General features: G+C 70.0%; 85 protein-coding genes and 1 pseudogene (2 of these 86 only partly in view). 37 read left to right on the top strand and 49 right to left on the bottom strand.

Annotation, left to right across the window (positions count from 1 at the left end):
* Nucleotides 1–1,753: the beginning of a protein kinase domain-containing protein gene (locus WME90_RS46950; protein ID WP_437278633.1), read on the bottom strand. The gene continues 2,189 nt to the left of window position 1, outside the view; the window shows 1,753 of its 3,942 coding nt (coding positions 1–1,753); its start codon is at nucleotides 1,751–1,753; its stop codon lies beyond the left edge, outside the window.
* 120 nt (nucleotides 1,754–1,873) lie between these two features.
* On the opposite strand from WME90_RS46950, the gene hisC (WME90_RS46945) reads away from it, so the two are divergent.
* Nucleotides 1,874–2,956, top strand: a complete 1,083-nt coding sequence (gene hisC, locus WME90_RS46945) for a histidinol-phosphate transaminase (RefSeq protein WP_437278632.1) — start codon at nucleotides 1,874–1,876, stop codon at nucleotides 2,954–2,956.
* Between the two features lie 16 nt (nucleotides 2,957–2,972).
* Here the strand turns inward: hisC (WME90_RS46945) and WME90_RS46940 are convergent, their stop codons facing one another.
* Both WME90_RS46940 and WME90_RS46935 read right to left on the bottom strand, forming a co-directional pair.
* Entirely contained in the window at nucleotides 2,973–3,692 is a 720-nt protein-coding gene (locus WME90_RS46940; protein ID WP_437278631.1) for a hypothetical protein, read from the bottom strand.
* A 316-nt stretch (nucleotides 3,693–4,008) separates the two neighbouring features.
* A complete protein-coding gene (locus tag WME90_RS46935; RefSeq protein WP_437278630.1) occupies nucleotides 4,009–5,202 on the bottom strand; it encodes a cytochrome P450 in 1,194 nt (397 codons plus the stop codon).
* A gap of 42 nt (nucleotides 5,203–5,244) precedes the next feature.
* Here WME90_RS46935 and WME90_RS46930 point away from each other — a divergent pair, with 42 nt between their 5' ends.
* Nucleotides 5,245–5,991 carry a helix-turn-helix domain-containing protein gene (locus WME90_RS46930; protein ID WP_437278629.1) on the top strand — a complete coding sequence of 249 codons (747 nt, stop codon included), beginning with the start codon at nucleotides 5,245–5,247 and terminating at the stop codon, nucleotides 5,989–5,991.
* A 97-nt stretch (nucleotides 5,992–6,088) separates the two neighbouring features.
* Entirely contained in the window at nucleotides 6,089–7,252 is a 1,164-nt protein-coding gene (locus tag WME90_RS46925; protein ID WP_437278628.1) for an aminotransferase class V-fold PLP-dependent enzyme, read from the top strand.
* A 17-nt stretch (nucleotides 7,253–7,269) separates the two neighbouring features.
* Here the strand turns inward: WME90_RS46925 and WME90_RS46920 are convergent, their stop codons facing one another.
* Complete coding sequence (locus WME90_RS46920) at nucleotides 7,270–9,819, bottom strand: glycoside hydrolase family 31 protein (RefSeq protein WP_437278627.1); 2,550 nt, start codon at nucleotides 9,817–9,819, stop codon at nucleotides 7,270–7,272.
* Between WME90_RS46920 and WME90_RS46915 the strand changes: the two genes are divergently transcribed.
* Nucleotides 9,818–10,018, top strand: coding sequence for a hypothetical protein (locus WME90_RS46915; protein ID WP_437278626.1), 201 nt, complete (start codon nucleotides 9,818–9,820; stop codon nucleotides 10,016–10,018). The genes WME90_RS46920 and WME90_RS46915 overlap by 2 nt on opposite strands.
* Before the next feature lie 313 nt (nucleotides 10,019–10,331).
* On the opposite strand, the gene WME90_RS46910 is transcribed toward WME90_RS46915, so the two are convergent.
* The 3 genes from WME90_RS46910 to WME90_RS46900 are packed head-to-tail and all read right to left on the bottom strand — an operon-like array spanning nucleotide 10,332 to nucleotide 15,874.
* Nucleotides 10,332–11,741: a c-type cytochrome gene (locus WME90_RS46910; protein ID WP_437278625.1), complete on the bottom strand. Its 1,410-nt coding sequence runs from the start codon at nucleotides 11,739–11,741 to the stop codon at nucleotides 10,332–10,334.
* Entirely contained in the window at nucleotides 11,738–14,092 is a 2,355-nt protein-coding gene (locus WME90_RS46905) for a PKD domain-containing protein (RefSeq protein WP_437278624.1), read from the bottom strand. The genes WME90_RS46910 and WME90_RS46905 overlap by 4 nt, the downstream gene beginning before the upstream one ends.
* A 3-nt stretch (nucleotides 14,093–14,095) precedes the next feature.
* Nucleotides 14,096–15,874, bottom strand: coding sequence for an Ig-like domain-containing protein (locus tag WME90_RS46900; protein ID WP_437278623.1), 1,779 nt, complete (start codon nucleotides 15,872–15,874; stop codon nucleotides 14,096–14,098).
* 402 nt (nucleotides 15,875–16,276) lie between these two features.
* Here WME90_RS46900 and WME90_RS46895 point away from each other — a divergent pair, with 402 nt between their 5' ends.
* Complete coding sequence (locus WME90_RS46895) at nucleotides 16,277–17,581, top strand: glycoside hydrolase family 43 protein (protein ID WP_437278622.1); 1,305 nt, start codon at nucleotides 16,277–16,279, stop codon at nucleotides 17,579–17,581.
* Between the two features lie 46 nt (nucleotides 17,582–17,627).
* On the opposite strand, the gene WME90_RS46890 is transcribed toward WME90_RS46895, so the two are convergent.
* Nucleotides 17,628–18,875: a phosphatase domain-containing protein gene (locus WME90_RS46890; protein WP_437278621.1), complete on the bottom strand. Its 1,248-nt coding sequence runs from the start codon at nucleotides 18,873–18,875 to the stop codon at nucleotides 17,628–17,630.
* 216 nt (nucleotides 18,876–19,091) lie between these two features.
* On the opposite strand from WME90_RS46890, the gene WME90_RS46885 reads away from it, so the two are divergent.
* Nucleotides 19,092–20,036 (top strand): SCE4755 family polysaccharide monooxygenase-like protein, encoded by a 945-nt coding sequence (locus WME90_RS46885; RefSeq protein WP_437278620.1) that lies wholly within the window; start codon nucleotides 19,092–19,094, stop codon nucleotides 20,034–20,036.
* 1,046 nt (nucleotides 20,037–21,082) lie between these two features.
* On the opposite strand, the gene WME90_RS46880 is transcribed toward WME90_RS46885, so the two are convergent.
* Both WME90_RS46880 and WME90_RS46875 read right to left on the bottom strand, forming a co-directional pair.
* The gene (locus WME90_RS46880) at nucleotides 21,083–21,736 is read right to left on the bottom strand and encodes an RNA polymerase sigma factor (protein ID WP_437278619.1); all 654 of its coding nucleotides are present in this window, start codon (nucleotides 21,734–21,736) and stop codon (nucleotides 21,083–21,085) included.
* A gap of 330 nt (nucleotides 21,737–22,066) precedes the next feature.
* Entirely contained in the window at nucleotides 22,067–22,306 is a 240-nt protein-coding gene (locus WME90_RS46875; protein ID WP_437278618.1) for a helix-turn-helix transcriptional regulator, read from the bottom strand.
* Between the two features lie 267 nt (nucleotides 22,307–22,573).
* Here WME90_RS46875 and WME90_RS46870 point away from each other — a divergent pair, with 267 nt between their 5' ends.
* Nucleotides 22,574–23,269, top strand: a complete 696-nt coding sequence (locus tag WME90_RS46870) for an HAD family hydrolase (RefSeq protein WP_437278617.1) — start codon at nucleotides 22,574–22,576, stop codon at nucleotides 23,267–23,269.
* 115 nt (nucleotides 23,270–23,384) lie between these two features.
* Here WME90_RS46870 and WME90_RS46865 read toward each other — a convergent pair whose 3' ends face one another.
* Nucleotides 23,385–24,104, bottom strand: coding sequence for an RNA polymerase sigma factor (locus WME90_RS46865; protein WP_437278616.1), 720 nt, complete (start codon nucleotides 24,102–24,104; stop codon nucleotides 23,385–23,387).
* A gap of 150 nt (nucleotides 24,105–24,254) precedes the next feature.
* Here WME90_RS46865 and hisZ point away from each other — a divergent pair, with 150 nt between their 5' ends.
* Together hisZ and WME90_RS46855 are read left to right on the top strand one after the other, a co-directional pair.
* Nucleotides 24,255–25,682, top strand: coding sequence for an ATP phosphoribosyltransferase regulatory subunit (hisZ, locus tag WME90_RS46860; protein WP_437278615.1), 1,428 nt, complete (start codon nucleotides 24,255–24,257; stop codon nucleotides 25,680–25,682).
* 112 nt (nucleotides 25,683–25,794) lie between these two features.
* Nucleotides 25,795–27,078 carry an adenylosuccinate synthase gene (locus WME90_RS46855; protein ID WP_437278614.1) on the top strand — a complete coding sequence of 428 codons (1,284 nt, stop codon included), beginning with the start codon at nucleotides 25,795–25,797 and terminating at the stop codon, nucleotides 27,076–27,078.
* A gap of 148 nt (nucleotides 27,079–27,226) precedes the next feature.
* On the opposite strand, the gene WME90_RS46850 is transcribed toward WME90_RS46855, so the two are convergent.
* Nucleotides 27,227–27,748: a hypothetical protein gene (locus WME90_RS46850; protein WP_437278613.1), complete on the bottom strand. Its 522-nt coding sequence runs from the start codon at nucleotides 27,746–27,748 to the stop codon at nucleotides 27,227–27,229.
* Nucleotides 27,749–28,552: 804 nt separating this feature from the next.
* On the opposite strand from WME90_RS46850, the gene WME90_RS46845 reads away from it, so the two are divergent.
* Nucleotides 28,553–29,338: a methyltransferase domain-containing protein gene (locus WME90_RS46845; RefSeq protein WP_437278612.1), complete on the top strand. Its 786-nt coding sequence runs from the start codon at nucleotides 28,553–28,555 to the stop codon at nucleotides 29,336–29,338.
* 449 nt (nucleotides 29,339–29,787) lie between these two features.
* Nucleotides 29,788–30,615 carry a DUF4142 domain-containing protein gene (locus WME90_RS46840; RefSeq protein ID WP_437278611.1) on the top strand — a complete coding sequence of 276 codons (828 nt, stop codon included), beginning with the start codon at nucleotides 29,788–29,790 and terminating at the stop codon, nucleotides 30,613–30,615.
* A 219-nt stretch (nucleotides 30,616–30,834) separates the two neighbouring features.
* Here the strand turns inward: WME90_RS46840 and WME90_RS46835 are convergent, their stop codons facing one another.
* Complete coding sequence (locus WME90_RS46835) at nucleotides 30,835–31,503, bottom strand: hypothetical protein (protein ID WP_437278610.1); 669 nt, start codon at nucleotides 31,501–31,503, stop codon at nucleotides 30,835–30,837.
* Nucleotides 31,504–31,699: 196 nt separating this feature from the next.
* On the opposite strand from WME90_RS46835, the gene WME90_RS46830 reads away from it, so the two are divergent.
* The 3 genes from WME90_RS46830 (at nucleotide 31,700) to WME90_RS46820 (ending at nucleotide 35,227) form a co-directional block, all read left to right on the top strand.
* A complete protein-coding gene (locus WME90_RS46830; RefSeq protein ID WP_437278609.1) occupies nucleotides 31,700–32,920 on the top strand; it encodes a tetratricopeptide repeat protein in 1,221 nt (406 codons plus the stop codon).
* Nucleotides 32,917–33,942, top strand: a complete 1,026-nt coding sequence (locus tag WME90_RS46825; protein WP_437278608.1) for a tetratricopeptide repeat protein — start codon at nucleotides 32,917–32,919, stop codon at nucleotides 33,940–33,942. Before WME90_RS46830 ends, WME90_RS46825 begins: the two co-directional genes overlap by 4 nt.
* 190 nt (nucleotides 33,943–34,132) lie before the next feature.
* Entirely contained in the window at nucleotides 34,133–35,227 is a 1,095-nt protein-coding gene (locus WME90_RS46820) for a hypothetical protein (RefSeq protein WP_437278607.1), read from the top strand.
* Between the two features lie 22 nt (nucleotides 35,228–35,249).
* Here the strand turns inward: WME90_RS46820 and WME90_RS46815 are convergent, their stop codons facing one another.
* Together WME90_RS46815 and WME90_RS46810 are read right to left on the bottom strand one after the other, a co-directional pair.
* Nucleotides 35,250–37,202 (bottom strand): protein kinase domain-containing protein, encoded by a 1,953-nt coding sequence (locus WME90_RS46815; protein ID WP_437278606.1) that lies wholly within the window; start codon nucleotides 37,200–37,202, stop codon nucleotides 35,250–35,252.
* 79 nt (nucleotides 37,203–37,281) lie between these two features.
* Nucleotides 37,282–39,153: a sigma 54-interacting transcriptional regulator gene (locus WME90_RS46810; protein ID WP_437278605.1), complete on the bottom strand. Its 1,872-nt coding sequence runs from the start codon at nucleotides 39,151–39,153 to the stop codon at nucleotides 37,282–37,284.
* A 520-nt stretch (nucleotides 39,154–39,673) separates the two neighbouring features.
* On the opposite strand from WME90_RS46810, the gene WME90_RS46805 reads away from it, so the two are divergent.
* Nucleotides 39,674–40,315: a mannan-binding protein gene (locus tag WME90_RS46805; protein ID WP_437278604.1), complete on the top strand. Its 642-nt coding sequence runs from the start codon at nucleotides 39,674–39,676 to the stop codon at nucleotides 40,313–40,315.
* A 60-nt stretch (nucleotides 40,316–40,375) separates the two neighbouring features.
* Here the strand turns inward: WME90_RS46805 and WME90_RS46800 are convergent, their stop codons facing one another.
* A complete protein-coding gene (locus WME90_RS46800) occupies nucleotides 40,376–41,758 on the bottom strand; it encodes an extracellular catalytic domain type 1 short-chain-length polyhydroxyalkanoate depolymerase (protein WP_437278603.1) in 1,383 nt (460 codons plus the stop codon).
* A 392-nt stretch (nucleotides 41,759–42,150) separates the two neighbouring features.
* The gene (locus tag WME90_RS46795; protein WP_437278602.1) at nucleotides 42,151–42,993 is read right to left on the bottom strand and encodes a DUF6597 domain-containing transcriptional factor; all 843 of its coding nucleotides are present in this window, start codon (nucleotides 42,991–42,993) and stop codon (nucleotides 42,151–42,153) included.
* 71 nt (nucleotides 42,994–43,064) lie between these two features.
* On the opposite strand from WME90_RS46795, the gene WME90_RS46790 reads away from it, so the two are divergent.
* Nucleotides 43,065–43,739 carry a glutathione S-transferase family protein gene (locus WME90_RS46790; RefSeq protein WP_437278601.1) on the top strand — a complete coding sequence of 225 codons (675 nt, stop codon included), beginning with the start codon at nucleotides 43,065–43,067 and terminating at the stop codon, nucleotides 43,737–43,739.
* 89 nt (nucleotides 43,740–43,828) lie between these two features.
* Here WME90_RS46790 and WME90_RS46785 read toward each other — a convergent pair whose 3' ends face one another.
* Nucleotides 43,829–44,671, bottom strand: a complete 843-nt coding sequence (locus WME90_RS46785; protein ID WP_437278600.1) for a Uma2 family endonuclease — start codon at nucleotides 44,669–44,671, stop codon at nucleotides 43,829–43,831.
* Between the two features lie 447 nt (nucleotides 44,672–45,118).
* Between WME90_RS46785 and WME90_RS46780 the strand changes: the two genes are divergently transcribed.
* Complete coding sequence (locus WME90_RS46780) at nucleotides 45,119–46,927, top strand: TolB family protein (protein WP_437278599.1); 1,809 nt, start codon at nucleotides 45,119–45,121, stop codon at nucleotides 46,925–46,927.
* Nucleotides 46,928–47,157: 230 nt separating this feature from the next.
* Nucleotides 47,158–49,629, top strand: a complete 2,472-nt coding sequence (locus WME90_RS46775; protein WP_437278598.1) for a beta-propeller domain-containing protein — start codon at nucleotides 47,158–47,160, stop codon at nucleotides 49,627–49,629.
* A 71-nt stretch (nucleotides 49,630–49,700) separates the two neighbouring features.
* On the opposite strand, the gene WME90_RS46770 is transcribed toward WME90_RS46775, so the two are convergent.
* Complete coding sequence (locus WME90_RS46770) at nucleotides 49,701–50,438, bottom strand: glutathione S-transferase family protein (protein WP_437278597.1); 738 nt, start codon at nucleotides 50,436–50,438, stop codon at nucleotides 49,701–49,703.
* An 85-nt stretch (nucleotides 50,439–50,523) separates the two neighbouring features.
* On the opposite strand from WME90_RS46770, the gene WME90_RS46765 reads away from it, so the two are divergent.
* The gene (locus WME90_RS46765) at nucleotides 50,524–51,252 is read left to right on the top strand and encodes a helix-turn-helix transcriptional regulator (RefSeq protein WP_437278596.1); all 729 of its coding nucleotides are present in this window, start codon (nucleotides 50,524–50,526) and stop codon (nucleotides 51,250–51,252) included.
* A 79-nt stretch (nucleotides 51,253–51,331) separates the two neighbouring features.
* Here WME90_RS46765 and WME90_RS46760 read toward each other — a convergent pair whose 3' ends face one another.
* Nucleotides 51,332–52,120 (bottom strand): Uma2 family endonuclease, encoded by a 789-nt coding sequence (locus WME90_RS46760; protein WP_437278595.1) that lies wholly within the window; start codon nucleotides 52,118–52,120, stop codon nucleotides 51,332–51,334.
* A 219-nt stretch (nucleotides 52,121–52,339) separates the two neighbouring features.
* Here WME90_RS46760 and WME90_RS46755 point away from each other — a divergent pair, with 219 nt between their 5' ends.
* The gene (locus tag WME90_RS46755; RefSeq protein WP_437278594.1) at nucleotides 52,340–53,125 is read left to right on the top strand and encodes an HAD family hydrolase; all 786 of its coding nucleotides are present in this window, start codon (nucleotides 52,340–52,342) and stop codon (nucleotides 53,123–53,125) included.
* 142 nt (nucleotides 53,126–53,267) lie between these two features.
* On the top strand, nucleotides 53,268–53,516 hold the full coding sequence (locus tag WME90_RS46750; protein WP_437278593.1) for a type II toxin-antitoxin system Phd/YefM family antitoxin: 249 nt from the start codon (nucleotides 53,268–53,270) through the stop codon (nucleotides 53,514–53,516).
* A 115-nt stretch (nucleotides 53,517–53,631) separates the two neighbouring features.
* Here the strand turns inward: WME90_RS46750 and WME90_RS46745 are convergent, their stop codons facing one another.
* From WME90_RS46745 to WME90_RS46730, 4 genes are read right to left on the bottom strand one after another with little or no spacing between them, the layout of a single operon-like run.
* Nucleotides 53,632–53,937 carry a type II toxin-antitoxin system RelE/ParE family toxin gene (locus WME90_RS46745; RefSeq protein ID WP_437278592.1) on the bottom strand — a complete coding sequence of 102 codons (306 nt, stop codon included), beginning with the start codon at nucleotides 53,935–53,937 and terminating at the stop codon, nucleotides 53,632–53,634.
* Nucleotides 53,934–54,173: a hypothetical protein gene (locus WME90_RS46740; RefSeq protein WP_437278591.1), complete on the bottom strand. Its 240-nt coding sequence runs from the start codon at nucleotides 54,171–54,173 to the stop codon at nucleotides 53,934–53,936. The genes WME90_RS46745 and WME90_RS46740 overlap by 4 nt, the downstream gene beginning before the upstream one ends.
* Before the next feature lie 32 nt (nucleotides 54,174–54,205).
* The gene (locus tag WME90_RS46735) at nucleotides 54,206–55,144 is read right to left on the bottom strand and encodes a hypothetical protein (RefSeq protein WP_437278590.1); all 939 of its coding nucleotides are present in this window, start codon (nucleotides 55,142–55,144) and stop codon (nucleotides 54,206–54,208) included.
* Nucleotides 55,145–55,178: 34 nt separating this feature from the next.
* Nucleotides 55,179–55,736 (bottom strand): glycine cleavage system protein R, encoded by a 558-nt coding sequence (locus tag WME90_RS46730; protein WP_437278589.1) that lies wholly within the window; start codon nucleotides 55,734–55,736, stop codon nucleotides 55,179–55,181.
* A 201-nt stretch (nucleotides 55,737–55,937) separates the two neighbouring features.
* On the opposite strand from WME90_RS46730, the gene hisC (WME90_RS46725) reads away from it, so the two are divergent.
* From hisC (WME90_RS46725) to WME90_RS46715, 3 genes are all read left to right on the top strand, one after another.
* Nucleotides 55,938–57,029 (top strand): histidinol-phosphate transaminase, encoded by a 1,092-nt coding sequence (hisC, locus tag WME90_RS46725; RefSeq protein ID WP_437278588.1) that lies wholly within the window; start codon nucleotides 55,938–55,940, stop codon nucleotides 57,027–57,029.
* A gap of 241 nt (nucleotides 57,030–57,270) precedes the next feature.
* Nucleotides 57,271–58,083 carry an alpha/beta hydrolase gene (locus WME90_RS46720; protein WP_437278587.1) on the top strand — a complete coding sequence of 271 codons (813 nt, stop codon included), beginning with the start codon at nucleotides 57,271–57,273 and terminating at the stop codon, nucleotides 58,081–58,083.
* A 278-nt stretch (nucleotides 58,084–58,361) separates the two neighbouring features.
* On the top strand, nucleotides 58,362–58,799 hold the full coding sequence (locus tag WME90_RS46715; protein WP_437278586.1) for a cupin domain-containing protein: 438 nt from the start codon (nucleotides 58,362–58,364) through the stop codon (nucleotides 58,797–58,799).
* A gap of 117 nt (nucleotides 58,800–58,916) precedes the next feature.
* On the opposite strand, the gene WME90_RS46710 is transcribed toward WME90_RS46715, so the two are convergent.
* Complete coding sequence (locus tag WME90_RS46710; protein WP_437278585.1) at nucleotides 58,917–59,993, bottom strand: MBL fold metallo-hydrolase; 1,077 nt, start codon at nucleotides 59,991–59,993, stop codon at nucleotides 58,917–58,919.
* A gap of 220 nt (nucleotides 59,994–60,213) precedes the next feature.
* Between WME90_RS46710 and WME90_RS46705 the strand changes: the two genes are divergently transcribed.
* Nucleotides 60,214–61,176 (top strand): AraC family transcriptional regulator, encoded by a 963-nt coding sequence (locus WME90_RS46705; protein WP_437278584.1) that lies wholly within the window; start codon nucleotides 60,214–60,216, stop codon nucleotides 61,174–61,176.
* 59 nt (nucleotides 61,177–61,235) lie between these two features.
* Here WME90_RS46705 and WME90_RS46700 read toward each other — a convergent pair whose 3' ends face one another.
* The 4 genes from WME90_RS46700 to WME90_RS46685 all read right to left on the bottom strand — a co-directional run bounded on the left by WME90_RS46700 (nucleotide 61,236) and on the right by WME90_RS46685 (nucleotide 67,471).
* Nucleotides 61,236–64,007, bottom strand: coding sequence for a M23 family metallopeptidase (locus WME90_RS46700; protein WP_437278583.1), 2,772 nt, complete (start codon nucleotides 64,005–64,007; stop codon nucleotides 61,236–61,238).
* Nucleotides 64,004–66,175: a hypothetical protein gene (locus tag WME90_RS46695; protein WP_437278582.1), complete on the bottom strand. Its 2,172-nt coding sequence runs from the start codon at nucleotides 66,173–66,175 to the stop codon at nucleotides 64,004–64,006. Before WME90_RS46695 ends, WME90_RS46700 begins: the two co-directional genes overlap by 4 nt.
* Nucleotides 66,176–66,461: 286 nt before the next feature.
* Nucleotides 66,462–67,052, bottom strand: coding sequence for a hypothetical protein (locus WME90_RS46690; RefSeq protein WP_437278581.1), 591 nt, complete (start codon nucleotides 67,050–67,052; stop codon nucleotides 66,462–66,464).
* Between the two features lie 236 nt (nucleotides 67,053–67,288).
* The gene (locus WME90_RS46685; protein ID WP_437278580.1) at nucleotides 67,289–67,471 is read right to left on the bottom strand and encodes a hypothetical protein; all 183 of its coding nucleotides are present in this window, start codon (nucleotides 67,469–67,471) and stop codon (nucleotides 67,289–67,291) included.
* A gap of 1,240 nt (nucleotides 67,472–68,711) precedes the next feature.
* On the opposite strand from WME90_RS46685, the gene WME90_RS46680 reads away from it, so the two are divergent.
* Nucleotides 68,712–69,917, top strand: coding sequence for a flavin-dependent oxidoreductase (locus tag WME90_RS46680; RefSeq protein ID WP_437278579.1), 1,206 nt, complete (start codon nucleotides 68,712–68,714; stop codon nucleotides 69,915–69,917).
* Nucleotides 69,918–70,029: 112 nt separating this feature from the next.
* On the opposite strand, the gene WME90_RS46675 is transcribed toward WME90_RS46680, so the two are convergent.
* Nucleotides 70,030–71,631 (bottom strand): PAS domain-containing protein, encoded by a 1,602-nt coding sequence (locus WME90_RS46675; protein ID WP_437278578.1) that lies wholly within the window; start codon nucleotides 71,629–71,631, stop codon nucleotides 70,030–70,032.
* Between the two features lie 421 nt (nucleotides 71,632–72,052).
* Nucleotides 72,053–74,818 carry a kelch repeat-containing protein gene (locus tag WME90_RS46670; RefSeq protein WP_437278577.1) on the bottom strand — a complete coding sequence of 922 codons (2,766 nt, stop codon included), beginning with the start codon at nucleotides 74,816–74,818 and terminating at the stop codon, nucleotides 72,053–72,055.
* A gap of 793 nt (nucleotides 74,819–75,611) precedes the next feature.
* On the opposite strand from WME90_RS46670, the gene WME90_RS46665 reads away from it, so the two are divergent.
* Nucleotides 75,612–76,793: a methyltransferase gene (locus WME90_RS46665; protein WP_437283753.1), complete on the top strand. Its 1,182-nt coding sequence runs from the start codon at nucleotides 75,612–75,614 to the stop codon at nucleotides 76,791–76,793.
* A 148-nt stretch (nucleotides 76,794–76,941) separates the two neighbouring features.
* Here WME90_RS46665 and WME90_RS46660 read toward each other — a convergent pair whose 3' ends face one another.
* Entirely contained in the window at nucleotides 76,942–77,718 is a 777-nt protein-coding gene (locus tag WME90_RS46660; protein ID WP_437278576.1) for a helix-turn-helix domain-containing protein, read from the bottom strand.
* A gap of 106 nt (nucleotides 77,719–77,824) precedes the next feature.
* Between WME90_RS46660 and WME90_RS46655 the strand changes: the two genes are divergently transcribed.
* Together WME90_RS46655 and WME90_RS46650 are read left to right on the top strand one after the other, a co-directional pair.
* The gene (locus tag WME90_RS46655) at nucleotides 77,825–78,574 is read left to right on the top strand and encodes an SDR family oxidoreductase (protein WP_437278575.1); all 750 of its coding nucleotides are present in this window, start codon (nucleotides 77,825–77,827) and stop codon (nucleotides 78,572–78,574) included.
* Nucleotides 78,575–79,204: 630 nt separating this feature from the next.
* On the top strand, nucleotides 79,205–80,221 hold the full coding sequence (locus WME90_RS46650) for a sugar-binding protein (protein ID WP_437278574.1): 1,017 nt from the start codon (nucleotides 79,205–79,207) through the stop codon (nucleotides 80,219–80,221).
* A 90-nt stretch (nucleotides 80,222–80,311) separates the two neighbouring features.
* Here the strand turns inward: WME90_RS46650 and WME90_RS46645 are convergent, their stop codons facing one another.
* Together WME90_RS46645 and WME90_RS46640 are read right to left on the bottom strand one after the other, a co-directional pair.
* Nucleotides 80,312–82,798: a substrate-binding domain-containing protein gene (locus WME90_RS46645; RefSeq protein WP_437278573.1), complete on the bottom strand. Its 2,487-nt coding sequence runs from the start codon at nucleotides 82,796–82,798 to the stop codon at nucleotides 80,312–80,314.
* Between the two features lie 5 nt (nucleotides 82,799–82,803).
* On the bottom strand, nucleotides 82,804–83,817 hold the full coding sequence (locus tag WME90_RS46640) for a hypothetical protein (protein WP_437278572.1): 1,014 nt from the start codon (nucleotides 83,815–83,817) through the stop codon (nucleotides 82,804–82,806).
* Nucleotides 83,818–83,944: 127 nt separating this feature from the next.
* Between WME90_RS46640 and WME90_RS46635 the strand changes: the two genes are divergently transcribed.
* On the top strand, nucleotides 83,945–85,351 hold the full coding sequence (locus WME90_RS46635; RefSeq protein WP_437278571.1) for an MBL fold metallo-hydrolase: 1,407 nt from the start codon (nucleotides 83,945–83,947) through the stop codon (nucleotides 85,349–85,351).
* Between the two features lie 62 nt (nucleotides 85,352–85,413).
* Here the strand turns inward: WME90_RS46635 and WME90_RS46630 are convergent, their stop codons facing one another.
* Together WME90_RS46630 and WME90_RS46625 are read right to left on the bottom strand one after the other, a co-directional pair.
* Nucleotides 85,414–86,955, bottom strand: coding sequence for a spermidine synthase (locus WME90_RS46630; RefSeq protein WP_437278570.1), 1,542 nt, complete (start codon nucleotides 86,953–86,955; stop codon nucleotides 85,414–85,416).
* Nucleotides 86,952–87,548 carry a fused MFS/spermidine synthase gene (locus WME90_RS46625; RefSeq protein ID WP_437278569.1) on the bottom strand — a complete coding sequence of 199 codons (597 nt, stop codon included), beginning with the start codon at nucleotides 87,546–87,548 and terminating at the stop codon, nucleotides 86,952–86,954. Before WME90_RS46625 ends, WME90_RS46630 begins: the two co-directional genes overlap by 4 nt.
* A gap of 486 nt (nucleotides 87,549–88,034) precedes the next feature.
* Here WME90_RS46625 and WME90_RS46620 point away from each other — a divergent pair, with 486 nt between their 5' ends.
* The gene (locus tag WME90_RS46620) at nucleotides 88,035–89,780 is read left to right on the top strand and encodes a GAF domain-containing protein (RefSeq protein WP_437278568.1); all 1,746 of its coding nucleotides are present in this window, start codon (nucleotides 88,035–88,037) and stop codon (nucleotides 89,778–89,780) included.
* 144 nt (nucleotides 89,781–89,924) lie between these two features.
* On the opposite strand, the gene WME90_RS46615 is transcribed toward WME90_RS46620, so the two are convergent.
* Nucleotides 89,925–95,531 carry an AAA family ATPase gene (locus WME90_RS46615; protein ID WP_437278567.1) on the bottom strand — a complete coding sequence of 1,869 codons (5,607 nt, stop codon included), beginning with the start codon at nucleotides 95,529–95,531 and terminating at the stop codon, nucleotides 89,925–89,927.
* Between the two features lie 354 nt (nucleotides 95,532–95,885).
* On the opposite strand from WME90_RS46615, the gene WME90_RS46610 reads away from it, so the two are divergent.
* Nucleotides 95,886–96,302 carry a hypothetical protein gene (locus WME90_RS46610; RefSeq protein ID WP_437278566.1) on the top strand — a complete coding sequence of 139 codons (417 nt, stop codon included), beginning with the start codon at nucleotides 95,886–95,888 and terminating at the stop codon, nucleotides 96,300–96,302.
* A 431-nt stretch (nucleotides 96,303–96,733) separates the two neighbouring features.
* On the opposite strand, the gene WME90_RS46605 is transcribed toward WME90_RS46610, so the two are convergent.
* The 4 genes and pseudogenes from WME90_RS46605 to WME90_RS46590 form a co-directional block, all read right to left on the bottom strand.
* On the bottom strand, nucleotides 96,734–97,945 hold the full coding sequence (locus WME90_RS46605; RefSeq protein ID WP_437278565.1) for a hypothetical protein: 1,212 nt from the start codon (nucleotides 97,943–97,945) through the stop codon (nucleotides 96,734–96,736).
* A 171-nt stretch (nucleotides 97,946–98,116) separates the two neighbouring features.
* Nucleotides 98,117–99,217 carry an alpha/beta hydrolase family esterase gene (locus tag WME90_RS46600; RefSeq protein ID WP_437278564.1) on the bottom strand — a complete coding sequence of 367 codons (1,101 nt, stop codon included), beginning with the start codon at nucleotides 99,215–99,217 and terminating at the stop codon, nucleotides 98,117–98,119.
* Between the two features lie 672 nt (nucleotides 99,218–99,889).
* A pseudogene (locus WME90_RS46595) lies at nucleotides 99,890–100,159 on the bottom strand (LLM class flavin-dependent oxidoreductase); the annotation flags it as partial.
* A 105-nt stretch (nucleotides 100,160–100,264) separates the two neighbouring features.
* Nucleotides 100,265–100,897: a glutathione S-transferase family protein gene (locus tag WME90_RS46590; RefSeq protein WP_437278563.1), complete on the bottom strand. Its 633-nt coding sequence runs from the start codon at nucleotides 100,895–100,897 to the stop codon at nucleotides 100,265–100,267.
* 412 nt (nucleotides 100,898–101,309) lie between these two features.
* Here WME90_RS46590 and WME90_RS46585 point away from each other — a divergent pair, with 412 nt between their 5' ends.
* Both WME90_RS46585 and WME90_RS46580 read left to right on the top strand, forming a co-directional pair.
* Nucleotides 101,310–101,675, top strand: a complete 366-nt coding sequence (locus WME90_RS46585; protein ID WP_437283752.1) for an ArsR/SmtB family transcription factor — start codon at nucleotides 101,310–101,312, stop codon at nucleotides 101,673–101,675.
* Nucleotides 101,653–102,168, top strand: coding sequence for an SRPBCC family protein (locus tag WME90_RS46580; protein WP_437278562.1), 516 nt, complete (start codon nucleotides 101,653–101,655; stop codon nucleotides 102,166–102,168). Before WME90_RS46585 ends, WME90_RS46580 begins: the two co-directional genes overlap by 23 nt.
* A 191-nt stretch (nucleotides 102,169–102,359) precedes the next feature.
* Here the strand turns inward: WME90_RS46580 and WME90_RS46575 are convergent, their stop codons facing one another.
* The 6 genes from WME90_RS46575 to WME90_RS46550 all read right to left on the bottom strand — a co-directional run bounded on the left by WME90_RS46575 (nucleotide 102,360) and on the right by WME90_RS46550 (nucleotide 110,221).
* Nucleotides 102,360–103,244 carry a hypothetical protein gene (locus WME90_RS46575; RefSeq protein ID WP_437278561.1) on the bottom strand — a complete coding sequence of 295 codons (885 nt, stop codon included), beginning with the start codon at nucleotides 103,242–103,244 and terminating at the stop codon, nucleotides 102,360–102,362.
* Nucleotides 103,245–104,924: 1,680 nt separating this feature from the next.
* Nucleotides 104,925–105,182 carry a hypothetical protein gene (locus WME90_RS46570; protein WP_437277927.1) on the bottom strand — a complete coding sequence of 86 codons (258 nt, stop codon included), beginning with the start codon at nucleotides 105,180–105,182 and terminating at the stop codon, nucleotides 104,925–104,927.
* Nucleotides 105,179–105,994, bottom strand: coding sequence for an ExeA family protein (locus WME90_RS46565; protein ID WP_437277926.1), 816 nt, complete (start codon nucleotides 105,992–105,994; stop codon nucleotides 105,179–105,181). Before WME90_RS46565 ends, WME90_RS46570 begins: the two co-directional genes overlap by 4 nt.
* Nucleotides 105,991–107,340 (bottom strand): helix-turn-helix domain-containing protein, encoded by a 1,350-nt coding sequence (locus WME90_RS46560; RefSeq protein WP_437277925.1) that lies wholly within the window; start codon nucleotides 107,338–107,340, stop codon nucleotides 105,991–105,993. Before WME90_RS46560 ends, WME90_RS46565 begins: the two co-directional genes overlap by 4 nt.
* Nucleotides 107,341–107,466: 126 nt before the next feature.
* Nucleotides 107,467–107,898: a hypothetical protein gene (locus tag WME90_RS46555; RefSeq protein ID WP_437277924.1), complete on the bottom strand. Its 432-nt coding sequence runs from the start codon at nucleotides 107,896–107,898 to the stop codon at nucleotides 107,467–107,469.
* 733 nt (nucleotides 107,899–108,631) lie between these two features.
* Entirely contained in the window at nucleotides 108,632–110,221 is a 1,590-nt protein-coding gene (locus WME90_RS46550; protein WP_437278560.1) for an IS1182 family transposase, read from the bottom strand.
* Between the two features lie 184 nt (nucleotides 110,222–110,405).
* Between WME90_RS46550 and WME90_RS46545 the strand changes: the two genes are divergently transcribed.
* The 3 genes from WME90_RS46545 to WME90_RS46535 all read left to right on the top strand — a co-directional run bounded on the left by WME90_RS46545 (nucleotide 110,406) and on the right by WME90_RS46535 (nucleotide 112,595).
* Nucleotides 110,406–111,041, top strand: a complete 636-nt coding sequence (locus tag WME90_RS46545; RefSeq protein ID WP_437278559.1) for a hypothetical protein — start codon at nucleotides 110,406–110,408, stop codon at nucleotides 111,039–111,041.
* 112 nt (nucleotides 111,042–111,153) lie between these two features.
* Complete coding sequence (locus tag WME90_RS46540) at nucleotides 111,154–111,795, top strand: hypothetical protein (RefSeq protein ID WP_437278558.1); 642 nt, start codon at nucleotides 111,154–111,156, stop codon at nucleotides 111,793–111,795.
* Nucleotides 111,796–112,064: 269 nt separating this feature from the next.
* On the top strand, nucleotides 112,065–112,595 hold the full coding sequence (locus WME90_RS46535) for a hypothetical protein (protein WP_437278557.1): 531 nt from the start codon (nucleotides 112,065–112,067) through the stop codon (nucleotides 112,593–112,595).
* 155 nt (nucleotides 112,596–112,750) lie between these two features.
* Here the strand turns inward: WME90_RS46535 and eutB are convergent, their stop codons facing one another.
* Both eutB and WME90_RS46525 read right to left on the bottom strand, forming a co-directional pair.
* Complete coding sequence (gene eutB, locus WME90_RS46530) at nucleotides 112,751–114,955, bottom strand: ethanolamine ammonia-lyase subunit EutB (RefSeq protein WP_437278556.1); 2,205 nt, start codon at nucleotides 114,953–114,955, stop codon at nucleotides 112,751–112,753.
* Nucleotides 114,956–114,994: 39 nt separating this feature from the next.
* Nucleotides 114,995–115,343 carry the final stretch of an ethanolamine ammonia-lyase reactivating factor EutA gene (locus WME90_RS46525; protein ID WP_437278555.1) on the bottom strand. It continues 1,064 nt past the right edge of the window, so the window shows 349 of its 1,413 coding nt (coding positions 1,065–1,413); its start codon lies beyond the right edge, outside the window; it ends in the stop codon at nucleotides 114,995–114,997.

Below are 115,343 nucleotides of genomic sequence, written 5' to 3'. Positions count from 1 at the left end.
CCTCGCCGAGGAACTCCGTCACGCGGTCGAGATCGGCGCCGCTCAGGTACCGGCCCACGCGGGCGCGGAGGCGCTGCTCGCGGACCTCCTGCGGCTCGCCGCCCGAGAGCCCGGCCTCGCGGCGGAGCATCTGGCGCAGCATCCCGAACGGCGAGCCGGCGCTCATCGGGTCGGCGTGGCCGAGCCAGACCTGCACCCGCTCCTTGCGCTCCTCGACGCGGCGCAGAAACTCGTAGCGCAGCCGGCTCTTGCCGAGCCCGGCCGGCGCCGTGATGAGCACCGCGCGCGCGGTCGGCTCGCTCAGGCACTCGTCGAGCACGGCGTCGAGGATCGCGAGCTCGTGGTCGCGCCCCACGAACGGCGTCGTGCGCCCGAGCAGCGTCCGCGCGGCCTCGACGAGGTCGCGCTCGGCGCGGAGCACGAGGCCGGTCGCGTCGCCGCCGACCTCGAAGCGCGCGTCGAGCAGGCCGGCCATCACCTCGTCGAGGCGGATGGATCCGCCGTCGGCGCGGTCGAGCAGCCGCACGGCGCGATCGATGGTCGGCCCCATCGGGAGCTGGTCGTCGGCGGAGCCGCGGCCGGCGACGAGGGCCATCTGCACGCCGGGCAGCAGGTCGCGCACCTCGAGCGCGCACCGCGCCGCGCGCGCGGCCTGGTCGGTGATGAGGCCGCGCCCCTCGAGCGTGATGAGCAGCAGCCCGTCCGCGAGGGTCTGCAGGGCCCCGCCGAAGCGCGACGCCACGCGCTTCACCTCGTCCTCCGGGACGGTGCGCGCGAGGGGCATGGTCATCGGGAGCGTCATCGGCATGGTGGGCCCCTGCCACCCGTGGGCCTCCTGCGCCCCCATGCGCGCGAGCATCAGGCAGAGCGTGCGCCGCTCGCCGGTCGTGAGCGCGCTCGCGCGCCGGCTCATGGGCATCGGGGGGGTGCTCTTGATCTCGCCGACGCGGAGCAGCTCGAGGGCCACGGCGGCGCCGTTCGCGGGCCGGTCCGCCGGGGCCTTGGCGAGCATGCGCGCCACGGCGATGTCGACGTTCTCGGGGATGTCGGCGCGCACGTCGCGGAGGCGCGGCGCCTCGTCGAGCACGACGCGGAGGAGGGCGGTGTGGATGTCGTCGCCGACGAACGGGGGGCGCCCTGTGAGGCAGTGGAACAGGACGCAGCCGAGCGCGAACACGTCGGCCTGGGTCCCGACGTCGCGCTCGCCGCGCGCCTGCTCGGGCGCCATGTAGAACGGCGTGCCCATGACGACGCCGGTCATGGTGAGGGGGGCGAGCGACGTGAGGCGCGCGATGCCGAAGTCGAGGAGCTTGACCTGCTCGGCCGATTTATCGACGAGGTACAGGTTGCTCGGCTTGAGGTCGCGGTGGACGACGTTGTGGCGGTGCGCCTCGGCGAGCGCCTCGGCGACCCGGAGGCCGAGCGTGACGCTCTCGGCGATGGTGAGCCCGCGCCGGCGCAGCCGGTCGCCGAGGCTCTCGCCCTCGAGCCACTCGAGCGCGAGCCAGGGCTCTCCGCTCTCGGTGGCGCCCTGCGCGATGTACCGGACGATGCCGGGGTGCCGCAGCTCGGCGAGCACCTGCGCCTCGCGCGCGAAGCGCTCGCCGTGCTCGAGGCCGCGGCCCGACATGACCTTGAGCGCCGCCGTCTCGCCCGTGTGCCGGTCGAGGGCGCGGTAGACGGAGCCCATCCCGCCCGACCCGGCGAGGCGCTCGATCAAGAAGCGGTCGGCGACGATGTCCCCGGGTTTCATCGGGACGGCGAGTATCACACGGAGCCCCGTGGGAGAGGCCAGATCCCGGCGACGGGCGCGCGGCAGGGCGCCGGCGCGCCCGCCCACTCCCTGCGGCGGAGGTGTGATAGGGTACGCGCCATGTCCGCGCTCGTTCTGCCCTCCGTCGAGCTGCTCGCGCCTTACGAAACGGGAAAACCTCTCGATGAGCTCGCGCGCGAGCTCGGCGTGACGGACGCCGTGAAGCTCGCCTCGAACGAGAACCCGCACGGCCCGAGCCCGCGCGCCCTCGAGGCGGCGCGCCAGGCGCTCGCGAACGTGCACCTCTACCCGGACGGGGCGGCCTACCGGCTGCGCGAGCGGCTCGCGGCGGTCCACGGCGTCACGATGGACGAGATCGTCCAGGGAAACGGCTCGAACGAGCTGCTCGACCTGATCGTGCACACCTTCGCGACGCCCGGGTCGCACATCGTGTTCGGCGACCCGGCCTTCGTCGTCTACCGGCTCGCCGCGCTCGCCTACGGCGTCCCGTTCACGGCCGTGCCGCTGCGCGACCTGCGGCACGACCTCGAGGCCATGGCCGCGGCCGTCACGCCGAAGACGCGGCTCCTGTTCATCGCGAACCCGAACAACCCGACGGGCACGCACGTGAGCCGCGCCGCTGTCGAGCGCTTGCTCAGGGAGCTCCCGCCCGAGGTCATCGTGGTCATGGACGAGGCGTACATCGAGTACACGGACGCGCCGGACTTCCCGGACTCCATGCGCCTCCGCGGGCTCCGCGAGCGGCTGCTCGTGCTGCGCACCTTCTCGAAGATCTACGGCCTGGCGGGCTTCCGCGTCGGCTACGCCGTGGGCCCGGCCCAGCTCATCGACTACATCAACCGGGTGCGCGCGCCGTTCAACGTGAGCGCGCTGGCGCAGGTGGCCGCCCTCGCGGCGCTCGACGACGCCGAGCACATCGAGAAGAGCCGCGCGCTGAACCTCCGCGAGCGCGAGAGGCTCACGCGCGAGCTCACGCGGCGCGGGCTGTCGGTGGCGCCGAGCCAGGCGAACTTCGTGCTCGTGGACGTCGGGCGGCCGGCGCGCCCGGTGTACGACGCCCTGCTCCGGAAGGGCGTCATCGTGCGGCCCTTCGGCAACCTGCCGACCAGCCTGCGGGTCACCATCGGCACCGAGCGCGAGAACCAGCGATTCCTCGACAGCCTGTCCGACGTGCTGGCCTGATCCGGCGAGCTGCGCGCTACCAGCGCCTCGCCTCCGGCGGCGCGCAGCTCACTGCAGCGCGCAGCATGCCGCCGAGGCGCAGCGGCACGAGCGTGATGAGCTCGCGCTCCTCCGCAGCGCCGGGGCGCGCCGATGGGCTCTCGTGGACGTGCAGGAAGTCGCAGCCGCCCGCCGGCTCGGCCGCCGTCTGCCCGACCTCGAAGACGAACGGGCTACCTCTATCGCTCGCCTCCGGGCCGAACGAGGAGGCGAGCCTGGACATGAGCTCGTCCGCGCCCTCCGGCGGGCTCGTGCGCGCGATGTCGACGAAGCGCGAGAACAGCGCATAGCTCGACGGGTGAGCCACCGAGCACAGGCAAAACACGGGGCGACCCGGGTGGGCGAGCATGTACCGGATCAGGCGCAACAGGACCTGGCGGAGGACGTCATCATCGCCGACGTTCTCGCCGAGCGCCCCGGACTCGCCGCGGAAGATCGCGATCTGCGCGCCGGAGGGCTCTGGATCCATGATCTGAACCGCGAAATAGCCGGTGATCTGGCCGCGGGCGCCCCTCTGAACCACGAGGGCGCCGTGCTCCGCGCCAGCGTCGATGACGTGGGTGGCGAAGCTCTTCTCCCGCTGCGCGCCCTCGAAGATCACGCGGCGTAAGCCATAGAGCTCGTCGATGAGACGCTGTCTCTGATCCGGCGACATCTCACGTGGAACAAGAACCTCGACGGAGGTCTGGTCTTTCATCGAATCCTCCATGCCTGCCCATCCCGATCGTCCACCTCGGCCGCGGGACGGCGGTCCGCTGGGCGCCGCCAGCGCCGTTCATGCGGCCGGCGCCGGCGCCATCAGCGCCATCCCATTCAGCAACGATGGTGCCACCGGTGCGAGGAGCGGCGATGACGCCACAGCTGTCCCGCATCGCCTGCGTCCGAGCCGCGCGCCGCGCGCCCGCCGGAGCTCGGCGGCGCGGCGGATTCAAGCTCTATCGCTGTACTGCGGCTGCGTTCGCCGCGACGCGCGGCGGAGCGGGTGAGGCCGGCGGGCATCAGGCCGGCGGGCATCAGCACGGGGCGCCGCCGAGGCGCGGCCCCGGCGTGAAGCGGATCGGCAGGCGCGTCGGGCCGTGCACGTGGATCGCCCGGCGCGGCTCCCATGGAGCGTCGCTCGCGAGCTCGAGGCCGCCGAGCCGCGCGACGAGATCCGACAGCGCGACCCTGGCCTCGAGGCGCGAGAGCGGCGCCCCGATACAGAAGTGGATGCCGTGCCCGAACGCGATGTGCGGGTTGGGATCACGCGCGATGTCGAAGCGATCTGCACCGAGAAACTGCCGTGGATCTCTGTTGGCGGAGCCGATCATCGCCAGCACGGCCTTGCCGGCCGGGATCACCTGGCCGTGCATCGGGACGTCGCGCCTCGTCACGCGGAACATCGCCTGGACCGGCGAGCGGTAGCGCAGGACCTCCTCGATCGCGGAGGGCAGCAGATCGGGCGCGGCCCGGAGGCGGGCGAGCTCGCCCGGGTTCTCGAGGAAGCACAACATGGCATTGCCGATCAGGTTCGTTGTCGTCTCGTGGCCGGCGACGAGGAGGAGCTGGAAGAAGCCCAGGATCTCGTCCTCGTTCAACCGCTCTCCGTCCACCTCGGCCTCGACGAGCCTGGTCAGGAGATCGTCCTCCGGCGCCGCCCGCCGCTGCTCGATGAGGCCGCTCAGGTAGGCCTGCATCTCGGCCGTCACCGCGGTGAACTCGACGAGCGCCCGGGCCGCCTCCTCGCTGCCGGAGACCGTATGGCTGAGGTCGAGGATCGCGTCGCTCCAGCGCTTGAACCGCGGCTGGTCCGCCAGCGGGGCGCCGAGCATCTCGGCGATCACCAGGAGGGGGAGCGGGACTGTGTACTCCTCGGCGAGGTCCATCTCGCCGCCCTCGATCGTCCGGTCGAGGAGCTCGCGCGACAGCCGGCGGATGCGCGGCTCGAGCCCCGCGACGGCGCGCGGGGTGAAGGCCCGCACGATGATGGCGCGCAGCTTTGTGTGGCGCGGAGGGTCCGCGAAGATGAGCCACTCGGCGGTCCTGGTGCCCGGCGGCGACACGACCGAGCTGAACGCCTCGTGATCGTGGAGCGCCCGCTTCACGCCGTCGTAATCGAAGATCATCCACGAGTCCGACGGTGGATAGTGGAGCACGGGAGAGCGGCTCCGGAGCTGGTCGTAGACGGGGAAAGGGTTGCGGCGCATCTCTTCCGAGAACAGGGTCATCGCTCACGACCTCCAGCGGAGGCCAAGGTAGGATCAGGGGGCGTGGGCCGCTTGAACGAATCCCGGATCGGCGCCGTAATCGCGGACGCGTTCGCGGTGCGCGCCTCGACCGCGACAAGGTCGAGCCTCCACGCCGAGCACGGCGCGGCGATCCTTGTCGGGCTCGAGGGCGAGGTGACCGTGACCGAGCCCGGCGGCGGGGTCGTGCGCGGGCGCGCGGTCGTGGTGCCCCCCGACGTATGGCACGCCGCCGTGAGCCCCGGACCGACGCTCGGGTTCCTGTACGACCCCGAGGAGATGCCGCACGTGGCTGGCCACGCGCGCGTGCTCGGCGGTCCCTCTCCGCTCGAAGGCCGGCTCCTCTCGCGCCTCGACGCGGCCGTGGCAGCGCACCGCGCGTCCCTGTCGCGCCCTGATGTCCTCGACGGCCTCGCGCGCGAGCTCGCGGCCTGGCTCGCGGAGGCGTCGCCGCGCCGCGCCCCGGACGGGCGGGTGGCCCGCGTCCTCGAGGCGCTGCGCGATCCGGCCGGGGACCGGCGCCTCGCGCTGTCGCGCGCCGGGATCTCCGAGGCGCACCTGCAGGCGCTGTTCGTGCGCGACGTGGGGCTGCCTATCCGCACCTTTCAGCTGTGGCGCCGGCTGCTCGCCGCGCTGGGGTCCTTCGCGCGCCTCGACGCGACGGGCGCTGCCCACGCCGCGGGGTTCGCCGACCTCGCGCACTTCTCGAGGACCTGCCGCCGCATGCTGGGCTACTCACCGAGCGAGCTGCGCAGCGGGCTGATGAAGTAGCCCTCACCGCGCAGCGCCGGCGCGGCGCCGCCGGCCGCCGCGATTGACGTGGTGCACCCCAGCCGGCAGCGTGTCGGGCCGACGAGGAGATGACGTCATGACGATGGATATCGCCGCGCTCCGCCGCGACACCCCGGCCTGCGCAAGCGTCCTGCACTTCAACAACGCGGGGTCCTCATTGCCTCCGGCCGTCGTGGTCGACACGGTGGTCGAGCACCTGCGCCGCGAGGCGGCCGTCGGCGGCTACGAGGCCGAGGCGGAGGCGGGCGCGCGGCTCGAGGCCGTCTACGGCTCGATCGCCCGGCTGATCGGCGCGGCGCCGGACGAGATCGCGCTCGTCGAGAACGCCACGCGCGCCTGGGACATGGCGTTCTACTCCCTCCGCTTCGGCCCGGGCGATCGCATCCTGACCGCGCGGACCGAGTACGCGTCGAACTACATCGCGTTCCTGCAGGTCGCGCGGCGCACCGGCGCGGAGATCGTCCCGATCCCGAGCGACGAGCGCGGCGCGGTGTCGCTGCCCGCGCTCGATCGCCTCCTCGACGAGCGGGTCAAGCTGATCGCCGTCACCCACGTCCCCACGAACGGCGGGCTGGTCAACCCGGCGGAGGAGATCGGCCGCCGCGCGCGGTCGGCGGGCGTGCCGTTCCTGCTCGACGCCTGCCAGTCGGTGGGGCAGCTGCCGATCGACGTCGAGGCGATCGGCTGCGATCTGCTGTCGGCGACGGGCCGCAAGTACCTGCGCGGGCCGCGCGGCACCGGCTTTCTCTATGTCCGGCGCGCGCTGCTCGACCGGCTGGAGCCGCCGTTCCTCGATCTCCACGCGGCCCGCTGGACGGCGCCGGACCGCTACGAGCTGCGGCCCGACGCCCGGCGCTTCGAGAACTGGGAGAGCTACGTCGCTGGCCGGCTCGGGCTCGGCGCGGCCGTGGAGTACGCGCTCCGGCTGGGCCTTCCGGCGATCCGCGACAGGATCTCGGCGCTGGCCGAGCGCCTGCGCGCGCGGCTCTCCGAGCTCCCCGGGGTCGCCGTGCGCGACCTGGGCGAGCGGCGCTGCGGCATCGTGACCTTCACCAAGGACGGTGAGGACGCCGCGGCCATCAAGGCGCGGCTCGGCGCCCAGGCGATCCACGTCAGCGTGTCGACCGCGGCCGGGACGCTGCTCGACTTCGAGGACCGCGGGATTCCCGATCTGGTGCGCGCCTCGGTCCATTATTACAACGACGAACCCGAGATCGACCGCTTCGTCGCCGCGCTCTAATCGCGCGGCGCCGACGCTCAGTCGGCGGTTACAACCACCTGCGAGCCATCGTACGTGACCACGCGATCCGGGTCCGCGGTGACGTCGACGCCGGCGCCGTGACGCGAGCCTACCCGCACGATCCTGAACGTCCTGCTGGCCGGCATTCCGGTATAACTCCCCGTCCTCGCGCCGATGGTCAACGTCTTTGTGGACTCGCTCCACGTGAATGGAATCAGCGAGTATTTACCGTCCTCGTAGTCGTAGCTGTCGCCCTCGTCCTCGTAAAGGGTGAAGGCCCCGTCTTGGCCCGTGAAGATCCGGATCTCCAGCGGGTCGACGCTCTGCGTTGCATACTGGATGCTGGGCCCCATGGGGACGATCGAGCCCGCCTTGACGAAGAGCGGCATTTCGCTGAGCGGCGCGGGGACCGACGCCGTGCGCCCGCCCTCCGTCGTCGAGCCTGTCCAGAAATCATACCAGGTCCCCGCGGGGAGATAGACGGAGCGGCTGGTAGCGCCCGCGGTGGTCACCGGATTGACGAGGAAGGCAGGGCCGAACAGGAACTGATCCTTGATGTTGAACACCTTCGCGTCGTTGGGATAGTCGAAGACCAGGTGCCGCATCATGGTGTAACCGTCGCTGGTCACCTTCCATGCCAAGGAGTAGATGTACGGCATCAACCGATAGCGCAGGTTGTCGATCTTGAGGAGATTGGCCTTTGTGGCGGCGCTCCAGCTGTTGCTGTAGAGCTCCCTCGAGCCGCCCCCGTGTATCCGGAAGATCGGGGAGAAGGCGCCGTACTGGAACCAGCGGGTGAAGAGCTCATTGTTCGCGCTGGTGGTCCAGTTCACGTTGTGGCCCCAGTAGCCGCCGATATCCGTGGTCCAGTAGGGCATCCCCGCGAGCGAGAAATTGAGCCCCGCGGGGATCTGCTTTGTATAGGTGGCGAAATCGCTGTTGATGTCGCCCGACCAGCACGTCGTGGCATATCGCTGCTGGCCGGCGAAGGCGCTGCGGGTGAGGACGTAGACTCGCTTCTGCTTCGGGCCGATGCCGCGCCAGTGCTCGTACAACCCCGCGGCGTGTCCCAGGGGATAGGCGTTCAGGTACAGCGCCCCCTTGCCGAGCGCGGTGTTGGCCGCCCGCACGTTGACGGGGTCCGGATAGGCCTGAGGCTCGGTGTTGTCGGCCCAGATGCCGTCCCAGCCGTACGGCCCCAGCAGGCGATCGTGGATCTGCTGGTACACCAGAGCCCTGGCGTCGGGGTTGAATGTATCATAGAAGCGGTGTGTTCCGCTGCTCGGGTACAGCGCTCCGATTTTATCCAGCGCATTGTAGTTGCCCATCTCTCCCGCCTTGCGCTCGGCGTTCACGCGTTGATACACCGGCCAGATCGATATCATCGTGTGAACATTGGCCTTGTGCATCTGGTCGATGAGAGACGCCGGATCTGGATAGCGGCCTTCATCCATGAAGTGAGAGCCCCACGCGTACGGGGTCCAGTAGTCCCAGTCTTGAACGATGCAGTCGACCGGGATGTCGTTGTTCCGGTAGCCGTCCTTGATCCTCAGCAGCTCGGCCTGGCTGGCGTACTTGTCCTTCGACTGGAAGAGCCCGTACGCCCACTTCGGGAACAGCGGGGCCGCGCCGGTCGCGGTGCGATACTGGGCCACGACCTGGTCGATGCTCGGACCATAGAAGAAATAATAGTCCACCATCTCGCCGGCTTCCGACGAGTAGCTGTACTTGCTGTTGTTGGCCCTGGTCCCGTCGAAGTTCGAGGTGGAATAGTTGTCCCAGAAGATCCCGTAGCCCTTGTTGGACACCAGCACCGGAACGTTGATCTCCGTGTTGGCGTTGAGGATGCGCCGCGTCGTCCCTTTGCGGTTCATGACGTTGTCCTGGTGCTGACCAAGACCGAACAACGCCTCGTCGGCGGGGGAGTCGAAGACGGTCTCGACGCGATTCGTGCTGACCCCCTCGACGGTCGCGGGCGTCAAGGTCTTGCTGTCCTCCGACAGGATGACGCCGTCGTTCAGGTCGGCATAGGTGACCAGGCCGCTGGTCGTGTCGACGTTGACCTTCAAGCGTGAGGTGGTGATGGTCACCGTCCCCGAGCTCTCCTCGACGCAAAAGCTCCGCTTGCCCCACTTGTTATCGACGGACAGAGACGTTTTTTCAGGGAGCGAAGGGGCGGTCGTGTACTGCGCTCTGATGATGCTCTCGTTGCAGACCTCCAACCTCAGCAGGCCGGACTCCAGATTGAAGGTGACCCCGGCGGCGTCGACCGCGTAGAGCTCGGTCGCTGGAGGTGCAGGCGGGCAGACCAGCTGGTCGTCGCCTCCCTCGCCTCCAGAACCGGCGCCGCCGCCGCCGTCACCGCCGCCGCCGCCGCCGCCGCCGCCGCCGACCCCGGCCGTACCGCCTCCCCCGACGCCGGTGGTCGTGCCCGTCGTGCCAGCGGCGCTGGTCGCCGCGCCGCCGGCGCCCGGACCGGGCTCGTCGGACCCGCTCGAGCATGCGCCGCTCAGGGGCAAGAGGCCGATCAGAACCGTGGAGAGATAACGATGAATCAAGTTTCGCATGACGCCTCGCGAGCAACAGAGTTCAGAACAGTTCTTCGCAGCTTCGATAATCTCGGCCAGCTGCAAGGGCGCGGACGGTTTCCATGCGGCTGGAGCAGGGAGCTGGCTCAACCTGCGCGTCGCACCGCTCAAAGAGGCGAAGGGCGCGACAGAACACGACGTGGGCAAGGTGCTGGTGCCGGACGAGCTCTGGGAGTGACTGGAGCCTCCACGGCGGAAAGACGCAGCCGAAGCCGCAGGGCGGCCTGCCGCGTACAGGTCTCGGTGCGGAGGGCGACCGGAGCGAGGCGAAGCGAGAGGATCCCCCGCTCTCTCGCAATGTGAACGTTCACACGGCCGGCGTCAATTCCAATCGACCGAACCGCGGGTCCCCTCGATCCCGGGGGAGAACATGACCGGCGGGGCTCCCTGCGGCTCACCGGTCCGCGCCGGTCCCCGAGCACGGAAGCGGGTGTGCCTGAGCGGCGACCGCGACGCGAGACGGCGTTCGCGCGGCGGTGATGTGGACGGCGCTACTTGGACAGCTCTTCGATGGCCGCGGCGAGCTCCGCGGGGGGAAGCGCGTTGGCGGCGCGCCAGGGCGGCATGCGCAGCGGCGAGGTCGCGGGCTCTTGCAAGCGAAAGATGGCTTTGTCCTTCGCCTCTCGCGACATGCCGTCCAGGTTCTTCACGTTGAACTTCGTGCGGTTCAGCGCCGGGTTCCCGCGACCGTCGTGACAGCGCGAGCAGAGCTGCGTGAGCACGGCGCGCCCGCTCGCTCCCGGCGGCGGCACAAGGCCGAGCTTCACCTTCGCGTCTGCGGAGAAGATGTCGCGCACATCGAGCAGGGACTGTCGCGGGGCCGCGCCGGTCACCACGTCGAGGTAGGACCTGGTCCGCTCCGCGCGGAGCGCGGGATCCGTCACGTCGGCGAGCGGATAGGGCACCGGAATCGAATCACCCGCCAGCGACACCGCGAACTGCTTCTCCCAGATCGGGCTCGACGAGCCGGCCTTGACCTCGGCCTCGATCCGCGGGTCGAACGCGTTCGGCTGCGCCGCCTGGCCTTCGGCGACCAGCAATGCCTCGAGCTGCGCGCCGCTGCCCTCGTCGATGGCATTCTGGATCGTCGCGATGGGGATGCCGCCGTACTGCGCGTCCTGCGCGTGGGCTTCGAAGAACTGCGACGTGAGCACCCGATCGGACTCCGTGCGCTGCACGAAGCGCTGCGGGAACCAGTGCATCCAGGGGAACTCCAGCTCCTGCATGCGCAAGATCTTCTTCGTGCCGTAGCCGCCGGGCTGGTGACACGAGCGACAGTCGAACGACGTATTCTCGACGTCTCCCTCGCTGTAGATGCTGAACGCGGTCCAGCCGTGCTCGATCTCTTCGGTGAGCAGGCTCGCGAGATCGCAGCTGCCGTCGTAATCACACTGCCGCTCGAACGTGAACAGGTAGAAGTTGTAGTCACCTGTCGAAGGGTCGCGGCTCACGACCTCGACGAAGGGCTCACCGCGAACGAAGCCGAGCGCGGTCATTTCAGCCGGCTTCTCGCGCATCTCGGTCACGCGCGGAAAGACGATGAGGCGCGGATTGATGGCCGAGACGGCGCTCTTCACGAGCGAGGTGGAGTTGCCGGTGAGGGCGAAGGCGCGATCGTCGTCGAGCTTCGCGACGCCGAGCAAGCTGGCGAGGTCGGTGATGTTCGGCCGGGGCGTGGCGCACACCGCCTGCCAGAAGCTGTCGCCGCGCGGCGTCGCGCAGAGCGCGCGGTGCTGGGCCTCGCGCCTGGGTAGGCCCGACAGCTCCGGGTCGGGAGCGCTCACGGACGGCAGCGAGTCCCAGTCGGTCATCGCCTCGTCCGTGGCAGCGCCCCCGCCGATCTCGCCGACGCACGCCGAAAGCAGCAGCGAAGAGAGGCACAGGCTCGGCAGGCGCGTCACGCGGGCCTCCTTCGGCGGGCGCCGAACGTCATCAACCCCGCCACGAGCGCGAACGAAAGGAGCGGCGCGTGGCGGTCGCCCCGCCCGCTCGCCACGCTGCAGCCAAAGCCCCAAAAGCTCCCCTCGCTCGGCTCCTCACCCGACCCGTCCTCCTCGCTCGGCTCACGGTCGACGGTGCCGTCCAGCTGCTGCACGTAGGCGATGAGCTGCGCGAGCTCGGCCTCGCTGAGCGCGCTGGTGAAGGCGTGGCGATCTTCGGCGTTGGCCGTGACGAGGACGTCGCGCAGCGTTGGCGCGGAGCCGTCGTGCAGGTACGGCGCCGTCTCCCAAACGCCGTTCAAGGTCGGCGTGTCGATGCCGAACAGCGGCTCACCGGCGCGCATGCCAGAGGACGCCTTCACGGTGCCGACGTCGTGCAGCTTGCCGCCCGCGCTGTCGGTCCCGTCGGGACCCGTGTGGCAGAAGCCGCACCCCAGGCGCCTGAAGATGGCGCGACCCGCGACGCCATCTTCGGTGAGCGAGCCGTCGGCGTTGCGGAAGGGGCTCGGGTGGTGCGTGTCGAGCGAACCGAGGAACGCCGCCATCGCGTCGAGCTCGGGGCTCAGGCCGGCCTTCTTGTCGCCGCGCGGCGCGGCGACGGTTCCCACGGCGAGCTGCTCGGCGCTCAGGAAGCCCTTGCCGCCGAACAGGTCGCGGATGTTGTCGTCGGCGTCCTGGATCTCGTCGAAGCTGCCGCTCCAGTTGACGTTGCCGTGGCCCGTGCCGCGCCGTCCGAGCAGCGAGACGGTGTTGCGAAGCCCCTCCCCCACGCTGCCGAAATCCCAGACTCGCCCGTCGTCCGCGCCGTCGAAGTGACACGACGCGCAGCTGATGTAGCCCTGGTCGCTCATGCGTATATCGGCTGAGTTGAAGAACAGCTGCTTTCCGCGCAAGACCTGCGCGTCGAGCTTCTCCGCGGCGACGGTCGGAATGTCGGCCAGCTTCTTTGTGATGAGGTCGTGCGAGCTGACGATGTCGGCGACGTCGTAGACCGCCACCGTACGGCTGAGCGACGCGTGCACGAACAGCTTGTCGGTCTCGGTCAGCGCCAGGCCGCGCGGAGAAAAGCCCGTCTCTTTCAGCGCGGTCACGAAGTCGCCCGTGTAAGCTTCGCGGACCTCCACCAGGGCCGAGCCGGCCACGCTGACAAACGCATAGTCGCCGAGCGGCGTGAACACGACCTGGTTGGGCAGATTGCGATCATCCAGATCGATGCGCCGCGCGACGTCCTCGACGCCCTCCGCGAGGTTCAGCAGCGCCAGGAGCGGCCGCACCGTGTTGTCGTCGGTGAGATCGAGCCCATCGCGAAAAGGACCACGATAGATGTTGTCCTTCTTGCCCGGCACCCACGCGAACGAGCCGTCGGGCGAGAGCGCCGCCGAGAACAGGTAGTTCGGCAAGCCACGCCCTTGTTGGTCCGTGTCCTCCGTCGTGGTGTCCGCCGCGAGCTGGAAGCGCGTGCTCACCTGGAACGTCGCCGCGTCGATGCGCGCCACCTCCCCGTGGCTGTCCTCGGAGATGAAGCGCGTGACGTAGATCTGCGCGCCGTCGTGCGACACCGAGACGCCCCGCGGCGTGCCGCCGAGCACCAGCTCCGCCACGACGGCGCCGCTCGCCGCGTCCAGCTTCAGCACCTTGCCGACGGCCATCAGCGTCACGTACGCGGCGTCCCCGGTCGGGCTGATCGCGAGGCCCATCGGCTGCGACGCGTACGGCAGCACGACCTCGCGCTCCACCGCGAGCGACGCGGCGTCCATGATGGAGAGCGAGTGCGCGTCGCGGTGCAGCACCCACAGCTTGCCTTGCGCCGTGAGCGCGAGCCCGACCGGGCCGCGCGCCACCGGCACCTCCGCGAGCTTGATCAAGGCGTTCGCGTCGAGCACGGTCACGCTGTCGTTCTCGTAGTTCGCCGTGTAGACCTTCGCGTTCGGCTGGTCGTAGACGAGATCTGTCGAGCCCGCCGCGCTGCCCGGGACGAGCGGCAGGTGCGCCGTGTGCACGAACGAGACGCTGGTGAACCCGACATCGTCTTTGACCGTCGCCAGCACCGGGTAGTGGCCGGGAGCGGCGTAGGTGTGCACCTGCTGCAGGTCGTCGACGGTGAACTCGGTGCGTGTCTCGTCTCCCATGTCCCAGCGCACCTGGACGGGGCCGACCGCACCGTCGATCGTCAGGTCGAACGTGACGGCCTCGCCGGCGAGCGAGGGCGCGCGCTCGGCGACGCTGGCCGTGATGGCCAGCGCCTCGGCCGGCCAGGCCGCGACCGAGCAGATGCCTCCGAGCAGGCCGAGGACCTTCGGGAGCGAGCGCATGGCTCAGGGACCGGTCGTGAACGTTGACTTGAACTCGGCCGCGATGCCGTTCCCGACGAGATCTTTCACGCCGCCCTTCGGCAGGACGATCTCATAGGTGGTGTTCGGCATCAGGTCCTCGTCCGGGTCGAAGTTGACGATGCCCATGTACACGCCGAACGTGCCCTTCACCTGCTGCCCGCCCATCGGCCTCACGATGAAGCTGCCGTGGTGAACCGTGGCGATCTCGACGTTGTCGGTGAGGCTGAGGCCGATGCGCGACTTCCTGGGCAGACCCGTCGCCCCGCTCTTCGGCAACACCGTGTCGACCGCCGGGGGCGTGGTGTCCGGCTCCATGGAGTGCGCGGCGATGACCATGCCGCGGTACGGCAGCTCGTCGTCGGCCAGCACCACCAGGCTGCCGACCGGGATCGAGAACTGATCGTCGCCGTTCGTGAACTCGAGCCGGCCCCAGACGCGACTCTCGATCGACATCCGGTTGATGTCGCGCACGTTGATCTTGGAGACGCCGGCGTCGGGCCGCAGGTGGCCCAGGAACATATAGCCGTCGGAGAAGCTCATGTACTCGGACCCAGCGGGGTACCCCTTGGCCCTGAACGCCGAGTCGGGCAACGTCGCGACGGGTGAATTGGCCGAGCCGATGTCCGTGGGGTCGGTCAGCACGTCCCACACGCGCAGCGGCGACTGCACGTAGACGTGCTTGCCGTACAGACCACAGATGTAGCTCTTGCTCGGGGCGATGAAGTCGAGCGCGACCGGGTTCATCGGATCGCTGATGTCCATCGTCGCGATGCCGCCGTTGTCCTTGGGCGTCGTGATGACGAGCGTATTGCCGACCGCCCACAGCGGTCCGGCGCTCACGCCGCCAAACTGCGAGGTGGGGATCTTCTTGACGAATTTCACGTCCTCGGGATCCGCGGCGTCCAGGATGTGCAGGCCCGTGTTGGTGCCGCCGACGTAAATGACGCTCCCCTGCCAGTACATGCCCCAGACGGAGTCGGTGAAGTCCCCATAGTTGATGCCCTGGAGCCGGACGAGCCTCACGTGACGAGGCGCGCGGGCGTCGGTGACGTCCCAGATGTCAACGCCGGTGCCCGAGGTGGTGACCTGGTAGAACTTGTCGCCGTAGCGGGCGACCGAGGTCTGGTGCGACTCCGCCTCGCCGACGCCCTTGGGCCCTCCCTTGGGATCGAAGCCAGGGCTCTGGATGCGCGAGAGCATCTTCGGATTTGTCGGATCGGCGATGTCGTAGAAGACGATCTCGGCGTTGCCCGCGCCCTGAACGTAGCCGTTGATGACGATGGGCTGGTTCTGGTGGTGGCCCGCCTCGAGCGTCGGCGACACCAGGCCGTCTCGCCAGTTGTTGCGCGGCAAGTTGATCTTGTTCGCCGGCATCGGCGTGTTCGGGATCTTGCCTTCCGGGGCGGTGATCGTGTCCGGGTCGAGCTCGCCCGCGCCGCCGCTTCCAGTCGTGGCGTCGCCACCCGAGCCGCTCGTGGCGCCGCCGCTCGTGGCGCCGCCGCTCGTGGCGCCGCCGCTCGTGGCGCCGCCGCTCGTGGCGCCGCTGCTCGTGGCGCCGCTGCTCGTGGCGCCGCCGCTCGTGGCTCCTGCCGCCGGCATCGGGGCTGCGCCGCCGCTGCCCGTCACCACGGATGTGGTGTCGCCCGAGCCACCGCCGTCATTCCCTTCGGGTGAGCCGAGGTCCCCGCCGGAACACGCCGCGAGCAAGGCGGCGAACGAAGGAAAGCCGAGCCAACGTAGTCCCATCCTCGTCGAAGGCATGCCTGACCTCTTCTGTAGCGTGTGGGTCTTGATCGGTGGCCATCCCGACGGAAGGTGGAGCCGACAGCCCCCACCGCGATCGCGCGGGCACGCGGGCACACGGGCACACGGGCACACGGGCACACGAACGTGCGACGCCCCCGTGAATGAATCGGTTAAGCCGTGGCGAATTGTGAACGTTCACATATCGAATGTCAAGCGCGATCGGCCGCTCGCATTTTGACGCGTTCCGGCGGGTCCCTGCTTGGGAGCGAGGGTCGCCGGTTTTCGATTGACGCTATAAATGTGAACGCTCACATTCACTGGCCGGGTGCCGGACTTCCGAACGGTACAGCTTGGCGTGGTGGTGCTCGCCGTCGCCATGGTCGTCGTGTTGGATAGGCTGGTGAGGAGGTGCTCGACATGGACTACGCTCGTTCGAAGCTGATTGCTGGTCTTCTACTTTCGGCATGGCTCGGGGCTTGCGACGGTGGTGAGGACAAGCCGGGCACGGCGGCCTCTGGCCCAGGAACGTCGTCATCGAGCTCCAGCAATAGCTCGAGCAGCAGCGGCGCAGGCGGCAGCGGCGGTGAGGGCGCCAGCAGCGGCACGGTGGGCAGCGGCGGCGCGACGGGCAGCGGCGGCGCAGGCGGCACCGGCGGCGGCGGCGCGGAAGGCGGCGGCGGCGCGGAAGGCGGCGGCGGCGCAGGCAGCACGCCGCCGCCGACAGAGTTCGACAATCCCATCATCAAGTACGATGCGCCAGATCCGACCCGTGGTCCCGGAGAAACCATCTTTACCGCGGACGCCGCGGCCATGGTCTGGAACAACAAGGTCTACCTCTATACCGGCCATGACGAGCAGGCCGAGGGTGCAGAGGGCTACCGCATGCTCGACTATCGGCTCTGGACATCGTCCGACATGATCCGCTGGGAGAACGAGGGCGCGGTGATGCGCTACAATGTGTTCTCCTGGGCTCGCGGCAGCGACTCGACGGGCAACGCCAATGCGGCTCAGGTGGTCGAACGCGACGACGAGAACGGCAACCCGAAGTTCTACTTCTACGCGCCGGTGGAGGGCGGCCAGTCCGGTTATGGAATCTCGATCGGCGTCGCGGTCGCGGACAAGCCGGAAGGGCCGTTCAAGGACGCAAGGGGAATCCCGCTCATCTTCCTGGCCGACACCGACGGCACGGCAGACCACTCGTGGCGAAACCTCGACCCGACGGTCTTCGTCGACGACGACGGCCGAGCCTACATGTACTGGGGGAACGGCGTCTTGTACTGGGTCGAGCTCGACGACGACATGATCCACCTGAAGGGCGAGACCTACACGACCGATGGCAGCGGGAAGATGCAGAACCGCAGCATCGGCGGCGCCCAGATTCACGTGCTCAAGAACATCCCCAGCTACACCGAGGCGCCTTTCCTGTCCAAGCACGGCGGCCTCTATTACTTGACCTACGCATCGGGGTTCCCGGAGAGCATCTCCTACGCGACCAGCGCGTCACCGGAGGGGCCGTGGCAGCACCGGGGCGTCATCCTGGACCCGGTGCCGAACAGCAGCACCATTCACCAGTCGCTCTTCGAGTTCAAAGGGGCCAGCTACCTCACGTACCACAACGCCGCGCTGCCGACCGGCGGTAGCTACCGGCGATCCACGTGCGTCGATCGCGCCTACTACAACGACGACGGGACAATCCGGAAGATCGTCCCGACACACAAGTGACTTGCACGGCGCGAGCCGCTCGGCCCTCGCAAGGAGAGCTGTCGTACTAATCGATGTGCAGCGGCGGCGGCAGCGCCCCGTTCAGCCGGGCGACGTCGCGCGCCACCTCGACACGACGCGCCTCCTGATCCGCGCGCGACGGGAACGGGATCGCGGCGAACGCCGCGAGCGCGGCCTCGGCCACGCGCGCCGCGCCCTCGGGGCCGAGGAGGCCGCGCTCGAGGGCCACGAGCGCGGCGCCGATGTACGTATCGAACAGGTGAACGCCGGAGGCCGTGAGCTCCCTCCGCGCGAGATCGGGTGTCGCGACCACGTCGTGGATGAAGACCGCTCTGACCGCCCCCGGCGCGAGCTCGAGCATGCGCTGGCCGAAATGGATATCGCCCTGCCCGCTGTCGCCGACGAAGACGAAATCGTACTCGGGGTACAGCCGCCGGTACTCGAGGAAGTTCTCGAGCTTCTTCTCCGCGATCGTGCGGTTGCCGATGAGGCGGGTGAACGAGCCCGCGAGCACGTTGGCGGAGAGCTGACCGCGCTCGGCGAGCGCCTTGATCGTCGCGTCCTCGACGACGCCGAGGCGGTCGCCGGGGCGGGCCGTGACGAAGGTCAGATCGCCGGCCCGCCCGGGCTCGAGGCCAGGGCCGCGGTCGAGCTCCGCATAGAACTGCAGGACGCCGGGATAGACGGTCTTCTTCGGATACCGGGCGTCCTTCCAGTTCGCGTAGAACGTATCGTCGATATCGGACAGGATCTTCACCTCGCGCGACGAGGCGGAGCCAGCGGCCGAGCCCGCCTCGCGCGCGAGGTGCGCGAGGAGCTCCTCGCGCAGGGCGTCGTCGTCGATATCGTGGTAGAAGAGCTGGTGAAGGTCGCGGTAGCCGCCCCGGCCGTCGAGCGCGTTCTTGAGCCGCGTGACGTCGGCGCCGCGCGTGCCGAGCCAGATGCGGCGCAGCGCCTGCTCGTCGAGGCGGCCCGTGCGGCCGCGCTGCAGCGCCGAGGCGAGCGCCGCGCGCGCCGCGATCCCGAGATCGCCGAGGCGATCGGCGGTCAGGAGCTCGAGCAGCGCCGTGCGGTTGTCGGGGCCGACGAGGCGATCGTCGATGTCCCCCAGCAGGGCGGGCAGATCGAGCTGGAGGAGCAGCCGATCGAGCTCGATGGCGGTCGATCCCGCGAGGATCTCGAGGATCCGACGCTCGTCCTCTCGGTCGGTGTGGGAGGCCAGGCGCTGCCGGATCTCGTCGAGCTTCGATAACACCGACGGGATGGGCGCGTCGGGAGAGGTGTCGATCGCCATGGGGGTTCCAGCAACATAACGGATCTGCCGGCGTGCTGCCGAGGCTGTCCTTCATCCGTGCCGCGGGCTTGCTGCGAGCGGCGCCGGCTCTCGTTGCGCTTCGGGCTTGGCGACGGCGAGGGAGTGGTGAAGAGTAGCCCTCCGCGCCAGCCTGGGAGATGAAGCAGCAAAACCAAGGGGCGCTGAACACAGACACCTCCTGACGAGAAAAAAGCGATGCAAACATCTCGGACGAGACGCAATGCGCCATGGCGCGCGCCCGCGGCGGCCCTGGCCACAGCGGCCATCGGCGCGATTTATCCTGCCGTGGCGCATGCCCACTTCTCCCTGCTCGAACCGGCCTGCTATTCGGAGCAGGATCGCCTCGGCAACCCGCAGAAGAGCGCTCCTTGCGGCCAGGCAGACCCCGGGCAGGCGATCCAGCCGACCGACGCTGTAACCACATTTGTCCAGGGTCAGAAGATCACCCTGACCATCGAGGAGGGCGTCTTTCACCCGGGCCACTACCGGGTGTCGATCGCGCCGGATCAGGACTCCCTCCCTCCGGATCCGGCGGTGACCGCGGGCTCCACGCCGTGCGGCTCCACGGAGATCGAGACGAACCCGCAGCTGCCCCTCGTGGCGGACGGCCTGCTCGTCCACACGGCGGCGTTCTCGGGGAAGCAATCGGTCGAGATCACGCTCCCCCCCGATCTGACCTGCACCAACTGTGTGCTGCAGGTCAGCGAGTTCATGTCGAATCACGGGCTCAACAACCCCGGCGGCTGCTTCTACCACCACTGCGCGGTCGTCACGATCGTGCCGCGCGAGGATGAAGGCGCAGGAGCCGGCGGCGCGGGCGGTGGAGCCGGCGACGGCGGCGCCGCGTCCACCAGCAGCAGCGGAGCTGGCGAGGGCGGCGCCGCGGCTACCAGCGGCAGCGGAGCCGGCGACGGCGGCGCCGCATCCACCGGCGACGGCGGGGCCGCGTCCACCGGCGGCGGCGAAAGCGCCGGGTCGGACACGGACGAATCCTCCGCGTCGTCCGGTTGCGGATGCCGGGTCGGCGCCGCCGAGACCCCCACCGCCGCCGGCGCTGCGGGCTTGCTCGCGCTCGGGCTGCTGCGCTGGCGGCGCGCGCGGGCGAGGAGAGCTCTCCGGCCCACAAAGCCTGTGCGCTGAGGCGAGCGTGGGCGCGCCTCCACCATGCCCAGCACCGTCTCCGGCAACGCGCGCCCGCGCCCCTCGGCCCGAGCCCGGATGAGCCTCTCGAGATAGAAGGCGTTGCCCCCGGCCCGCTGCACGAGCGCCGAGACCTCTTCGGGCGCGAGCGCGTCGCCGAGCGCGCTCTGCACCAGCTGCTCCGCGGCCCGGGCGGGCAGCTCGCGCAGCCGTAGCTCCGAGCGTCCCCGCTCGGCCCAGAGCCTGGGGAAGATCTCGTGAACCTCGGGCCGCGCGAAGGCGAGCACCGCGTAGGGCCGATCGCGGAGCTCCCGCAGCGCCCGGTCGAAGATCCTCACCGAGGGCGCGTCGCCCCAGTGGAGATCCTCGAGCACCACGAGCACGGGGCGCACGCCCGTCACGGCGCGCGCGTAGTCGATGTACGCTCGCTGGATCCCCTCGACCATGAGCGTCGGGTTGTGCCGGGCGGCGCGCTGCGCGAGCAGCTCCTCGTCGGACAACGCGATGCCGAGCAGCTCGCCCAGGAACGCCGCCACGCGCAGCCGCTCCTCGTCCGCGAGGAGCGGCGCGAGGGCCCGGGTGAGCTTCCGCCGCCGCACGTCGGGGGTCTCCCTCGCGGCGATCCCGAGCGCGCCCCGCAGCGATCCGGCGAGCATCGCGAACACGGAGCCCGTGCCGATCGAGTCGCCGCGGACGACGCTGCACCATTGCGCGAGGAGGATGCACCCCCCCCGTGGCGCCTGCAAGGCGGACGAGCGGCGTGAACCTCGGCGCCCGGAGCGCATTCTGTCACACGAGGTATGCGCGGCGACGCGCCATGTATACGCGGCGACGCGCCATGTATACGCGGCGACGCGCCATTGCCCCCTTGAATCGTTGTTTCTTATCCCTCCTCCGAGAGAAAACCATCCTGATGGAATGATTGAGCTGCGGAACCGGCGCGGAGCGGTCGCCGGATGGGCTCTGCGGGTGACGAGCCGCCATAGCGGGGAGCAGCAGCGCGCGGACCGCTCTTCACACGCGTCGCGGCGGCGCCTCCTTCGGTATCAATCTCCGGGTCCGTTCCTCCGGTGCACGGTGCCTTCGCTCGCCTCGAGCCCGGCGGCCGACTCGACGCGATCGGCGTGAGGGCTGCCCGGGTGTGCTTCGAGGAAGCGGCGCGCGGCCGCGTGTGCGCCCGCGCGATCCCCCATGCTCGCCAGCGCCTCGACGCGGATCGCGGCGGCCTCGTCGGAGAGCTGAGCGCTCGGGAACTCGCGCGCGTGGCGAGCCAGGAGCGCAAGGGCGGCCGCCTCACCGCGCCGCAGCGCGCGCCGCGCCGTGTCGAGCAACGCCAGCTCGGAGGCCAGCGTCGGCGCGCTCTTTTCGCGCGCGCGGGCCGCTCGCCGCCGGGGCTCCAGGACCTCCCGGCGCCGCTGCTGCGTCCTCCGGGCGCGCGAGGCGATCCGCAGCGCCGTGCTGAACAGGAACGCGGCCTCCCGGCCGGACTCGATGTCCCCGAGCCTCCGGGCCGCCACGAGGAAGACCTGCTGCGCCGCGTCCTCCGCGTCGGCGCGCGGCACGCCGAGCCGCACCAGCGAGCGCCAGACGAACGCCGAGTGTTCCATCACGAGCCCGGCGAGGCGCCCGGCCGCCGCCCGGCTGTCGGGTGGAACGGCGGCGGGGAGCGGCATCAGGGTCAGCGCTTCACCACGGCTCACGCCCCCTGCAATCTCCGCATCGGGGCGGCCCGATCACGAAAACGACGGGCCAGCGCCGAGGTGGCGCGTCCAGGGGATCGCAGGTCGCTACCCTGAAAAAAACCGCCCTCGGCGCCCAGGAAGCGTCTGCCCCTCGCGAGCTCGACCAGAGGACTCGTGGGCTCCCGGTGCCGCGACTTCACAGCAGATAAGGTCACAAGACCCAGGTTCGCCGTGCTGCAACCCCTGGTGACCTCCGCTCCAACGTATCCGGCGAGCAGCGCCGCGACGGCGTCAATGCCCCCGGAAGCACCGTTGATCAGGGCGCGCTGGCGCGAGCTTGTGTGCGGATCACCCCCGCTCGCCCGACGCGCCGCCTTTCCACTGAAAGACGTGCTCGAGCGGCACGCCGAAGACGGCCGCGATGCGGAAGGCGACCTCGAGGGAGGGCGAGTAGCGGCCCTGCTCGATGGCGACGACGGTCTGACGGGTGACGCCGACCCGCTCGGCCAGCTCCGCCTGGGTCATCTCGCCCGCCTGAAACCTGAGCGTGCGGAGGGTGTTGGTGATCTGAGGCTGCCCCTTGCCCATCGGACTGTCCGGTGCGGTAGCGGTAGTGGATGAGCTTCGACACGGGCTCCGCGGCGCTCCCCAGCAGCGGCGCCGCTCGGAGCGCGCAGGCCCCGAGAGCCGGAGGCCCACCCATCACCAGCAGGGCTCGTGTAACCGACACCCCAGCCGATGTAAAATTTTTATTACACGCAGTCTGAATTAATAGACATAGTGTCCTATTTTTATGACATTGAGGTGTTCGGCATACCTTCCGTCAGCGAGGGCGCCGGCGTAGGCTGTCCGACGATGCTCCCTCCCACGGTGGTTGTGTTCGACCTGGACGGCACGTTGATCGACAGCCGGGGCGACATCGTGGCGGCGGTGAACCATGCGCTGGTGGCGACGGGTCGGGCCCCGCTGCCTGGGCAGGTGATCGTCCGGTACGTGGGCGACGGTGCGCGCTCGCTGTGTGCGCGCGCGGCCAAGCTCCCCGAGAGCTCCGAGGGCGTCGAGGAGGTCCTCCGGCACTTCCTCGAGTACTACGCGCGGCACCCGCTCGACTTCACCCGCTGGATGCCCGGCGCGCAGGAGATGATCGAGCGGCTCTCGGACCTCGGCGATCTCGCGCTGTGCGTCTGCACGAACAAGCCGCGCGCGACCACCGACGCGGTGCTCGCCGCGCTCGGGGTCAGCACGCGCTTCCGCGCCGTGGTCGCCGGCGGTGACGTCGCCGACAAGAAGCCGGCGCCCGAGCCGCTGCTCCACCTCGCGGCGCGCCTCGGTGTCCAGCCGCACAAGATGGTGATGGTCGGCGACGGCCCCCAGGACGTCGAGTGCGCGCGCCGCGCGGGCGCGCGATCGATCGCCGTCCTCGGCGGCTTCGCCTCGCAGGAGGAGCTCCTCGAGTCCCGCCCCGACGTGCTCCTCCGCGCCATGAGCGAGCTCTGGGACGTCCTCCGCCGCTGGCGCGACGCGACCGTCAGGCTCTCCACCGTTCGTTAGTTGCACACTCTCGCGGAGAGGCGCGCCCGATCTGCGCGCGCCCTCGACCTGCACGCGCGGTCAGCCTCCTCGCTCACCTTCCCGCGCGCGGGGGCCGGCTCCGTCCGCGCGCCGCTCAGGCCGCGACGCCCTCGGCGATCTCGCGCCCGAACGCGGTCGCGTTGAGGATCGCGCGCAGGCGCACGCGCGCCCTGTGGAGCCGCGAGCGGACGGCGCTCTCGCTCACGGCGAGCTTCTGCGCGATCTCCTGGAGGCCGAGATCCTCGTGGTAGTGCGCGAGCACCACGTCGCGGTAGTCCTCCGGCAGCTCGCAGAGCGCCTCGCGGACGTACGCCTCGCGCTCCGCCGCGGACGCGGCGTCGTCCTCGCCGATCGTGCTGCGCATCGTCGGCAAGAGGCCGAGCTCCTCGAAGTCGAGCCCCTCGACGATGCGCGCGCGCTGCCGCCGCTGCGACCGCATCAGCATGAGCGCCTCGTTCGCCGTCACCCGGAAGAGCCACGTCGTGAAGCTCGAGTCGCCGCGGAACGAGCGGATCGTCCGCACCACCTGCAGCAGCGTCGACTGCACGAGGTCGAGCCGGTCCTCGTCGGACACGGGGTAGCGCGCGAGCTGCCGCTCCACGTGCGGGCGGATGAGCCGAGTGAGCTCGTCGAGCGACTCCCGATCGCCGTCCTTCGCCCGGCAGATGACCTCGGCCAGCGGGCCCGCGCTCGCGGCCCGGGGCGAGGGGCGCGGCCCGACCGCGCTGGGCGGGGTGAGACCGCGCGGCGCCAGAGGAGTCTCAGGCCTCGTGCTGGCGCTCGGTACATCGGTCGGAACGGCGATCAGAGCCATGAGCCATCTCTCCGTCGAGGGCGCCGCGTGCGCTTCCGGCCCACGGGCCCGGTGGTGCGCACCGACCAGCAAAGGCCTTGCCACGGCAAGCTCAACGGACGTGCGCGCCACGTGCGCACCGCGTGCTCAGCCGGTATAAGCGGGGCCACGATGTCCAGCGACGCTCCGCGATGGGAAGCCCCCCGAGAGGGAAACAGCCACGTTCCGACGCCCGCGGTGGACCGGCCAGAGCCGTCCGTCTCGGCCCCGCCGCGCGCGCTGGCGCACCCGCTGCCCGCCGGCATGCGCGATCTCCTCCCCGAGGAGGCGCGGCGCCGGCGCGCGCTCGCCAAGCGCGTGCTCGATCACTTCGTTCTGTGCGGCTACCAGCCGGTCTCGCTGCCGGCGTTCGAGTTCGCCGAGGTGCTCGAGCGCGGGCTCGGCACCCTCGACGCCGCGGACGTGCTGCGCTTCATCGAGCCCGAGTCCGGCGAGGTGGCGGCGCTCCGCCCGGACATGACCCCGCAGATCGCGCGGCTCGTGGCCACGCGGCTCGCGGACGCGCCCCGCCCCATCCGCCTCTGCTACGAGGGCACGGTCCTCCGCCGCCGCCAGGGGCGTGCGCGGCGCCACCGGCAGATCCCGCAGGCCGGCGTCGAGCTCTACGGCGTCGGCACGCTCGCGGGCGAGCTCGAGATCCTCCGCCTCGCCGCCTCCGCGGTGCGGGAGGCCGGCCTCGATCACTTCGTTGTGGACCTCGGCCACGCGATGATCGCGCGCGCGCTGCTCGACGCCGTCCCGGCGGGGCTCGCCGCCGAGCTCTCGGAGGTGCTCGAGCAGAAGGACGCCTCCCGCCTCGCCGCCGTGCTCGCGAGCCCGAAGGCCGCCGACGTCCCGCGCCGCATCGTCGCGGCCATCGCCGCGCTGCCGGACCTCGCGGGCGGCGGCGCGGCTGACCCGGACGGCGCCGTGGTCTTCGAGCGGGCGACGCACCTCCTGACCGGCACGCCCGCCGAGGCGCCGCTCGCCGAGCTCCGCGCGCTCTGGGACGCGGCGAGGACGAGCCCCGAGCTCGGCCCGGCGCTCCGAGTCGATCTCGGCGAGCTCCGCGGCCTGGCGTACTATACCGGTGCAATTTTCCATGTTCTCGCCGAGGGCCCCGGGGAGGCGATCGCGGCGGGCGGGCGCTACGACATGCTGCTCTCCCGCTTCGGCCTGCCGATGCCGGCCGTCGGCTTCGCGCTGAACCTCGACGCGCTGGCCTGGGCGCGCGACGTCGCGGGCGCCGCGGACGAGCCGGCGCTGCGGGTGCTCGTCGCGGTGCAGCCGCAGCGCGCCGCGTCGCTCGCGGCGGCGCTGCGGGGGCTCGGCGTCCCGGCCGTGGCGCACGCGCCGGACCAGGATCCGGAGGGGTATGCGCTGTCCTGGCGGTTCTCGCACCTGGTGCGCGAGCGGGACGGGGACCTTGTGGTCGACGTGACGTCCGGCGGCGGCGAGGCCGCGACGAGCGCGAGCGCCGTGCCGGCGGCCCTGGACGACGCCGCGGCAGCCCAGGCGATCGTGCTGAAGACGGGGGCGGAGCGTCCGGGCGGCAAGTAGACGCTCGCTAGGCAGGCGAGCCTGGGGTAAAGGCGAACCGGAACCCGGACGGAGCCGCTCGGAGTGACGAGCGGGCCGAGGCCGGGCCATGTGATTCGGGAGGAGCTTCGGAATGACCGCGATCGTGATCGTCGGCGCGCAGTGGGGCGACGAGGGCAAGGGCAAGGTCGTCGACCTTTATACGGAGAGCGCCGACCTCGTGGTGCGCTACGCCGGCGGGCCCAACGCAGGACACACGCTGGTGGTGGGCGGAGAGAAGCTCATCGTGCGGCTCATCCCGAGCGGCATCCTCCGCGCGAACGCCCGCTGCGTGATGGCGCAGGGCATGGTGGTCGATCCCGGGGTGCTCGTCGCCGAGATCGACGCGGTGGAGGCGCGGGGCTGCTCGACGCAGGGGCGCCTGTTCGTGTCGGACCGCGCGCACCTGATCTTGCCGTTCCACCCGCTGATCGACTCGCTCCGCGAGGCGAACGCGGCGGACGGCGTGCGGCTCGGGACGACAAAGCGCGGCATCGGCCCCTGCTACGAGGACAAGGCGTCGCGGCGCGGGGCGCGGCTCGGCGACCTGCGCGACATGAAGCGGCTCGCGCAGCTCGTCTCGCGCTCGCTCGAGGCGTGGACGCCGACGCTGCGCGCCCTGGGCGGCGAGCCGCCGTCGCTCGACGCGATCCTCGACGAGCTCACGCCGCTGGCGAAGCGCATCACGCCGCTCCTCGCCGACACGTCGCAGCTCATCGACGGCGCGCTCCGCCGCGGCGAGCGCGTGCTCCTCGAGGGGGCGCAGGGGACGTTGCTCGACATCGATCACGGCACGTTCCCGTTCGTGACGTCGTCGTCGGCGATCGCGGGCGGCGCGTGCGTCGGCGCCGGGGTCGGCCCGACGCGCATCCGCCGCGTGCTCGGCCTGGCGAAGGCGTACTGCACGCGCGTGGGCGAGGGGCCGTTCCCGACCGAGCTCGACGGACCGCTCGGCGAGCGGCTCCGGTCGGTGGGCGGCGAGTACGGCTCGGTGACGGGCCGGCCGCGGCGGACGGGGTGGCTCGACCTGCCGGCGCTCCGCTACGCGGCGCGGGTGAACGGCCTCGACGGGATCGCGCTCACGAAGCTCGACGTGCTGACCGGCATGCCGGAGCTCAAGGTGTGCGTCGCCTACGACACGCCGTCGGGGCGCACGCGGGAGTTCCCGATCGACGAGATCGCGACGGCGAAGCCGGTGCTCGAGACGGTGGCCGAGTGGGGCGAGTCGATCGACAGCGCCCGCTCCATGACGGAGCTGCCCGCGGCGGCGCGGCACTATGTGGAGCTGGTCGAGAAGGAGACCGGCGTGCCGGTCGACGTCGTCTCGGTCGGCGCGGATCGCGACGCGACCATCGTGCGGCGCAACGCGTTCGCCTGAGGGGCAGGATCTCGGCTCACCGGACCGCGCGCGGCCCCGCCGCGTCGTGCGACGGAACGGCTGCCCGGACACGCACGGTTGCCACGTCTGGGGTTTCAACGCCCCAGACGTGGCACCTCGTCGCCAGACGATTCGGGCGGCGCTGGCCCTAGCCGCCACCCGGCGTGTGGGAGCCGCCGCTCTTGCTTCCGCCGCCGGGCGTTCCGCCCCGCTGGCCGCTGCCGCCGCCCGGCGTGCCGCTCGGCGTGCCGGCTCCGCCGCTCGGCGGCGTGACCGCCCCGCCGCCCGGCGTACCGCCGGTGCCGCCGCCCGGCGCGCCCGTGCCGCCGCTCGGCGTGCCGGTGCCGCCGCTCTGCGTGCCGCTCGGCGCGCCGCTGGTGCCGCCGCTGGTGCCGCCTCTCGGTGTGCGGTGGGTGCCGCTGCCCCACTCCTGCGTGCCGCCCTGGGTGCCTGGCCCGCCATGGGCGCCTGCGCCCGGCTCCCCCATCTCGCCTCCAGGTCCAGGCGCCGTCTCCGCGCCGGGAGCTCCGCTCTCGGGCGCTCCCGTGCCGGCGCCAGGCGTCTCTCCGCCCGTCGGTGCGGGCGCCGGCGAGGCCGCCTGTCCGCCTTGATTGCCCCCGCAGGCCACGAGCGGCAGCGCGGTCAGGACTACCAGAAACATGCTTCGCATGATGTGTCTCCCAGGTCGTTTGCGTTCGCGGATCACGCCGAGCCGCCGGCGATGCGGACGCGTCCTTGCGCGCGAAGACCGCCTCGGAGCCCGGCGGCGTAGCGCGCCGCGCTCGACATGCTGGGGCCGGAGCCAGCCCTCGGGATCGAGACGAGGCCGGAACGGCGCATCGGGCCGCGCCCGATCGAACACCGAGTCATTCTCCGAGACGCGGACAACCCCTGACGCCGTCCGTCGCCCACAGGCGCGCTCGACGACAGGCGCTCAGCCAGGCGCGGAGCGAGCGAGTCGATGCACACGCGACGCGCCGGCCGCCCTCGCGGCGGCCGGCCCCGGCTCGCCCGGCGAGCGCATGGCGCCCGGACCACCCGTGACCGCGGAGCACGCCGCGGCCGCTCGCAGCCCGACGCGCCACGGACGCCTCCGGCCGGATCGACATATTTCCCGGAATTCGAGGGATGCTTCCGTGTCGCAAGGGCACATACCCATGCTCACGTCGCACCGCCTGCGTGGAGATGAATTGATGAGCTCACGGGTCGGACAGGTCGACACGACGACGCCGCCGTGTGCACAGGAGCGCGCGCGGCGCGCCGACCACCTCCTCGCGCCCGCGCTCCGGACCGTGAACGACCGCGTCTGGACATATCGTCGGCACGAGCGCGCTGTACAGCCCAGGCCGAACAGCGCACCCGCGGTGCGCTGCTCAACAGTCCGGTGCAGCCGTAAGAGCTTCGGCCGAGATCGCCACGCTTTTCCCCCGTGGCATGGACTATTCTGTCCCTTCCTATGGCCGAGGACAGCTACGTGTTTGCGGGTTCGGAGCGTGCGCGAGAGCTGGAGCGCCTGCGGCGGATCGAGGGCTTCTTCGACCCCTGCAGCCGGCGCCTTCTCAAGGCGTCCGGGATGGGGCCCGGCTGGAGCTGCCTCGAGGTAGGGGCCGGCGCCGGGTCGATCGCCACCTGGATGGCGGAGCGTGTGGGCCTCGAAGGAGAGGTGGTGGCCGTCGACCTCGATATCGGGTTCATGGATGCTTCTCCGCCGCCGGGCGTCCGGATCATCGAGGGCGACATTCGCCAGCTCGATTTTCACGCGGCCCGCTTCGATCTGGTGCACGCCCGCTACGTGCTCATCCACAACGCGGATTTCCAGGCTCTCCTCGACGCCATGCTCGCGGCGCTGAAGCCCGGAGGCCACCTGGTGCTCGAGGAGCCGGACTTCACCGCGGCCAGGGGCGCCTCAGGTCCGGATATCGAGGCTTTCGATCGGGTCAATCGGTCGATCCTCGCGATGTTCGAGGCCGACGGCAAAGACCCGGGCCTCGGACTGCGCCTGCCCGCGCTCCTGACGGAGCGGGGGCTCGCCATCGAGGCCGTCGAGAACGAGGTGCCGCTGTGCCCGGGCGGTCACCCGCTGTCCGAGATCATGAGCCTCTCGGCCACCCAGCTCCAGCACAGGTACCTCGCGACAGGGCGGATCAGCGAGGAAGATCTCGCCGGCTACACCCGGTTCGCGGCCGACCCGTCGGCGTGGGGTGTCTACTACGGCACCGTCGGCGTCCTGGCCCGCAAACCGGCCAAGGCCGCCGACTGACGTCCCGCTCCCGCCCGGGCGCCAGGCGGCCGAGAGCGCGATTTCAGGCCTGTCCTCCAGCAAAGCGACAAACTCCGTCCTGCGCTCTCCGTCGAGCTCGGACAAGGCACCACGCTGCTCCTCCGACAACGCCGCTCCCGGCCGCGCGGTCGACGAACGCGCGGCGGCGCCGCGCCGCCGCCCACGCGGTGCCCGCGTCCGTTCATCGACGTCGAGAGGTGGCACCTCTGCGCCGGTTCGTCGCGCGGCGCGGACGATTCAGCCGATCCTGCGCGCTGGTGAGAATTGCCTATTTGATGTTCTCGCAGCTTGCGTCTCCCAACAACGGTTCAAGATACGTGACGGGGCGGGCCAGGCATCACCGCCGAGCGCTCCAGCGCCGGCCCCGCTTCCGTCAATGACATGGGGGAACTATGAACATTCGAGTCGTTTCTCTTCGTTTTGCATGGATGGCAGCCCTCGCGCTCGCGGGGACCAGCGCTTGCTCCGTCGCGGCGGAAGAAGACGGTGTTCTGGTCGCGGCGGACGAGGACAGCTCGGAGGACGCGGTCGCGTCTACGTCACAGGCCTTCTCGCTCCCCATGCCGCAGCTCGCCGCGGTCCTCGCCGCCTTCAACGCGACCGAGATCAGCGACGCGCAGCTCGCCCGGACCCACGCGGCGGACCCGCACGTGCTCGAGTTCGTCAACGAGCTGTTCGACTATCACACCGCGGCCAGCCAGCAGCTCTCGCTCGGGCTCGCGCAGCTCGACATGGTGCCGGTGGACAACGAGATCAGCCAGGGGCTGATCCAGCAGGGCGCGGCGGATCGGCAGGTCCTCGAGGGGCTCACGGGGCCCAACTTCGACTGGAGCTTCGTCAACGCTCAGATCTATCGGCACCGGGATTTCCTCGCCCAGCTCCAGGAGCAGATCGCCCTCGTGGGGCCCGAGCTCCATCCGGGGCTCTCCCACCTCGTTCCAGAGCTCCGGAGCGCCACGTCGCGGCATCTCTCGTTCGCCATGTCGCTCCTCGGGCTCATCGGCAGGCCGTACGTCCCGGAGAACAGCTTTCCGCCGGGCTCTCCCGTGTATGGCAATTACGGGAGCTACGGCACCTACGGTGGCTATGGGAATTACGGCGCTCCCGGGAGTTACGGCAGCTACGGGCCTTCCTCCAGCCCCGTCTACTTCGGCCCCAACGGGCCCTACTCGCCGGCCTACTCCCCCTACTACGGCGCTTACGGCCGCACCGGGCCGTCCGGCGTCGGCACGCCCAGCCCGTACCCCTACCCGTGAGCCTGGCCGGACAGGGCTGACTCGGCTCGTTCGCTAACGCCGGTGCGCCCGGCCGAGGGGGCATGGGCGCCGCCCCGTGCCCGCTCCGCCCGCGTGAGCGGCCGGTGGTCCCATTCGCGGAAGGGACCGGTGGTCTTCCGAGCGAGAGCGGCACGGAAGTCCCGTGCGCAGGGGCGGTCCGTGAGATCCGACAGGCCTGCGGGAGAGAGGCGCGGCGGGCTACAGCCGGCGCCGCGCCCGGCCGCGATCCGGGATGACCCCGTGGATCTCCGCCTCGCTGAAGCCCGCCGCCCTGTAAAGACGCTTCAGATGCACGAGCTCGATGTGCGCGCTCTTCGCCACCGAGGCGCGGATGCGATCGAGCACGCTCAGCCGCTCGAGCGGGAGCCGGGTCGCCTCGACCGTCGAGCGCAGCGCCGCCGCCGCCGACTTGACCTCGGCCGCCGCTGCCTGCGCCTTGTCCAGGCTGAGCTTCGGGTGGATCCCCGAGCCGAGCAGCTGCGCGAGCACCTCCAGCCGATCCGGCTGCCGCGTGATGTCGCCGTCCTCGTCGTCGGCGAAGTAGGCCACGCCGCCCGGGAACAGGATCGACAGCGCGGGATCCGCGGAGGGGCGCCCCACGGCGCTCCAGACGTCGTCGGCGACCTTGCCGAGCGCGTCGTCGGCGCGCGCGGACTCGGCCTCGACCTTGGCGAGCAACGGCTCCGCCTCGGAGCGCGCGGCGTTGCGCTGGGCCTCCACCCCGTCGAAGAGCGTCAGCACGGGCACGAGCCGCTGCTCGGCGAGCTCCCGGAGGGGCCCGCCCTTCGCAGAAGCGCTGTGGAGCGTCGCGCGCACGTCACCGATGATGTCGTCCGCTGGCGCATCCTTGCGAATCACCTCGCCCATGATGTCGATCCTCCTCTGGCCTCACGAGGCTCCAAGGCTGCGGAGTCCAGCGAAACACGACCCGCGAACGCCCCCCGTCGGCGCTGTCACCTCGGGCACCATAACGGACCAACGCCCACCCGATCAACCGGATCGCAGCCTCGCGGCGTCGGCCCCAGCGTGAGCCATCAGTGCGCCTCCCTGGTACACTCTCGCCGTGCACCTCGGCCCGCTGCTGCTCATGGCCCTGCTCGCCTTCCCGCTCGCCGCGCACGCCGGACAGGCCGGCGAGCTGGTCGCCGCCGCCGCAGCGGCGGGGCGGCCGCCCGAGTGCTCGGCGCGCTCCGGCCGGGCCATCGCCCGCGGGCCCACCGTGTGGGAGCGCGCGCGGGCGCCGGAGCTCCCGCGCTACTGCGACCTGCTCGCCCGCGGCCAGGCGCAGCTCGGCGGCGACGCCGCGGCGGCGCGCGAGTCGGCGCGCCTCGCCGACAAGATCCTGCCGGGGCACGCCGCGCCGCAGGTCCTGCTCGCCCGCGCCGACCTCGCGCTCGGCTCGCCCGAGGACGCCGCGCGCGCCTTCGAGCAGGCGCGGCGCATCGATCCCCGCAGCGTGGAGGATCCGCAGACGATGCACGACCTCGCGCGAGCGCTCGCCCGTACGGGCAAACGCGACGAGGCGATGGCGACCTACCGCGCGCTCGTCCCGCGCATCGATCTGCTCGGGACCGCGGACCAGCGCGCGCTCGTGCTGCTCGAGGCGGCGCACCTGTCGATGGCCGCCGCGGGCGCGGCGTCCCCTGCCGGCGCCGCCGCGAGGCCGCCCGCGGGCGCGCACGGAGACGCGGCCCTCCGCGGAGATCTCGACGAGGCGATCGCCTACCTGCGCGAGGCGCGCCTGCGCGCGCAGACGCAGCTCGCCCGCGACGTCACGCTGTCGCTCGCGCTCGCGCTGGACCGCGCCGGCGACAAGGCCCAGGCGGACGCAGCGCTCGAAGGCGAGGCGGCCGTGGTGGAGGCGGGGCGCCTGCGCGTAGATCGGGAGGCAGCGCGCGGCGAGGCGGCGCGGGGGCGCGCGGACGACCGGCACGCCGGAGCAGCCGCGCGAGCGCACGCCGCAGACGACCTCGCCAGCGCGGCGGCGCGCCTGCGGACCGTCGAGTACCTCGCGGTCCCGGAGGACAGGCTCGCCCTCGAGGCGCTCGCGCTGGAGCGGACCGTGTCGGAGGCCGCGATCGCGCGCTGGGAGGCGTACCTGTCGGGCGCCGGTGGCCAGGGGCCGTGGGCCCCGGCGGCGCGCGCGCGCCTCGACGCGCTCCGGCGGGGCGCGCTCGGCGGAGGCCACCGGCCCGCGCGCGGCGGGACGGGGGCGGCCGCGCGCGCCCCGCGCGAGCGCGGCGCGGCTCAGCCCCCGAGGGCGACAACGGGAGGGGCACGGTGACGCAGCCGTCGCTCCTGCCCAGGCGCTCGCCGCTGCCGGCGATCGCGGCGCTCCTCTCGCTCGCGCTCGCGGCGGGGCCCCTCCGCGCAGCGCCCACCGTCTGGTCCCGCGCGCTCGATCCCTCGGCCGACGAGCGCGCGGAGCTCATCTCCCAGGCGGACGCGCTCCTCGCGCGGTACGAGCAGCTCCGGCGCTCGCCGCTCCTGGAGCGGGTCGAGGAGATCGGCCCGCTCTGGCTGCGCGAGGCGCGCTCCTTGTACGAGCGCGCCGGCGCGGCGACCTCGCGCGCGCCCTCGGTGCGGCTGCGCTACGCCGACATCCTGGAGCAGCTCGGCGACGTGCAGGGCGCCGTCGCGACGCTGGAGGGGCTCCTGCGGCTCGATCCGCCGGCGCCTTTCCGGGCCGATGCGTGGCACGCGCTGGCGGTCTGCTATGCGCGGCTCGGCAGGTACACGGACGAGATCGAGGCCTACGACGAGGCGCTGGTGCTCGAGCCGCACGCGGCGTCGCGGGCGCTGCTGCTGGCCAACCAGGCCGAGGCCTACATGGCGCTCGGCGACATCACCTCGGCGGTCGAGGGGTACCGGGCCTCGCTCTCGGCCCTCGGGTCGCTCGACATGTTCCGTTACGGCGTGACCACGCTCTGGGGGCTCGCGGTGGCGCTCGATCGGTCCGGCGACCTGGAGGGCGGCATCGAGAACATCCGGCTCGCGAGGACCTACGACCGGACCGACCAGCAGATCAACGGCGCGGGCTGGTTCTACGTACCCGCCTACGACGAGGCCTGGTACGCGGCGCTCGGCTACTGGGCCGCGGCGCGGAGCGCCGAGCTCGGCGCCGCGCGCGCAGAGGCCTACCTGCAAGCAGTGGCCGCGTGGGAGTCGTACATCGCCCGCGCTCCGGGGAACGATCGCTGGCTGCCGCTGGCGAAGGCGCGGCGGGCGCAGTGCGAGAGGGAATGGGAGCAGACGTTGAAGACGCTGAAGCGCCTGCGCAAGCTCGCGGCGCCGCCGCGGCGCTGAGAGCGCCGGCGCTCCCGCGGCGTACGGGCGGAGCGCGGACGCGCGCGGCTTCCGATGGCGCTCTGGTCGTACACCGGCGCGGTGGCGAGAGGCCCCTTTACGACCCCGCCCGGCGGGTTCACCTTATCGAGGTCGCCCTCGCGCGCGGGGGCGGCGCCGGCCAGCTCACCCCGAACGGAGATCCGTCGAGATGCGCGACTCGGTGTTCAATGAGCCCGTGCTCTGGTCCGGACGTCCCAAGGTCGTCGCGACGCCGCTCCTCTACGTCGTGGGCGCGGCGGTCTGCGGCGTGACCTCGGCGATCAGCACCGCGTCCGCCATCGTCGTGAGCAAGGCGCTGGACGCGTCGCCGAACCAGCTGCTCGCCTTCGCGGCCTGGATGGCGAGCCTCGCGGTGGCGTTCAGCTACCTGCCGCGCTGGTGGCGCTCGGAGCTCGAGTACATGCTGACCGATCGGCACATCGTCGTGCAGCGGGGCAAGCTCCGGCGCTCCATCGAGCGGCGGTCGATCAGCTACGCGCGCATCCACTGGCACCCGAAGCACCCCGGCGTCGGCGACCTGGAGCTCGTAAGGGCGGTGCCGACCGGCGCCCTGCGGCGGCGGCTGTCGATCGTGCTGAACGGCGTCGTGGCGCCGGATCGCGTCTGGGCGATCCTGCGGGGCGTTGTCCCGTCGGCGCCTGCGGGCGACGGGCACCGCCTGCTCTCGCAGCGCCTCGACGAGGGCGAGCGGGTGCTCTGGTCGGCGCACCCGGCCGACGGCTGGCACAAGTGGCTCCCGAACGGCCTGCGCGGCGTCGGCTCGGTGCTGCTCGGCGTGCTCCTCGGCGGCTTCGCGGTGATCACGGCGGTGCACGCCGTGCGCAGCATCCGCATCGTCAAGGCAGCGGGCATGGATCCGGAGAGCGTGTCCTTCGTAGCGCTCGTCGCCTCCCTGTCGCTCACGATCGTGCTCCTCGTCGCCGCGGGCGCGGCGATGCTCTACGTGTCGGTGGTGCGCCCCGCGCGGCTCGCCGCGCGGACGCGGTACCTCATCACCGACCGGCGCGTGCTCATCCAGCGGGGCGATGAGGAGCTGCACCTCGATCGCTCGCGCATCGTCGACGTGATCGACGCGCCAGGCGCCGGGGGCCTCCGGGACGTGTTCCTCGTGCTCGACGGCCCGCGCGCCCGCGCGGTCGCCGCGAGCGGCGCCTTCGGCGAGGCCCCGGGCGCCGGGCTCCAGCCGGTGCTGCACCGGGTCGCGGACGTGGACTCGGTGCGGCAGATCCTGCGGCCGGCGTAGCCCCGCGCCGCCCGGCTCGACCTCATCGCATGGTGGTCGTCGAATTGACCCCGATGGTCGGCTCGCAGCCTGCGACGAGCTCCGCCGGAGTGTGCTTTATCAGGTTGAAGACGCTCACGGGAGCGGCTCCCGGCAGCAGGCTCCTCGCGCCGGCCTCCTCGAAGTCGAAGAGGTGCTGCGCGGCCTCGCGGACCGCCGCTTCGACGAGGATTTCCCCGGGCCGCGACGCCTTGGCGAGGTGCGCGGCGGCGTTGACCGCCTCGCCGAGCACCGTGTAGTCGAGCCGGCCGTACGCCTGAGAGCCGACGCTGCCGGAGAGGACCTGCCCCGAGGAGAGGCCGATACAGATCCCCTGCGTGTAGGGCGAGCCCTCGCCGGCGCGGCGCGCCACCGCCGCCATCTGCGCGCGGACGGCCGCGCACGCGCTGAGCGCCCGCGACAGGTGATCCGGCCCCTGGAACACCGTCATCACCCCGTCGCCGAGGAATTTGTCCACGACGCCCCCCTTCGCGACGAGCTCCGGGACGATCACCTCGAAGTTGGCCCTGAGCAGCCTCATCGCCTCGCCGGGCAGCCTCTCCTTGGTGACGGGCGTGAACTGGAAGATATCGATGAACGCCACCGTGGCCATGACCACCTCGCTCGCGAGCGCGATCGCGGGCCCCATCTCCCGGATCCGCTCGATCAACGCCGCGCTCGTGAACTGCCGGAGAATCTTGTTCTCCTCGTCCGAGCGGGCGTTCCTCCGCAGCTCCGCGACGTGCTTGATGGTCTTGTCGATGGTCGCCTCGAGATCGGTGCGCTCGATCGGCTTGAGCAGGAAATCGAACGCCCCCTGGTTCATCGCGCACCGGATGTTCCCCATGTCACCGTAGGCGGACATCATCACCGTCCTCGCGAAGGCGCTCACCTCCGGGACGCGACCAAGGAACGTGAGGCCATCCATCACAGGCATGTTGATGTCGGTGACGATGACGTCGATATCGGGGTGGCGCCGGAGCTCGCCGAGGGCGTTCTCCCCGTTCTCGGCGAAGATGAACTCGTAGACCCGGTCGCGGATCTTCTGCCGGAAGAGCAGCTTCATCATGAGCGCCACGTCCGGCTCGTCGTCGGCGATGAGGATCTTTGTGGGCCCCTTGCTGGCCTCGATCACCGCCGCGAACGCCGCGACGAAATCGGGCGCGGACTGGAACCGCTGCGCCGGGTCCTTCGCCAGCGCGTGCTCGAAGAAGCCGTCGAAGCCGGGCAGCAGGCCGGGGACGAGGCTCGACGGCGGCGGGAACGGATCGGTGCAGATGCTGATGAGCAGCTCCCCGATCCCGCTCGCCGCGAAGGGGAGACGGCCCGTGAGCGCCCTGTAGGTGATGACGCCGAGCGACCAGAGATCGCTGAGGTGATTCGGCACGACGGCGCGCACCTGCTCGGGGCTTATGTACGACGGCGTTCCGACGACCCTGCCGAACGATCCTTGCTGCTCTTCGTCCGACTCGAAGACCGTCCATACCACGCCGAAATCGAGGAGCTTCACGCACTCTCCGGGCTCTTTCCGGGCCAGGAAGACGTTCGCCGGCTTGAGATCGCGGTGGATGATCCCCGCGGATCTCGCCACCTGCAGGCCAGTCGCGATCTGCCGGAGCAGGGCGAGCGTGGCCGACGGCGAGAGCTGCCGCTCCCGGGAGAGCCTGTCCTCCAGATCCTCCCCTTCGAGCAGCTCCATGACGATGTAGGGGCAATCCTCGTCGATGCCGTAGTCGTGTATCTGGACGATGTGCTCGTTCTGGAGCCGGGCGATCGCCGTCGCCTCTCGCTCGAATCGGCGTCGCGCGGAGTCGGAGGTGACATGCTCGGGCGTCATCACCTTGAGCGCCACAGGGCGCCGGAGCACCTGATCGAACGCCTCCCAGATGACGCCCATCCCGCCGCGCCCGATCTCTCGTCTCAGCGTGTACTTCCGCGCGATCGTACGGTTCAGCATGGTCGCCGCAGTGTAGCGACTTCCTCGGCTGCGAGCGCTCCCGTTCGAGACGCAGGCGCTCGTCGACCGCACCTCGGCGTCAGCGAGAAGAGGGCCGCTTCACACCCAGGACCTTCATGCGGTAGGACAGCGTGCGCACCGGGATCCCCAGCCGCCGCGCGGCCTCGGTCCGGTTCCAGCCTGCGGATTCGAGCATGTCCTGGAGCAGCTTGGCCTCGTACTGCTGCACCTTCCCCCGGACCTGCCCCCCGTCGAGCGGCGCGTCCTCCAGGGCGGACGGCGTCGGGCGGAGCGCGGCCGGGTCGGACGGCGCGCGGCCGAGGGCCGGATCCCTCTCCGGGTCCGGGGTCCGCTCCGCCTCGCCACGCACCGCCGAGCGCACCCTCGGGGCCAGATCCTCGACGCCCACGAGCGCTCCGGGCGTCACCACCACCGCGCGCTCGATGACGTTGCGCAGCTCACGCACGTTGCCAGGCCACTCGTAGGCGCCGAGCAGGGCGAGCGCCTCCGGGGTGATGCCCTCGACAGGGCGATCGTTGGCCGCGCTGGCCACGCGCAAGAAGTGCCTCGCGAGCGGCTCGATCTCGTCCTTTCGATCGCGCAGCGGAGGGATGTCGATCACGACGCCGCCCAGCCGATAGTACAGATCGGCCCGGAACGCGCCCGACGCGGCCATGGCCTCCAGATCCCGGTGCGTCGCCGCGACGACGCGCACGTCGACCTCGATCTCGCGGCTCGATCCGACACGGCTGAACGCCCCCGACTCGAGCACGCGGAGCAGCGCGGCCTGCGCCGGCGGCGGCAGCTCGCCGATCTCGTCCAGGAACACCGTGCCGCCGTCGGCCTCCTCGAACACGCCCTTCTGCTGCTGGAGCGCGCCGGTGAACGCCCCCCGCTCGTGGCCGAACAAGGTGCTCTCCACGAGATCCTTCGGAATGGCCCCGCAGTTGACGCGCACCATGCGCTGCCCCTTGCGCGGCCCGCTCTCGTGGATCATCCGCGCGAGGACCTCTTTGCCTGTCCCCGTCTCGCCGTGCAGGATGACGGGGATACGCGAGGCGCCCACGCGCCTCACCGTCTCGATCACCTCGCGCATCCGCTGGCCGGCGATGATCCCCCCCTCGGCCGGCTCCTCCCGCACGAGCACCGACGTCGCTGCCGGACCGCACGCCACCGGGCGCTCGGACGAGGCGTGCCGGGCAGCCTCGCGCGCGGCCGCAAAGACCTCGTCCGCGGAGCTGCCGGCGTCCGGGTAGAGGGCGAGGCCGACGAGGAGCCGGGCGTCGCTGGCGACGAAGGAAGCTGCGATGGCGCGGGCGATGCGGCTCGCCTCCTCGGCGCCGGCCTCGGGCAGCAGCACCTGCGCCGCGCAGGTGCCGTAGAGCGCCACACGATGCACAGGCTGCAGACAGGCGCGCACGGCATGGATCCAGCCCTCGGCCGTGACCGCCGCGGTCATTCGCACGTGGAGCAGGGCGAACGGGCGGCGAAAGTGCCGGGCGCGCGTGAGCTCGTCCTCCACCCGGCGCAGGAGCTTCTCCTCTCCCTCGAGATCGAGCGAATCCCCCCCGACGCCGAACGCTTGCACCCGCAGCGCGACGCTGCCGAGCACGACTTCATCCCCTACCGCAATCCCGGCGCGCGATACGCGGCGGCCATCGAGGAACGTGCCGTTCTTGGATCCCAGATCATCGACCCACACCCGTCCACGGGAGAGGAGGAAGCGGGCGTGCTCCCGCGACAGGGTACGATCGTCGATGCAGAGCGTGGCAGGTACGGTGCGACCCACGACAAGCGGCATGTCCGGCGAGAGCAAACGCCTCTCCGTCTTTCCGGCGTGGTGCCACACGAGGGCGATGCGCAGCGCCGCGCTCTGCTGAATGGCAGAGATCGACCTCCCCTCCAAGGTCCAGGTCGTCGCGTCGTCGTGCACCGATTTGCCTGGCCGCATGCACTGCCTCTCGCTGGCCTCTATATCAGGCTCCTACGGAAGGTCCAAGCGCCACCAAGGACCTCGTCGCCCCGGTGTCTCCGTCGCCCGTGTCGCGCCAGATCGCCCCGCGCCGGCAATCTCTTACGTACGGGCCGGGCAGGCGGTTGCCGGCGCCCGGCGCGCCTGGTCATGCACGGTCGGCCTCGACCCGGGCCCGGAGCACCGGCCCGCTCACGTGCCGGGCGGAGCGACGGGCGTGGGCAGCGCGCTCCCCCCGTCGGCAACCTCTTGCCGGCGCGCCTCGCGACGGCGATCGCTTGCCGGCAACGTCTTGCCGAGGCGGCCATCGGCGGTCGCCTCACTGCCCCGGAAACGGCCGTCTTCTGCTCGCATCCACGCGTTGACGTGTCGACCGAGCGCCGCCGCCAAGGAAGCGCCGTGCTGGCATGCGGGCTGCAAACACCGGAAACAGAACCAGACGGGTCGCGGACAACGCGACCCGAGACATCCAGCTGACCGGCCTATCCGGGAGTCGACAATGAACATCCAACACATCATCTCCGCGCTCCTCGCTTCCAGCACGCTCGGCATCCTGCTCACCGCGGGTTGCAGCGTGCCGCTGGACGAAGGCACCTCCGAGGAAGCGATTTACGACGACGAGACGGTCGAGGAGGCGTCGCAGGCGCTTGGCCCTGCGTGCACCCCCAAGAAGCTCGCCCTGGAGGCAGGCCCCATCTGGAACAACACCGATGCCCAGACCAAATGCCCCAATGTCTGCAATCCGCAGAACATGAGCTGGAGCGGGCAGTGGTGGACCACCGTCTCAGGAGCCATGTCGGTGTGCGAGTGCAACCCGCGCCCTGCCGCCGTCGTGCAGGCCGGCCCCATCTGGAGCAACACCCACGCGCAGACCCAGTGTCCGAACACCTGCGCCGCGTTCAGCAGCGCGACGAAGTGGGACGGGCAATGGTGGACGACCGTCCCGGGCCAGATGTCCGTCTGCGAGTGCGCCTACACGCCGCCGGCCACGGTGTCGCAGGAGGCCGGGCCCATCTGGAGCAGCGCCGACGCTCCCAACAAGTGCCCGGCCGCCTGCGGTACGGCCCGAGCCTGGAATGGGCAGTGGTCGACGACCGTCCCGGGCCAGATGTCCGTCTGCGGGTGCGCTTGTACGCCCTGAGGTCGCGGCGACCCGTTCAGCGGCCGCGCCGGCCCCAGGGCGTCATTCAGGCTCAGCGCGTCAGCCCCTAGCGTCTCGACGGCGGCGGCGGAGCGCGACCAGCGCGAGGCCCATGGCGACGGCCGCCGCGTACGAGCTCTTCGGCTTCGCATCGCGGGCGACGATCGCGCACCCGCCGGTTTCACCTGAAGACTCCGAGCCCGCGCCTGTGCCGGCGCTGCCAACGGCGCCGCTAGGATCGCTGCCGCCCGTCGTGGCGCCTGCGCCGCTGCCAGCGGGCTGCCCGCCAGAGCCGGAGGTCACGCCCGCGCCGGAGGTCACGCCCGCGCCGGAGGTCACGCCCGCGCCGGCGCTCCCGCCGTCACCCGACGCGCCTCCGCTCCCCGCGGCAGGCCCGGCGCCGCCGACGTTCTGATCACCGCCGGAGCCGTCGCCCGGGTCGTCCGAGCCACCCACGCCACCGCTGCCGGCAGCGTCGGAACAACCGGTCTCTGGATCGGCGCCACCGGCCTTGTCCAGACCGAGGAACGCGAGGATGGCGTCGCTCTCGTACGCCATGGAGTGCGCGCCGTTCCTTCCTGACCAGGCCTCGAACACCGTGTAGCCACACTCGTTCTTCCAGAACTGGCGGTCATAGGTGGTTCCGCTCGCGCCGGTAATGGTGTCGGTCGAGGTCGGGGTCTCGCTCAACCCGAGGACGTTCGTCCATTCCTTGATCGCCTCGGCCTGGTTCTTGTAGTTGATCGTCGCATCCGCCGTGCCGTGGAAGATCTGAAGGCGCGGGCGATGCCCCGTATACCCAGGATACATCCCGCGAACCTGATCGCCCCATTGCTGTGCCGACTTGCTCGTCCTGCCCCCCGCGCAGTTGTTGCTCCACTGCTGGCCCGCGTCGAAGCCGTCCGCCCAGCACCCGGCTGCCACCCCCGCCCTCGCCGCGCCGGCCCGGAAGATGTCGGGGTAAACCGCCAGCATGGCCTGCGTCATCATCGCTCCGGACGAGCCGCCGATCACGTAAACGCGCTTCGGGTCGCCCTTGTACTTCTCGAGCGTGTACTTCACCATCTGAGCGACGGCCTGTGTGTCGCCGCCGCCGTCGTGGGTCAGAGATTTCGTTGTGCCCACGTCCCAGCAGTTTCGGCCGGTGGCCTCCGGAAGGATGATGATGAAGCCGTTCTTGTCGGCGCCCGCCTTGATACCCTGGATGCTGTTGAAGAACGAGCTCACCGGCGTGCTGCAAGAGTGGGCGCCCACCACGATGGGCGGATTCTCGGCCAGCTTGTCCGGGACGTAGATGTTCATGTTGACGTAGCTCGGGACGCCGCTCGCTCCCCACGTCGCCCGGCTCACCGCCACCACGGACGCCGCGTACACGGGCATGGCCGCGAACAGTCCAAGAGAGAACGACGCGACCGCGAAAACGCGATTCTGAAATCCACGCATGTTCGAGTACCTCTAGAGCTGGCGTCGCCGACGATGGCGCGCGATTGGCGCATGAATGCTATCGATAGAGGAACTTCGGCGCAAGCCGCTTCGGGTTCTCCCAGTCCGCGAAATTTGAACCAAGACCAGGCGTGTCAAAGCGCCTTTTCGCGTCGCAGATGGCCTTGAGCCCGCAGCTTCGCGGTGCTCCATGACGCATCACCAGGTGCGGCAAATGGCTGCGAACGACGCACTGCCCCGCGGCGCCAACACCCCTGTTCGAGGGCCCACGGCGAGACGCACGGTATTAATGCAATGAGGGCGTGATCCTAGAGCGCTGTTGACGAGCCCGCCCCCTCGCGAGAGCCTTCGTCGTCGACGACGACGCGACGCGCGCGCGCAGCGCCCCTTCATCACCCCTTCACGCCGGAGGCTCCGCCGTTCGACCTCGCTGCCGCGCAGCGCTCTGCGTAGGCGGCCGGCGTGAAGCCGACCTGGGCCTTGAAGTCCCGGATCAGGTGCGCCTGGTCGTGATACCCGAGCTCCTGCGCGAGCGCCGCCCACGCGACGGGCGCGCCCGAGGCCACGCGCTCCGCGGCCTCCTGCACGCGCGAGCGCCGGATGATCCACTTGGGCCCGACGCCGATGTACCGCTCGAACGCGCGGTGCAGCGTGCGGACCGAGACGCCCGCGATCCGGGCGAGATCCTCGGCGCGGTGGACGTCGCGATCGGCCTGCGCGCGGGCGGCGAGCGCCATGGCCTCGTCGAGCCCGGCGTCCTCCGGGCCCTGGCGCGCGCGCAGGAGCGCCTCCACGGCGCGGATCGCGATGGCATCGTCCGGCTCATCGAGCACGGCGCGCTCGAGCGGCTCTGCCGCGCTGCCGAAGATCTCGACGAGCGGGGCGACGCGGTCGACGAGCCGGCGCATGGCGAGGGGCGAGAAAGGAAAGAAGCCGCCCGGCTTGAACTTCGTCGCGACGACGCGCCCCGTGCCCTCGAGCCGGACGACCTCGCGCCGCGTGCCGATGCCGTGCACCGCCGACCCCGGCGCCTCGATGGCCAGGTTGACGCAGGGGTGCGGCAGGACCTCCTGCTCGAACGGCGCGGCGAGCGACCAGCGGACGACCCAGTGCCAATCGACGCGCCGGGCCAGGTCGGGCGCGGGCGCGTGGCGGCGAAGCTCGAAGCGCTGGAGCCCCGCGGCCGGGTTCAGGATGCCGCGGGTGGGGTCCGCGGGGGTGATGCTCTGGCTCATGATCGCGCTTGGCGCTCTTTTACAATACCGCGCCTGGCCGTGACAGTAGCGTCCGCCCCGGAGGCAGCGACATGGCTGATTCGACCACGGCCCCGAGGGGCACCATCGTTTTGTTCCATTCACCGAACTCCCGCTCGATGGGGACACGCATCCTGCTCGAGGAGCTCGGCGCGCCGTACGAGCTGAGCGTCCTCAACATGAAGGCCGGTGAGCAACGAAAGGCCCCTTACCTCGCGGTGAACCCGCTCGGTAAGGTGCCCGCGATTCTGCACGACGGCGCGCTCGTCACCGAGCAGGTCGCGCTCGTCATCTACCTCGCCGATCTGTTCCCGGAGGCCGGGCTGGCCCCGTCCATCGGGGATCCGCTGCGCGGGCCGTACCTCCGGTGGATCGCGTACTACGGGTCGAGCTTCGAGCCGGCCATCGTCGATCGGGCGATGAAGCGCGATCCGGCGCCGCCCGCGATGTCCACGTACGGAGATTTCGATACGATGTTCGGTGTGGTGGCGGAGGCGCTCCGGAAGGGGCCGTATCTGCTCGGCGACCGGTTCTCGGCGGCCGATGTCCTCTGGGGCAAGGCGCTGGACTGGATGGTGACGTTCAAGCTCGTGCCCGAGCTGCCGGAGGTGAAGGCCTACGTCGCGCGGGTGTGCAGCCGGCCGGCGTTCGTGCGGATCGCGGCGAAGGACGCAGAGCTCGCCGCGGCGCACGAGGCCGCGGTCGCGGCGGCAGCACAGGCGAGCTGAGCGACGCCGCCCGGACGCTCCTTCGCGTCGCGCTCGCCCCGCCGACGCTCCTTCGCGTCGCGCTCGCCCCGCGCCGCGGGCCACGGCGCTCACCTGCGGGAAACGCGGGCCTCCAGGTCGCGCACCCGCGCCTCGAGCTCGCGGACCCGCGCCTCGGCCGCGGAGCGGGCGCGCTGCTCCGCGACGCGGGCGCGCTGCTCCAGAGCGCGCGCCTCGCCCTCGGCGCGGAGGGCCTCTTCCTCGGCGGGCACGAGATCCGTCGCGCGGGAGCTCCGCGCGACGCGCAACATCGGGTGCGGGCCGTCCTTCAGCACGACGAGGTGCGCGTCGATCGCCTCGATCCGGACGGGATCGCCGCTTGCGTGGACGCGCAGGTAGGTGCCGTCCGCGTCCCGGCGGTAGAGCTGGAGGGGCACCCGCTCCTCCGCGAGCGGCGCGCGGGCGGCAGCCGCCTCGGGATCGAAGAGCAGGAGCTCGGGACAGCCGAGCTGCCAGTACTTCGCCGGCGCGTCCTCGTAAACACGGCGCCAGTCGCCCGAGACCATCTCGAGCGCGAACCGCGGCGGGCGATGGCCCGGCAGCCACGTCTGCCACTGCCGCGGGAGCGGCGGCAACGGGCGGTGATCGAGGACGTAGAGGTCAGGCAGGACGCGCACGAGCGGCTCGCCCCGCACCCACGCGAACGGGTGCCCGGTGCCGGCATACCAGTCGACCCAGCCACGCTCGCGCGCAAGCTGGGCGACAACCGAGCTCAGCAGGCGGACGACCTCGGACCGCTCGGCCTTGTCAGGGCGCTCCGCGTCATCGGGGAGGTACCAGCCGGACCAGTCGATCGCGGCGCCGGCCTCTTCGGGCGACAGATCGCGGAGCACCAGCGCGCGGGGAGGACGCCGAGGGGTGAGCGGGAACCCGATGCGATTCGGCGATGTCACGCGAGGAAACTAGCACCCCGACAGGCCCCGCGGGCAACGCAACCGGCGTAGAGCGTAGGGCGTAGTGCGTAGCGGCGAGAGCAAGACCACGCGACGCGCCCCTGCCGGGCGCTTGACAGGGGTAAAGGTTCCATGTCTTCCTACCTGCTCGAACCTTTCTTCACATCGTCAACGGCGGCGACGGCGGCAGCCTCGCGCGAGCGATCTCGCGATTACCTGCCGGTACACCCGGGGCCCGACGCGACGAACCAGCAGCACCACCGTGACCACGCCTCCATCGCGTCAGCCCGCTATCGGGCGCGTCGAGCGAGCATCCGGGTTCAACGCCGGGCGCGGACTCGAGATCACGACCGCCCCACGCGGTGTGCTGGTCCGGGCTCGTCGAGCCTCGAGCGCGCGCACGGAGGAACCTTCATGAGAACCTTGCATCAACGGATTGGGACTCTGGTGATCGGCTCTGTCTGCGCGATCGCCTGCTCGGCGAGCCCGGACCGGCCCCGGCCCGCGCAGGGCCAGGGGACTGGCGGCTCGGGCGGCAACCCGGGCGATATCGGCGATGGAACGGGGAACATCTTCGATGTGGGCAGCGGCGGCCCCGTCGAGCCGCCTCCCTGCGAGGTGTGCGAGGACTTTCCCGCGGCCCCGGTGCTCGACGACAGCGGGACGCCGCCGCCGGCGAACGCGGCCGAGCTCTTCGGCGCCGCGGACAGCGGCACGCCCGGCGGCCCGTGCCTGGCCGAGCCGGAGATCGGGGCGCTCTTCCCGAACAACTGGCTGCGGCCCAGGTTCCGCTGGATCGCCCCCCAGGGACAGGACCTGTTCGAGATCCGCGTGCACGCCGACCGGGAGAAGAACGACCTGGTCGTCTACACGACGAACAGAGAGTGGAAGATGCCCAAGGACATGTGGGAGAAGCTGGCCGCGCACGTCCGGGGCGAGCCGATCACCATCACGATCCGCTCCGTGTCGACGAGCGCGCCGGGCGCGCCGCTCGTGGGCTCCTCGGGGCCGATCACCATCGCGCCCGCCCCGGCCGGCGGCAGCATGGTGTACTGGGCGGCCATCGGCGAAGGGCCCGCGGACGCCTGGCTGGCAGGGTTCGGCGTGGGCGAGGAGGGCGTCGTCGACGCGCTCAAGGTCGACCAGGTGCAGCAGGGCGACCGGCGCGACGAGAACGGCAACGTGCGGGGCGACGGCAAGGCGCGGTGCATCGGCTGCCACTCGTCGACGCCGGACGGCGAGGCGGTCATGTTCATGGACCACTGGCCGTGGGATCTCGCCATCGCATCGGTGAAAGAAGACTCGGTGGGATCGGTGCCCGCCTACGTGACGCCCGGCGGCTCGCAGGCGATGAACCAGGCCTGGCTCGGGCCGCCCAAGATGTCGCCCGCGCACTTCTCCCCGGGAGACCGGATCTTCATCACCTCCTATGGCCGGGACAAGGGCGGCGTCTGGGATGGCCAGTCGCACACGAGCATGCCGAACGCGCGCCTCGCGTGGTTCGACCTGGAGTCGCCCACGCCGACCTACGCCGAGGCGGCCAACGCCACGACGGCCAAGACCGAGATGGCGGCCGCGGAAGGAACCGCATTCGGCTTCATCGAGCGCGAGGGCGATCCGCGCGGGGCGATGATGCCGGACTGGAGCAACGACGGCCTTACCATCGTCTACGTGTCGACCGACACCGGCAAGGACGGGCGCCTCGCCGCGGGCGCCGGCGATCTCTACACGGTGCCTTACAACAACAAGCAGGGCGGCGCGGCCGCGCCGCTGCCCGGCGCCGCAGAGCCGAATTTCAATGAGTACTACCCGGCCTTCGCGCCCGACGACCGGCTGATCGCGTTCAACAGGGCGCCTGGCCCGGGGGAGATGTACTACAATCCCGACTCCGACATCCACGTCATCCCCGCGGCCGGCGGCACGCCGACGCGGCTCGCAGCCAACGATCCGCCCGCCTGCCTCGGGGTCACGAGCCCGGGGATCCACAACAGCTGGCCTCAATGGTCGCCCGAGGCCACCACCGTCGACGGCAAGACCTATTACTGGGTCATCTTCTCGTCGTCGCGCGACGGCTACACGCTCCAGAAGACGCCGAGCAAGAAGGCATCACAGCTCTACGTGACCGGCGTGGTCGTGGAGGGCACGACGGTGCACACGTACCCGGCGATCTACCTCTGGAACCAGGATCCCGGCACGAGCAACCACACGCCCGCGTGGGACGTGTTCAAGATCCCCCCGGCGCCCGTTCCGCTCTGAACCAGCGCGAGAACCACACGCCGGGACGACCCCGCAGGAACGTCGGCGCCATCTCGCACCGACGGAAACGAACAGTTACACCATCTATTTGGCACACGTGTGCCAAGCGGCCAGCGACCGGTGCTCGCATGTCGTGCTCTCCGCGGCGCGGCCGGAGCGGCGCGCGTGCGAACCGCGGTGAACCGAGCGAGCGGGCGGCTGGCGCGGGCCTTGCGACCGCCGCAGACACCATGCGAACCCACCGAACCCATTCCTCTCTCTGGCTTCTCCTGGCAACAGGCCTCCTCGCCGTCGGATGCGAGTCGGGGTCCGCGCCTGTCGATCCCGACGACTCTGTCGACTCTCAGCACGCGGCGCTCCACCGGGCGCAGTCCTGCGACGACCTCGAAGCGCTGCTGAAGCAGGACGCGCTCGCCAAGATGAACGCCCAGATCGACGGCATCATCGCGAGTTATGCGGCGTACGGCTACCCCCGCGGCGACGTCGCCGTGGGCGGTGTCGGCCTCCCCGGGGGGGCCGAGGATCCCGTGGACACACCTGCCCCGGTGCCGCCCACCGCATCCGGCGAGGAGGACAGCGGGCAGACGGCGTCGGACGCCAGCGGCGGCAGCGCCGGCCCTGCCCACTCCGAGACGAACACCCAGGTCGCCGGCGTCGATGAGGCGGATATCATCAAGACCGACGGCGACAACATCTACGTGCTCCACGGCCAGAGCTTCTACACCCTGACAGCGTGGCCTGCGTCGTCGCTCGCGGTGGGCAGCTCGCTCGAGATCGAGGGGTCGCCCCTCGAGATGTTCGAGGCCGACGGCAAGGTCGTCGTCTACTCGTCGGTCAACGGGGCCGCGGTCTACGAGAAGGCGGGCGTCACGCCGCGGCCGGGGTACTACGACTACCTGCTCGTCGACACCATGGTCGCCGGCGCAGGCGCCGGTACGCCGAGCACCTCGCCAGGGACCCCCGCCGACGGCGGAGGTGCGACGCCGGTGCCGCCGGACAGCGCCGAGCCGCCGCCCGACGGCGGCACGCCGTCCTCCGACGGCGCGCCATCGAGCGATACGCCTCCCGCCGACGACGCACCGCCCAGCGGCGAGGCGCCGGCGCCTCAGCCGCCAGACGACGGCGATGGCGGGGCCGATGAGCCGCCGCCCGCCATCGGCGAGCCCGGCTCGGGGGGCGTCTGGGCCCCGCTCACCAAGATCACCGTCCTGAGCCTCGCGGGCGGCGCTCCCAGCGTGGTCAAAGAGGTCTACTTCGAGGGAGGCTACACCTCGGCGCGGCGCACCGGCCCGAACGTGCGCACGGTGCTGACCGGCGGCGCCCACGGCCCCGCGCTCCCGTACTGGCCCGCAAACCTGACCGAGTACCCCGACACCGCCGAGGCGTGGACCGCGGCGTTCGAGCAGCTCCGCGCCGAGAACGCGGCCCTCATCGAGGACGCCCCGCTCTCGGCGTGGCTGCCGTACCGCTTCGAGAAGCAGGGAGATGCTGTCGCGCTGCTCGACGCGAGCTGCGCGGACTTCTACGTTCCCGAGGCGGGCACGACGTCGTACGGGCTGACGCAGATCGAGTCGATCGACCTCGCCGATCTCGCCGCGGCGCCGGAGTCGACCTCGATCATCGGCGCGACCGACACCGTGTACGCGAGCCACGACGCCCTCTACGTCGCCGCGCGGGCCTGGGAGGTGCAGAAGGAGCCCGGCGGGGTGTTCGTGGGCACGAACCGCACCCATGTGCACAAGTTCGATCTGATCACCGACCCGAGCCAGCCCGGGTACGTCGCGTCAGGCTCGGTTCCCGGCCACATCAACAACCAGTTCTCGCTCGATGAGCACAACGGCAAGCTCCGCATCTCGACGACCGAGAGCGTGGCGACGGCGGAGCCCAGGGGGACGACCAGCAACAACGTGTTCATCCTCGAGGCGCAAGGGACCGAGCTCGCGAAGATCGGCGCCGTCACCGATCTGGCCCCCGGCGAGACCATCCAATCGACCCGGTTCGTCGGAGATCGCGGCTACGTCGTGACCTTCCGCCGGGTCGATCCGCTGTTCGTGCTCGATCTGTCGAACCCGGCGTCCCCCTCGGTCACGGGTGAGCTCAAGATCCCCGGGTTCAGCGAGTACATGCACCCGCTCGACGACGGGCACCTCCTGACGATCGGCAGAGACGGCGAGGAGGACGGCACGGTGACCGGCCTCGCGCTCCAGATCTTCGACGTCACGGACGCGTCGGCGCCCGCGCTCCTGCACAAGGAGACGCTCGACGGGGCCGGTTACGTGCACTCCGCGGCCGAGTACGACCACAAGGCGTTCACGTACTTCGGCGAGCGCGACGTGCTCGCCTTCCCGCTCATGAGCTTCGACGCGCAGACGGGCGCGATGTCGAGCACGCTGGAGCTGTTCAACGTCGATATCGAGAGCGGGTTCAGCCGGCTCGGCGCGGTCGACCACAGCGGCTTCTTCAGCGGCGCGCCGTCGGGGTGCTATTACGGCGGGGCCGCCGTGCAGCGCGGCCTGTTCATCGAGGACTACGTTTACTCGTACTCCCAGGGCGGCGTGCTCGTGAACGCGCTCGCCGACCTCGCGACGCCGGTGGCGTCGCTGCCCCTGCCCGTCCCGGACTCGTTCGGATACGCGTGCGCCGGCGTCGACGGCGGCGTCGCGGAGCCCGCGCCGACGCCGGCTCCCACCCCCGAGGAGTAGTAGCGCCGCAGGCGGCGATCCAGGCGCAGCGCCGCCGCGCCGTCGACGGACGCGCGGCGGCGCTGCGCCGCTCAGGCGCCCGGCCGCGCCGGCCGGGGCGCCTCCCACGGGTGCTCCGGGTAGAACTCCTTCATGAGCCGCGCGGTGTACGCGGTGAGGTTCGCGAAGCCCTCCGCCTTGCGCCGCAGCGGCGAGTCGAAGAACGGCGTGAGGATGCCCGCCAGCGCGCCGAAGGCCGCCGCGTCGACGCCCGCCGGGCGCGCGCCGAAGAGGTACGGCTTGTCCCCGAGCAGCTCCGAGAGCGCGGCCAGCGAGCGCGCGCCCAGCGCGACGACCTCGTCGTCCGTGTGCCGCGCGACGCCGACCGCGCGGAGCGCCTCGCGGACGCGCGCGACGAGCTCCTCGCGCAGCTTCGGGCGCAGCTCCTCCGGCGCACCGTCGACGAAGTGCGCCGGGCCCTTCTCGAAGTTCTCCGGGATGAGCCAGCGGGAGTACACCATGGTCGGGGCGAAGCTGTTCTCGATCATGCGCTCGAGGGCCCACGCCTCGGCGCGCTGCCGGGCGTCGAGTCCGGCGTCGAGATCCTTGCCGTGCTTCCGCTCGAGGTGCTCGCGGATGAAGTACGAGTCGGCGATGCGCGCGCCGTCGTCGTCGATGAACGGGAGCTGCCCCTTCGGCGACTGGTCGGGCCGCGAGCGCTCCTTCGTGTAGGGCAGGCCCAGCAGCTTGAGCTGGACCTCGGTCTTGGTCACGTAGGGGCTGACTTCCGGCAAGCCGCACATGGGGCCGAAACAGTAGAGCGTGATCATGCGCAATCTCCGAGCTGCTAGGGGTCCGCCTTGGACCGCGCTTGATGTAGCCCCGGCCTGCTGACAACCTGGTGTCAGCATCCTCGTGCGACGCGCCGATCGCCTGTTCCAGATCCTGCAGATCCTGCGCCGCCAGCGGGCGCCGATCACGGCGGCGGCGCTGGCCGAGGAGCTCGAGACGTCGAAGCGCACCGTGTACCGCGACATCGCGGACCTCCTGGCGCAGCGCGTCCCCATCCGCGGAGAGGCCGGCACGGGGTACGTGCTCGATCGCGGCTTCGACATGCCGCCGCTGATGCTGACGCCCGACGAGATCGAGGTCGCGGTCCTCGGCGCGCAGTGGGTCGCCCAGCGCGGGGACGTCGCCCTGCAGAGGGCGGCGCAGGACCTCATCGCGAAGATCGCCGCGGCGGTCCCCGAGCGGCTGAGGCCCTTCGTGTTCGAGCCGGCGACGGGCGCGCCGCCCGGGGTGGACCAGGCGCCCGACCTGCTCGACCTGGCCGAGGTGCGGGCGTCGATCCGCGCCGGCACGAAGATCGCGCTCCGCTACCGCGACGAGACGGGGCGCGAGAGCGAGCGCGTCGTGTGGCCCGTGATCGTGGGCTACCGCGAGTCGACGCGGGTCCTCGCGGCGTGGTGCGAGCTCCGCCAGGAATTCCGCCACTTCCGCACGGACCGCGTGACCTTCGCCAGGTTCCTCGACGAGCGCTACGCCGAGAAGCCGAGCGCCCTCCGCGCGCGGTGGCGCGCGTCCATGTCCGCGCGCGGCAGGCCGCCGGGGCGCGCCGGCGCGGCGTCGACCGGGGATCGCTAGAACGGGAGCGCTGGTTCGCCCGCCGTGGTCGACGCGGCCGGACAGCGACGAAGAGCGGCGGCGGCCGCGGCGACGCGCGTCACCCGTGCTCCAGCTGCTCGAGCTCGCGCACGCGCGCCTCGAGCTCGCGCACGCGCGCCTCGGCCGCCTCCCTGGCGCGCGCCTCGATCGCCGCGGCTTCCTCCTGGGTCTGCACGAGCTCGCCCTTGCCGCCGGGGCGCGCGAGGCGGAGCCTCGCCTCGGCCCCGGCGCCCACCACGCGGAGCCAGCTGTCGAGCGCGGGGCTCCACACGGGCCCGGCGCCGGCGTGCACGCGGACGTAGGCGCCGTCGGGGTCGCGCCGGTAGGCCTGGAGCGCCACGCGTCCGGCCGGCGGCCGCTGCGCGGCGGCCTGCGGGTCGAAGATCGCGAGCTCGGGGCAGCCGAGCTGGCAATACTTGAGCGGGATGTCCTCGTAGGCCTTCTGCCAGTCGCTCGCCACGATCTCCAGCGCGAAGCGCGGCGGCCGATGGCCGGGCAGCCAGGTCTGCCATTGCTTGGGCAGCGGCGGCGCGGGCCGGTGATCGAGGAGGTAGACGTCCGGCGAGACGCGCACGAGCGGCTCCTCGCGCACCCAGGCGAAGAACCGATCCGAGCCGGCGTGATGGTCGGTCCAGCCGCGCTCGCGCGCGAGCTGCGCGATCGAGGACAGGAGCAGGCGGGAGATCTCGTCGTGCTCGCCCCACGCGCCGATGCCGTCCCCGTCGTCGAGGTACCAGTCCGACCAGTCGATGGTCGCGCGGAGCTCCTCGGGCTCCGGGTCGCGGACGACGAGCGCACGCGGCAGGCGCGTCGCAGGGGGAGCGGCTCCGGAGCGGGCAGGCAACACGAGCCCGCACGGTAGCACCCCGAGCGCGGCGGCGGGAGCTGCAGGCGGGCGCGGCCGTGCGCCGTGGTCGGCCGCTGACGCGCCGCCCGCGCCGCCGGAAGGAGCCGAAGGAGGGCGCGAGCCAGCGACACGGGCGGACACGTCTGCAACGCACCGCGCGCCGCGTCGCCGGGGCGCCTCGGGGCTCCCGATCCGGCGCGCCGGCGCCATGTCGGCGGCATGCGTTCGTTCCGGGGGGTGCTCTTCGACGTGGATGGGGTGGTGGTCGACTCGCCGCACGAGCGCGCCTGGCGGGAGGCGCTGGAGGTCCTGATGACGACCGAGTGGCGCGCGATCGCGCCCGAGACGCGCTACGCGGCGGAGCGGTTCACGACGGCCGTCTACCAGAGCGAGGTCGCCGGCAAGGCGCGCGAGAGCGGCGCGCGCGCGGCGCTCGACTACTTCGAGGTGCGCGACGCGGCCGCGCGCGCCGGGGTCTACGCCGAGCGCAAGCAGGAGGTGCTGCTCCGGAAGATCGCAGCGGGGGAGTTCGTCGTGTTCCCTGACGCGGTGCGGCTGATCCTGGCGCTGAAGGAGCGCGGCGTGCCCATGGCGGCGGCGTCGTCGTCCAGGAACGCGAGCGACCTCCTCCGCAGGATCCACATCGACGCCGCGGCCGAGCAGCAGGGCCCCCGCCGCGCGGCCATCGCGCCGGGCGCGACGCTGCTCGATCTGTTCGACGCCGACCTCTGCGGCGCCGCGGTGGCGCGCGGAAAGCCGGCGCCGGACCTGTTCCTGGCCGCCGCGCGCGCGCTCGGCGTCCCGCCGGCGCGCTGCCTCGTCATCGAGGACGCCCCCTCCGGGGTGCAGGCCGCGAAGGCGGCCGGCATGACCGCGCTCGGCGTGGCGCGGCTCGCCGACGAGGCGCTGCTGGTAGCAGCGGGAGCGGATCGGGTCGTGACGACGCTCGACGAGATCGATCCGGACGCGCTGGTCGAGGGGCGGATCGCGGCGCGCGCGGCGTGAGCCGCGGCGCGGCGGCGCGAGGAAAGCGCACGTCGCCGGACTTCCTGGGGCCACGTTGCACAGGCGGCGTCCCCTCCGCCCTCGCTCGGGCGCCGCTTGAAGCCGCAGTTGATCGAGCAAGTGCTCTGGTCACAATGGTCATATGCGCAAGGCGTCGCTCGCGGAAGCCAAAGCTCACCTTTCCGCCCTGGTGGATGAAGCGGAGCACCACAACACGCGCACGTTGATCCTGCGGCATGGCAAGCCCGTTGCCGCGATCGTACCGCTCGATGTGGCCGTCCCTTCGACGCCTCGCCTATCCAACGAAGAGATCGAGAGGCTGTTCGCGGCGCTCGGCGCGACGGCACAGCAGGAGAGCGCGGTGGAAGATTTGCTCGCGGGGCGACGATGAAGATCGTTCTCGACGCTTCGGTCGCGGTCGCCGCTGCGCGGCCGAACGAGCCCTCCCATGCCGCGTCTCGGGCCCGACTCGCGCGTGTCCTCGCGGGGGCCCGAACGCCAACGAATCAACGAAGCGACGGTGGCCTTCGTCGGCGCGTGCTCCAGACGGACAGGATGACGACGAGCGCCTTCGTCGGATGATACCGGTAATACGCGTAAAACTGCGTTCTTTCGAGAAGCAACCGTCGAACGCCGTGGGTCCTGGCTGCCTGGTACTCGTGCCCGAGCTCAGGAGCGGTCCGGAGGAGGCGAACGGCTTGCGCGAGCTCGGCAATGAACAGAGGCCACAGCGCAGACCGATTCGCATGGCACCAGGCCTCGATGCGATCGAGCTCGTGCAACGCCCGACGAGCGAAGCGAACCGCCGTCACGACGCGCGAGCACGGAGGCGAGCGAGCACCTCGTCTGCGTCGACCGTGTCTCCTGCGTCGTCCTGCGCAATGGCCTCAGCGAGCGCCGCGTGGAGGGCCCCGCGCTCCTCGTCGTCGAGCTCGTCGAGCGCGTCTCCCCCGACCGCGACCAGATCCACGACGGCCCCCTCCGGTAATTCGGTGGGCTCATCGAGCACGAGGTGGCCGTTCCGGACGGTGGCTTTCAGCGAGAGCATCGGTGAATCATAGCACCCTGAGGCGCTGCCCCTCAGCCGCCCTGCTTGCGGACGATCGCCAGGCTCCAGATCTCCCCGGCGCTCGTCCCCACCCACAGGCTCGGCGACCCCTTGCCGGCGACCGCGAGCACGGCCGGCTCGCCGCGGGCGCCGAGCGTGACGCTCGCCGTCGGCGCGAGCGGCGCGCCGGACGCGGCCTCGATGGCGGCGCCGTCGAACAGCGCGACGCGGCCGTCCGCGAAGGCGGCGAAGAGGCTCGACTCGAGGACGGCGACGTCGGCGACGGGATCCGCGAACGCGAGCATCTTGGCGGCGAGCTTGCCCGACGACCTCACGACCGCGCAGACCGCGCTCGCGCCGCGCTTGTACACTGCCGTCAGCTTCGGGCCGCCGCGCACGCGATCGAGGTTCTGGGCCGCGCGCGGCAGCGAGGCGCGGAGCGTCGGGCCCGGCTCGGGCGTCGCGCCGGGGTGGACGCGGAGCTCGCCGCCCTCCCCCGCGCCGTCCATCACCACGTGCGCCTCGGTCTCGGTCAGATCGAACGCCCGCGCGGCGCCGCGCACCGCGAACGTGCGGCCGTTCACCTCGGTCTTTTCGAGCTTGAGCTCCGTCGCGCTGCCGTCCCAGCCGAGCGCGAGCGCCGTCTCGCCCGACGGCCGCGTCGCGAGCTGCCGCGCATCCCTGCCGACCTGATCGACCTTCGGGCCGTGCGTGATGCCGAGCAGCGCCCACACCGCGTCGTCGCTCCGCACCACGGCGACGTCCTTCGAGAGGAGCGCCACGTCGTGCGCCGAGGACAGCGACAGGTTCGTCGTCTTCGCGCCGGAGCCGCCGACCGGGCAGACGCCGAGGCGCACCGGATCGGTCGAGACCATCGCGACGAGCCCGGGGCTCGCGAGGACGGCGGCGCCTCGGATCTCCGCGTCCAGGCCGTGCACCTTGCGGGGTGAGCTCAGATTGCTGAAGGGCATGGCCCGTGAGGATACCGGTTCTCGCGCGGCGCGGTCAGCCCTTGATGAGCGAGCGGACGTCGATGTCGAGGTTCTCGGACTCCGCGACCGCATCCATCGCCTTGCGGAGCTGGGTGAGCGTCACCCCGGACGGGACGTCGACGCGGGCCTCCATCCGGAAGAGCTGCGAGCCGGTGACGGGCGCCTCGTACGCCGAGGTCTCGAGCGAGACGATGTTGACGCCGACGACGTGGAGCGCGCGCGACACGGCGCGGACGATGCCCTCGTGGTCGAGCGCGTCGACGGAGATGACACAAGGGATGGTCGCCGCGCGCCGGTGGGACTCGGGGCTCTTGGTCCTGCGGCTCTGCACCGTGAGCCCCGTCGCCCGGGTGAGCGCCTCCGTGTCGCGCTCGACCGCCTCGATCGCGCCGGGGGGCCCCGACGCGAGCAGGAGGATGCCGAACTCGCCCCCGAGCACCGCCATCCGGCTGTCCTCCACGTTGGCGCCGCGCTCGGTCAGGTAGTGGGTCACCTCCGCGACGATGCCCGTCCGGTCAGGGCCGAGGCAGGAGAGGACCAGGAAGATTTCAGGCTCGGGCGTCGTCGTCATGCGGCGCATCTTAGTCCGATCCGCGCGACCCGCGCACCCGCCGCGGGCGCGCGGCCGGGGCGACGAGCGCCCGGGCAACGCCGTCCGTCGCCGCTGGCCGACGTCCCCGGACAGCGGCGGTTCGAGCGCCGCGCGCCGCGCCTCCTGCCGACGACGAGGCGCTTGTCTCCGGCGGAGCAGTGGGCGAGAGACGGCCATCCCATGCTGTACGAACGCGACAACATCCACCGCCTCACGCCCTACACGCCCGGTGAGCAGCCGCAGCGGGCCGACGTGGTCAAGCTCAACACGAACGAGAACCCGTACCCGCCGCCGGCCGCCGTGGTCGAGGCGATCCGGGGCGTCTCCGCCGATCAGCTTCGCCGGTACCCGCCGCCCCGGGCGCAGCAGTTCCGCGAGACCGCGGCGCGGCTCCACGGCCTGTCGCCCGAGCAGGTGATCGCCACGAACGGCGGCGACGAGCTGCTGCGCATGGCCGTGACGGTGTTCTGCGAGCCCGGCGGCCGCGGCATCGGCGAGACGTACCCCACCTACTCGCTCTACGACGTGCTCGCGGAGATCCACGGCACGACGGTCACCCAGGTCCCCCTCGACGAAGACTGGTCGGTCCCGGAGGATTTCGCGGAGCGCCTGAACGAGCACGGCTGCCGGCTCGCGCTGCTCGTCAACCCGCACGCCCCCTCGGGGCGGCACGAGCCGCTCGACAAGATCGAGCGCATCGCGCGGGCGTTCCGCGGCGTGCTCCTCATCGACGAGGCGTACGTCGACTTCGCGGAGCTCGACGCGACGCCGCTGCTCGACCCGGCGCGGGGGCTCGACAACGTGCTGCTGCTGCGGACCCTGAGCAAAGGGTACTCGCTCGCGGGGCTCAGGTTCGGGTACGGGCTCGGGCACCCGCGGCTCATCGAGACGCTCGACAAGGCGCGCGACAGCTACAACACCGATATCCTCTCGCAGGCCGCGGCGATCGCGGCGCTGTCCGCGCGCGACGAGGCGAGGAAGAGCTGGGAGAAGGTGATCGCGGAGCGCGCCCGGCTGACGGAGGCGCTCCGGCAGAAGGGGTTCACGGTGGCGCCGAGCCAGAGCAACTTCGTCCTGGCGACGCCGCCGGGAGGAGGGCTGTCGGCGCAGGCGATGTACCGGGCGCTGTACGACCGCGCCATCTTCGTGCGCTACTGGGACGCGCCGCGCCTCCACGACAAACTGCGGATCACGGTGGGCACGCCGGCGCAGAACGACGCGCTGCTCGGGGCGATCGACGAGCTGTCCAGAGCGCTGCTCGACCGCGCCTGATACAGCGTCTACGTAAGAAAACCGCCAAGACGCCAAGAACGCCAGGAGAACCCCAAACGAGATTTCTCTCCTTGGCGTCCTGGCGCATTGGCGGTCAACTCCTTCTCGTCGCCGTTGGGGGCTCCACATCTCTCGGCAGCGTGCGCCTCGTCGCGCGAGCCACGCGGGCCGTGAACGCTTGCGTCCGAGGATCCCAGTCTCGAGCGGCGCGGATCGGCAACACAGCAAAGGAGAAGCACAGATGAGCCAGGAATCCGAGCGCGACAGGGTGATGAAGAAGCCGGCGGTCCTCGAGATCCCAGGCATGGATGCCGTGATCCTCCGCAGGGACATCGAGTACCAGGGGCCCCATGCCGGCGCCCTGACCTTCGACCTCTACGCGCCACCAACCTCGGTGGCCGCGACGCGGGCGCCTGCCGTCGTCTTCGTGTCCGGATATGCGGATCCGGGGTTCGAGTCGGTGTTCGGCTGCAAACGCAAGGAGATAGGCCAGTCGACGTCGTGGGGACGGCTGGTGGCCGCTTCCGGGCTCGTGGGCATCAATTACACGAACCGGGAGCCGTCCGATCTCCATGCGCTGCTCGAGCACCTCCGGCAGAACGCCGCGTCGCTCGGGATCGACGAGCGCCGGATCGGCCTGTGGGCCTGCTCCGGCAACGTCCCGATGGCCCTGTCGGCGCTGATGCGGGAAGCGAGCGGCTCGCTGGCGTGCGCCGCCCTCTGCTACGGCTTCATGCTCGATCTCGGGGCGTCCACCCGCGTCGCGGAGGCGGCGGCGCAGCTCCGGTTCGTCAACCCGTGCGCGGGGCGATCCATCGATGACCTCCCGCGGGATCTGCCGCTGTTCATCGCCCGTGCAGGGCAAGACCAGGTGCCTCACCTGAACGAGACGATCGACGCCTTCCTGGCCGGAGCGCTGGCCCGCAACCTGCCGGTGACGCTCGTGAACCACGCCGCGGCGCCGCACGCGTTCGATCTGCTCGACGACAGCGAGGCTTCGCGAGAGACGATCAGGAGCATCCTGGGGTTCTTGCGGTTCCATCTCCTGGCATAGGGCGCCCCGGCGCACGGCCCGGCCCCCTCGGCTCCGAGAGCAGCCCTTCGCGGCGTGCTTCCACGGCGCGCTCAACCTGCTCGCTCACATGCGCGGCGCGTTCTCACTCGCCGCTCTCATCGTCCTCGAGCGGGGCGGCGCCGACTACGAGGTCACGACACCCGACCTCAAAAGCGTCAAATCACCCGAGTATCTCGCGATCGATCCGGGCATTACCGTTCCACTGCTCGTCGACGGCACGTTCGTGACGAGTCTCCCTGATTCACCACGAGGATCCCATGCTCCACAATCTCCGTTTCGCCTCTCGCACTTCGAGCTTCGTGAACGGCGCCGTGGCCGTGGCGGCCGTCGCGGTGGGCCTGCTCGCCCGCCCCGCGGTCGCCGCGCCCGAGCCGGTGGTCACGCCGATCCTGACGAAGGAGCTCGCGAACATCCCCGGCAAGGAGGTGCTGATGCTCACCGTCGAGTACCCCCCCGGCGGCGCCGATCCGGTGCACCGTCACAACGCCCACGGCTTCATCTACGTCCTCGAGGGCTCGATCGTGATGGGCGTGAAAGGCGGCAAGGAGGTGACGCTCACCCCTGGCCAGACCTTCTACGAGGGGCCCAGCGACATTCACACCGTCGGCCGGAACGCGAGCACCACGAAGCCCGCGAAGTTCCTTGTCGTGCTCGTGAAGGACCGGGGCGTGGCCGCGATGCTGCCCGTGCATTGATGCATCTCGTGTGGGACGCCGATGAATCGGCCGGGGCCTGTCACGGAACAAGCCCCGGCCCTCTCCTCCGCCCGTGACCCGCCTCCGTACCTCCGCGTGCATCCTCGCGGCGTCGCGCTACTTCCTCTTCGCGTCGTCGACGTAGGGGGCGGGCACCCAGCGGTAGGACTCTCCGTCTCTCCGGACGTGGCCCAGCCCGGGGAACGGAGCGTGGCTGTGCGCGACGAGGTAGCCCTTGTCGGCCGCGTCGGCGAGCGCCTTCTTGCGCGTCTCGACGGCCATCGGCGCGTTCACGTCGAAGGCCACCGCCACCGACGGGTCGTCGAACTGAACGGCCATGATGTGCACAAGGTCGCCCCAGAGGACCAGCTTCTGGCCGCCGCTCTCGAGAGCGTACAGCGTGTGTCCCGGCGTGTGGCCGTACGCCGGCTCCGCGCGGAACCCCGGGAAGATCTCGGCCCCCCCGGTGAACGGCTTCACCCGCCCGGCGTCGAGGTACGGCTGCAACGTGGCTTGCGCCGCGGCGAAGAACTGGGCTTGCATCCCCGAGGACTTCGCGGCGTTCGCCTTGTCCATCCAGTAGTCGAGATCCTTCTGGTTCAGGTGGACGGTGGCGTTCGGGAAGGCCCTCTTCCCGCCGATGACGAGCCCGCCGACGTGATCCGGGTGAGCGTGCGTGAGGAAGACGTCGGTCACGCTCTCGGGGCTCACGCCCACCGCAGAGAGCGCCCCGGGGAGCTTCCCGGTCGTGGGGCCCATGAGCTCCGCGCACCCGGTGTCGACGAGGATCGTCCTGCCGTTCATCTGGAACAGGAAGCTGTTGAAGGACGCGTCGATCGGCGACCTCTGGAAGGATTGCGCGAGGAGCTTGTCGACCTCACCCGGCTTGGCGTTGAGGACGAGGCCATTCGAGAGATCCAGGCCGAACGTGCCGTCGGAGAGCACGGCCATGTCGATGGCGCCCACGCGCGTGCGATAGAAGCCCGCCTGACGCCTCTCGCCGCCAGGCGGGATCGGCGCGCTCGCCGCCGGAGACGGCGCCGGTGCCGCCGGCGTCGCGGCGGGCTGCTCCGGAGCCGCCGGGCTCTCTGGAGCGCTGCTGCTCGGCGGGGCCGTGGCGGCGCACGCGGCGGGGAGGGTGAGCGCACCGCCGAGCAGCAGGAGTGAGGCCGCGATGGACGCGACTCGCCGCATGGAAATCGTCCGCATGTTCGTTTTTCTCTACGGGCTCTCTTCGGTCGTCGGCGGCACGCGAGCGCTGCTCGCCGCCCTTCGGCGGGACGGCGGCCCGTGTTCGCCGCCCGTTCGCTGTTGCACCGTACGTCCAGGTGAGTAGACTTTCTATGCCTTAGATACCAGAAGAATAAACCGATCGTCCAGATTGGGCGCCGATAGGCGCCGGAGGAGCGAGGCGATGGACGCGCTCAGCCGCCTTTTTGATTCGCTGCACGTCGAGAGCGCCCTGTGCACGCGCTTCGAGGCGTCGGCGCCGTGGGGACACCGCGTCGCGCACCGCGGCCCCATCAAGTTCGTGCTCGTCGTCGCGGGATCGTGCTGGCTGCGCACGCGCGCGCTCCCCGAGCCACGGCTGCTCGGCGCACACGATCTCTTCCTCGTTCTGGACGGCGACCCCTACGCGCTGTCCGACTCGCTGGGCTCCGCGACCGTGGACTGCGCCGATCTCGAGGATCGCCGGGACGGCTATCTGATCCGCTACGGAGGCGGAGGCGCGCGCTCCACGCTGGTGAGCGTGGCCTTCCACGTGGATCCGACGGAGGGCGAGCCTCTCCTCGTCGCGCTCCCGCGCTTCATCCACCTGCGCGTCGATCAGAACCGGAGCCACGGCCTCCAGTCGCTCATCGAGCTGCTGCGCCTCGAGGTCTGCTCGTCGGAGATCGGATCGATCCCGATCGTCCGCCGCCTGGCCGAGGCGCTCTTCATCTCGGCGGTCCGGGCCTACCTCCAGACCGGCGAGGGGCCCAGGAGGGGCGTCCTCGCGGGGATCGCGGACACGCAGCTCGCGCGCCCGCTCGGCGACATGCACGAGGACCTCGCGCGCGGCTGGACGATCGAAGACCTCGCGCGCAGCGCGCGGATGTCTCGCTCCGCTTTCGCGGAGAGGTTCCGGAGCACGGTGGGCCAGACGCCGCTCGAGTATCTGACGCGGATCCGGATGGACCGCGCGCGCGGGCTCCTGCGGGAGGGCATCCCCATCGCCGAGGTTGCCCATCGCGTCGGCTACGACTCGGCCATCTCGTTCACGCGCGCCTTCCGGCGCGTGACCGGCGGAACCCCGGGGGCGTACCAGCGGGGACCCGAAAGCGGAGCGAGGCCCGAGGACGCGCGCGGGAAGGAGTCGAGGCCGCCGCCGTCATGACGGTGGCGGTCTCGACGGTTCCCGGCGACCGCTCGTTGTCGTCCGCTTTTTCTGCTCGCTCACTGCGGCGGCTGCTCCAGGAACCAGCTCGGCGCGATGTATCCCTCCGTCGTCGCCTTCGACATCGCGATCGTGCATTCCTCCCCCTCCGCCGCCCCCTCCATCGCGGTGAGGGCCACGGCGCCCACAGCGGACTTCTTGCACCTGTCGTAACCGTACGGCGCGCTCCCGAAGCTCTCGAAGTGCCGGCACTCGTCGTCGGAGAGCACCGTGTAGTGCAGGTGCGTGTTGTCCCCCGATCCCTCGTCGCAGGTGAAATCGTTCGAGGACGTGGGGCATTCCGTCCACGGGTCGTCAGGGAAATCGATGTTGTGCTGGCGAGGAATATCGTTCCAGAGCACCACCCTCCCGAGGACGTCGTCGGTCGTCACCTCCTGTCCCTTCTGAAGGCCGTACCCCAGCCCGTCGCGGTCGAGGTGGCCATAGAAGGAGCAGTAGCGCTGTCCCTTTTCGCCCTTGGGCGGGTGCTCGACCAGCGCCACGCCCATGTACTGTGAGGCGTTGGAGCCCCACCAGAGGAGCTTGCCGTCGGCTATCGGGTGCACCTCTGCGCCCGCCGTGGAGCCCGAGATCCTGACGAGATCCTCGCCGAGGTGGCGACCGCTGTAGAACTTCACGGGCACGAAGCCGAGCCCCCGGACGAGCCGGCTGTCAGCGATGGGAAGCTCCCGCTTCCCGCCCCCGGGCCGCTTGCATGCGTCGCTCTCCGGATCGTTCTTCTGGCAGCCGAAGGGGCAATAGACCGAGCGATCGAAGCGGTAGGTGCGCCCCCATGGGCGCGCGGGGGACCGACCGTCGGCCTCGTTGCCTTCGCACGGCACCTCGACGGTCCTCCCGCCCTCGATGCGTTTGCAGTAGGCCTTGCAGACATACAGCATGTTGGGGTCGCCCGAGACGCGAGGGACGCGACCGCCGAGGTTGTGCCCGCAGTACGCCGGCTCGTTCTCCGTGACGTTCTCGTTGCCGTTCAAGCACGGATCCCAGCTCTGCCGGAAGCTCGCGTCATCGCACGTGAGGCCCTCCGCCTCGGCGAAGTACTCGCAGACGGGGGTCTGCTCGCCGTACGGGCCGGGGCTGCAGAGGCCGCAGGAGGTCCCGCAGTAGGTCCCCGTGGCGCGCCAGCCGTCAGGGCGGCTCAGCCGGCGCTCGTCGCACGCGAGCACCTGCCCGCCAGGACCGCAGATCTGCGAGCCCAGGCGGAGCGATCGCACGGGCACCGGGTTCCCCTGGTAGTCGAGGATCGGATCGCATTCCGACGTGATGCTCGGAGCGGGCGTGGGATCGGGCATGCCGAACGGCTGCTGCTCCGAGTTCCCGTCGCACAGATCATTGTTCAACCTGAGACCGATGAGCCCGCAGCCGCTTGGGCACTCCTCGAACGGGACTGGGCGCCCCGTGACCGCCGCCGTGTTCAGCTCCGAGGGCGGGCACGAATTCCCCCAGGTGCCGGGCTCGTAGGCGCAGTGATACAGGGTCCCGACGCGGCCGGTGATCTCGTGCTGGCCGCAAAAGAGGTGCCGGCAATCGTAGCCGTTCGCCGTTGGGAGACGGAAGTAATTGAGGTCTTTCCCCCACGGCGGGCACGACTGGTCGCAGCGGTCCCAGTCGCGGATCTTCGGCGCGCTCGCGGCGTTGGCGAAGCCGATCACCTCGTGGTAGCGCACGGGCGGGATTTCCCGCACGCGCATGCACGCGCCGCTGCCCTCCAGCGCGCCGCAGCTGCGGTAAGGCACGGGGCGCGCGCCGGGGCCCGGGCAGGAGTAGAGCTGATCCGCTCTGCCCCGGATGCGGAGGTCCAGCTCGCCCAGGTTGACCGCGAGATCCTTGTTGGCGCGGCCGCCGAACACCTGATCTCCGCAGAAGGTCTGGCCCGGCTCGACGCCCTTCCACTGGCCGTCGTTGTCGCGGAACTCCACCGGACATCGGCCGAGCTCGGAGCCAGGCTCTCCCCTCGAGGCGCCGGGTTCGCAAGGGATGTTGAGGTCGAGCCAGCCTTCCTCCCCGCACACCCAGCGGCTCTGGTTCCCGATGCCGAGGCCGCACACCTCCTCGCCGCAGGCCGTGGTCGTCACCTCGCGGCCGAAGCTGTCCTGCACGCCGCGGCACGCCGGGCAGTCGCCTTGCTTCTGATTGCACGAGAACCCGAGGCTGCGCCACCCCTCGGCCGTGCACACCTGTCTGGCGCCGGAGCTGCCGGCGCCCGTCGGGACACAGAGCGTCGTCCCGCAGGTGATCGGGCCGGGGTCGCCGAGATGGGCGGGCAGGACGGCGCATGGGCACTCGAAGTTCGCCTTGCCCGTGCAGGCGCCGGCCTCGCAGCCGCCCGGGCAGATGCGCCATTCGAGCGGGATCTGCCCCGCGCCCGGACACTGGTAGAGCGCGGCCGGCTCTCCGTTCACCACGTCCTCGCCGCAGAACGTCCCCTCGGCCGGACACGCGAGATCGCCGCACCGGTTCTGCGGATAGCTTTGCCAGGTGTCGGGGTCGTCGTCGCCGTCCATGCACTGATAGGAGATCAGATCGCGCCCGCACACGAAGGCATCGCAGCGCGTCTCCGCGAGCGGGATCGGCTGGTTGTTGTAATAGAAGCCCGAGGCGCACTCGCAGGCGTCGGTGTCGGCCTGCGGCCCGAGCGGCGGCGGCGCGACGGAGCTCACCGGCGGATCCTGGCTGCAGCCTGCGCCGAGCAGCCCTCCGCTCCCGAGCAGGACGGCGGCCGCGCCGCACAGCTGCACCAGCGAGCGACGCCCGGGTCGATGAGAGAGGCTCACTTGGCGATCCTCCGCAGCTCGCCCGCCTGGGTCGCCCAGTAGACGAACGCCTCGTCCACGGCGATCGCGATCGCGCCGAATTGCCCCACGGCGAGCGTGCTCACGGCGCCGCCCGCCTTGGGCACCGTGCGCACCGAGCCGAGGCGGTTGACCCAGTAGAGGTCCCCGCCGTCTTCGGGATCCACCGCGATCCCCGCAGGACCGGGCTGTCCGTCGGCGAGCGCCACGAGCCCGGAGCCGTCCTTGCCGAGCCGGAAGAGATAGCCGTTCGGCGTGCTCCAGAAGAGGTGGGTGGCGTCCGTGGCGAGGTACTGCGGCGTCAGGTTGGTGCGCTCGAAATCCTGCGCGGACGCGATCTGACGCTGCTCGGTGCCGTCCTTGCGCAGCTTCATGAGGGTGCCGTCCGCCCAGGTCCAGTAGAGGTGATCGGCGTCGGCGGCGAGCGCGCCGCCCAGCTCGCCGGTGGCGCCGGAGATCTCGGCGGCGAGCTGTCCAGCGAAGAGCGCGTCGGTGCGGTACAGGCCGCCCTGGGAGAGCGACGTGAACCAGACCGCGGCGCCGTCGCTGACGAGGGCCCACGGGTCCGGGACGCTCGCGGTGACGACCGTGGCGGCGGCGCCGGACGGCGGGAACCGGATCACGCCGGCAGAGCCGGTGACGAACGCGCCCTCGCCCGTGAGGGCGATGCCCTCGAAGCGCCCGCTCCCGCAGGCCGAGTCGTCCGGCGGCGCGGCGGTGGCGAGGCAGGTCGTGGCGCCGGACGCCTTGTCGACGCGGACGGCGATGCCCCCGGCGGGCCGGAAGCCGACGACATAGACGGCGCCGGCGTCGACAGCGAGCGCGGAGGGGACCGCGAGGCCCGAGGCGAGCTCCTGCGCGCCGGGGCCGCACGTCCCGTCCTCGCAGGCGCCGCCGGCGCAGTCGTTGCCGCACGCGCCGCAGTGGAACGGGTCGGAGCCGAGCTCGACCTCGCAGCCCGTCGACGGCGCGCCGTCGCAATCGGCGAAGCCCGCGTCGCACACGAGCACGCACGCGCCGTCCTCGCAGGCGGCCGAGGCGTCCCTGTCGCTGCAGGCGTTGCCGCACCTGCCGCAGTTGCGGGCGTCGCTCTCGAAATCGATCTCGCAGCCGTTCTCGGCGTCGCGATCGCAGTCCCCGTGGCCGAGGTCGCAGGCGAGCGAGCAGAGCCCGGCCGCGCAGGAAGGAACGGCGTGCTGGTCGCCGCAGACGTTGCCGCAGAAGCCGCAGTTGTCCACGTCGCTCGACGTGTCGCCGCAGCCGCCGCCCGCGCCGCCGCCGCCGTCGTCGAGGCACAGGCCGGCGGCGCGGGCGGCGCCCTCGAACGCCTCGCAGCGCGCCCGGCTCCCGGAGAGCGCGCTCAGATCGCACTCGTAGGCGAGCGTCGGCTCGAGCGTCCCGCAGCAGGTATCGAGCAGCGCGTCGCAGGCGGCCGCGGAGAGCGGCTCATCGCCGCCGAGCGTGGGGCACCGGCCCGCGTCCGAGGCGCCGCTCAGGTAGTCCAGGCAGAGGTCCGTGTCCGCCTCGGCGGCGAGGCCCTCGCAGCGCTCGCGCGGCCCTCCGGGCAGCGAGGGGCAGCACTGCTCGGCGAGGTAGCTGCAGCTCTCGGCCGCGTGATCGGCGCCGTCGCAGAAGCCGCTCGCCTTGGCGTCCCGCTCTAGGAAGCCGAGGCAGACCTCTTCGTTGCCGCGGAATCCGGTGGCGCGACAGGTGGACGCGAGCCTCGCGGGCAACGACGCGCAGCAGTCGTTCAACAGCCCGGCGCAGCTCGGGCCATAGGGCACGCCCCCCGGCGCGGCGGCGCCGCCGCAGAACCCCGCCGCGCTGGCGCTGTCGGCATAATCGTCGCACGCGGCGCCGTCCGCCTGCGCCGCCACCGCCTCGCAGCTCGCCCCGAGCTCGGCCGGGAGCGACGGACAGCAGGCCTCGCTCAGGTGGCCGCACCCGCTCCCGAGCCCCCCTGGCGCGCTGCTGCACGCGCCGAACGCGGTGCCGTCTTCGTTGCACTGCTGCGCGCCGAGCGCGCCGTCGGGGAGAAAGCACGCCGAGAGCGCGCCCGGAGCGCAGAGGCGGTCCTCACCGCAGCCGGGGCCGCTGTACGCCAGGGCCGCCACGGCCACGAGACACAAGGAGAGGGAAGGTCGACGCATGGGTGGATCGCACGATGCTCGCGGCGCGCGCTCGCCGCGTCAATGCCGGCGGGAGCGAGGACGCCGCGCGTCTCGTCTTGATCTCGGTTGCCCAGCGCTGCTGCGGGAAGTCACCCCGATTCAGTAGAAAAGCCGCCTTGGCATCATGGCAATGCGCTTCGCAGCCCGACCCCCGCCGCCGTGCCTCAATCCATCCAGATTGTCGGGACAGGCTCGGCCATGTCCGATGGCACGGTGCGCAGAAGCAGGTGCCGTTGGTGGCCCTGGGCAACTTCCCGCAGTCATGCTAGCGCACGAACCTGCCAACGACGTGCGGCCGAACGCCCGTCTTTGCGTAATAAGTGGATCCTGGCGTGAGACTCCAGCTATACCCCGTGATGGTCCTGGCATCTGCCAAACCAGGCGAAATGGCGTAAAGGCGCATGGTGCCCCTCCCCGCGCCACCATCTGTCGAGCCGCCCGGGCATGGGGACGCCGGATTGGCGGGCACCCACCGCACGTCCGCCGTCGGCGTGCCGGTGGCACAGCCGTGCGCTGTGCTGGTGGAATCGATGATCCGCACCGAATACTGCGTCGTACCCGACACGGTGGGGCTTATGGCCGGCGACAGGGCTGACGGATAATCGTCGACGATCACCGTGTGCCCCGAGCCACTGTCCGTATAGCTGAGGACGAGCAAGTCGCCGGGACGAACGTCCCCGATGTTCGAGACCCGGGTGAAGTGGTTGCTCGCCACGACTTGATTGTAGAGGTTGGCTGAGGTCGGGCTCGTGGAGCCCCACCATGTAGAAAGCGTCGACGTCGTGAGCGTCGGGTCTGAGTGCAGCAGCGAGAGGGTGAATAGCGATGCAGCCTGCGTCGTCCCCGTGAAGTTCACCCAGTCGATGCTGCCCGGTGATCCCACACGGTTTGTGTCGTTGTCATCGAAGGCAGCGCAATGCGCACCGGGTGGGCACGAGGACGCAGGAGGGCGAGTCGCTGCGGAGCGGAAGAAGCACAGGGTGAACGTTTCGCTGCCAGCGATGGAATCGGGGATCCACGGGACCACTCTGCAAAGGCTCCTTGCGAGGCACCGGGACCCACCAGATGGCTTGATGCTCTCGGCGCAGGCCTTCAGCCGTAGATGCACGCCACGCTGTAGCTGCTCCCCGAGCCCGACGCGAAGCACTCGGCCGAACCAGGGCAAGCGCTGCTCAGGAAGAGCTCATTGCACGAGCTGTCGCCCCAGCAGGCCTTCAGCTCGTCTTTCCCCCCGCCCGTCTCCCCTTCATCTACGTCGGCGGTCCGGCCGGCCACGAACGGTCCGACCTACGCGTCGCCCAGCGCGGAGAACGGAACCGTGGCGGTCTCGGGCAAGACTGCGACATTCACGCCGGACGGCTGCGGATACGCGAAATACTCGATCGAGGTCGCGGACGAGGACGGCTCCAAGATGACCCGCGACGTGTTCTCCGTCGACGGAACGTGCAACTGGAGTGAGCGCTCGACACGCCCTAACAGGATGGAGATGCCTTGCGGCTTGATCCCGTCCTTCGAGGCCCGAGCTCAAGGTGGTTTTCACCAGCGTGGCGCCGGTGCCAACGCTCGATCACGTCGACGAGGGTCGCGAAGATCCGGCCCAACGCTGCCCCGAGGCCAGGCGGAGGCTCGTCGCACAGCGTCGGTGCGACCGAGAGCCGCAGCCGGTCCTGGAGGATCTCCTGAGCGCGCCTGATGGATCGTGGATCCCGGCGGTCGTACCAGATGGCTTCGCCAAATGACTCGTTGGCCTCGGGGTCTTGGTCCTCCTCGGGCCCGAGGGACAGGATCACGGTGTGTCGTCCCAGTGTGGCTGGTGGATCGATCAGCATGTTCCTGAAAAACAGCCTGATTCGCGCCCGTGACAGATCGGTGGCGCAAGCGAAGACTCTCCGTTGCAGCGCGGCGCTCGCCCCGCAGGCCGTGGAGTGAACGCGGCCTCCTCAATGCACGGCTAAATTGCTGATACGACGTCACTTTTCGAGGAGAAACGCGGAACGCGCAAGGTTCTCCAGGTCAACCAGCGCGTGCAGTGTGGCTGTACGGTGGGACGGTGATGCCGCGAGCCCTTGGCCGCGGGCGATGCGGCGGCCGAGGGCACACCGCTGGGCCACGCCGGAGCCGCGCTCGGCGGAGAGACAGGCGGAAACTATCAAAACTGTTACTGTTTCCGGCAACCCAGGCTCGCTGCGGCGTGCAAAAGTACGCCGCAGCAAGCCAAACGACGCGGATGAGCCCATAGCGCGCGAACCCGCTCCCCGCTATAGAGCGCCAATAGAACAAGGAGTCTGCAGGAACACCGGCGCCTGACGCGGTCACGGACCGTGCGCTGTCACGGAACGTGTCCATCTCTTCGGGACACCAGGTTGCGGGCCAGCACGGATGCTCGACCACGAGGGTGGATATTTCAATGCTCGGCGGCCGCGATGATGACCCTCCGCGGCCGCCGTGCCGGCGATCGAGAGGGCGGCGGCTTCAACAAGGGGCGGCGTCGAGCCGCATGTCTACGGGAGGACTTATGCAAGTGATCGTCGCGGGCGCTGGGATCGGCGGCCTGGCCGCGGCTCTGGCGCTGCACGCCTCGGGTCATGAGGTGACGGTGTTCGAGGCGGCGCCCACCATCCTGCCGCTCGGGGTCGGCATCAATCTTCTGCCCCACGCCGTCGAGGCGCTGGGCGAGCTGGGTCTTTTCGAGGCCTTGTTGGCCCATGGGGTGGCGACCCGCGAGCTTGTCTATTTCAATCGCTTCGGCCAGCGCATCTGGGGTGAGCCCCGCGGCCGCTTCGCGGGTCATGCCGCGCCGCAGCTCTCCATTCACCGCGGCGCCCTCCAAGGCGTGCTGTTCGACGCCGCCGTCGAGCGGCTGGGCCCCGATCAGGTGCTCTGCGATCGGCGCCTCTCGGGCCACGAGCAGGGCGAAGGCCGCATCGTGGCGCTCTTCCGCGATCGCGCGGGCGCGGCGTGGGAGGTTCCCGCCGACCTCCTGATCTGCGCCGACGGCATCCACTCGGCGGCGCGCGCCGGCCTCTATCCGGACGAGGGGCCGCCGATCTACGGCGGTCGCATCCTCTGGCGGGCGACCACGCTGGCGGCGCCCTTCCTCACCGGCGCCAGCATGATCATTGCCGGGCATCAGGACCAGAAGTTCGTCGCCTATCCGATTTCCCCACCAGGGCCGGACGGCCGCCAGAGGATCAACTGGGCAGCCGATCTCGCGATCGCCAAGAACCTGCGACGGGAGGACTGGAACCGGCGGGGCGACCCCGCCGAGTTCCTGCCGAGATTCGAGGCCTGGCGCTTCGGCTGGCTGGATGTGCCCGAGCTGGTCCGGGGCGCCGAGGCGATCTACGAGTTCCCGCTTGTCGACCGCGATCCCCTACCGCGCTGGAGTTATGGGCGCATGACGCTGCTCGGCGACGCCGCCCATCCCATGTATCCGAACGGCTCCAACGGGGCGAGCCAGGCCATCCTGGACGCCCGCGCCCTGGTCCGCGCGCTCGCCGTCCATGCCGATCCGGTGGAGGCGCTGGCCGCCTACGAGGCCGAGCGCCTGCCCGCTACCGCCGCCATCGTCGCTGCCAATCGCCGCAACGGTCCGGAGCAGTGCATACAGATCGCCTATGAACGCGCGCCCGACGGCTTCGACCGTATCGAGGACGTCTTCGCCCCCGGTGAGCTGGAGGCCATCGCCGCCGGCTACAGGGTGCTGACCGGCCTGAAGTGAGCCACGGAGCCCCTCGTGCGCTGACGCAACGACATCCCGAGCGATGGATCTGCCACGCTCGACAGTAAACGAGCCCGCGCTCTTGGCAAAGGAGGGAAGGCGCCGGCGGCGCTCAGCGCCGCGCGGGCAGCGAGCGGAGGCTGACCTCGATCCCGGCGCGCAGATTGCCGTGCGTGGTGACGCCGGAGAGGTCGACCCCGAGGCCGCACATGGATTGGGCGACGGCGGGCCCGATGCCGGTGAGGATGCCGCTCGCGCCGAGCAGGCGGATAGCGCGGACGATGCGGACGAGGTGGTCGGCCGTCGCGGCGTCGACGCTCTCGATGCCGGTAACGTCGATGATGGCGAAGCGAGCGCCCGTGCGCACCACCTCGTCGAGGAGCTTGCTGGTGACGTCGGCCGCCCGGGCGTCGTTGAGCGCGCCGATGAGGGGCACGGCGAGCACGCCCTCGGCGACCTGGAGGACGGGCGTCGACAGGGCGCGGATGAGCGCCTGCTGGCGCTGGATGACCGCGAGCTGATCCGCGATGGCCTGCTTCTGCCGCTCGAGCTCGGCGATGGTGGCGGTCATGTGCTCCTCGTGCTCCCGCTGCGCCGTGATGTCGGTCCCAATGGCGAGGATGTGCGCTGTGCCGTCCTGCTCGACGAGAGGCACCTTGACGATCGACATCCACCGCGTCTTGCCGTTCGGGCGCATGACGGGGTGAACCCGCGAGACCGGCTGCATGCGCGCGAGCACCTCCCGGTCCATCTCGCCGATGACGGAGAGCTCGGCGTGGGAGCGCGGCAGATCGGCGACGGTCTTGCCCACCGCGCCATCCACCGTGGTGCCGTACAGCTCGGCGTAGCTCCTGCTGACGAGCTTCATCTTGCCGTTCCGATCCTTGACTGTCACGACGATCGGGATGGTGTCGAGCACGAGGCGGATGAACTGCCGCTCGCGCTCGAGCTCGAGCTCTGCCTCCTTGAGCGCCGTGGTGTCGATCCGCAGGCCGACGCAGCCGCCGTCGGCGAGGCGGCCGCTCTTGAGGGCGATCCAGCGGTCCCCGAACCGCCGCATGTAGACGTCCCCGGGGCGGCGATGCTCCGCGAGGCGAGCGGCGACCCACTCCTCTTCGCTGAGGCCGCTGTGGAGGTGGATCTCCTTCCGACAGCCCTCGCGGACGACGTCTTCGAACGTATTGCCTATCTGAATGGCGGCGGCGCATTCGGGGTAGAGCGATTTGTACGCCGTGTTGAAGAAGCGGAGCCGCTCCTCGGCGTCGTAGATGACGAAGCCGACGTCGAGCGCCTCGACGGCGGCGTGGAGGCGCGCTGCTTGATCGCGCTCCGCCCGCTCGGCCCGGCGCTGCTCGGTCACGTCGCGCAGCGTGAGGAGCACCGCGGCGCACGCGCCCGCGGGGTCGACGAGCGGACTGAGGCTCCCCTCGGCGAGGACGACGCGCTCGTTCGCGAGGTGGAGGGCGAAGTCGGGCGGCAGGGCGCGCGGGGCGCGATCGCGGAGCACCTGCTCGAGCAGCGCGCCGAGGGGCGGATCGGACCGCAGGGCATCGTCGACGAGCTCGCCGCGCACCGTCGCTCCGGGCGTGGAGGACAGGCGCTCAGCCGCGGGGTTCAGCGCCAGGATCCGGCCGCTTTCGTCGAGCAAGAGCAGCGGATCGACGCTGCAGCTGAAGGCGAGCGAGTAGAGATCGACAGGAGCGTCGCTAGGCATCGGGCAGGAGCGTAGAACAAGATCTCCTCACGGTGTTGGCCTCGGTGACCCCATGGCGCGTCCGCAGGTAGCGAGGCTTTGGCCGGGCTCGGCGAGGGCTCGAGCCCTTGGACCGCCGGACGATCGAGGCCATTGACGCCGCGCCGCCTGGACGATCACGTGCCGTGGCACACCGGCAGGCCGTCCTGACATTGCCCGCCCATGCACCCACACGCTGCGTGTTCCACCCTCCATTCCTTGCCTCTTCGCCGAGCTCCTCCGAGCGCCGAACAAAACCGGACCGAGCCAGGCGGCCGATCTGGCTGCCAGCGCGCCGCTCTTCCGGCGCTCGAAGGCGCCTTTCTCTCACATGCTGGAAGAGCGCGCTTCTCCGCGGAAAGCGCGCTCCTTCCGGCGAGCGGGCGCTACGGCACTGCTGGATTCAGGGCGAGTAGATCTCGACGTTCGACAGCCATGGGTTGCCGTCGTGTGTTTGGCCTCCCATGACCATCACGCTGCCGTCCCCGAGCTGGACCGCGGCGTGGAATACGCGAGCGTCGTGCATGGGGCTGGTCACCGTCCAGGCGTTCGAGGCGGGATCGTAGAGCAAGGCTGACGACAGGCGGCTCACGCCATGCAGAACGCTGGAGGTCTGGCCGCCTGCCATCAGCACCCGGCCGTCATTGAGCAGCATCGCGATGTGAGAGGAGCGGCCGACGGTGAGGGTCGGGCCGGGGGTCCAGGTGTTGGACGAAGGGTTATAGATCTCGGTGCTCGTCAGGGAATAGGTGGTGCTGTTGTTGCCGCCGACGACCAGCACGTTGCCGTTGCTCAACAGCGTCGCCGTATGATCCCAGCGCGAGACGCTCATCGAGGACGCGGACGACCAGGTGTTCGTTGCCGGATCGTAGATCTCGGCGGTCGCCAAGGAGCCGCTGGCGTTGCCGCCTCCCACGACCATCACCTTGCCGTTCGCGAGCAGCGTCGCGGTATGGGCGGCGCGAGGGGCGATCATCGGCGCCTTTGCGGTCCAGTTGTTGCCCGCCGGATCAAACATCAGGGTGGTCGCCATGACGGAGGAGTGGTTCTCGGGCCGCCCCCCGGTGATCAGCGCCTTCCCATTGTAGAGCAGCGTCGCAGTATGCTCGAACCGGGCGACGGACGATGTGCCCACGGACGCCCAGGTATTGGTCGCTGGGTCGTACAGCTCGGCGTTGTTCGTGGCGGTCGAGTCGGTACCTCCCGCGACAAGCACCTTGTTGTTCACGAACCCCGTGACGGTGGACCCCCAGGCGTGGGCTCTTGTCATCGGAGCGACCGATGTCCAAGTGTTCGTCGTCGGATCGTACAGGTCGCCGGCTCGGTTCAGCCAGTCGTCGGTGCCCGCAGCCAGCACCCGGCCGTCGTAGAGCCTCGTTGCGAAGGTCCCGATGTGAGCGTGGGCCATCGACGGTGCCATCACCCACAGCGTGGACGTGGGGTCGAAGATCTCGGCGCTCTGCAGGTTCACGATCGTGGAGGAGCTATACGAGCGGCCGCCCGCGATCACCACCTTGCCGCTGGCGAGCAGCGTCGCCGTGTGCTGGGCGCGCTTGTTGCTCATCTTCGGGAACTCGGTCCAGGTGTCTGTCGCCGGGTCGTAGACCTCGACGGTCGCGGTCGAAACCGACGGGTCCTGCACGACGTTTCCGCCCGTCACGAGCACCTTGCCGCTCGGGAGCAGCGTCGCGGCGTGCGAGATGCGCTCGACGCTCATCGGAAAGGCCGCCGTCCAGGCGAGGGTGGACGGGTCGAAGATCTCGGCGCTCGATAGCTCGGAAGAAGCCGTGTTGTAACCGCCCGTCACGAGCACCCGGCCGTCCTGGAGCAGCGTCGCGGTGTGGTGGTGGCGCGCGGCGCCCATGGCCCCGACCGTCGACCACGAGTTCGTGCTCGGATCGTAAATGACGGCGCTCGTATGGAACGTGCCGTTTGACCCGCCGGTCACGAGCACCCGGCCGTCCTGGAGCAGCGTCGCGCTGTGCGCGGAGCGGCTCGTGCCCAGCGGCGCGGCCGGTGACCAGGTGTTCGTCGCTGGATCGTAGAGCTCGGCGCTCGTCAAGGAAGCGGAGCCGCTGAAGCCGCCGGTCACGAGCACCCTGCCGTCCTGGAGCAGCGTCGCGGTGTGCCCATAACGCCGCGTGCCCAGCGACCCGGCCGGCGACCAGGTGTCCGTCGCCGGATCGTAGAGCTCGGCGCTCGCGAGGACCGAAGGCGAGGAGGAGGTAATTCCACCGACGACGAGCACCTTGCCATTGCTCAGCAGCACCGCCTTGTGGACGCGGCGGGCGGTGGTCAGCGACCCGGCCGATGACCAGGTGCCGGTGGCGGGGTCATAGCGCTCGGCGCTCGCCAGGATAGCGCTGTTGGCTCCCCCCGCGACAAGCACCGTGCCGTCCTGGAGCAGCGTCGCGGTGTGCGAGAAGCGCGCCGCGCTCATCGTGCCGGCCGGTGCCCACACCGGGTCGACCAGCGCAGGCTCGCCGCCCGCGTCGGCCCACAGCTCGAGCGTCGCCCCGCGCACCGTGAGGCGCGCGGCGATCGGACGGCCTCCGCGCGCGAACGCGGCCGGCGCCGTCACGCGCAGACGCGCGGTGCCGGTGTCGTCGACGACCTCGACCGCGTCGCCGTCTTGCCTCAGCGTCGCGCCCTCCACCTCCCACGCCGCCACGGGCGCGTCGGCGCGCGCGACGCCCGCGTCGAGCATCAGCCACTCTTCGTACCCGTCGTCGAGCGCAGCCCAGAACGATGTGCCGCCCTTGCGCGGATACGCCACCGCGCGCTCGACCGTGGCGCCCTCGCCCTCGGCGCCGATCTCCCGCACGAGCGCCTCGAAGCCGTCGGGCAGGCGAAGCCGGATCTTTTCCTCGCCGAGCGCGGGCAGCGTGGCCTCCAGCGCGCCGCGACCCCGGGGCGACAAGGTCTCGACGTCGAGCTCGCGGCTCAAGTCGCCGGCCCTGGCGCGCGCGAAGCCGCCTTCGATCGCAACCAAGGCCTCGCTGGTCTCCAGGACCTGCTGCGCCTGGTCGGGGAATTGGCGCCGCAGCTCGTCGCCTGCCGGCGGGTCGGGGTCGAGCGCGCAACCCACGCCGCCCACCGAGAGCGCTCCGCCGAAGATCAAAGAAGATAGAATGAACAGCCAGCGTTGAAATAGAGAATGGGAATGCATCAAGGAGCTCCTCTTCGCATCCGTTGTGTCGGCCTCGTGCAGCTTCGGGGAAGCTTCCGACGGACGGTGTCGCTACAAGCGACAGGCAACGGGCGTACCAGCTCAGGCGCGTCGGGGCGTTCGTCGGAGGAGCGGCGCCGAGCCCGGGCGGTCGCGGCTTCCGAGCGCCGCGACCGCAGCGGGCGCTGCGGAAGAACCGCTCCTTCACCTCAGGGCCACGGTTCGGCGGCGATCTTTGCCGAGTGGATAGTGCGATGTCACGCTGGCGCACGTGACAGGCCATGCCGCGTGAGAGACATGTCACGTGACATGTCACGCTGTCTCCGTGACATGTCACGTGACACGTCACGCTGCCCGCCACGTCGAGCGCCACGTCGCCGCCGACCGCGGGGAGCTCCTGCGAGGCTCACACCGTCGCGGCGCGCGCCTCCGGGCGCCGCTCATGAGGGACTCCGAGCTTGAGCGGAGGTTGGCAGCCATGCTCGACAGAGCGATTCGCTGGAGGCAATCCGCTCTGGCGGGCGGCAAACAGGAAGTGGTCGAGCCGCTTCCGGCCCTCGGGAACTTCTACGCGTATCTCTGCTGACTGGTCCTCGACGAGTGAGGCAAGAGCGCGGTCGATGAAGCATCATCGAATGTGGCGTCCGCATCGTTGCCCCTGCTGGTTTCTGCAACTCCCAACCGTGGCCGCGCAATAGGACACGTCGGAGGCGCTCCCCCGTCGCAGGATCGACCTTGCGGACGCCCGTGTTTCTATGATGCTCAGCCCCCGGGATTGCCTTACAGTCGGTCCATGCACGACCTCCAGACGGCGTCTGCTATCCCCTCCATTCCACATAGCCCGCTTCCGCCCCCGTCTCCGAGCCCCGTAGGCCTGGGGCCGAAGCCATTGCCCAACCCGCCGCCCGCGTTCCTGCTGCGCTTCGGGATGGGGCTCAGGCGCACATTGCTGCGGCTCGCCGACCTCGTGACGCCGGCGCACATCGCGATGATGGATCGCTCCCTCGGCCTGGTCTACACCTCGATGATCTCGGTGGTGGCGCGCCTGGGCATCGTTGATCTCCTCGAATCCAGCCCCCAGAGCGCCGAGCAGCTCGCTCGACAGACGGGCCTGCACGTCGACGCGGTGCTGCGGGTGCTGCGCGCGCTCGTGTCCGTGGGGATCTTTCGGCGTCTGCCCGACGGTCGCTTCGCGAACAACCGCCTCTCGCGCGCCCTGAAGGGAGGGCGGCTCGATCGGATGCGCGAGTGGGTCACCTACTTCGGTTCGCAGTCCAACATCGCGGCGTGGAACGACCTCGAGCGCACCGTGCGCACGGGCCACAACGCCTTCGAGCGGGTGTTCGGCATGGATGTCTGGCAGTGGTTCGACGGCCACCCGGACGAGCGCGAGATGTTCGCGCAGGCCATGATGGGCATCACCGTGGCGGACGCGCCGGTCATCGCGACGCTCTACCCCTTCCACGAGCTCCGAACCGTGTGTGATGTCGGAGGCGGGCGCGGCACCCTGATGTCCGAGCTGTTGGTGCGCCATCCCCACCTGCGCGGCATGCTCGTCGACGGCGAGGGTGTGCTCGAGTCCGCCCGAGAGCTGCTGGCGCGGCGCGGCGTGTCCGATCGGGTCGAGCTTTGCCCTGGCAGCTTCTTCGAATCCGTCCCCGAGGGTGCCGACGCGTACCTGCTCAAGAGCGTGCTGCACGACTGGGACGACGCGCGCTGCAAGACCATCCTGACCACGGTGCGACGTGCGATGAAGCCCGGGCAGCGACTCCTGCTGGTGGAGCTGCTCGCCCCCCGTCACGACAATGACAAGGTGGCTGCGTTCCTCGACGTGCACATGATGATGGTCTGCTCGAACGGTCGAGAGCGCTCCGTCGAGGAGCTGCATGCTCTGTTGCGCGCTACGGGGTTCGAAGCAGCGCGACTGTTCCCCTACCCCACCACCAACGTGATCGAAGCCGTGGCGGTCGAGTAGCCGAGTCCAATTGTGAGCGAACCGGGTCGTGTCCGGCAACGTCCCGATGAGGCGCCCGCGCCGTGTCGCCCACGCGCGGCGCCTCCGGCAACGCGTCCTCCGCACCCCCTCCACGCGCCCCCACCCCCCGGAAAGGCGAGTGCGCCCCCTACCCCGCGACGCTCATCCTCGCGTTCCCGTACCTCGCCGGCGTCATTCCGACGATTTTCCTGAAGTGCCGCGTGAGCTGGCTCTGATCATAGAACCCGACGCGAGGGGCGAGCTCGGACGCTCTCACCCCCTGGGTGAGGAGCTGTCGGGCGCGCCGGACGCGGAGGTGGGTGAGGTACATGTGGGGAGGCATGCCGATCTGGGCTCGGAAGGCGCGGCAGAGATGAAATTTGTCGAGGGAGGCGTGAGCCGCGAGGTCGTCGAGGGTGATGGGCTCGGCGAGGTGCTCGTGGAGGTACTCCATCGCGCGGCGGACGGGGCGTGTGTGGTCGGAGCGGGCGCTGGACAGGCGGGCGAAGGTGGCGATGGCCTCGGCGAGGGCGACCTCGAGGGAGAGGCGATCGGCTCCGGCGCAGATGGCGTCGTGGAGGCGGTGGAAGGGGGCGGCACGCTCGTCCCCGGCTTCGAGGTGGGGGATGGCGACGACCTTGCCCGCGTCGCGGGCGCGGGCGATGTCGTTCGCGGGGAGAACGACGGCGGTGAAGACGGTGGGCCCCTGGAGAGCGAGGTCACGGTGAACGTCGCCGGGCTCCTTGACGAGGATGGAGCCGGAGGTGCTACGCCACGCATTGCCTCGCCCCCACCACTCGATGCCGCCGCGCTCGATGCGGGAGACGGCGTAGTACTCCTTGACGCCGGCGCGGAGGGTCTGGGTGGTCGTGCGGAGGACGCGGAGGCCAGGCACCGAAACGGGGAGCTCGACGGAGTCCGTCATGTCGGGACGGTAGCGCGCGCGGGGGAGCGGGGCTTGGGCATTCTTGGCGGATAGAGCGCGCCAAGGATCGCCTAGTGAGCGCTCGGGGCGGCCGTACATAGGGGCCATGCACGACAAACTCGTCGCCCTGGTAACCGGGGCAAACAAGGGAATCGGTCTTCAAATCGCAAAGCAGCTCGCCGGGCGCGGCTTCACGGTGCTCGTCGGGTCGCGGAACCGAGAGCTCGGAGAGGCCGCCGCGAAGAGCGTCGGGTCCGGGGCGCGCGCGGTGCAGCTGGACGTGACGAACGAGGCGTCGATCGCGGCGGCGGTGGCGTGGATCCGGAGCGAGCTCGGGCGCCTGGACGTGCTGGTGAACAACGCCGCGATCTCGCGCGCCGGAGAGGCGGGGGCGCCGTTCGAGGAGCTGCTGAAGGCGAGCCGACCGAGCGTGGCGCCCGTCGCCGAGGTGCGGGCGATCTTCGAGACGAACGTGTTCGGGGTGATCGCGGTAACGCAGGCGATGCTGCCGCTGCTCCGCGAGGCGCCGGCGGGGCGGATCGTCAACGTGTCGAGCGAGGTGGGGTCGTTGGCGAAGCAGAGCGATCCGTCGAACCCGAACCGGATGACGAATGCGACGTACGTGCCGTCGAAGACGGCGCTGAACGCGATCACGGTGGCGTTCGCGAACGAGCTGCTGGGGACGCGGATCAAGGTGAACGCGGCGTGCCCGGGGTTCACCGCGACGGATCTGAACGACTTCAGGGGGACGCGCAGCGTGGAGCAAGGGGCGCGCGAGCCGGTGCGGCTGGCGCTGCTCGACGCGGACGGGCCGACGGGCAGCTTCTCGAACGAGGAGGGACCGCTGCCCTGGTGAGCGACGTGGCTCGGCGCCCGTCGCGGAGCCGGTATCGACGGATGGTTCGGCGGAGAGGCCGGCCACGCTCTCAACGTTGCGAATGCGGCTACAGCTTCGTTCACGGCGCGTAGCTGCATTCTCCGAGCGAGCATCATCCAAGGAGGCGCGCAGCCGAGGAGTCGTCGTCTCTGGCACGACGATACCTGATCTACCGCTGTGGCCTCGTCATGCTCATAGGCATCGTTGCCGCCATCGTGCACATGGCCCGCTCGTGCCGGTGACGCTTGCCCAGCCGCTCGACGCCGCCTCTCCGCGCGCTCCCCCCATGGCCCTCGGTGCGCCTCCCGCGCACCACGTGGCCGCCCTGCGGACACACCCTCAGCGGCAACCTTACATTCATGAGATTCGCACCGCACATCCCACGTGCCTCGCCTCACTGGTTATCCAGATCTGGTGAGCTCGCACACGCCCGCACGATGCCGGAACAGATGAACCTGCGCTTCACCCCGGTGATCTGCCCGGGTCGTTCACACGAGGCGCGACATCGGCGAGGTGAGTCGCTAGCATCGCTCCGGGGATCACCGATGTCGCGGGGCCGGGACGTCGTCTCGACGCACGCTTCGCTCAGACGAACCGGGGAGGACTGCCATGGATCATCAGAAGGGTCTCTGGAAGCTCGCATGTGCGGCGTTCGCCATGCTGTCGATGGCGTCGATCGCGGGCTGCGATCAGGGAGGTGGGGGCGAGGTCAGCGGCAAGGGCGACGGCAAAGAAGCCACGGCCAAGGTGGTCAAGATCGCGTTCGTGACGAACGGATCCAGCGACTTCTGGAAGATCGCGTTCGCCGGTGTGCGCAAATACGAGCGAGAGGCCAAGATCCAAGTGGACCTCAAGGTGCCGCAGAACAGCACGCCCACGGAGCAGAACCAGCTCCTCGAGAGCCTCGCCAGCCAGGGCTACGACGCCATCGGCGTGAGCGTCCTGGCGCCGGACGATCAGGTGACCGTGCTCAACAAGGTCGCGGAGAAGGTCAAGCTGATCACGTTCGACTCCGACGCCCCGAAATCGAACCGGCTGCTTTACATCGGCACGAACAACTACGAGGCCGGCAAGGTGCTCGGCAACGAGATCGTGAAGCTCCTGCCGAACGGCGGGAAGATGGCCGCCTTCGTCGGCATGTTCGCGGTCGACAACGCGGCCCAGCGCCTCAAGGGCATTCAGGACGTGGTCACCCCCCACAACATCCAGCTCGTCGACAAGCGCGAGGACAACACCGACCTCGCCAAGGCGCGCACGAACGTGGAGGACATCATCAACGCCCACCCGGACCTCGACGTCGCGACCGGCCTCTGGTCGTACAATGGGCCGGCCATCGTCGCCGCCGTCGAGGCGCTCGGGAAGAAGGGCAAGGTCCTCCCGGCCGTGTTCGACGAGGAGGACGCGACGCTCGCCGGCATCGAGAACGGCACCGTCGCCTGCACCGTCGTGCAGAAGCCGTTCCAGTTCGGTTACCTGGGGAGCAAGTGGCTCCACGACCTCGCGACCAAGGGCGACGAGGCCATCGCCGCCATCCCCCCGAGCAAGGTGATCGACACCGGGGTCGACGTGATCAACAAGGAGAACGTCGCGCAGTTCAAGGCCACGCTCGCCGAGATGAAGAAGTAGTTAGGTCCCCCGGCGGCTCGGGCGCGCTCCTCGACGGCAGGATGCCTGGGCTCGACGGCCCGGCTCCTGGCCGCCCCGTATCGGCTCGGCTCAGGAGGGCTGGTGGTGCGGTGAGCGGCGATAGACGATCTGGCCGCCGGTCTTCGACAGCGCGTATGCGAACCCGAGCTCCAGGGTCGAGCGGGTGATGAGGCTCCCGAGCTCCACGCCCTGCTCCACCATCAGCTGCGCCGCCGCCGGCGTGACGCCGACGAGAACGACCTCGGCGCCGAGCAGCCGCGCTGCCCGCGCCGCCCGCAGGAGGTGCTCCACCGACGCGGCGTCGACGACCGCCATCCCCGTGACGTCGACGAGCACCACGCGCGCGTGGTGCTCGGTGATGTCTTGCAGCATCGACTCGATGAAGCGGCCGGACCGCTGCGCGTCCATCGTCCCGACGATCGGCATCACGAGGATGTCCCGCGCGATGGGCACGACCGGGCTCGAGAGCTCGCGGATCGTGTCGAGCAGCGACTCCTGGTGCCGATTCGCGCGCTCGAGCTCATGGGTCCTCTCGGTGATCCGGTGGACGAGCCGATCGTTCTCGATCGCCACGGCCATCGTGTCGACGATGCGCTCGATCATCGTGAGATCGTCGAGCGAGCACGCCGCCCGGCGCCCGCTCTCCAGGACCAGGGCGCCAAACGCGGACCCGCCGGCGAGCAGCGGGACGCCGACCAGGGTATGCGCCCCTTTCCCGCGCGCCTCGACGACATCGGGCGCGTCGTGGAGCTCGCTCGAGTGCGTGTCGACGATGATCGGCCGGGCGGCGCTCAGCACCCGCCCGACCATCGACCTCGCGTCGAGAGGGGCTCGCTCCTCGCGGTATCCCTCGTTCCCCGCGTCCACGGTGACGAGGAGGAGCTCCTTCGCGCGGCTCTCGTAGGGGAGCTGCTCCCTCCGCTTCGCCGCCTTGCGGTTCGCGTCCAGAGGCAGGTAGTCGGAGAGGGGGAGCGACCAGGGCGTGCGCTCGATGGTCACGACGTCGATGCCGGTGTCGATGAAGCGCAGCGCGGACCCTCCCCCGGAGCCGGCGCGCATGGGCAGCCCGGCCAGGGCCGCCTCGACGCCCTTCGACAACATGTCGTGGAGCACCCGCACCGCGCGGTAGCCCATCTCGTGCTCGCGCTGGACCAGGACCGCGTGGATTGTCCCTTCCCGGAGCATCGCGAGCGTGTCCGTGAGGAGATCGAAGGCGACGATCTTGAGCTCCCCCGCCCGCCCCAGCGCCCTCGCGGCCGCAGCCCACGACAGGCCGTTCTCGGCGCAGACGCCGAAGGCGCCGGCGATCCCTCCGGTCTGCACGGCCTCCCGGGCGATCCGCATCCCGAGCTCGATGTCGAACCGGTCCTCGGCCGGCGGCTGCAGGTCGAAGGGCGCGCGCGTGCCCGAGACCGCCGCACGGAACGCCTCGATGCGCTCGCGGCTGTTGATGGCGCTGAGCCAGAACGTCAGCGCGCCGATCTTGCCTCCGCCCGGGAGCAGCCGGGCCATCGTCTCCGCGGCGAGCCGCCCTGCCGCCACGTTGTCCGTGCCGATATAGGCCTTGGCGCAGCTGCCCTCGGCGGGCGGCGTGTCGATCGTGACCACCGGGACCCCGGCCTGCGCCGCCCGACGGATCGCCGGCTCGAGGACCTCCGGGGTGATCGGCGCCACGGCGATGCCGTGCACGCCCCGATCGATGGCGTCCTCGAGGATCCCGCGCTGCTCGACGGCGCTGTGGGCGGGGGCGTTGCGGACGTCCACGTGGATGCCGACGCTGCGCCCCGCGACGAGGGCGCCGTCACGAAGGTTGTTCCAGAACGCCAGCGGCGATCGGTGCGGGACGTGGTAGATGCGGATCTCTCGGGCCGCGGCGTCGCCGCGCGCGCCCCCGACGGGAGCGTCGCTCAGCAGGACGAGGTGCACGGAGCGCCATTGCGACCCGAGCTGCACGCTCTTGATGCCTTTCGAGATCATGTCGACGAGCTCGTGCGTGCTGGTCCGCGCGGCCACCGCGTTCAGCACCGCCTCGAGCACGCGGACCTCCTGGGCCGACCGCGCCTTGTCGTTGTAGAGCTCTCGCCGCTCCAGCGCCGCGCCGGCGCTCGCGGCCAGCGCGCCGAGCCGCGCCCAGCCCTCGCCGGAAGGCGCCTGCCCGACCGGCTGCTCGACGGCGAGCACGCCGATCGTCTGTCCCTGCACGTGCACCGGGGTGAGGAGCACGACCGCGCCCGCGGGCACGAGGTGCAGCGCCGACGCGCCCGGCAGGTGCTCGCGGTACCAGTCGGCGGCCGCCATGACCCGAGCGCCGTCCGCGGAATCAGGCGTCGAGAGCGTCGAGAGCGTCGAGAGCGTCGCGATCACCGTGGGCGGCACCGCGCCGCCGACGATCTCCTGCGGGCTCGCCAGCACGCCAGCGAGGCCGACAGAGGCCTTGTAGACAAGCTGCTCCCCGTCCCGGGCCAGGAGGCTCCCACGCTGCGCGGAGGGCACGGCGCCCACGGCGTCCATCACGATGCGATGCAGCGTTGCGTGAAGATCGAGACCGGTGACCATGCGCCTCACGTCCCCGCAACTCCCCGACGACGGCGCGGACGCACACCAGTGGGCGTGATCGAACGGCACGTTGTCAAGGGAGGACCGAGCCGCCTCGGGCGCCGCTCGTCCGCGCGTGGGCTCGCTGACGGAGCCTTGCTGCTCGCCAGCGAATGCGGGCTCTTCCGAGATCGCCCGCGCGCAGCGGTCGCGCGTCGAAGCGCCCGGGAAGCCTCTGGTAACGCGCTGTCGGCGAGCAGCAGGCCTGTGCCTCGCCTGGTCACCCGCCAGATCACGCCCGTATGGGCGTAGGCGACAACATAGCTGCGTGTTGCCGTGTTGTTGCCGAAGTCGAGCACATAGAGGCTCTTGCCGTCCGGGCTGAACACGCAATCCACGGGCCGCTCGATTCCGCCGCTGCCTGGGGTGCCGGAAGCGGGACCGGGAGCCCGATTTCGCAGGAAGGGCTCCCCCGTGCCGGCCGCGATGTCGCAGCGGACGACCTGGAAGCCCCGGCCCAGCGCAGCCTCGCGGTTTGTGTTGAGCGGCGCATAGGTGCCGAACTGGCAGACGAAGGCGTGGCCGCGGAAGCCGAACGCATCCGAGCGGCTGACGGTGAGCTTCCCGAGCGCCGTGTGAGGCGGGAACAGGAAGGCGGCGGGGCCGGCCCAAGGCGGCGGGTCCTTCAGGAAGGGCTCGGCCGCTTTACCCCGGTTCGGACGATGGAGCTCGTGCCAGGCGGGGAGTCCGTCGCCGCAGAGGTCCGGATAGCCGAACCACTCGGGCTCTTTGACCTCTCCGGGCGGGACACGAGCGTTCTTGATCCGCCAGATGCGGTCCGGGTCCTCGCCGATGGCGCGCTCGCCCTTCTCCTCGAAGTCGTTGTCGGTGGCGTAGAGGTGGCCGTCTTCCCCGAAGGCGAGCCCAAAGGGGTTGCGGATGCCCCAGGCGAGGAGCTCGAGCTCGCTCCCGTCGGGCCTGGAGCGCCAGACGGCCGAATTGCACTCGAGCTGGCCCTTGACGACTTGGCCCTTCGTCACGGGCGTGCCGAAGGGCTGGAAGGGTCCGGTTTCGGCCTGGCAGCGCGGCATCAGAGACCGTGGCAATCGAGCTTCAACGCCTCGAATCAGCGGGCTTTCTCGACGGTGCTGGCGCTATCATCGCACCGTGCACCTCGAGTTCATCGGCGCCGCCCAGACCGTCACCGGATCCATGCACCTCCTGAAGACGCGTGACGCCACCGTCCTCCTCGACTGCGGCCTCTACCAGGGCCGCCGCGCCGAGTCCTTCGAGCGCAACCGCCACCTGCCGCTCCCGGTCCACGAGATCGACGCCGTCGTCCTCTCCCACGCTCACATCGATCACTCCGGCGCCTTGCCGAGCCTCGTGAAGAGCGGCTACGAAGGCCCGATCTACGCGACCCCCGCCACGCGCGACCTCGCGGCGGTCATGCTGCGCGACGCCGCCGCGATCCAGGTCTCCGACGCGCGTTACCTCAACCGCCGCGCCGAGGAGCAGGGGAGCGACGCGCCGCGCGTCGAGCCGCTCTACGACGACGACGACGCGGTCGAGGCGATCGCCCGCTTCATCGCCGCGCCTTACCACCACCCGATCTCCATCGCGCCGGGCGTGCGGCTCACCTTCCTCGACGCGGGCCACGTGCTCGGCAGCGCCGTCTCGCTGCTCGACGTCGTGGAGGGCGACGCGCACAGGCGCGTCGCCTACACGGGCGATCTCGGCCGCCACGGGCGCCCGATCTTGCGCGATCCCGAGGTCGCCGAGCGCGCGGACCTGCTCGTCTGCGAGAGCACCTACGGCGATCGCCTCCACACGGGGACGGATGAGCTCGACGAGGATCTCGCGCGCGTCGTCCGGCGGACGGCCGAGCGCGGCGGCAAGCTCTATATCCCCACGTTCGCGCTCGAGCGCGCGCAGGAGGTGATCTTCGCGCTCAAGAAGCTCCGCCGGTCCGGCCGCATCCCGCAGCTCCCGGTCTATGTCGACTCGCCGCTCACGGTGAAGATCACCGACGTCTTCCGGCTCCACCCCGAGTGCTTCGACGTCGAGACCCGCGCGCTCCTTCGCAACGCGGGCTCGCCCTTCGACTTCGAGGACCTGCGCTACGTGGAGGACGTCGAGGGCTCGAAGGCGATCGACGCCGAGCCCGGGCCCTCGATCGTCCTCGCGGCGAGCGGCATGTGCGAGGCGGGCAGGATCCTCCACCACCTGAAGTCCGGGATCGAGGACCCGAAGAGCACCGTGCTCATCGTCGGTTATCAGGCGCAGCACACGCTCGGGCGGAGGCTGGTCGAGCAGCGATCGCGGGTGAGGATCTTCGGCGTCGAGCGGGAGCGGCGGGCCGAGGTCGTGGTCCTCAACGGCTTCAGCGCGCACGCGGATCAGGGCGACCTGCTCCGCTACGCGGACCGCTGCCGCGAGCGCGGCCCGCTCGGCAAGATCGCGCTCGTGCACGGCGACCCGCGGCCGCAGGAGATCCTCGCGGGCCTGCTCCGCGCGCGCGGGCACGGTGAGGTCGTGATCCCGGCGCCCGGCGATCGACTGGAGATCGCCTGATCGACGCGCGCGTTGATCTTCCCTTCTGTTGATTTCCTCGGAGCTCCAGCGTGATCTGTGCGCTAGGGGTACGTGCCGAACGCCCACCATTCGGTCGCCATGTTGTCGTCGGTGATGATCGGGTCATCCTGCGTCCGCAGCAGGATCGACTCCCGACCTTCCCAGGTGGGTCCGCCGCGCCAGTCCTGTTCTCTCAGCAGATCCAGCTGCGCGGCGCTGCTGCCGGCGGGCAGCACGGGGCGGCCGTCGATACGCCAGGCGTCGAGCTTCCTCTCGAAGCGCGCGTGGTCGATGGTGATCGGACCGTCGCTCGCGATCAGCATGTTCTGGTAGCGGAGGGCGTGGGGGAAGACGGTCGCTCCGGTCTTCTGAGCCGCGGTGGACATGGTGGTGTTGTAGTAGAGCGCGCCGCCCGGCTTCAGGTGCCGGCGGGACAGCTCCATCATCTCTCGGGAGAGCAACATCGAGGCATACGAGCGCCAGTGCACGATTGTGTTCTCGATGATGACGTCGAAGCGCCGCGAGGTCCGCCCCAGGTAGCGCCGACCATCGTCGATGAGGAGCTCCACCTTGGGGTTGTCCAGCGCGCTCGCGACGACGGGCGCGCGCCGCGCCGCCTCGACGAACCCGGGGTTGATCTCGACCACGGTGAGGTGCTCGACGTCGGGGTCGTTCGCCAGCGCCTGAAGCCAGGAGCCGGACCCGAGGCCGACCATGAGGATGTCGCGCGGCTGGGGATGGAACGCGGACACCAGATAGGCCCGCAGCACCCTGTTCTCGTCCTTTTCCGGCAGCGGGCTGACGCTGGTGATGCCCTCGTAGGATCCGCCGCCGTACACCGTGCCCGACCGGGAGACCGTGACGACGCCTTCGCGACGCTCGATGACGTGGGCGAAGCGACCGTGTTCGCGGTGTTCCTCCCCGTAAAGGAGCTTCTCGTAGAGGTCGCCGTAGAGCGTTGGCGCCGACCCCACGAAGGACCCGATGGCGGCGGCCAGGATGGCGCCGCTGAACACGCGCGAGCGCGCCGTCGTCGACGCGGAGAGCATGAGCATCACGCCGATCGCGGCGCCCGCGATCGCGAGGGCCACGTTCAGCTCGCGCAGAGGCAAGAGATCCAGCAGCACGAGGCCAGTGACAAGGCTGCCCAGCGTCGAGCCCACGATGTTGCCGACGTAGACGTAGGACAGCCGCGCGCCGGCCAGCTCGTCCGCGCGGATCCCGAAGTGGCACAGGAGCGGGAACCCCGCGCCGAGGCAGGTGCTGGCGAGCGCGAAGACAGGCAGCGTCGAGGCCGGCTCCACACCGCGGCCGACGAGGTGCGCGACCGCGGGGGCCACGAGGAAGGCCGCGAGCGCCCCGGCGAAGATCACCCCGCCCACCCGGTAGAGCTGTCCGGAGCGCTCCGCCGCCTCGCTCCGGCAGTAGCGACCGGCGAGGAGCGATCCGCCGGCCAGACCGGCGAGGTAGGCCGCGAGCAGAAAGCCGAAGGCGTCCGGAGCGCCTTCGGTCGCAAAGCCGTAGACCCGGACCCAGAGGACCTCGTGCGAGAGCGCGAGATAACCGCCGAGCGTGGCGACGAGGACGGCAACGAGGAGCCTCATGGCTCGCCGCGACGCCCTCGGCGCAGAACCATCACGAGCACACCGAGGAATACGTTGAGCGCCGCGGCGACCTCCGCCGTGGCCCGGAGGCCCAGCCCGCCCAGCAGGTAGCGCGCCGCCAGAAAGGCACCGAACGCAGCGCCCAGCGTGTTGGTGAAGTATAGGTTACCTAGCGAGCGACCGACGTTACGCGATCGCGACGTGGCGTGCGCGACCAGGAGGGGAAGTGTGGCTCCCATCAGCATGACCGGGAGCACCACGAGCAGGAAGGCCACCCCACCCGTGGCGACATGGCCAATGCCGTGCGTGACCTCTGCGATAAGGGCGAAGAGGCGAAGGCTGAAGGCGCCGTAGAGGCCTATCCCGAGCTCGGAGAGCGCAAACAGCGTCACCGCAGCTCGCGGGTACCGGCGCGAAAGCGCCCCACCCGCGAGGCTCCCGAGGCCGAGGCCAAGCATGAACGCGGTGACGACGATCGTGACCGACAGGATGTCGACGCCGTAGATCGCGTAGAGCGCGCGCTGCCAGACGACCTGATACACAAGCGCTGCCGAGCCCGAGAGGAAGAACACCGGGAAGAGCCAGGGCTCCATGGCTTGCGCCTTCAGCTGCTCGGCGGCCGGCGGGGCGAGCTTGGTCGAGAGGGTCTGCGAAGGCATGCCTGCGGCCCTTGGGGCCACTCCGGGAGATCAGGTGGCCATGATGCCCTCACAGAGCGGCCTGGCAAGCGCATTTTTGGTGTCCGGAGCGCCAGCGGGGTCTCGCCTCACCCGAGCCCCGCAGGCTGTGGAGCGAACGCGGTCTCTTTGATGCCACAGAGGCCGTCGAGAGGCTCCCGCCGACCGCTGTGGCCAAGATAAACCACCCAGTCGTCGATTCCACCGAGGAGGCCCTCCGGCTCGCTCCGCCAAACGAGCGCAGTAATCGGCGCTCGAACCGGCGTGCGGCGTGGCACGCGACCGATCCGTGTCGCGGTCGACGACGTACGCGGGCGTGGCGTCGCACAGCGAGGTGCAGGCGCAGTACGGCGACGGACGCGTCAGGTTCCACCTGGCACGAACGAGGCGTAGCATGGACGGATGACGGACTCGGACGACCTCCCATCGCCCGCGGCGCTCCACGGGACACGCGATGAGATCCCTGCGCCGCTGGCGTCCCGGCAAGCGCCGGCGACCGCGTTAGGGCCTGACGGACCCCAGCACAGGCTGCCGGCGAGCGACGGCGCGCGTGAGGTCGGCGGGACGCCGGCGCCTCTCGACCTCGTGCCCGCCATGATCGCGGCGACCCGCGCGATCACGTGCGCGACCGACGAGGCGTCCCTGTTCGCAGCGGCCATCGAGAGCCTGGGCTGCCTGGGCCACGACGCCTTCTACCTCAGCAGGTTCTGCGATGACGCGAACAGCGTCCTGGAGATCGTGGGCGTCTGGAAGCGCGGCAGCGCGCCGCCCGTCCCGGCCGGCACGCGCCTGCAGCGCTCGGCCTACCCCGGCCTGGAGAAGATCGCCGCGGGCGATCCGATCCTGTATGAGGACTGCGCCACCGACCCGCGTCTCCACGAGGCGACGCGGCGCCTCATGGTCGACAAGATGGGCATTCGCTCGATGGCGCTGTTCCCGCTCATGCACGGCGACCGGCTCCTTGGCTCCCTGTCGGCCAACTACGGCGCGCCTCACGTGTACTCGCCGGAGGAGCGGCAGCTCTTGACGCTCGTCGCCCAGCTCTCGGCCGTGACGCTGCTCGGCATCCGGAGCCGCAAGCAGATCGACGAGAAGGTCCGGCTGGTGCAGGCGCTCTACCGCGCCGGCGACGCCGTCGCCGTGATCTCCGAGGAGGCGCCGCTGCTCGACAGGACGGCGGAGCTCCTCGTGAACGAGGTCGGCTATCCGATCAGCTGGATCGGGCTCGTGGACCACGAGCGCGGCGTGCTCGCGTCCCGCGCCGGGCTCGGCAGGGACTTCGGATACGATCTCTCCACCTTGCACCCGCTGGACAGCCCTGGGAACGCGGCGGTCGCAGCGTTTCATCAAGGCCATCCGGTGGTGCGCCACGATCTCCACGAGCGCCGCGAGGCCGAAGCCTGGGGTGAGGCCGCCACGAACGCCGGCCTGCGGACCGGGGTGTACGTGCCCCTCCGCGCGGGCGGAGAGGCGCTCGGGGTGCTGGGCGTCGGCAGCTCGGACGAGCGCATGACCGAGGACGAGGTCGCGCTCATCGCCGCGTTCGGGAACCAGCTCGCCGCCGCGATCCTCCGGGCGCGGAGGGACCGGGAGCGGACCGAGCAGCTCGCGCAGCTCGAGCAGGCCTACGACCGCCAGGCGCGGCTGCTCGAGGTCGTGCGCGAGCTCTCGACGCCCGTTATCCCGGTCCACGACGGGATCCTGGTGCTGCCGCTCGTGGGCACGGTCGACTCGAACCGGAGCGAGCAGATCATGGGCTCGCTGCTCTCCGCGATCGAGCGCGAGCGGGCCACGGTCGTCCTCATCGACGTCACCGGCGTCCCGATGGTGGACACGGGCGTCGCCGACCATCTGCTCCGGGCCGTCCGCGCGGCAGCGCTGCTCGGCGCCGAGGTCGTGCTCGTCGGCATCGCGCCCACCGTCGCGCAGACCATCGTGCAGCTCGGCGTGGACCTGAGCGGCGTGACCACCCGCAGCGATCTCCAGGCGGGCATCGCCCACGCCCTGCGGCGGCGGGGCCTGGAGATCCGCCCGCTCCAGGCCGCCGCGGCGGCGCCGCCCGGCGCCGGCGAAGCCAGGCTCCGCAGGTCCGGTGAAGCGCTCGCGAGAGGAGGAGGCCCTCCACAAGGCGGATCACGTCGACGCTGAGCCCATCTCGTTGCCAGCGATCGAGCACGGTACCGCGACCTCACCCTGGGTCGCTGCCCTGCGGCCGGAGCTGTCGAGCGACAGTAACGGTTCCCTTCCTCGAACGTCGCCGTTCCAGGCTCACGAAGCCGCTCGAGGCGATCGCTACGACGACAAATCCCCCGCGCGCTCGGTCGAGAGCGGCAGCTCGACGCAGAAGGTCGAGCCCCGGCCGACCTCGCTCGACACGCGAATTCGGCCGCCGTGCGCCTCGACGATGGTGCGGGTGATGTAGAGGCCGAGCCCGAGCCCCCCGTAATGCTTCGACGAGACGCCGCGGCGAAATCGTTCGAAGAGCTGCGCCTGCACTTCGGCCGAGATCCCGATCCCACGGTCGGCCACCGAGAGCTGCGCGACCCGATCTTCCCGGGTGATGGTGATGTCGATCGGCTGGCGTTCCCCGAATTTGATCGCATTGGTGAGGAGGTTGGTCACGACCTGCTCCAGGCGGTGCGGGTCCCACCGGCCGATGACCGGCTGCTCCGCGCGCACGGCGACCACGCTGCCTGACTGCGCGATCTGATCGCCGAGGTGGGCGACGACCTCGTCGACGAGCGCGCGCAGCTCGACGGGCGCCGTATACAGCTCGAGCCTCCCCGCCTGGATCCGGGAGACGTCGAGCAGCATATCGATGAAATCGGTGAGGCGCTTGATCTGGCGGCCAGAGAGGGCGACCGCGGATCGCACGCGCTCGACGTCCATGCCCCGCGCGAGCCTTTGCCCCAGCGATTGAATGGCGAGCTGCAGGCTGGTGAGCGGGGTGCGGAGCTCGTGCGAGGCGATAGAAAGGAACTCGTCCCGCAGGTGCACGGCCTCCTCCGCCGCCGTGCGCGCCCGCCGCTCGTCCAGGAGGAGCTGATCGCGCTGCTGCTCGGCGCGCACGCGCGCGGTGATGTCGCGGAAGCTCCAGACCCGCCCGACCACGCGCCCGCCGAGGCGCTGGGGCTGCGAATAACGCTCGAAGACGCGCCCGTCCGCGAACGGGATGGCATCGAAGCTGGACTCCTCGGGCGAGGCATAGAGAGCGCGGATCCTTTGCAGAAACGCCTCGGGATCGAGGACCTGGTCGCAGACGAACGTACGGAACGTGTCGTCCGACCCGGTGGAGAGGATCTCGTCCGGGATGCGCCACATCGCCGTGAACCTGTGATTCTGACACAGGACGCGCTGCTCGTCGTCGACGACGAGGATGCCGTCCGCCGTCGATTCGAGCGTGGCCTCGAGGAGCGAGAGGGAATGGCGGAGCACCTCCTCGGCGCGCCGTCGCTCCGCGTTCTCCTGCTGCAGATCCGCATAGAGGCGCGCATTTTCGATGGCGTTGGCCGCCTGGGCGGAGAGCAGCCGGATCACCTCGACGCGATCGGGGGTGAAGGCAGAGCGGGTGAGGTCGTTTTCGAGATAGATCACGCCGGCGAGGCGGCCCTTGTAGACGATGGGCGCGGCGAGCGAGGAGCGCGGCGCACCGCCGGCGAAGCAGGGATCGCGCCCGAACGGCCCGTCGATCGCGAGATCGTCGAGCAGGACGGTCTCGCGCGTCCGCGCCACGTACGTGACGACGCTGGCCGGCAGGTCCTTGCGGCCCTCGAGGGGCGCCGCGCCGAGCACGCGGACCGACGCATCCCGGATGTGGTGCTCGGCCACGACGACGAGCCGTCCATCACGCAGGAGCAGGAGGACGCCGCGCCGCGCGCCGGCGTTCTCGACCATGATGCGCATGAGCGCGTCGAGCAGGCGGTCGAGGACGATCTCGCCCGAGATGGCCTGAGAGGCCTTGAGCACCGAGCCGACGTCGAGCGCGGCGCCGGCCTGCGGGCTCCTCTCGCCGCGGAGGCTCTCGCCCGGGACGAGGTCGGGGTACGCGTCCTCGAGGCGCCGCATCGCCTCCGTCGCGCCCCAGCGGCCGTACGCCCTGTGCGCCTTGGTCAGGTAGGCGCCGGCGATGGTCTCCTTGCCGAGCGCGCGGAAGAAGAGGCCCGCGAGCTCGTTGCCGAGCGCCTCGTCGTGGAGATAGCCGCCGCGCTGCGCGAGAGCGATCGCCTCGTCGTAGCGGTCCCCGGCGGCGCGCGCGTCGCCGCGGACGCGCTCGAGCTCGGCGAGGAGGAGGGCGCGGCGGTGCGCCAGGTTCTCCGGGCAGAGGTCCGCCCAGCGCGAGAGTTTTTCGGCGGAGACCTCGGCGCGGGCGAGGAAGAGCGCGCGCTCCGCTGGGGAGACGACGTCCGCCGCCTGCGTGAACGCGATGCCTGCGTAGCAATGGAACGCGGGGTTGCCATGCCAGGCCGCCACGGCCGGGATTTCGATGTTCGGCGAGAGCGCAGCGCGCGCCGCTTCCTCGAACGCCCCCTGGAAGACGCGGAGGATGACGATGTAGAAGTGGGCGAAGAAGAACGAGGCCTGGTTGTCGATGCGGCGGGACTCCTCGATCACCTCGTCGATATCGACCCACGCCCCCTTGAGCGTGGCGGGGCGCTCGGCCTCGACCGAGAGCTGGTGCGCGATCTGTCCGACCGCGCCGACCGCCCAGGTGATGGCATTGAACTCGTCGAGCTTGCGCATCGGCTGGTAGCTCCGCGCCTCGGCGAGGAGGTCGGAGAGCGGGAGGCCGCGCAGGAGGCTGTTCGTGATGCCGTTGGCCGTGTTGTAGAACGACCAGATGTACTGGCCCGTCTCGAGCCCGGCGTGCATCCCGGCGACCAGCGACGCCTTGCAGGCGGCGTAGCCCTCTCGCCAATGCTGCACGAAGGCGCCCCACATATTGCGGAGCATCGCCTCGGACTTCTTGTCCGTGTAGCGGTCCGCGAGGTCGATGGCGGCGCGGCCGAAGCGGTAGCCGAGCGCGATGTCGCCGCGGGCGCAGAGGAGCATCCCGAAGTTCATGCAGCCGAAGATCGAGTTCTTCGAGAGCCCGTGGCGCAGCGTGTTCTCGAGGATCTTCGCGACCGTGATGCCGAGGTCGTTCGTGGCCAGGAAGTAGCAGGGGAGAAAGAGCTCCTGGAGCACGTCCTGCATGGCGAGGATCTCCGGGTCCGCGAGCGGCGGCAGGCCTGGCAGCGCCTCGATCGTCCTTTCCCGGACGAGCTCCATCGTCGCCCGCACCTGGGCGTCGAGCATGGCGTCGTCCGGGAAGAGAGGCAGGTCGATCCCGAACGGGCGCAGGGCCTCGAGCCCCTCCGCGAGCGCGGCTGGCAGGTCGTTCTTGAGCACCTGCACGTTCATCTTGAGCCGCAGCACCTCGGTGCGATCGAGCCGGCTCGCGGCCCGCTCCAGGCCTTCGGAGAGCATCGCGAGGGCGTCGTCATGCTGGCCCGAGAGCGAGAGCATCAGGGCGGCTCTCTTCGCGTATTCGAGGCGGAGCGGGTACTGTGACGCCCAGGCGTCCTCCGGAAGGTGCAGGAGGCCGAACTGCAGGTAGCGCAGCGCGGCGCTGAAGGCGGCCGAGTCCTCGGCGCGGCACGCGGCCTCGAGGCTCATGCGGGCGAGGTGCAGGCGCTCCGCGGGGTCCGACACGAGGTCGCCTGCGCTGTTCAGGTGGCCGACGACGTCGAAGAGGCTCTGGCTCTCCGAGAGGTCTAGCTTGCCCGCGAGCAGCCGGCCGATCCGGAGGTGGAAGGCGGGTCGGTCCGCCTCCGGGATCATCGCGTAGGCGCCCTCCTGGACCTTGTCATGGGCGAAGCGGTAGCCGCCGCGCCCGGCGATCACGAGCCCCTCGCTCACGGCGGGATCGAGGCGGGCGTACGCGTCTTCCGGCGAGCACTCGTTCACCGCGGCGAGCACGTCGAGGTCGAACCGGTTGCCGATCGCCGCGGCGAGGTTGAGCGCCTTCACCGTCGCCGGCGGCAGGCGCGCGATGGTGCGCACCATGAGGTCTGCGACGTTGTCCGTGTACCCGAGTGCGTCGATCGCCGCGAGGTCCCAGCGCCAGCCTGATCCGGCTGCGTACGCGAGGACGCCGTGGTCGTGCAGCGGCCGGACGAACTCCTTGACGAAGAACGGGTTGCCGCCGGTCTTCTTCTGCACCGCATCGGCGAGCGGCCCACAGTCGCTGCGCTTGAGGCTATCCGAGAGCATCTCGATCAGGTGCGGGCGCGCGAGCGGGGCGAGTACGATGTTGCGCACGACGAGCCCGGCTTGCTTGAGCTCCTCGATCGCCATGACGAACGGGTGCCCGGGCGATACCTCGTTGTCACGGTAAGCGCCGCAGAAAAAGAGGGCATCGAGCGAGTCGTCGGCGAGGAGCGCGCGGAGCAGCCCGAGGCTCGCGGGGTCGATCCACTGAAGATCGTCGAGGAACAGGACGAGCGGGTGCGTGCGCCGCGCGAACACCGAGACGAACAGCAAGAAGCACCGGTTCAGGCGGTTTTGCGCCTCGATCGGGCCGAGCGACGGGACGGGCGGCTGCGGGCCGATCACGTGGGAGAGCGACGGGATGACGTCACAGACGACGTGCGCGTTCGGCCCGAGCGCCTCGAGGAGCGCGCTCCGCCAGCCTTGGATGCGCGCATCGCTCTCGGTGAGGATCTGCCGCACGAGGCCGTCGAACGCCTGGATCACCGCGCTGTAGGGCGCGCCGCGGTTGTATTGGTCGTATTTGCCGCTCGTGAAATAGCCCTTCTGCCGCGCGAGCGGCTTCAAGATCTCGTGTACGAGCGAGGACTTCCCGATCCCCGAGTAGCCGGAGACGAGGACGATCTCACGGCCCCCCTCCAGCGCGCGCTCGACACGGCCCCCCTCCAGCGCGCGCTCGACACGGCCCCCCTCCACCGCGCGCTCGAACGCGGCGGTGAGCGCCTCGATGTCCTGCTCGCGGCCGTAGAGCTTCTGGTGGATCCGGAAGAGGTCCTGACGATCGCGCTGGCCCGCGACGAAGGGCTCGATTGTCCCCGTGCCGCGCAGGGCCTCGCGGCAGTGCTCGAGGTCGGCGAGCAGTCCCTCGGCGCTCTGGTAACGCTCCTCGGCGTTCTTCGCGAGCAGCTTGAGCACGATGTCGGAAACGGCCTCGGGGATGGTCGGATCGACGCAGGACGGCGGCGTGGGCGCGAGGGCGAGGTGCGCGTGAATGAGCTCCATCGGGTCCAGGGCCTCGAAGGGGCGCCGACCCGTGAGCATCTGGTACAGAATGACGCCGAGCGCGTAGAGGTCGGTCCGGTAGTCGACGCCGCGGTTCATGCGGCCTGTCTGCTCGGGGGAGACGTAGGGCAGCACGTCGGCGATGACCGCCGGCGCGTAGAGCCGTTCGTGCGCGTGGGTGATCTCGGCGTCGACGCCGAAGCCATTGATCTTGACCGCGCCGCGCGCGCCGACGAGCACGTTCTGCGGGCGCAGATCGCGGTGGACGAGCCCGGCCACGTGCACCGCGGCGAGACCTTCGGCGAGCGCGGCCGCGAGATCGAGCGCCTCGCCGACCGGCATCCTGCGTGACGGGCGCGCGGCGAGGATCCGCGCGAGATCGCGGCCCGGGAAGTCCTCGAGGACGACGATCAAGGAGCCGGCGAGCGCCTCGACGCCGCGCAGGGCGACGAGGCGCGGCGAGGCGAGGCGCGCGATGCGCTCGTACTGGTGCTTGAAGCGCACGACCTCGGCGCCGGTCGATCCTTCCGCGCACAGGATTTTCAGCAAAACCGGGACGCCGTCGCCCTCGTGGTATGCGCGGTACAGGGCAAAATCGGCAGTTTCCTCGATTTTCTCGCGGAGCGCGTAGCCTCTCTCGACGATCATCGAAAACCTTACTCGCTCGCTCGTCAACGCGACGCACTACGACCAGCTACTTATATATTCCAAAGAGTGTGACTTGGCACCGGCGGAGTTTGGACCACGCCCAGCTCGTGCGGCTCTTGGGTGTGCAGGCGCGTGAGGTCGTCAAGAAACTCCGAACGCCCCCTGGAGTCCGGACGCTTGGCGCACCACGCAGATACGCTCTCTCGCACGCTCGATCTCCTGTACCCTGCGGGCATGCGACCTTTGATCCAGGGGCTCGCCTCCGCCCTCGCGCTCTCCTGTTCCAGCGGCACCTCGCCCGAACACGCGGATCCACCTACCACCGCCGCTTCCACCCCCGGCACCAGCCCGACCATGACCTCGAGCGCACCGACCTTCGTCGATCTCGTTCTGACCCTTCCCACCGGGCTCACCCTCCAGGCCGATACCCGCGAGGAGGTCTCCTCCCTCATCCCGGGGAGCCCCGCCGTGGAGCACTTCCGGAGCTACCAGGACGCCTCCGGACAGGGCCTCTATCTCTTTGCCTGGGAAGGTGCACCCAGGCGCGACCGAGGCCCCATGAAAGCCGTGGAGACCTGGAAGGTCCGGGTGGGCTCCGCCGAGGCCACCGTCAGCCGCACCAGCCACTTCTTCGGCCATGAAAAGGAGGTCCTCGTCGCCCACTTCGAGGGTCCTCCTCCCGCGCGCCGCAGGTACATGATCTACACCACCCGCCTCGACCGCGCCGCGTTCGATGCCCTGCTCGCGGGCATCCGTCTCTCCCCCAAGTGATCGGCCGAGCACCTCGCGACCTTTGTCGCGCACGCGGCGCGCACCTCCACGGCCGCTGCCGAAGTACGTTGTCGCCGCCTTCGCATCCGCGTCGCCCGCGCCTGCGTCGCCTAGAATACCGATCACGTTGAAACCCGGAGAATTCTCACAGGGAGGCGGGGAGGCGGGGAGGAAGAAAGAAAATGAATTTATCGCTCTTGCCGTCTCTCGCTCCCCGCCTCCCCGTGAAATCCCTGCTTTTTCTCGTGGTTTCAACCCGTTTGTCGCTCTAGAGCGGTTTTCAGCTGAGCCTGGTACGAACGTCGCAGAGCGGCGGTCACCCGCGCAGGAGACGGGTCCAGATCGGCGTTTTCGGCGCGGAAGCGCACTCCGGTGCGCTGAGCACCGAAAACGTCGAGATGGGCCCGTATCCGAAGCGGGTGACCACCGCTCTAGGGGCAGAAGGCCGGAACGCACACCAGGTCGGCGCCGCTGCTGTCGCACTGCCCCGAGGCGCAGTCGCGGTCGCGCTGGCAGGTCTCTCCGTCGTCGAGCAGCGCCGCGCAGAGCCCCGAGCTTTGCCCCTCGGGGATGTCGCAACGCAGGCCTTCCTTGCAGGAGAAGGTGAGGCAGGTGGAGCCCTCGCTCCCGTCGCCCAGGGCCACGCACTCGCCCTCCGAGCAGTACGCGGCGCTGAGATCGCAGAACTCGGCCCCTCCGCAGCTCTCGCCCGGCATGCGGCGGTTCAGCCTGGTGCAGGACATGCCCGCGGCGGCGTCGAGGCAGACGGCGCCGTCTTCGCAGACCTCGTGCACGTCGAAGCACTCCGCGCCCGCGGCCGTCGGGGGCACGCAGGTGCCCTCGCCGGCACCCGACCCCGACGCCTTGCACCAGAGGCCGGCAGCACAGGTCGTGAGCTCGCCGGTGCCGTCGTCGTTCACGACCAGCCCGCAGGGTTCGTCGGCCCCGGCGCTCGTCTCGCTGACGCTGAGCGAGATGCAGCTGCCGTCGACGCAACCAGCTCCGTCGGCGCCGGCTGCGGAGCAATCCTGGCGGCTCCTGCACGCGGCGCCGGGTGCACCGCGCTCCTGACACGCGCCGCCGCAGGCGCTCCCAGCCCCGCCACAGACCGCAGAGCCGGCGCACTCGACATCCTGGCGGCAGGCGCCGCCGATCGCGACGTCCCCTTCGAACACGTCTTCGCACACGAGCTCGAACGCGTCGCCGAACTCCTCGGCTTCGTAGACTCCGCAAAGCTCGGGGACGCGATTCACGCAGCGCCGGGCGGCGTCGGCGTCGTAGGAGAGGTCGCCGTCGGTGACGCCCTGGATCCAGGGGTTCACCATGACAGCCACGCTCGGCAGCATCCCCGCGGTGCATTCGTCTACCGTTCCGCGCAGGGCGCGCAGCGCGAGCGCGTCCTCGTTGGGATCGAGGCAGCCGTGCAGCAGCTCGCACGAAGCTCGCGTGAACGCCTCGACGAAGCCGTCCATCGCGAGCGGCCCGGCCGCGGTCGTGCCGCCTTGGCCCGAGCCCCCTGTTCCGCCCTGCGAGCTCGAACCGCCGCTGCCGCCGTCATTGCCTTGCTCGCCCTCGCCGCAGGCGAAGGCGAGCAGGCAGCACCAGAGGCCCAGGCAACAAAACCCCCTAAAGCCGATGCCCATGTCCCTCAGGGTCGCACGGCGCCTCGACCCGACAAAGAAAAACGGGGCTGCGATCACCATGACCGCAGCCCCGTGACGGTCGGAGCTCGCGTCGAGCGATGGGAGCGCAGCGGGCTGATCGCCGAGGAGCTCCGCGCGGCACGAGGGTCCCGTCCGCGGCGAGGACGTCGGTCAGAACTGCTTGAAGAACTTCCACGACTCGATGGGAATCCAATTCGGATTGCCGTCGATGTTCGTGTGCCCGCCGCCGAAGGTGCACACCCGCGTCGGATGTTCCGGATCGCAATCCTGGAAATCGTAGCAGCTGTACGCGCCGTTTGAAGTCGGGATGTTGTTCGGGATCGTGCACCCGTTGTCTTCGGCTTTTTCGAGGGCGATGAACTTGGCCCCTTTCTTTTGACCTTCGTTGTTCACCCAGGGGCAAGTCCCGTCGCTCATGCCCGTCGTGTGCATCCAAGCGATGGGCTTATGTGTCTTTTCAGGCAACCAGATGTTGTAGTTGGCCGGGGCGATGCCCACGGCCGCGCGGATCTCCGCTTGATGGTTCGTCGACAGCGAGTAGGTGATCATCCCTCCGAAGCTGAAGCCGGTCGCGAACACGCGGGTCGTGTCGTAGCAGACACTTTCATTCATGAGCTTCATGATGTCGTCGAACAGCGCGTGGTCCTTCTCTTGCCACGTTGCACCGTCCGAGGAGGGGGCCACGAAAATGGCTTGCTCTCCGTCGGCCTCCAGCTGCGGCTTGAGAAAGTAGAAGTCTTGCCCCTTGACGTCTTGCCAGCGGCTGCCGATCCAATGGGAGGTGTAGAACAGCCGGTAGGGCTTGTTCATGTCGTAGTTCTTGGGCATATCGACGTAGTACACGCGATTTTGGCCCGAGCTCGAGATCGTATACTCCTTGCTCGTCAACGTGGTTGCCTTGCCGCACCCCGCGCTCGGCACAGGCGCGTTCCCCATGGGAATGGCTCCTTCGGGCCAGCCGCCCGTGCCCGTACCGCCGCTGCCGGTCGGCTCAGCCCCGCCGCTCCCGCCGCTGTTGTCACCGCCGGTCCCAGCCGCGGTGGTGCCGCTGGAGGTCGCAACGCCGCTGCTGCTCGCGCTGCCGCTGGAGGTCGCAACGCCGCTGCCGCTCGCGCTACTGACGGAACCGGTCGCCGTCGCTCCGCCCCCTCCGTCGTTGTTCGAGTCGGACTCGGCGGGGGCGCACGAAATCGCGACCCAACTCGCGAGGGTGACACAAAAGGCAAGTCGGCTGAACGTTTGATATTGCATCACAGGTCTCCTACGTCCCGGAATCAGGTGAAAAGGAAACAAAACGATTCGAGCGTATCAAGGGCGACTCGCCACGCTCACCTCAGGTGACAGAGCGTTCCTTGCGGGATCCGCCTCCCTTGCAAAGTGCCTCCCACCCGGCTCAGACGAGCCCCCGGACGGGGCCGATGTGATGACACCGGAGCGCCCGAGGAGCGCCTCAGCACGACCCGCTGCAACATAGGTTCCCTCGTTCCCGAGCTTGCCATCCGGTCGCTCCGCCAGCATCGCCGGATCCTTGACGAAATCATCTCCGGTGGACAGCAGGCAGGATTTCATGGCAGCCGTCGAACAAGCGAGGGTTGTCGCGTCCTCTACTGGATCGCTCTTGGCAAAACGCCGATCACCATCGATCAGCAACCGCTTCCGCGACGACCGAGCGAACAGGATCGGTGTAAAATTCGACCGAATGGATCAGATTGACGAAGAGCTCGGTACTCAGGAGGACCCGAGCAAACCAAGAACGAACGGATGGCCGTCGACTGGAGTGTGAACGTTCACATTGCCGGTGTCAATTCCAATCGACCAGCCCTCCGGTATCTCCGGGCCCGAGGGAGGACATGGCTGGCAGGGCTCCTTCGGAGCGCCGCGTTAAGAGGGGTGGCCGCCGGACCGCGGCCAGCGCCCCGTGACGATCGGGTCGCGCTGGGCGACGAGGCGGATGTCGGTGCCGAGGCGGATGCGCGAGGTCACGGCGGCCGCCGGCGAGAGCGCGACGAAGGGATCGAGCGTGCGCCTGTATTCGTCGGGGAGCTCGCCACCGGCGGGGTAAGGCGTGCGTCGGCTCACCGGGAGGTGGGTGTGCTCGGGGAGGTGGAGCGAGTCGAAGCCGCGCGCCTCTACGGCGCGCGCCAGCTCTACGATGCCGATGCCGCGATCGATGACAGGTGGGTAATGCCGCAGCGCATAGGCTCTCTTGCCACGTCGCCGTAGCGCACAGCGCAGGAAGAGGACGCGGCGCTCCTACGGCGCTCGCCGAGGCGCTCCGCTTCAGTCCTTCAGGGCGTTCTAAGCCCCAGGCATCTTGAGGCCGCGCTCGTCCATCACGGCTTTGTTGCGCGCCTCGCTCTTCGCGTACGCCGGGCGGGCTTTGACCCGCTCGGCGTATCCGGTGAAGCTCGGGCGCGGCTCGAGCATCTTGAAGTCGAGCATGTACGCGATGGTGCCGCCGAAGATGACGTCGGCCATCGAGAACTCCTTGCCGAGGACGAAGTCACGGCCAGAGATGGCCGATTCCATCGTCGCGATCATGTCGTCGTAGTTGCCCCAACCGGCGGAGCCGGCGCGGAACTCCCAGTTGCCGGCCTTGGCCATCGAGCCGGGCTCGATGACCGAGGGGGCGAAGAGCGACCAGCGAAAATAGGTGCCGCGCGCCGCGTCGTCGAGCTTCGGCGCGAGGCGGCCCGAGGCATAACGATCCGCGAGATAGAGGCCGATCGCCGCGGATTCGGTGACGACGGTGTCGCCGTCGACGAGCAAGGGCAGCTTGCCCATCGGATTGAGCTTCGTGACGTCCTCCTTCTTCTGGTCGCCGGCCATGATGTCGACGAACTTGAGCTCGTACTCGACGCCGACTTCCTCGAGCATCCACACAGTGTTGGCGGCGCGCGAAAACGGGTGGTGGTAAAGAACGATGGCCATGGTGGTGTCTCTTTCTCCGTTCGTTTCCGCCGGTCGGTCGGCGGCGCGGCGGAGGCTACCAGAGGCCGGCCCCGTTGGGCGCGGCGCCAGGTGCGGCAGATTTGAATTCCTCTGCCCACCGCGTTCATGGCTCCCGCCTCGGCGCGTGGCGACCTCGACCGCTACCCGGCGATGATCACCGGCTCGAGCCGCGGCCAGACGAACCAGAGCGCGCAGGCGCCGCGTCGGCGCCTCCAAAGCTAGCCTTGCCGCTCGCCTGCGCCCCCGGGCTCTGCTGAGATCGCCCGCGCGCAGCGGCTGCATGCCGGTACGCAGCCAACGGGAGCGATTGGGGGTGAAGGCGGCCGGCAACGCAGCCCCGCGCTCTTCTCCCCTTGCATGCCGCCGCTCGGTGCGGTACACACTGAACCGGATGGTTCAGTATTCGAAGACTCGCCTCGATGCCTCGTTCGCCGCGCTCTCCGACGCCACCCGCCGCGGCGTTCTGGAGCAGCTCGGACGTGGAGACGCTTCGATCACGGACCTTGCCGACAAATTCCACATGACCCTCACGGGCATGAAGAAGCACGTCGGCGTCTTGGAGCAGGCCGGGCTCGTCACCACGGAGAAGGTCGGGCGCGTGCGGACCTGCAGGCTCGGCGTGCGCCGACTGGAGGAAGAGGCGGCATGGATCGAGCGGTACCGCCAGCTCTGGGACGCGCGCTTCGACGAGCTGGACAAGGTAGTCGACGAACTGAAACGGAAGGAGAAGGTCGATGGACACAAGAAGAGAGAGTGAGCCCACCACCCTGAAGAACCGCACGACGGTGGAACGGAAGTCCGAGCGTGAGCTGGTCGTCACGCGAACCGTCAACGGTCCGGCGCGCATCGTGTTCGAGGCGTGGACCAAGCCCGAGCTGTTCAAGCGGTGGTGGGTACCGAAGTCGGCTGGCTTGTCCCTGCTTTCCTGCGAGATGGATGTTCGTGTCGGGGGCGGGTACCGTTTGGTGTTCAGCCACAATGGCTCGACCATGGATTTCTTCGGTAGGTACCTCGAAGTGACACCGCACTCGCGCCTCGTATGGACCAACGAGGAAGGTGGTGAGGGTGGGGCCGTCACCACGGTGACCTTGGAGGAAAAGGGCGGCAAGACGCTGGTGGTCGTGCACGATCTCTATCCCTCGAAGGAAGACCTCGAGCGTGGCGCCGGGAGTACAGATGGGATGGGCGAGACGTTCGAGCAACTGGACGAGCTTCTCGTCGCCCTGGGCGCGAGCGTGGGACAGTCATGACGTCTCGATCCACTGGCGCTCGCCAACTCGGCCGTTGAAGCGAGGAGGCCCTCGCTGCGCTCGGGATCTCGCCGCTGAACGCCAGCCGTTGAGCCGGCAGAGCGCGGGGACGCGGGCACGCGTCCTGCTACTATTTCCGGCGGCCGCTCGCCATCGACCGGTATTTCTGGCGGGATTTCTGCCCCGCGGTATCAGCCGCCGAGCGGCGCGCCCTCGGGCACCACCTCCGGTGCGGCCGGCGCTGCCGCGCCGCCCGGCGCGGCGACGTCCTCTGGCTCGGTCGCTGTGTCGCTGGGCGACGCGCCGCGGCCGCCACGGCCCTTGTAGAGCGACGGAGCAATCGCGTCGGCGTCTCCCTCGTTCCAGCGCAGGTAGGCCACGGCGCGGCGGGTCTGGTCGTAAGCGTGCACGAGCAGCGCGAACGCGCGCGCCCGCTTGTCCGCGGCCTCGGTCGGCCCGGGCCCCTTGCCGTGCTCCCGCACGCCCAGGGTGGCGAGCAGCTGCGGTCCGAGCTCTCCGGCGCGCTTCACCTCGGCCTCGGTCGCCGCCGTCTTACCGGCGATGTCGGACCAGCTCCCGCCGAGGAGCGCCGAGAGCGCCACGAGGTCGTTGGCTGTGTCGATGTGCCCGTGGCCCGCGCGGATCTCCGCGACCGTCTCCGCGTCGAGCAGGCCGCGACGGGCGAGCGCCTCGGCGTCGCCCAGCAGGTTCTCGCGCAGCGCGGCCGCCTCGGTAAGGAGCGGCCTTAGCGCGTTCTCGGCACCTCCGCTGGACAGCCACAGGAGGTGCGCGTACCACGCGGCAAACGCGTAGGTCTCGAGCCGGTCGAGCAGCGCGATATCGTGCTGTTGCAGCTGCTCGGCGATGGCGGGGCGCAGCGCGAGCAGGCCTGGCAGGACGCCGAGCACCTGGGAGACGGCGCGAGGAATGTCGATCTTGATGGAGATGAGCCGCTCCGGGCTCAGCGCCTCGATCTCCGGGAGGATCCTGTCGAACGCCGCCGCCGCCTGGAGCGGGGCCGCGGGCTTGCCGGCAGCCGGCTTCTTCTTGTGGACTGGATTGGAAGGCTTGGCCATGAGGGGGATACCTCTCGTTGATGTCCTTCGCCGGGCGGCAAAGGAACACGAGCGCCGTGCTCCCCAGCCCCCGCGCTGGACGCGTTGTGAGCGTCCGGTACCCGCCGGACGTCCCGGGCAGGGGTAAGCACCTGTCTCGATCCGTCAACGGACCTGGCAAGATCCCGACGACAAGAGCAGCAGACGTCGAGAAGTGCACCGCTGAGAAGTCCCCTCGCTCTGCTCGCATTTTGACGTGAAGCTGAACAGGGAGACGGGGAGATTGGGGGGATTTCACTCCCCGTCTTCCGGTGAATTTTCCGAAAAATTCGAGGGGATGCTTCAGGTTACGCCTTGCAGCTCAGCTGCCCGATCCAGACCATCGCCGATCCCAGAGCAAAGCCCAGCTACCCAGCCGGGGCCGTCGCCGATGCCGGAGCAAAGCTCAGCTACCCGTTCCGAACCGTCTCCGATGCCGGAGCAAAGCCCAGCTACCCAGCCGGGGCCGTCGCCGATGCCGGAGCAAAGCTCAGCTACCCGATCCGAACCGTCGCCGATGCCGGAGCAAAGCTCAGCTACCCAGCCGGGGCCGCCTCCGATGCCGGAGCAAAGCTCAGCTACCCCTTCCGGACCGTCTCCGATGCCGGAGCAAAGCTCAGCTACCCCTTCCGGACCGCGGCCGGTCCCCTGAGGGAAGCTCATCGGATCACCGGCGACCGCAGGCGGCGCCCACGAGCACCTCCGTCCCGTGCACCGCGCCACACGATTCCCAAACGGACCCGGAGAGCTCCCCGCAAATCTGGGTATGAGCACACGACCTTCTCCCGCCGACGACGCCTCCCGGGCGTCGACATGAAATTCCGTTCACATTGCTGCGACCGCATTCCTCTCCCGCACGCTCCAGTTCCTGGGTGTCGCCAAGCCCGCGCGCCGGATCTGAGCGTGCCGCGTCCCTCGGCCCGAAGCCGCTTCATGGCCGCGTAGGCCCTGACGTCCGAGGGGCGGCTGCACGCCACGGAATGGGTGCGCTGCCAGCGAGCGTTCGGGGCCTGGACCGCGCGCACCGATTGGCCCCCGTCGGTCTCTGGAAGCAAAGCGGGATCGGCCATGATCGGCCGCATGACTGTTCGTTCGTCCGCGACGTCCCGGACGCCGCGCGGGTGCCTTGGCGAGCTCGACGCTATCGCTCACGCCGTCCGGGCGTGACCACGTGAGCGGAAATATCGAAGAGCGACACCCTTTCCTGTATCCTCCTTCTTGAGACAAATGCGAGACACTATCAGATGCCCCTGGGAGCAAGAGCCTATGACCGCAGCAACTCGTCGTCCACGAACGACCCGCCCCGGCCTCACCGAGCTCATCTCCGCTACGGTACTATCCCAAGCCGGATGCACGATCCTCGATGAAAAACCAACATCGACGTGCATAGATCCATCCCCCACGTGCCACGCGCTGTGCGCACAAGAGACCCCCCGGCCTCAGCCAATCTACTGCGAGAGGACGATGCCGCTACAGGACCGATTCCTCCTCATACTAGCCACGAAGTCATGCAATGAATGTCGCGAGTGTTACCGAGCAGGCTGTTTGATGGCCGGAAGATCCGGCTCTGTGATGGCTATCATCGAGCTGGATCTCCGCTCACCGCGATTGCAGCGAGGCGATGCGTCGGGTGACTGCGGCGGTCGCAGAGCGCCGGCGCTCTCAGTCGATGCGGAGGGGGAGGCGGTCATCGCCGTCGAGGACGGCGTGATAGCGAGCGAGAGCGTCGTCGAGCCGATCGAGGTAGTGGAGCACGACGTCGACGGCGTAGAGGCGAGGGCAAAGCGGATCCGGGTCGCCCGGGTAGCGCGCGGTGAGCGCGTCGCGGGCGAGCGCGAGGGCCGCGACGAGGGCGGCGGCTGCGCTGCCCGCGGCGTCGCCGCGCCGCGTGTCCCCCTCGGCCAAGGGGACGGGGTTCATCCGGCCTCCTCTGCGTCCAGCTGCAGGATGCGGCTCAGGATGTCGCGCTCGACGAGCTTGCGCTTCTTGCGCGCAGCGGCGCGGAGCGCGGCGGTGGTGAGTCGATCGGTGTCGCGCAGGCTGCCAGCGGCCGCCTCGTGCAGCATCGCGATCGCGTCCGAGGTGAAGAGCTCTTTCGTGCAGCCGACTCGGCCGAGACGTACACGCAGATAGTCGGCCGTATCGTCCGGCGTGAGCGGGTCGATGGTCAATCGGTAATGGAGGCGTGAATACAGGGATCGATTGCGGCGCACGCGGAGCCGCTCGCCGAGCTCGGGCAAGCCAAGCAACACGAGCGAAAGCAATGCGCGGCTATCCCAGGCGTAATTAAGGAGTATGTGAAGATGATCGAGTGTGTCCTGATGAAGTAGATGGGCCTCATCGAGGACGAAAACCGGAAATACGCGCTCCTTCGCGAGTTCCTCGACGTGCGTGCTGACCGCGTAGAAGACGTCTCCAGCGGTGCTGCAGCGCGCGAGACCGAGGGCCAGACAGAGCTGGCGATAGAAGTCCCGGCGTCCAAGTGTCACGTTGGCGCAGTAGGTCAAGCGAAACGTCTGCGGCGAAAGGGCATGACGGAGCGCGCGGAGCAGACACGTCTTGCCGACGCCGGGGTCACCGGCGAGCAGCACGCTCTTTCTGGCGTGCACCGCCTCGATGAGCGTCTCGAGGAGCATCTGCTTGGACGGGGGGAGCCAAAGCTCGCCGTCTTCGACCTCCTTGGAAAATGGCTCTGCGGTGAAGCTGAAGTAGCTGCAGAAGTCCATGGTCATCCCTCCTCGTCACCGCGAGGCGTCCGTCCGAGAGCCTTGTCCAGGAGCGTTTTCGGCGGGTCGAAGGGGACGCGCGCCTCGTGAGCGACATCGAGGTTGCAGGCCGGTCGCGGCCGCTGGGCGTTCTTCACCGGATCTACCCGGTGCAGGGCGAAGCGTTTGCCCTCGTGTTCGATCCAGGGCGGCTCGTTCGGCGTGACGAGGCACCTCGACACTGTGACGAGGTGGCCGGCGAGGAAGCCGAGATCGGTCTCCCAGTCCTCCCCATCCATCGAGAGCGTGCTGTCACGCCGCACGCGCCGGCGGGCCTGGGTCGTGAGCGCGTCGCGCAGCTTCCGCTCGTCGAGGTCGTCGGTGACGTGGGGATACTTCTCGTAGACCTGCGCGGGGCACTTGCCGAAGAGCGCCGCGTGCGGTGTGCGGTGGTAGTGCTCGTCGATCCATGCGTAGAGCCGGACGTTGAGGTCGTGGAGCGACCCGAGCGCTCCGATGAAGTCCAGGCACCTCCCGCGCAACGTCCTCCAGAAGCGCTCCATCTTGCCGCGCGCGGGGGCGTCGTACGGGCGGGCGTGGATCAGGGTGGTGCCGAGTCGCTCGCACGCAAGGTGCAAGGTGTGCCCGCGGTAGGTCGAGCCGTTGTCCAGGTAGAGGGCGTCGGGAGCGCCGTGCTTGCGCAGCGCCCGGATGAAGAGCGCCAGCATGTCGACCTCCCGCTCGGCGCTCATCGCCTCGATCGCGAGGATGTACCGGGAGGCGTCGTCGAGCAGCGCGTGGATCCGCACCGGCGCCGGGCTGCCGTTAACGAGGATCGGCGATGCGTGACACACATCGCCGTGCCACAGGGCGCCGGGGTGCTCGGCCTGCCAGCGCAGCCGCACCTTGCCGCCCGTGCGATCGCGCAGCGCGATGCGATCGAGGCTGTGTTCGGCGTACAGCCGTCGCACCGTGGTGGCGGAGATGGCGTCTTTGTCGAGCCGGCCCGCCGCGATCAGGGTGTCGAGGATGAGCGAGACCGAGGCGCTCGGGTGCTCCTCTCGGATATCGAGCAGCATCCGTCGTTGCTCGGGGGTGAGCTCACGCGCCCGGCCTTTGTCCCTACGGGGCTTGGGGCGCAACCCTTCGAGGCCTTCCGCCTTGTACGCGTAATACCAGCGCTCGAGCGTGGGGACGGAGTATGTGCGCGGAGAATGGGCGCGCGGTGGGCGAAACCGCTGCTTGCTCAGGTCGGCGAGCGCTTCGGCGAGCTCTCCGCGGTCGAGCTCGCGGTGCATGAGCGAGCCGATGATCTCGCTGCGATAGAGCGCTACCGCTTCCGATTGGTCCTTCGGCTGGAGGGGGTCTTGCACGTCGTGTCCTTTCCGCGCCGGTGACACCGCACCGGCCGCACAGCCATCCAAGCGCAAGGCGCTCCGCCGACCGAGGATCCAACCGGGTGGGGTCCGACATGAGCCCGGCGAGCGGGCCTGTTGCCATCACGCAGCCCGCGCGGCGCCCGCCATGACGGCGGCCTCGGGGACCTCGGCCGCAAAAGGCGCCATCGCGACGAGCGTCATCGCGGCCCGCTCGGCCCGCTGCCGCAGCGATGAAGCGAGGGGACTGGGGCGGACCGCCGCAAAGAGGTGCCCCTGGTCGATGGCGCGTAGCCAGCGCCGCACGGTCACCCAGCTGTCAGCATCGAAGCTGGCGGACCAAGGGCTGACGCGCCGCCGCACATCGATGAGCGCTGCACCGGCGACGCCGACGAGCAGCAGGGCCAGACCGATCGCCGTCGCGGCGAAGTGCCGTCGCGGCGCGACGCCCCGCGGAACGACCGTGATCGCGGCGCTGCAATGGCGGCATCGATAGCGGCGCGCCTCGATCGTGACGAGCCCGCCGCGCTCGCCGGCAGCCAGCGGCCCGCGCACCTGCCGCGACCGCGTTCCGTGACCCCACAGTCCCAACCCGCCCCCCAGCGGGCACCCCGCCGCGCCGCAACGGGGGCAGCGGGCTGGCCGCGCGCGCTCTACGGTGGGCGGGGAACCGAGCCAGCCTTTGACATCGAGGTCCAAATGGACGATCTGTTGAGGGCTCCGCTCTTTCAAGCGATTCGGAGCACGACGGGAGGGGGCACGCGGCCAAACGAGCTCCTCTCGTCGCCTATTTTGTGGCCGGCGCCGCGCCGATGCTCCGCTCCTGCCGCTGACCTACTCCGTTCGTTGCGCCGACGGACGAGGAGTCGTGCTGGTAATTTTCGAGAGGCGAACGGAATGTGCGCTCCCTCTTTTCCTGTGCTCCTGGATTCGACCAACGCGAGCATGCTCAGGAGTAGCTACGCTGAGAATTTTATCGGACTCGGCGCAATGCATGGCCGGGGAGCCCCCTGGCAGCTTGCTGCCCTCGGACACCCCCGTCATCGCACCTGATCCGCCTCGGTGATGGTGTTCTCCGGTGGGTCGAGCACCCTGCCATCAAAGAGCTGGATCGACAGGCGCACCATCGGCATCAACGACGGTGCTCAGTAACACGCGAGTCATTACAACCCAGCAGCGGCGCCACGCTAATCATCAAGCCTGAGGACATCGGGATAATGCCAACCACGAAGGACCCCTGCTACTACTAGAGCACCGACCATGTTGAAAATCGTCTAATTTCGATATGTTATGCAGCCGCCTGGATCAGCCGCTGGGCCGCCTCAAGATTCTGAATGGCTGCGGTGCGTCGGAGGTCGAACAGATTTCTCCTGGCGCCGATGTAGCGCGCGCTGTGTCCTTTCCGCGCCGCGATATGGGCGAGCGCATGCTCCACAGCTGTCCGCTGCCGGAGCACGGCGCGTCCTGGCCCTGTCTGCTGCAACTTCCGGAATTTGCCCTGCAGAGCTTCATCCTCGGCGATGGACACGGTCCGCCCTCGCCCCGAGGCAGCTTGCGTGCACTTGGCTCGGAGGGGGCACGCGCCACACTCCTCAGGGTCAAACTCGACCGTATCGCCCGGTTCGAACACCTCGATCTGTCCCGCCGGACACGTGATTGTCTTGACGCGCAGGTTGATCTTGAAGTCGCGCTTGCTGAATAGCTCGGGGCTGCGAGCCCGCTGCCCCCACGGCTTCGAGAACACCTGGCCGCCAGCGCGGATCACGTCGTCAACGACGGGACTGTGGACGTAGGCGCGATCGATGTGCAGTTCGACGAGGCGTAGCCGCTGATGCTGGATGTCCTCGGCGATCGGTGCGGCACCCTCTTCTTCGGGCCGATTCGCTGGCGTGACCGCGCAGGCGACAATGACGGGAAGGTCAAGGTCGCGTGCGATGTGTTCCTTATAGCCGTCGAAGCGCTTCGAGCGGCTCTTGCGACCGTGGCGCATCTCGGCGTCCTCAATGGAGACACGGCGGTCAGGCGCAACGCCTTGCCGGATGCGAACGGTCCCATCCTCGGCTGTTTCCAGGTCCTGGTCTCGAACCTGTGTGATTGCCTCCAGATAGGTGCGAAGCGGCTGCTCGACGACGTCGTCCAGGTGACGGTCGACCCACTGCTGCAGCGACGAGACCTGCCGCTCCAGGATCTGAATCGCTGCCGCCTTCTGTTTCGGGTCGCTCCAGTCCAGGTCGAGCCCGGCCTTGATGCTGGGAGCCAGAAGCAGCGGGATGCCCGCCTTCCGGCAGATCTCCTCGGGCGGACGCTCCGTGATCTTCGACACGACGCGGACGATGCTGCGTGCAGCGTGGCCGAGCAGGTTGATCGTGTCTTCAACCCGCCCGGCCCCCGCTAAAGGGCGGCTATCGATCGCCACGCGCAGCGCCTTGGACACCGCACGCCTCTCGCCCTCGGTCATCGCGCCGGACCGAACAAGCGCCACGGTCCGCTCCAGCAGCATCCGGTCCATCTCGTGCTCGACCATCCGCTCTCGGAACGCCTGCAGCGCGCCCTGCGAGAACGGCGGCGTCGCCGCACCCAGGCAGCCGAGCACCATCTGCCAGCGCAGGTCGACTACGGACAACTCCACCGCCTCGGCATCCGAAGCGCCGACGTAGCCTTGGAGCAGCGTGACCATGCACATCAGCGCCGGTGGATGCGGCGGCTCGCCTGCCCCCGTCGTCCGGTACATGCCCTCCAGCTGCTCCTGGAACGTCTCGTCGAACAGCTCGTGCCGGTGCTGCCTGAGAAAGCCGAACAGTGCTCTCACGCGCGTCAGCCGCTTCATCAGCGCCTGCTCTTGCCGCGACAGCTCCACCGGCGGCGACCATCGTTCCATCCGTGCACCTCCGGACGCGGACGAGATCATGGCCCGACGAGACCGTCGAGCCTTCCATCGAAGCGACCAGAATTATCGCAAAATCAACCTGATCGGTCCTCTAGCTCACAGTACCCGGAGACTCCTCACACCTCACCAGCTGCGGCTCCGACGACGATCGCCATCAATCCACAAGGCTCGACAGATGAAAGCATCACCAGAACCGACAACATGGATTGGATTGGGGTTCATCACCGTCGCCGCCTTGGCAGCGTACAATCTGGGAAGAACCTCGGCGCCGAGCGACAACCGGACTCAAACGCGCCAGGACGTCAGAAAGAACAAACCCGATCTTCGGTCAACTCTGAGCGCCACCCAGCAAAGATTGGCCATCTGCGAAGAGACCCGCCAGCGTCGCCACCACGATCTTCACGAGGGAGCGCGGAAGCCCTACATCCGCGAAGACAACGCCACGCCTTCACCTGAGCGAGAGCTCTCGAAGCAATGCATCGTCGCGATACAAGCGCAAGATATAAACATAACGGGTAATCACTGCAGGAACTTCAGAAGACACTTCGATGCATACAAGGCAATACTGGGAAGCAGCACGGTCGGCTGCGAAACCGTCTTGAGCATTCGAGACCTAGCCCGGAGACAGCGCCAGATTTGCTCTCTCATTACAAGAATCAACGAGGAGCCCGGAACCCAAGACGCGACGAGCGATCCTCTCGCCGTTGGCGCGGTAGAAGACGCCTACACAGTCGTTAGCAAATACGGCAACATCGACCTTGATAAGTTGGTAAAGAACCCAGCGTGCATAGTCCGCATGCAGGCCAAATGACTCGAATTCACTCCTCCGCTCAGGTCGCGGGAGCCATCGCCTGCCGGCCCAACAGGCCAAGGTCGCCGCTCTCGCGAGCGCTATCAGGATTTCAATCCGCGACGTTCGACACATGAAGACATCACCGAAACCGACAAGATGGCTCGGATTTGGGGTCGTCGCGATCGCCGCGTCGGCAGCAGCATACAATCTCGGACGAGCCTCGGCGGAGAGTAAAATCCAACATCAATCACACCAGGACGCCGCCAGAAATGAAGACTCCGATGTTCGGTCGACTCTGAGCGTCACCCGGAAGAAGTTGGTCAGCTGCGAAAATGCCCTCCAGCGCCGCGACCGCCACATCCAGGAGAGAGAGGGAAAGCCCCACGCCGGCGAAGGCGGCCCCACACCTCCACCTGAGCCAGCGCTTTCGAAGCAATGCGACATCGCATCGCGAGCGGCGGAGCTCAACAGGATGGCCGAGAACTGCAGGGACTTCAGGCAGCAATTCAACGCATACGAGGAAATACTGAGCAACACCTCGCTCGACTGCGAATCTGTATTGAGCATTCGAAATCTAGCAATAGGCCAGTCTTCGATCTGCTCCGCCGTATTAAGACACTTCGAGAGCGCATCGCAGCCAGACGTCACGAGCGACGTCCGCGCGATCAACGCCATGGAAAGCGCCTATATGACCAAAGACGAGTACGGCGACGTCGACATCGACGCACTAGTAAAGAACCCAGAGTGCATCGCCCGCATGCAGGTCGAATGACTCGAACCCATCTCACGCCGCCGTTCATCTCGCGGGAGCCATCGACCCGCTGGTCGAATGGGCCAGGGCCGCCATTCTTGCGCGCGCTGACAGGTCTCGGAGTTCTCACCCTCGCCGCTCTGGCATCAGCTGAGGAGCCACGGCCGCCTAAGAAATTCCATTGGGACGGCCTCCACCTCAACGGCATCGCTCAAACGAAGCTCCCCCATCTCGCAAGGCTCGGAGTCACGTATGGTGGCGGAACGGCTCCGGGGGCTGTCCATACGGTCATGGTGAGCTTTGGACAGACCGCGAGCCCCACCCAGGAGCTCAACATTGGGTACTTCATCGGCGTCGGCGTGGGCAAGGAGAACATGTCGACGATCGAGGACAAGAAATTGGGGATCCACGGCACGTTCGAAGCGGGACGGTTCCGGGCGAGCGCGGCCACGAGCCTTCAATTCTATCAATTGATCGGAGCCATTCTTCCCATGTTCACCACGACCTTGAGGCCGCAGGCGACCCTTGTCCGGACCACGCACGTCGATCTCTTCCTCGGCGGGGAAGTCTATTCCCTCAACGTCAACGCCCAGCTCGGCTTCACGTGCGGATTACGATTCAGGGACATAAGAATCTTTGACCGGAGCTTGGATAGGCTCCTGTCGATCACCGAGATGAACGCTTGGACCAGCGTTCCAGCGCATGGAACCCTCTGGGCGGCCTACGTTGAATCGCGCCTCGGGATCGTCGTCGATCTGGAGCCCGACAAGGGAGACAATGAAGAAGAACGCGACCGGATCCGTGAGTATGGGCAGCTCTGATCGGTCGCGCCAGGGGCGCCGCTCGCCTCGTTGCGCTCGCTCAGGCTAACGCCGAGATGCCAAACAGCGAGGCTTCGCGCGAGACGCGCAGGAACATCCTGGGGTTCTCGCGGTGCCATCGCCTGGCGTAGGCCGATCCGGCCTGCGCGCTCGCCTCACGCGGCGCCCCCGGCAAGCGACGCCTCCAGCCGGTTGCCCGCTGCTCGGTGCGCGAGCACCGCCAAGACCTTCTCGACGATCACGCCCCCCGCCTCCGCGGCGGGCAGCCCGCCAGCGTGGATGTTGGAGATCACCGTGTACTCGAACCCGATCGCAGGGTTGCCGCCGAAGGCGGCGGCCGCCTCCTGGTCCGCGCCTTGCGTGAGACGATAAGCGAGATACGCCGAGAGGCTGCTCGAGGCGAGCTCGCCGCTGCCCGGCCGCTCGCCGAGCAGCATGACGACGAGCCGCGCTCCCAGCCGCTCTGCGACGGCCTCCGCGAGCTTCACGCGGCCATAGCGCGCGAGCAGCGGCTGGCCGACGGTCACGCCGCGCGCCCCCAGGCCGTCCAGCACGACGGGCAGCAGGTCGGCGATGTTGCGGTGGACAGCCTCGGCGCTCAGGCCGTCCGATACCACGATCTGCACCTCGGCCTCCTCCGGCGCGAGCCGGGCGGCGCTCTCCGCGGAGAGGCGCGCCCCGGCGTCGGCGGAGCCGAGGTGCTCGCCCTTGCTGGCCGCCGTCGTGGAGATGAGCCGGAACGCGGCGACGCGGGCCAGCTCGTCCTCGCGCAGCTCGGTGGCGAGCGCCGCCCGCGCGATGGCCTCGTCGCGACGACCGCGGCGGCTCACCGAATTGGCCGGGCGCGGGCCGGCGGCGGCGAAGCCGTACGCGGCGGGCGTGGCCGCGAGCAGCTCGGCGAGCTCGGCCTCGTCCGGGCAGAACTGCCGCACATCGCCGAAGCGCGGCCCGCGGGTGACGGCGCCCGCCTCCCCCTCCCCCGCGCGCGCCAGGATCCCTTGCGCGATGGCCCACTCAAGGAACTCGCCGCCGGGCGCGCGGCCGTGGATCTCCCGCAAGGTCTGCACGTCGTGCCCGCTCGTGTCGAAATAGGCGAGCATGCGATCGGTGTTGAGACAGACATCCATGTAGTAGCTGGCGCCCGCGGCGGTGAGGAGCTGCGTCGCCATCTGCTGTCCCTCCAGCGTGACGTGGGCGTGGAGGGTGTAACAAGGGGCCATGCCCATGGGCACGCCGAGGAGCTTGCCCATGAAGTGATCCTGGAGGTTCGCGAGGATCATCTCGCGATCGTCGAGGTGCGTCTCCGGGCCGATGAACCCGGTGACGTTGTTGACCATGAACGGGTCCCAGCGGCGGGCGAGGCCATAACAGAGCGCCTCGGCCGTGGCCATGTCGATGCCGTCGTGCTTGCCATACGTGAGCTCGCTGCCCTGGCCGGTCTCGAAATACATGAACTGCTCGGCCTGGCCCGCGAGCGGGCCGCGCGCGGCCATGCGGCGATAGCCCTCGTCGATGAGATCCACGGTGATATCGAACTCGGTGACACAGCAGGACTCGGTGCCAGCCAGGCTCTGAAAGAGGATCTCCACGGGCGCGCCCTTGTCGAGCGCGGCGAGCTGCACCTTGAGGTGCGACAGGCAGCAGATCTGCGTGGGGACGCCGGTCGCGCGGCGGATGCGGTCGAGGTGGCGGAGGATCGCGGCGGTCGTCTCCACCGTGCCGGCCGCAGGGTTGACGCCGAGCAGCGCGTCTCCGGCGCCGAGGGAGAGGCCCCAGTAGAGCAGCAGGGTGATGCCTCGGAGATCGTCGGTGGGGTGGTTCGGCTGGAGACGCGAGGCGAGCGAGCCGGGGGCGCCTAGCAGGGTGCGGGCGCGCGTGGGACGGCTGATCTTCCGGGCGAGATACACGAGCTCGTGGACGTCGCAGAGCTTGGCGAGCGCCGCGGCCATGACCCCGGTCAGGGCGCGGCCGAGGCGCGCCACCTCCGGGCCGGGGGCAGAGAGCAGGTGGTCCTTGAGCTCGCCGAGGCGCAGCGAGGCGATCCGGGCGAAACCCCCGCGATCGATGTCGTAATTGACGCGCATCACCGCGTCGACTTCGCCCCGCCCGTCGGTGAGCGGGTGATCGTGGAGGTGCTCCAGGGTCAGCTCGCCGAGCAGCTCCCGCGCGGCCTCCCGCGCCGCATCGTCCGGCGCCGCGAGGCCGGCCTGACGGTCGCCGGCCTTGCTGCAGTCGGCGGCGCCGAGGAGCTGCTTCAAGCCGCGGAACGAGCCGCGATGGCCAGACAGGCGGGCCGTGTACGCGGCGTCGGTCCGGGGGCGAGGGACGTCAATCCGGTCGAGCGGGGTCGGTTCCTTCACGGCGCGCTCCTCCCTCCACGGAAGGTTCGCCGAGCGACGTCATGGCGTCATCCCATAGAACGAGACCGGCAAGACGTGATCGCAAAGGCGGCCGACCTGGACGAACCGGGCTCCGTGCGCCTGCACCTCGTCGATGACGAGGAGGTCTATCGGCAGCGCGCCCCAGCCTGTCACGTAACCCCCGAGCGTCTTGGCCGCGTTCTGCGCGGTGAGGAGCACGAGGGGGTGCTCCGGGATCGGTCCGGCCCGGCGCAGCGCGCCGGCGAGGCGCTCGCCGAGGCGCCGGAGGGAGGGCGCCGAGACGTCGTCGAGGGCGATCTCGAGGCAGCAGCCGTGGGTGCTCCGGCGGAAGAGGTCCACGGCGCGATCGAGCTCGGCGTCCGAAGAG

The organism is Sorangium sp. So ce375, assembly GCF_051473855.1.
In the GTDB taxonomy this organism is placed as follows: Bacteria; Myxococcota_A; Polyangia; order Polyangiales; family Polyangiaceae; genus Sorangium.
This window is presented reverse-complemented; position numbering and strand designations above follow the sequence as displayed.

Excerpts from the sequence above, each read along its gene's own strand:
- hisC (WP_437278632.1), top strand. The coding sequence starts at position 1,874 with ATGTCCGCGCTCGTTCTGCCCTCCGTCGAGCTGCTCGCGCCTTACGAA.
- WME90_RS46940 (WP_437278631.1), bottom strand. The coding sequence starts at position 3,692 with ATGAAAGACCAGACCTCCGTCGAGGTTCTTGTTCCACGTGAGATGTCG.
- WME90_RS46935 (WP_437278630.1), bottom strand. The coding sequence starts at position 5,202 with ATGACCCTGTTCTCGGAAGAGATGCGCCGCAACCCTTTCCCCGTCTAC.
- WME90_RS46925 (WP_437278628.1), top strand. The coding sequence starts at position 6,089 with ATGACGATGGATATCGCCGCGCTCCGCCGCGACACCCCGGCCTGCGCA.
- WME90_RS46915 (WP_437278626.1), top strand. The coding sequence starts at position 9,818 with ATGACGCCTCGCGAGCAACAGAGTTCAGAACAGTTCTTCGCAGCTTCG.
- WME90_RS46920 (WP_437278627.1), bottom strand. The coding sequence starts at position 9,819 with ATGCGAAACTTGATTCATCGTTATCTCTCCACGGTTCTGATCGGCCTC.
- WME90_RS46905 (WP_437278624.1), bottom strand. The coding sequence starts at position 14,092 with ATGCGCTCGCTCCCGAAGGTCCTCGGCCTGCTCGGAGGCATCTGCTCG.
- WME90_RS46900 (WP_437278623.1), bottom strand. The coding sequence starts at position 15,874 with ATGCCTTCGACGAGGATGGGACTACGTTGGCTCGGCTTTCCTTCGTTC.
- WME90_RS46895 (WP_437278622.1), top strand. The coding sequence starts at position 16,277 with ATGGACTACGCTCGTTCGAAGCTGATTGCTGGTCTTCTACTTTCGGCA.
- WME90_RS46890 (WP_437278621.1), bottom strand. The coding sequence starts at position 18,875 with ATGGCGATCGACACCTCTCCCGACGCGCCCATCCCGTCGGTGTTATCG.
- WME90_RS46885 (WP_437278620.1), top strand. The coding sequence starts at position 19,092 with ATGCAAACATCTCGGACGAGACGCAATGCGCCATGGCGCGCGCCCGCG.
- WME90_RS46875 (WP_437278618.1), bottom strand. The coding sequence starts at position 22,306 with ATGGGCAAGGGGCAGCCTCAGATCACCAACACCCTCCGCACGCTCAGG.
- WME90_RS46870 (WP_437278617.1), top strand. The coding sequence starts at position 22,574 with ATGCTCCCTCCCACGGTGGTTGTGTTCGACCTGGACGGCACGTTGATC.
- WME90_RS46865 (WP_437278616.1), bottom strand. The coding sequence starts at position 24,104 with ATGGCTCTGATCGCCGTTCCGACCGATGTACCGAGCGCCAGCACGAGG.
- hisZ (WP_437278615.1), top strand. The coding sequence starts at position 24,255 with ATGTCCAGCGACGCTCCGCGATGGGAAGCCCCCCGAGAGGGAAACAGC.
- WME90_RS46855 (WP_437278614.1), top strand. The coding sequence starts at position 25,795 with ATGACCGCGATCGTGATCGTCGGCGCGCAGTGGGGCGACGAGGGCAAG.
- WME90_RS46850 (WP_437278613.1), bottom strand. The coding sequence starts at position 27,748 with ATGCGAAGCATGTTTCTGGTAGTCCTGACCGCGCTGCCGCTCGTGGCC.
- WME90_RS46840 (WP_437278611.1), top strand. The coding sequence starts at position 29,788 with ATGGCAGCCCTCGCGCTCGCGGGGACCAGCGCTTGCTCCGTCGCGGCG.
- WME90_RS46835 (WP_437278610.1), bottom strand. The coding sequence starts at position 31,503 with ATGGGCGAGGTGATTCGCAAGGATGCGCCAGCGGACGACATCATCGGT.
- WME90_RS46820 (WP_437278607.1), top strand. The coding sequence starts at position 34,133 with ATGCGCGACTCGGTGTTCAATGAGCCCGTGCTCTGGTCCGGACGTCCC.
- WME90_RS46815 (WP_437278606.1), bottom strand. The coding sequence starts at position 37,202 with ATGCTGAACCGTACGATCGCGCGGAAGTACACGCTGAGACGAGAGATC.
- WME90_RS46810 (WP_437278605.1), bottom strand. The coding sequence starts at position 39,153 with ATGCGGCCAGGCAAATCGGTGCACGACGACGCGACGACCTGGACCTTG.
- WME90_RS46805 (WP_437278604.1), top strand. The coding sequence starts at position 39,674 with ATGAACATCCAACACATCATCTCCGCGCTCCTCGCTTCCAGCACGCTC.
- WME90_RS46800 (WP_437278603.1), bottom strand. The coding sequence starts at position 41,758 with ATGCGTGGATTTCAGAATCGCGTTTTCGCGGTCGCGTCGTTCTCTCTT.
- WME90_RS46795 (WP_437278602.1), bottom strand. The coding sequence starts at position 42,993 with ATGAGCCAGAGCATCACCCCCGCGGACCCCACCCGCGGCATCCTGAAC.
- WME90_RS46790 (WP_437278601.1), top strand. The coding sequence starts at position 43,065 with ATGGCTGATTCGACCACGGCCCCGAGGGGCACCATCGTTTTGTTCCAT.
- WME90_RS46775 (WP_437278598.1), top strand. The coding sequence starts at position 47,158 with ATGCGAACCCACCGAACCCATTCCTCTCTCTGGCTTCTCCTGGCAACA.
- WME90_RS46770 (WP_437278597.1), bottom strand. The coding sequence starts at position 50,438 with ATGATCACGCTCTACTGTTTCGGCCCCATGTGCGGCTTGCCGGAAGTC.
- WME90_RS46755 (WP_437278594.1), top strand. The coding sequence starts at position 52,340 with ATGCGTTCGTTCCGGGGGGTGCTCTTCGACGTGGATGGGGTGGTGGTC.
- WME90_RS46750 (WP_437278593.1), top strand. The coding sequence starts at position 53,268 with ATGCGCAAGGCGTCGCTCGCGGAAGCCAAAGCTCACCTTTCCGCCCTG.
- WME90_RS46740 (WP_437278591.1), bottom strand. The coding sequence starts at position 54,173 with ATGCTCTCGCTGAAAGCCACCGTCCGGAACGGCCACCTCGTGCTCGAT.
- WME90_RS46735 (WP_437278590.1), bottom strand. The coding sequence starts at position 55,144 with ATGCCCTTCAGCAATCTGAGCTCACCCCGCAAGGTGCACGGCCTGGAC.
- WME90_RS46730 (WP_437278589.1), bottom strand. The coding sequence starts at position 55,736 with ATGACGACGACGCCCGAGCCTGAAATCTTCCTGGTCCTCTCCTGCCTC.
- hisC (WP_437278588.1), top strand. The coding sequence starts at position 55,938 with ATGCTGTACGAACGCGACAACATCCACCGCCTCACGCCCTACACGCCC.
- WME90_RS46720 (WP_437278587.1), top strand. The coding sequence starts at position 57,271 with ATGAGCCAGGAATCCGAGCGCGACAGGGTGATGAAGAAGCCGGCGGTC.
- WME90_RS46715 (WP_437278586.1), top strand. The coding sequence starts at position 58,362 with ATGCTCCACAATCTCCGTTTCGCCTCTCGCACTTCGAGCTTCGTGAAC.
- WME90_RS46710 (WP_437278585.1), bottom strand. The coding sequence starts at position 59,993 with ATGCGGCGAGTCGCGTCCATCGCGGCCTCACTCCTGCTGCTCGGCGGT.
- WME90_RS46705 (WP_437278584.1), top strand. The coding sequence starts at position 60,214 with ATGGACGCGCTCAGCCGCCTTTTTGATTCGCTGCACGTCGAGAGCGCC.
- WME90_RS46695 (WP_437278582.1), bottom strand. The coding sequence starts at position 66,175 with ATGCGTCGACCTTCCCTCTCCTTGTGTCTCGTGGCCGTGGCGGCCCTG.
- WME90_RS46680 (WP_437278579.1), top strand. The coding sequence starts at position 68,712 with ATGCAAGTGATCGTCGCGGGCGCTGGGATCGGCGGCCTGGCCGCGGCT.
- WME90_RS46675 (WP_437278578.1), bottom strand. The coding sequence starts at position 71,631 with ATGCCTAGCGACGCTCCTGTCGATCTCTACTCGCTCGCCTTCAGCTGC.
- WME90_RS46670 (WP_437278577.1), bottom strand. The coding sequence starts at position 74,818 with ATGCATTCCCATTCTCTATTTCAACGCTGGCTGTTCATTCTATCTTCT.
- WME90_RS46665 (WP_437283753.1), top strand. The coding sequence starts at position 75,612 with ATGCACGACCTCCAGACGGCGTCTGCTATCCCCTCCATTCCACATAGC.
- WME90_RS46660 (WP_437278576.1), bottom strand. The coding sequence starts at position 77,718 with ATGACGGACTCCGTCGAGCTCCCCGTTTCGGTGCCTGGCCTCCGCGTC.
- WME90_RS46655 (WP_437278575.1), top strand. The coding sequence starts at position 77,825 with ATGCACGACAAACTCGTCGCCCTGGTAACCGGGGCAAACAAGGGAATC.
- WME90_RS46650 (WP_437278574.1), top strand. The coding sequence starts at position 79,205 with ATGGATCATCAGAAGGGTCTCTGGAAGCTCGCATGTGCGGCGTTCGCC.
- WME90_RS46645 (WP_437278573.1), bottom strand. The coding sequence starts at position 82,798 with ATGGTCACCGGTCTCGATCTTCACGCAACGCTGCATCGCATCGTGATG.
- WME90_RS46630 (WP_437278570.1), bottom strand. The coding sequence starts at position 86,955 with ATGAGGCTCCTCGTTGCCGTCCTCGTCGCCACGCTCGGCGGTTATCTC.
- WME90_RS46625 (WP_437278569.1), bottom strand. The coding sequence starts at position 87,548 with ATGGAGCCCTGGCTCTTCCCGGTGTTCTTCCTCTCGGGCTCGGCAGCG.
- WME90_RS46620 (WP_437278568.1), top strand. The coding sequence starts at position 88,035 with ATGACGGACTCGGACGACCTCCCATCGCCCGCGGCGCTCCACGGGACA.
- WME90_RS46615 (WP_437278567.1), bottom strand. The coding sequence starts at position 95,531 with ATGATCGTCGAGAGAGGCTACGCGCTCCGCGAGAAAATCGAGGAAACT.
- WME90_RS46610 (WP_437278566.1), top strand. The coding sequence starts at position 95,886 with ATGACCTCGAGCGCACCGACCTTCGTCGATCTCGTTCTGACCCTTCCC.
- WME90_RS46605 (WP_437278565.1), bottom strand. The coding sequence starts at position 97,945 with ATGGGCATCGGCTTTAGGGGGTTTTGTTGCCTGGGCCTCTGGTGCTGC.
- WME90_RS46600 (WP_437278564.1), bottom strand. The coding sequence starts at position 99,217 with ATGCAATATCAAACGTTCAGCCGACTTGCCTTTTGTGTCACCCTCGCG.
- WME90_RS46590 (WP_437278563.1), bottom strand. The coding sequence starts at position 100,897 with ATGGCCATCGTTCTTTACCACCACCCGTTTTCGCGCGCCGCCAACACT.
- WME90_RS46585 (WP_437283752.1), top strand. The coding sequence starts at position 101,310 with ATGGTTCAGTATTCGAAGACTCGCCTCGATGCCTCGTTCGCCGCGCTC.
- WME90_RS46580 (WP_437278562.1), top strand. The coding sequence starts at position 101,653 with ATGGACACAAGAAGAGAGAGTGAGCCCACCACCCTGAAGAACCGCACG.
- WME90_RS46575 (WP_437278561.1), bottom strand. The coding sequence starts at position 103,244 with ATGGCCAAGCCTTCCAATCCAGTCCACAAGAAGAAGCCGGCTGCCGGC.
- WME90_RS46570 (WP_437277927.1), bottom strand. The coding sequence starts at position 105,182 with ATGAACCCCGTCCCCTTGGCCGAGGGGGACACGCGGCGCGGCGACGCC.
- WME90_RS46565 (WP_437277926.1), bottom strand. The coding sequence starts at position 105,994 with ATGACCATGGACTTCTGCAGCTACTTCAGCTTCACCGCAGAGCCATTT.
- WME90_RS46550 (WP_437278560.1), bottom strand. The coding sequence starts at position 110,221 with ATGGAACGATGGTCGCCGCCGGTGGAGCTGTCGCGGCAAGAGCAGGCG.
- WME90_RS46545 (WP_437278559.1), top strand. The coding sequence starts at position 110,406 with ATGAAAGCATCACCAGAACCGACAACATGGATTGGATTGGGGTTCATC.
- WME90_RS46540 (WP_437278558.1), top strand. The coding sequence starts at position 111,154 with ATGAAGACATCACCGAAACCGACAAGATGGCTCGGATTTGGGGTCGTC.
- WME90_RS46535 (WP_437278557.1), top strand. The coding sequence starts at position 112,065 with ATGGTGAGCTTTGGACAGACCGCGAGCCCCACCCAGGAGCTCAACATT.